We start from the raw sequence: 111,368 nt of genomic DNA on the forward strand, positions 1-111,368 counted from the left end.
CCGGCTTCGCCGAGCGAGATGGCGCTGGTCTCGAGCGTCCTGACCGCACCGGCACCGATCAGGAGATCGGCCTGCATGCCGCTGATGGGGACGCAGACCAGATGAAGATTATCGATGCCGGCTGCGATGATGGCGGCGGTCGCGGCCATCGCGACGCCGGAGCGGTCCACGGGGACGGCCAGCGATTGCCCCGATGCAACGCGACCGGCCAGCGCCTCCAGTGCAACGATCTCGGTCATGGGCGTCCTCCGCTTTGTTTTTCTTATCCTGCCTCAAGCCAACGCCGCCTGCCAGCGCGTATCGCGCAGGGAGGGGCGGCGATGCAGGCGGGCGTCGAGCATGCTGCGCGCGCGCGCCAGCTCGCCGCCGCGCATGAGAGCGACAATAAAGGTGTCCTCGATCAATTCGCGCTGGGCGTGGCTGCCGCCGATGCGGACGACGTCGGCGAGCGCGGGCGCGAGCGTCCGCACGCAGGCCGCATAGTCCTCGTCCGCAAAGGCCGCCAGTGCGCGGCAGATCGCCGGCACCACGGGGCCGGCCGGCAGCTTGCCCTCGGCGACCCGCTGCTCGATCACGGCAAGGCGCGCGGCGAGGGCGTCGCGGTTTTGCGTTGCGGCCGCGAACAGCGCCATATGGACGTCGGCGAACGGCAAGCTCGATTTCGGAAACAGCTTTTGCGCGGCGGCGTCGGCGTCGAGCCAGAGTTCCTGCGGCACGGCGTGGCCATAAGCGGACAGGCGCCAGAGCAGCGAGGCGCCGTCGGTGACGACGTTGAGCGGCGGCGCCTGCGTCGCGGAGGGCTGCAGCACGTCGGCATAGATCGCAAGTGCGCGTGCGGCGTCGCCATGCTCGAGCGCGCCGAGCGCCTGGTGCCAGCGGATGTGGCCGTGCAGGATTCCGGCGCGGTCGTAAGTGGGAATCCACTCGTCGACGAGACGGTCGGCCGCCTCGATCGAGCCGTCCTCGAACATCGCATGCAGCACGGCGTGCGCGGCATGGGCATTCTGCCGGCGCAGGGCGAAGCCGCGCTCGGTGATGCCGCGGCCGCGGGCTACGTCGCCGTTCTCGGTCATCGCCCAGCCGGACATGGTGAGGAACCACCAGTCTTCGCCATAATGCCGCGCGACGCGCTCGCACAGCTCATGCCGCGCGCGGTCGTGATCGGCCATGCCGGAGAAGGCGAACAGGCCGAACGCGCCGAGCGGCAGCGACAACACCACGGCATCGCGCGGCCATGCCTCGACGTGTTTCAGCGTCGCCTCAATCGACTCGGGCAGTCGGCCCTCGATCGCCAGCGCCAGGGTCTCGACATGCGAACGCTCGCGCTCCGTGCCGCGCTTTGCAACGAGCTCTCGCGCGGCCGCCGCCTTCTGCCGCGCGAGGTCGCCCTGCTGGTAGAAGGCATGCACGCGGGCGCGGGCGATAAGGGGAAGCGCAAAGTCCGGATCGGCGGCGATGGCGCGCTCCAGCGTCTCCGCCGTACCGGTCCAGCCCGCCAGCATGAGGTCGACGCCTTCGCGATAGGCGGATGCCGCGGCATCGGATGCGGTGGAAAGCGGCAGGCCGTAGCGGTCTTCATGCGCCATCGTCGCCTCCCGCTGTTATGCCGTCCGCGCGCGGCGGCCTTCGATCGGATAGGCCGGATCGTTGTAGCCCGGTGTCGAGGGATGGCCCGGCGTCACCAGGCGGTCGATCAGGGCTTCGTCCTCGCTGGTGAAGCGATAGTCGAGTGCGCTGATGTAGCCGTCCCACTGCTCCTCGGTGCGCGGGCCCGCCACAATCGAGGAGACGAAAGCGGAGTTCAGCACCCAGGCGACCGCGAACTGGCCGGCGGTGATGCCTTTCGTCTCGGCATGGCTCTTGATCTCCTGCGCGAGCTGGAGCGACTCCGGCCGCCATTCCGTCTGCATCATGCGGGTGTCGTTGCGCCCCGCACGCGTCTCCTTGTCCGGGGCTGCATCCGGCTTGTACTTGCCGGTGAGCACGCCGCGCGCCAAGGGGCTATAGGGCACGATGCCGAGGCCGTAGTAGGCGCAGGCCGGAAAGTGCTCGACCTCGGGCATGCGGTTCATCGCGTTGTAATAGGGTTGGCTCACCGCGGGCCGGTCGATGCCGAGCCGGTCGCAGATGTTGCAGATCTCGGCGACGCGCCAGGCGCGATAGTTCGAGACGCCGAAATAGCGCACCTTGCCCGCGCGGATCAGATCGCCCATCGCGCGCACCGTCTCCTCCAGCGGCGTCGCATGGTCCTCCTTGTGCAGATAGTAGATGTCGATGTGGTCGGTGCCGAGCCGCTTGAGGCTTTCGTCCGCGGCCTGCAACACCCAGCGCCGCGACAGGCCGACGCGGTTGGGATCGTCGCCCATGGGGTTGGCGAGCTTGGTCGCCAGCACCCAGGCATGGCGGTTGTTGCCGATCGCGCGACCGACGACCTCTTCGGAGCCGCCCTTCGAATAGGCGTCGGCGGTGTCGATGAAATTGATTCCGGCATCATGCGCCTTCGCGATGATCCGCGTTGACGCGGCTTCATCGGTCGGTCCGCCGAACATCATGGTGCCCAAACAGATCGGCGAGACTTTCAGGCCAGTGCGGCCGAGCTGGCGGTATTGCATGGGCGGATCCTTGCTGCTTCTTGTGGCGGCAGCATAGCCATCTCGCTCCGTCATTGCGAGCGCAGCGAAGCAATCCAGAGATGCGTCCGAGGAACGCGTCTGATTGCCTCGCTGCGCTCGCAATGACGAGGGTGGGGGAGCGCGTTGTTTCCCCATCGTCGTCCTGGACAAGCGAGCGCTTGGCAACGCGTAGCGTTGTCCAATTGCGAGCGCCGATCCAGGACCCATTACCCCAGGAATTGGTTTTGCAGAGATTCGCGGTTACCGGTTCGCGCTACAATTTCTCTCAGGGGTAATGGGTCCTGGCTTTCGCCAGGACGACGGCGGAACGCGCCGCTACGCCGGCCCCTTCAAGATCTTGAAGACGCCGTTGGCCATCACCACACAGCGGTTGTCCACGCTGACTTCGGTGCTCATGAAAATCAGACTGCGCGTCGCGCGCACCACGCGCGGGCGGGAGATCAGGATGTCGCCGATCTGGCCGGCCTCGACGAAATGGGTGTCGAGCTGCACTGTCGCCATGAACTCCTTGCCGGAGACGTAGCGGGCGGTCATGCCGCAGGTACGGTCGGCGAACGTCATCATCACGCCGCCCTGGACATGCCGCGGCGGTTGTGATGCTTGTCCTCGGTGGCGAGTGCGAATTCGTAGCGACCGTCGACCTTGCGCTGCCACAAGGGGCCGATCAAGTGCAAGAAGCCCGTGGTCTCGAGGATGGTCCAGCCCTCCGATTTGAGCCTTGCGGCGGCCTTGTTGGTCATCTCGTCGTCCATTCCTCTGCAGGCCTTGCGATCTCATTTCATCGGGGGCGGACGTGGTGTAGTCAAGCATGATGAGACCGTTCGACGATGCCACACGGCGGAATATCGCGGCCGCCTGCGCGGCCTTCACGCGGCTGCCGGAAGACGGCGCAGCTCCTTCGCTGAAGCGCGCCGCGGTGGCGGTCGCGCTGACCGCGGCGGGCGAGGGGGACGACACCGCGTTCCTGCTCACGCTGCGCGCATCGCACCTGCGCGCTCATCGCGGCCAATGGGCCTTGCCGGGCGGACGCTGTGATGCCGGCGAGACGCCGGTCGAGGCGGCGCTGCGCGAGCTCGACGAGGAGCTCGGCCTTCGCCTCACCAGCGCGGAGGTGCTCGGCACGCTCGACGATTATCCGACCCGCTCCGGCTATCTGATCACGCCGGTGGTGGTCTGGGCCACGGCCGCCGCCGCCATCCGTCCGAACCCGGACGAGGTCGCCTCCGTTCATCGCATCGCGCTCGCGACGATCGAGCGCGACGACGCCTTTGATTTCACCGCGATCCCCGAAAGCAGCCGCCGAGTGATCCGCTTTCACCACCAGATGAGCCTGATCCACGCGCCGACGGCGGCGTTGATCTACCAGTTCCGCGAGGTGCTGGCGGGGCGGCAGACCCGCGTGACTGAGCTGGAACAGCCGGTGTTCGCCTGGAAGTGACGATGGTAAACGGCGCGTTAACGTGACGGTTACCGGATGCCTGTTAAGAGAGCAGCATGCATCATTCGATTCGAAAGAGCCTTGCGCTGGTTCCATTCGCGCTCGTTCTGCTCGCGCCCGCCGCCCGTGGCGGCGCGTCCGACGCGCTGCCGCCCGCCGTCCGCGATGCCAAGGCCCAGCTCCTGTCGCAGTTTTTTGCCCAAGGCGGGGCGTCGCCCGCCGTGCTCGAATATCGCCGCAAGCTGCAGGAATATCAGGCCGCGCGCGCGGCCTTCGACGAGGAAGCCGGTGCCTATTGGAGCCAGATCTCCGAGAAGCGAAAGACCCGCAATGCCAAGCGGCGCAGCGGGCAGCAGATCACGCTCGACGATTACGTGCTGGAGCATCCGCCGCTGTATAACGGGCCGAAGCGGCCGGTGAATCCCGAGCCGGAGGAAACGCCGGAGCGCCCGACCAAAAAGCCGATCCCCGTCGTCGCCGATCTGCTGCGTGCGGCGCAGGAGCTCTACCAGTTCACGCCGCAGCGCCCGTCCAGCGAGGTCGAGTTCAAGCGCGCCTATGCGCGCTACGCGCTCGCCTCCGGGCTGACGCGCGAGCAGGCGGTGCGGGTCTATTCGTTCGAGACCGGCGGCACCGGCAGTTACGACGTGCAGGCGGGCATCGAGCATGGCGGCAAGCGCGCGATCTCGACCGCGATGGGCTACAACCAGCTCCTGACCACCAACAGCGTCGAGCTGCTGGCCGAGCAGGGCCATGAATTCATTCGCGCGCTCTCCGACAAGGTGGCGCGGACCTCGGGCCCGGCGCGGCAGTCGCTCGAGCACAAGCTCACCGTGCTGAAGAAAATGGTGGCGCATGCGAAGTCGGTGCCGGACACCTGGTCGGAGCACGAGAAGATCGGCAACACCGCGCAGGGCTGGGCGATGCATGCCATGGTGCTCGACGTCGATATCGGACCGATGCTGCAGACCCACAAGCTGCTGACGTCGGTGCTGTTCGCGCGCGCAAAGGGCTACGCGCGTCCGCTCACGGCGGCCGAGCTCGAGATGATGAACCTCACCGGCGACGGCACCGGCCTCGACATGGTGACGATGCCGCAGGCGATGCGCGAGCAGGTGCCGACCTCGAACTTCTTCCAGCGCGGCGGCTACGAGCGCAACCCGGTCGCGATCCGCCACAACACGGTGGCGAAGCTGCTCGCGGTGACGGATACGCGGATGGACAGCAACAGCAACAATGCCGGCGCGCGGGAGCTGGCGGGGGCGTTTTAGGACGCTGCCGTAGGGTGGGCAAAGCGAAGCGTGCCCACTGCTTTCGACCAGAGTGTGCTGACAGGTGGTGGGCACGGCGCTAACGCGCCTTTGCCCACCCTACGGCGCCGTGCCTACTGGTCCGGCCCGAACTTGAACTTGCCGTCGCCTTCGAGATACGGGCCGCTACGCATGTAGAGCTGGCCGTTGTGGCCGATGAAGAACAGCGTGCCCTTCGGCACCTTCTTGGCGCCCTTCAGCAGCTCGCCGGCATTGCTGGTGCCCATCTTGTAGGAATAAGTCTTGCCGTCCCTGTCATAGGCGTAGCCCATGTCGGGCTTGAGCTCCCAGGGCGTCGCCTCGGTCTGCGCCAATGCGGGTGCTGTGAATGCGCCGAGCGCGGCTGCGATTGCAAATGTCTTCGTTGAAAATACCATGATCCTATCCTCCCCATCGTCGGGGTGCCCGGCTTGAACAAATCACGAACGGCATTTTCGGGTCAATTCGCGAAAGCGCCGCGGCGCATCACGTCTTGTCCAGCAGTTTGTGATTTTCCCTTCGTCCCCTCGCGACTATGTTCCGCTTTCCGTCTAGAACGCAATTCGACAAAAATATTGGTGGGGATGATTCGAATGAACCATGTCATTAAAGCCTGCTCGGCTGCCGCGCTGTTGCTTACGGCGCTGGCTCCGGCCGCCCGGGCCGATGATTACCAGCTCAGCCACAACCAGCGGATCTCGTGCAGCCGCGGCCTTGCCCCGGGCAAGCTGAACACGGCGACCTGCAAGTCCTACACCTATCTCTTCAACACCAGGACCTCGGAATATTTCCGTTGCCAGGTATCGCTGGCCCTGACCCGGGACAACAAGGAAGTCATCAACGTCCAGACCGACGGCGGCTGCACCAAGAAGCCGCGCATCTTCGAGACCGACGGACATTACGACTTCGACGCCACCGAGACCGAGCCGCCGAACACCAATTCGTTCTTCGGCCCCGGCGGCTACTCGGTCTGGGCTGCTGACGTCACCGCGCAGAAGGTGCGCGGCTGCATCATCATCTCCTCCGGCCTCGGCTCCGACATCTCCAAGTGCCTGGACATGACGTTCCAGTGAGCAGATTGCGCGCTCGAACACGATGCGTTCGGGCGCGCCGCGATCCGGCTGCGCCACGTCGCCGCACCCGTCGGGTTCCCCAAAAGTCGAGCCGGAACGGCTGTTTACCGCAGTCCTGTTTTGCCTATTGGATGGGTTGACCCGCCCCCCTCATCCGGCCAATTTCCCCGCCGGTTTGGGGAGTACAGAAATCATGAAACGGACGATTTTCGGCGTGGCCGCGGCTCTTGCTCTGGCGGCTTCGGCGCCTTGCGCGCATGCGCAATCCTTCATCAACGTGCTGACCGGAGGCACCTCCGGCGTCTACTACCCGCTCGGGGTCGCGATCGGGAAGATCTACGGCGACAAGATCCCGAACGTGAAGACGCAGGTGCAGGCCACCAAGGCGTCGGTCGAGAACCTGATCCTGCTCCAGCAGGGCCGCGGCGAGCTCGCGTTCACGCTGGGCGACTCGCTCAAGGCGGCCTGGGACGGCGACGAGGAAGCCGGCTTCAAGACCAAGCTCGACAAGCTCAGGACCATCGGCGCGATCTATCCGAACTACATCCAGATCGTCGCGACCACCGAGAGCGGCATCAAGACGCTGGCCGACCTCAAGGCCAAGAGCCTGTCGGTCGGCGCGCCGAAGTCGGGCACCGAGCTGAACTCCCGCGCGATTCTCAGCGCGGCCGGCATGAGCTACAAGGACCTCGGCAAGGTGGAGTATCTGCCGTTCGCCGAATCCGTCGACCTCATGAAGAATCGCCAGTTGGGTGCGACGCTGCAATCGGCCGGGCTCGGTGTGGCCTCGCTGAAGGATCTCTCCACCTCGAGCCCGATCACGGTGGTGTCGGTGCCGAAGGAGACCGTCGACAAGATCGGCCCGCCCTTCATCGCGGCGACCATTCCCGCCAACACCTATACGGGCCAGGACAAGGACGTGCCGACCGCGGCCGTGGTCAACTATCTCGTGACCAGCTCGGCGGTGTCCGACGATCTCGCCTACCAGATGACCAAGCTGGTCTACGAGTCGCTGCCGGAGTTGCAGAATGCCCACGCGGCCGGCAAGGAGATCAAGCTCGAGACGGCCGCCACCGGCAGCCCGGTTCCGCTGCACCCCGGCGCGATCCGCTATTACAAGGAAAAGGGGCTGATCAAGTAATTCTCCGCTGTCATTCCGGGGCGGCTCGCAAGAGCCGAACCCGGAATCTCGAGATTCCGGGTTCGATGCGTCGCATCGCCCCGGAATGACGGAGTGAGCGTGGATGCCCGGGTCATCTGCGCGAAGACGCTTCGCGCTTCTGCCCGGGTATGACGTATTCAGGGCGCAGCGCGAATGCTGTAAGAACGCACCTAATCAGGGCGCGGGGAAACATCGATGTTGCAGGCAGAGGGCTCTGAGGCGCCCATCAAGGTCGAATTCGACAATTTCGAGCATGGCTTCCCCGAAGGGTTCGGCCCGGGCTGGTGGGGCCGGCTCGCCTATTGGATCGGCATCGCCTTCGCGACCTTCCAGCTCTATGTCGCCGCCTTCAACTATCTGCCGAGCCAGGTGGTGCGCGGCGTCCATGTCGGCTTCCTCGTTCTCCTCACCTTCGGCCTGATCGCGAACTTCACTGCAAGGAGCGATGTCGGCCGCGCGCTCGGCTGGGTGATCGGCGGCGCCGGCTTCTTCTGCGGCCTCTACCAGTGGATTTTCTACGCCGATTTGATCGCGCGCGACGGCGATCCGACCAAGCTCGATCTCGCCGTCGGCACGCTGCTTGCGGTGCTGATCTTCGAGGGCACGCGGCGCCTGATGGGCGCGGCGCTGCCGCTGATGTGCGGCGCGTGCCTGCTCTACTGGTTCTTCGGCCAGTATCTGCCATCGCCGCTCAACCATCGCGGCTATGATTTCGACCAGATCGTCACGCATCTGTCGTTCGGCACCGAAGGCTTTTACGGCGTGCCGATCTACGTGTCGGCGACCTACATCTTCCTGTTCATCCTGTTCGGCTCGTTCCTCGAGCGCGCCGGCATGATCCAGCTCTTCACCGACGTCTCGCTCGGCCTGTTCGGCCGCACCCGCGGCGGACCTGCCAAGGTCGCGGTGTTCGCCTCGGGCATGATGGGCACGATCTCGGGCTCGGGCGTCGCCAACGTCGTCACCGTCGGCCAGTTCACAATTCCCTTGATGATCAAGTTCGGCTATCGCCGCGCCTTTGCAGCCGGTGTCGAGGCCACGGCGTCGATGGGCGGGCAGATCATGCCGCCGGTGATGGGCGCGGTCGCCTTCATCATGGCGGAGACGCTCGGCGTCCAGTACTCGGAGATCGTGAAGGCGGCGGCGATCCCCGCGATCCTCTATTTCGCATCCGCGTTCTGGATGGTGCATCTGGAAGCCGGCAAGCACGGTCTCGTCGGCATGAAGCGCTCGGAGATCCCGAGCGCCTGGAAGGCGCTGGTGACGCGCTGGTACCTCGTGCTGCCGCTCGCCGCGCTGGTCTATATGCTGTTCGAAGGCTTTACGCCGCTCTATGCCGGTAGCATGGGCCTCGCGCTCACGGTGGCGCTGATCCTGGGCGCCAGCATCACGGCCGGCGCATCCTCGATGGTGATCCGCACCATCTTCTGGGTCGGGCTCGCGCTCGTCGTCGCCGCATTGTCGCGCGACGGGCTTCAGATCGTGCCGGTCGCGAGCGTCGTCGCCGGGCTGATCGTGATCACCGCCTTCATCCGCGGCGGGTTCAAGGCCCTGCGCGAGTGCCGCGACGCGCTGGCCGAGAGCGCCAAGTCCGCCATCACCGTCGGCATGGCGTGCGCCATCGTCGGCGTCATCATCGGCATGATGTCGCAGACCGGCGTCGGCACCATCTTCGGCGGCTGGGTGATCGGTCTCGGCGAGAAGAGCCTGTTCCTGGCGCTGATCATGACCATGCTGCTGTCGATCCTGCTCGGCACCGGCATTCCGACCATCCCGACCTACATCATCACCGCCGCGCTCGCGGCGCCCGCGCTGGCGAAACTCGGCGTGCCCCTGATCGCGAGCCACATGTTCGCGTTCTACTACGGCATCATGGCCGACCTCTCGCCGCCGGTCGCGCTCGCCGCGCTCGCGGCCGCGCCGATCGCGAAGGAAAATCCGGACAAGATCGGCTGGGAGGCGATGCGCATCGCGCTCGCCGGCTATGTCATCCCCTTCGTCTTCGTCTATTCGCCGGCGCTGATGCTCCAGGCCGGCGATCCCATGGCGGCCAAGCTCGGCTTCTACGGCGCGGTCGCGCTAGCGACCTTCAAGGCGCTGGTCGCGATCGGCCTGTTCGGCATGGTCGCGATCGGCTTTCTGTTCACGCGGCTGACGTTCGTCGAACGCCTGGTCGCGCTCGGTGCCGCGTTCTGCCTGCTCGGCGACTTCCCGTTCAGCGACACCGCGGGCTTCGTGCTCTCCGCCGCGCTCGCGCTGTGGCAGTGGCGGCAGCGCCCACCGGCAGTGGTCGAGGCGGTGTGAGCCTCTGCTTCGCCACAGCATCAGGCGTGAAGGCGCTGGCGCTGTCCGCCTTCACGCTGGTGTGGACGCATTCGATCGAAAAGGTCGACTGGCAGGAGGACTGGCGCGTGACGCCGGCGGGTCTCGAACTGGTGCAGGCACGGGTCAAGGGCAGCGGTGCCGGCATGGAGCCGCCGCCCGAAGCGCGGCTCGTCGATGGCTGGTTTCAATGGCAGCCGCAGCGTGCGCCGATGCAGGAGGTCGTGCTCGGCAATTCCGGCGCCGCCGGGGAATGGCGGCTCTGCCATGACGGCGCGTGCCGGACATTGTCGGAGATTGTCGGGCATCCCATTGGTGCTAACGTCACGACGATGAAGGTCTGCAACGATCCGTAGCCCGGATTGCACTTCGCTCCGTCCGGGCTACAAGAACAACAACAAGGGAGACACGCGATGGATCGGCTCAAGGGCAAGGTTGCGATGGTGGTGGGCGCGGGCTCGATCGGGCCGGGCTGGGGCAACGGCAAGGCGACCGCGGTGACCTTCGCGCGCGAGGGTGCGCAGGTGTTCTGCGTCGACCGCAACGGCACTGCTGCGGAGGAGACCGCGAAGATCATCAATGACGAAGGCGGCAAGGCGACCGCGTTTACCGCCGACGTCTCGCGGTCAGCCGAGATCGAGGCGATGGTCGCGGCGTGCCTGAAGGCCTACGGCCGCATCGACGTGCTCGACAACAATGTCGGCATCGCCGAGATGGGCAGCGTGGTCGAGGTAACCGAGGAGAGCTGGGACCGCGTCTTCAGCGTCAACCTCAAGAGCGCCTATTTCGCCATGAAGCACGTCATCCCCGTGATGGTGAAGCAGGGCGGCGGCTCAATCATCAACATCTCTTCGATCGCCTCGATCCGCCACATGGGCATCTCCTACGTCACCTATGGCACCTCGAAGGCGGCGATGAACCAGATGACGCGCACCACCGCGATCGAGTTCGCGCGGCATCATGTGCGCGTGAATGCGATCCTGCCCGGCCTGATGAAGACCCCGATGGTCGAGCATTCCGCCGGCCTTGCCGCCAGCTACGCCAAGGGCGACGTCGAGGCGATGTGGCGCGCGCGCGATGCCCAGGTGCCGATGGGTCACATGGGCGATGCCTTTGACGTCGCGAATGCCGCGCTGTTCCTGGCGTCGGACGAGTCGAAATATGTGACGGGGATCGAGCTGGTCGTGGACGGCGGGATCACGTGCAAGGCGGGGGCGTAAGCGCTGCCTCACACTCCGCCGTCGTTCTGGACAAGCGAGCGCTGATCCAGGACCCATTACCACAGGGACAGGTTTGGCGAAGGCTGGTAGCTCCAGCCTTCTTCAACAATCGGCATTCGGGGTAATGGGTCCTGGCTTGCGCCAGGACGACATCGGAGAACTACTGCGCCAGCGCCAGAATCCCGCCGGCGAACGCATGCCATGCCGCGCTTTCGCTGATCGGCCAGTTCAGCACCTTCACCGCCAGCATCGCGAGCGTGCCGGTGATGTAGACCGGATGCACGCGGCGCTCGGTGCGCCAGTCGCGCACCATGGCGACGACGAGCAACAGCGAGGCGACCACGGCCGGCGCGATGGTCACCGGCACCGGCGGCGGGCCGGGCGGTCCGGGAGGGGCGAGGAAGGTCAGAAACCAGCGTGCGATCGCGGCGTCGAGGATCGAGACCGCGGCGAGCAGCATCAGGCGCTTGTGGATCTCGGGCCTGCGGGTGTTCGCGATGCCGAGCACAAACACCACCGCGAAGAACGCGATGCCGCTCATCGGCACGATCGAGAAGGCGATGCCGGCTTCTTTCTGCCCGAGCGCGGCGGAGTGCTGCATCACGTGCACGGAGGCGAGGAAGCCGAAGATCGTCATCGCGGTCGCGAGCGAAACGCCGACGATGCCGATCGCGCGGTGATTGACCACGCGGCCTGAAGCCGCCAGCCAGGTCTGGATCACAAAATAGAGAGACCAGGTGAAGAACAGGAGGCCGTGAAAGTGAATCACGGGGCTTGCGGAGAACGTCCGGTGGGCGAGCGGCACCCAATAGGTCGGCGCGAAGCCGAGAAAAGCGGTCGCCGCGCAGGCCAGGGCCATGTGGAGGTAAAAATATCGTGCAGGCGACGCATCACGCGCGCGAACACGACGGTCGTCGATCAGGGTCGTCATCTGGAGTGTGTCTGAAGAGACGGCGTTTGGTTCAATGCCCCGCTGTCGTCCCGGATCGGCGCTCCGCTCCAGTCAACGCTGCGCGTTGTCTGGAGCTTCGCTCGTCCGGGACGACAGCGGAGTGTGCTGCTCTTGAGGCTTATCCCCCCGCGCTCAATTCTGCGCGATCGAGCTCCTCCTCGAGGCGGTGAAAGGCGTCGTCGCCGATCACCTCGGTGGCGCGCAGGTCGAAGATCGATTTGCGCGCAGCCTCGATGGCGCGGCGGCGCAGCGGATCGGCCGGTAATTCGCCACTGGCAATGCCGCCGTTCGGATCGTCGTCCGCCTGCATCAGGATGGCGCGATATTCGAGCCGCAGGATTTCCGCCTCCTCCGACGGGTCGCTCTCGATCGCATCGAGCGCCGCGCGATAGGCGACCGCGCGTCCGCGCGCGACCTCGATGCCGACGGGATCGTCGTCCTTGAGCCCGAAGGCCAGGATCAGCGGCCGCAGCGTCAGGCCCTGGATGACGAGCGATCCCAGCACGACGGCAAAGGCGATGAAGACGATGAAGTCGCGATAGGGAAAGTTCTCCGGCAGGGCGAAGGCGGTCGCGAGCGTGACGAGGCCGCGCATGCCGCACCAGGAGATGATGAGGCCGCCCTTCGGCGAGGCCACCTGTTTCGGATCCTTGGGATGATAAAGTCCGTGGGCAATCAGCGCGCGCAATGTCGTGCGGTAGAACGTCACCCAGAGCAGCCGCACCAGGACCACCGTGAGCAGGATCCAGGCTGCCGCCACGCAATATTCCCAGCGCACGTCCGCGTCCAATCGCGTCCAGATCGGCCGCATCTGCATGCCGATCAGCATGAAGGCGAGCACGTTGAGCACGAACACCATCGTCTCCCACACCGCATAGGACGGCACCCGCAGCCGCGCCGGCATGTGCGCCCCCGCCGTGCGCGCCATGGTGATGGCGTAGACGACGATGGTGAGGATGCCGGAGAGGCCGAGATGCTCGGCGGCGATCCAGACCATGAAGGTGGTGGCGAATTGCAGGATGATCGCGCTCGGCGCTTCCTTCACGCGTTGGAGGAACAGCGGTATGATGCGCCCCGCCAGGAGACCTGCGAGGACGCTGCCGACAAGCGCCAGCGCGATCGTCGGCGCGACCTCGCTCCATTTCAGATGCTGCATGACGACCGCGCCGACGGCGATCCGATAGATCAGCAGCGAGGTCGCGTCGTTGAGCAGGCTCTCACCCTCCAGCACCTTCACCATGCGGTGGGGCAGCTTGACCTGGCTCAGGATCGCGACCGCCGCCGCGGCATCCGGTGGCGCCACGATGGCGCCGAGCGCGATCGCGGCGGCCCAGGGCATGTCAGGCATCAGCCGGTGCGCGACGTAGGCAACGCCGACCGTGGTCAGGCCGACCGCAGCCACCACGAGGGTCGAGACTGGAACCCAGTTGTTGCGCAGGTCCCGCAGCGAGGTGTCGAAGGCCGCATCCAGCAGCACCGGTGCGACAAAAAGCGCCAATGCCAGGTCCGGCTCCAGCGTCCAGGTGGGACTATTCGGAACGAAAGCGATCAGGGCGCCGCCGATGGCGAGAAAGGTCGGGTAGGGGACCTTGATCCGCCGCGCCAGCGCCGATAAGGCAACGGCGCCGAGCAGCAGCGCGATGATCCATTCGAATGTCGACACGATAATCCCCGAAACCGATTTGAGCGGCGCCACAAGCTAGCACCAATCCGGCCGTATGATGGATAGTACGGCCTCAAGGCAAGACCTCCTGACTGCAGCAAGCATGCGTTTTCAAAATCTCATTCAATGGTCCGGTGCCGTACTGCTCTGCGCGCTCCCGCTCGGCGTGACCCTGGCCGCGACCGGTGGCGAGCCGGCCGCCGTCACGCAGGTCGACATCGCGCCGTGCCTTGCGGCCGCCGCTGGCGACGACATGGACAAGGCCAATTCCGCCTGCGCTGACGTGATCGACAATGAGAAGACGGCGAAGGGGGACCTGATCAAGGCGCTCGTCGCGCGCGGCGCGCTTTACGCGCGGCACGATCAGGTCGACCGCGCGATCGCCGACGACAGCCGTGCTCTCTTGCTCGATCCCACCCTCGCGGATGTCTTCAATGCGCGGGGCGAGCTCTGGTTGAAGAAAGGCGACAAGCCCAAGGCGGTGCAGGATTTCGGCGCCGCGTTGAAGCTCGATCCGAACCACGAGAAGGCCAAGGCCAATCACAAGGCGATGGCGCGCGAGCTCGAGCGGATCGGGGCGCAGATGGCGGTCGCGGGCAAGCCCAGCTTCAATTGCGCTCGCGCGGCCCGCGCCGTGGAGAAGGCGATCTGCGGAAATCGCGAGCTCGCCGATCTCGACCGCGAGATCTACGGATCGCATTTGCGCGTCATCCGCGAAGCCCAGAGCCCGGCGGAGGCGCGCAAGATCCAGCGCGAACAGGACGATTTCATCGCGCGCAGGAATAGCGGGTTTGGCCGACCGGGGTATGATCTGAAGAAGGCAATGCAGGACAGGCTGCAACAGATCAACGGGGTGGACGGGTATTGAGTTCTTCGCCTCTCCCCGCGTGCGGGGAGAGGCCGGAATTTGCGGAGCAAATTCCGGGTGAGGGGGACTCTCCGCGAGTCTCACTGCTGCCGTCCCTGCTGAGGCTCCCCCTCACCCCACCCTCTCCCCGCAAGCGGGGCGAGGGAGTGCAGGTGCCGGTGCGTCGCTTGCTGGGCGCGCTTGAACCCATCGCCAATCCACCGCGACAATGGTGAAAACCTGACGTCACGGAGCCTTCCTCATGTGCGGCACGCGCTCTTCCGCGCAAACATCCAAAACCTCGCTGTGCGCCCTCCTGCTCAGCGCCGCCATGAGCCTTGTCCTCGCCGCGCCGGCCTCGGCCGCCGCCGATTGTATCGCCGGCAGCAAGGCTGCTCCCGCCGAGCTGATCACGTCGTGCAGCGCCATCATCGACCAGGCGGCCAATTCGAGCTCCGATCGCGCCGCGGCGCTGCTGGTCCGTGCCGACGCCAATGCACGCACCTCGGGTGGTCTCACCCAGGCCCTACGGGACATCGACCGCGCCATCGCGCTCGATGGCAGGAATGCCAAGGCCTGGCGCCTGCGCGGCGATCTCCTGCGCGAGGCCGGCGGCGATCTCAATCGCGCCGCGGCTGATCTCAGCAAGGCGATCGAGCTCGATCCGCAGGATGCGGAGTCCTACGAGCTGCGCGGCGTCGTCTACACCAGTCAGCGCCGGCTCGACCGCGCGCTGGCCGATTACGACCTGGCGATCAAGCTGAAGCCGGGTGACGCGCAGGCCTGGTCCGACCGCGGCGTGACCTATTATCTTGGCGGCGACAACGAAAAGGCGATCCGCGATCTCAGCGAGGCGCTGCGGCTCGATCCGAACCGGCCGCGCACCTACACCAATCGCGGCGCGGCCTACAAGAAGCTCGGCCAGCTCGACAAGTCCGTCGCTGACGCCGCCGAGGCCATCAGGCTCGATCCGAAGGTGCCGGAATATTACGACAATCGCGGCCTGTCGCTGGCCGCGATGGGCGATTACGACAAGGCGATCGCCGACTACGACCAGGCACTGCGGCTGGCACCGAAGCCGAACTTCTTCACCAACCGCGGCGATTCCTACCAGTTCAAGGGCGAGTTCGGGGCGGCGCTGAGCGACTACGAGTCCGCGCTGAAGCTCGATCCGAATTTCGCGCAGACCTACAACAATCGCGCCGTGCTCTACAAGAAGATGGGCGAGCGCAGGAAGGCGCTGGCTGATTACGAGACCGCGCTGAAGCTCGACCCCGGCAACGACAACGCGGCCAACGGCCGCCGCACCATGATCGCGGAGATCGCGAAATTCGGCGATGAGCCGCGGCGTCCGCTCGCGGCGAATTCCGGCAACGGCCCCTCGTTCGATTGCGCGACCGCGAAGCGCGAGGTCGAGAAGGTGATCTGCGCCGATCCGGAGCTGGGCGTGCTCGACCTCCAGATCGCCGAGACCTACGAGCGCGTGCTGAAATCCGCGAACAAGCGCTCGGCCGGCGACCTACGCCGTACCCAGCGCGATTTCCTTAGCCTCCGCAACTCAAGCTTTGGCCGGCCCGGCTATGATCTGAGGAAGGTCATGCAGGAGCGGTTGCAGCGGCTGAACGCGATGGAGGGGTAGGCGGGATTCTTCGCCTCTCCCCGCGTGCGGGGAGAGGCCGGAATTTGCGACAGCAAATTCCGGGTGAGGGGGACTCTCCGCGAGTCCAGCTCTCACCGTCCCCGGGGAGACTCCCCCTCACCCCGACCCTCTCCCCGCAAGCGGGGAGAGGGGGAAGGACATCATCCTTTTCAGCTTGAACCGCGGCCCGATCCCGGGAAAATACCTCTCAAACAAGGCCGGCGATTGATCCTGGTCATGGCGGGACGGCTGTCCTGTCGTCAGGTCAAGGCTAGGCAAATAAGGGAAACGGGAGCGCGGGACATGAACATCCAGGGCAAGAGCAGCTATCACGAGGTCCATGCACGCTCGCTGGCTGATCCCCAGGGCTTCTGGGCCGAGGCGGCCAGGGAAATCGACTGGATCGAGCCGCCCAAGACGATCTTCGACGCGTCGCAAGGAACCTACGGCCGCTGGTTCACCGGCGGCGTGGTCAACACCTGCTATAACGCGCTCGACCGCCATGTCGAACGCGGCCGCGCCGACCAGGTCGCGCTGATCCATGATTCGCCGCTGACGAACTCGATCACCAAGCTCACCTATGCCGAGCTGCTGAACGAGGTGCAGGCGCTCGGCGCCGTCATGCAGGATTTCGGCGTCGCCAAGGGCGATCGCGTCATCCTTTACATGCCGATGGTGCCGGAGGCGGTGGTCGCGATGCTCGCCTGCGCGCGCATCGGCGCGGTGCATTCGGTCGTGTTCGGCGGCTTTGCCGCGAAGGAGCTTGCCACCCGCATCGACGATGCACAGCCGAAGCTGATCCTGTCGGCGAGCTGCGGCATCGAGCCCGGCCGCATCGTGCAGTACAAGCCGCTGCTCGACGAGGCGATCAGGCTTGCCGGCAGCAAGCCGAAGGCCTGCATCGTGCTGCAACGTCCGCAGCTCACCTGTGACCTGGCGCCGGGCCGCGATTACGATTGGGCGAGCCTGCGCCGCAAGGCGATGAACGACGGCAAGAAGGCGCCTTGCGTGCCGGTCGCCGCCACCGATCCGCTCTACATCCTCTACACCTCGGGCACCACGGGCATTCCCAAGGGCGTGGTGCGCGACAATGGCGGCCATCTGGTCGCGGTGAAATGGTCGATGTTCAACCTCTATGGCGTCAAGCCGGGCGAGGTCTGGTGGTGCGGCTCCGACATCGGCTGGGTGGTTGGCCACAGCTACATCGTCTACGGCCCGCTGCTGCACGGCGCGACCTCGATCATGTATGAGGGCAAGCCGGTCGGCACGCCCGATGCCGGCGCATTCTGGCGCGTCATCTCCGAGCACAAGGCGGTGGCGCTGTTCACCGCGCCGACCGCGTTCCGCGCGATTCGGAAAGAGGATCCGGAAGGAAAGTTCATCCGGCAATACGACCTGTCGACATTCCGCACGCTGTTCCTCGCCGGCGAGCGCGCCGATCCGCCCACGGTGGAATGGGCGGAGCAGCAGCTGAAGGTGCCTGTGATCGACCATTGGTGGCAGACCGAGACCGGTTGGTGCATCGCCGGTAATCCGGTCGGCCTCGGCATGCTGCCGGTGAAGCACGGCTCGCCGACGGTGCCGATGCCGGGCTACCAGGTCGACGTGGTCGATGAAGCGGCCAAGCCTGTCGGTCCCAACACCATGGGCTCGATCGTCATCAAGCTGCCGATGCCGCCGGGCTGCCTGCCGACGCTGTGGAAGCAGGACGAGCGCTTCAAGGAGGCTTACCTCAGCGAATTCCCCGGCTATTACAAAACCTCGGACGCCGGCTACAAGGATGAGGACGGCTATGTCTGGGTGATGGGCCGTACCGACGACATCATCAACGTCGCCGGGCATCGCCTGTCCACCGGCGGCATGGAGGAGATCCTGGCCTCGCATCCCGATGTCGCCGAATGCGCCGTGCTCGGCGTCAAGGACGCGATCAAGGGCGAGGTGCCCTGCGGCTTCCTGGTGCTCAAGGCCGGCGTGCAGCGCGCACCCGCCGAGATCGAGAAGGAAATCATTGCGCTGGTGCGCGACAAGCTCGGGCCCGTCGCCGCCTTCAAGCTCGCCATCACCGTCGGCCGCCTGCCCAAGACTCGCTCCGGCAAGATCTTGCGCGGCACCATCAAGAAGATTGCCGACGGCGAATCCTGGACCATGCCCGCGACGATCGAGGACCCCAAGGTGCTGGACGAGATCGGGGCGGCACTGAAGGGGCGGGTGTGAGGTTTCGAACCGTCGTTCCGGGGCGATGCGAAGCATCGAACTATGGTGCGCGATTGCGCACCTGGGAATCTCGAGATTCCGGGTTCGGTCCTGCGGACCGCCCCGGAATGACGGTGTTGCCGACTTACAATCTCCTCATTCCGGGCTAAACAGGGCCCGCCAACAGGGGACCTCGTATGCCACTCGCCACCGCGCCGCGCCTGCTTGCAGCCTTAGCTCTCGCCATTGCGCTCTCCGCCTGCTCGGCGCGCTACCAGACGCCCGTGGCTGTGGGCGGCGACGATGACGACGCGGTGTGCCAGAGCCGCGGTTATGCGGCGGGCTCGCCGGAATATGTGGCCTGCCGCAAGGACCGTGACGTCCAGCGCAGCACCGCTACCGCCCGCGCCGACCGCCGCCAGCGCGATCTCGGCGAGTACATGCTGAACCATCCCGAGCGGCCGTGATATCGGGCGCGGTATAATCCTGCCTGGCCACTTGCTCGCATTCGCGTTCCTCGTGACACATCTGCAACGCCGCGGCACAAATCGTGCCGCGTTTCGCCGGATTTGATCGGCGTCAAATCCTTCACCATCCCCTTTCTGCTCTGACGCTGGTGTCGCGCAACGATGCGCGAGAGACGGCTGAAGGGGATTGAAATGCAGAGAACGACAAGACACTTGGCGCGGATCGCGATGGTCGGTGCGATGCTCGCGGGGACTTTTGCCTCGGCGCAGGCCGCGGACCTGCCGGTCTACAAGAAGGCGCCGCCGCCCGTGGAGGCGTTCAATCCCTGGATGGTGCGCCTGCGCGTGCTCGGTGTGTTGCCCGATGCCGGCGGCTCGACCGTCAACGTCGCGGGCGTGCCGTCGCTGTCGTCGCCGAATTCCGGCCTCTCGATCAGCGACCAGGTCGTGCCCGAGCTCGACATCAGCTATTTCTTCACCAGGAACATCGCGGCCGAGCTGATCCTCGGTGTGACCAGGCATTCGATCAGCGGCACCGGCTCGCTCGCGAATTTGCCGATCGGCAAGACCACGCTGCTGCCGCCGACGCTGACGCTGCAATATCACTTCGACAATTTCGGTGCGTTCAAGCCGTATATCGGCGCGGGCGTGAACTACACCGTGTTCTTCAACAATTCCGCCGCCAATGCGCCGGCCGCCATCGTCGGCCCGCCCGCGATCGTCGCCACCACCACGAGCCTGCACGTCAGCAATGCGTGGGGCGGCGCCGTGCAGTTCGGCTTCGACTACATGCTCGACCGGCATTGGGGTCTCAACGTCGACGTCAAGAAGCTCTGGCTGCGGCCGGACTACAGCGCGACCGTCAGCGGCCTGCCTGTCACCGGCAACGCGCATATCGACCCGTGGCTGGTCGGCGGCGGCGTCACCTACAAGTTCTGATGACGTCTTCGCGGCGCCGGGCGGGGGGCCCGGCGCCGCGTCGATCTGCTCGACCAATCCTGTATCCTGTCAGTCCGAATGCACGGTGCGGGGATGCCGATCGTGCAGGAGCTTCGCGAGCGGGTCGCGATCCTCGGGGTGCCCTTGTACGGCGATCTCGAACAGCGATTCCTGAATGTCCCGGGGCATCTCACCCCAGACCGACAGCGCCGCGTGACCAAGCATCAAGGCAAAGCGTTCTTCGTTGACTTGCATCTCTGATCCTCCGCGCGGGAACAATGCGACATCATACGCATCGTTCCAGATTGCGGCCACGTGCGCCTCGCCGGCTTGCTGCCGAGATCATGCAGCCTCTCGCCCTGGCCTCCGCGAATCTGCCAGGCAGGCATCGACACACGCCCGCGCGCCCAAATAAAAACGCGGCGGGGGGCCGCCGCGTTCAAATCCAGCTTGATGGTAAATCGGAGGAGGGGGAATTACTCCTCCTCGTCCTGCTTCTTGCCGCCGAGGGTCTTCAGCTTGGCGAACACGGCGTCCACGTTGAGGTCGTCGCTCGATCGCTCGGCCGGCTCGAACTCGTCCTTCTTGGTGGTCTCCGAGGCCGGCAGCAGGGTCGCGCCGCCATAGGCCGCGTCGATCGGCTTTTCCTTGGCCGCGCGGGCCACCTCGAAATCGAGCTCGATCTGCGAGCAGAGGCCGAGGGTGACCGGATCGATCGGGGTCAGCGAGGACGTGTTCCAGTGGGTGCGGTCGCGCACGCTGGCGATCGTGCTCTTGGTAGTGCCGACCAGGCGCATGATCTGGGCGTCCTTGAGCTCCGCATGGTTGCGTAGCAGCCAGAGGATGGCGCTCGGGCGCTCGTGGCGGCGCGAGACCGGGGTGTAGCGCGGGCCCTTGCGCTTGGGCTGCGGCGGCAGCACGACCTTGCTCTCCTGAAGGCGGAGGCGGTAGTCCGGGTTCTTCTCGCCCTTCTCGATCTCCTCGCGGGTGAGCTGGCCGTTGGAGAGGGGATCCATGCCCTTGATGCCCTGGGCCGCGTCGCCGTCGGCGATCGCGCGCACCTCGAGGGGGTGCATCTTGGTGAAATCGGCGACCTGGTCGAAGGTCAGCGCCGTGTTGTCGAGCAGCCAGACGGCGGTCGCCTTGGGCATCAGAGGTGCGTTGCTCATGGCAAATCTCCTTTGTGCTTCGCCCACCCCTTTGGAGGCGAAGCCGGTGGTCATCAGCGATGACTGGGAATTCGCGCTATATAAGCCCGGAGGGGCTAGCCACGCAATGGTTCTGCTATAGATAGTGCCTTGACAGCGCCCGAAAGGGGGCCCAATTCCCTCTGAAGTCGCTGTAAGCCCGTACCCTAAGCCCTATTCATCCATCGACCGCTTCCCGCCCCATTCGGCGAGGTGATTCGGTCCCGAGATCGCTCAATGTCAGCCAAACCAGACCTGAAGATCGTGCTTTGTTCTCCCCGCGGCTTCTGCGCCGGGGTGGTCCGGGCGATCGACACCGTGGAACGGGCGCTCGATAAATACGGCGCCCCCGTCTATGTTCGCCATGAGATTGTGCACAATAAATACGTCGTCGATGGGTTGAAGAAGAAGGGTGCCATCTTCGTCGAGGAGCTGGCCGAAATCCCGGAAAGTACCACCGCGCCGGTCGTATTCTCGGCCCATGGCGTGCCGAAATCGGTTCCCGCCGACGCCCAGTCCCGTAATTTGTTCTCGCTGGACGCGACCTGCCCGCTGGTGACCAAGGTCCACCGCGAGGCGGCGATCCACTTCAAGCGCGGCCGCGAGATCTTCCTGATCGGCCATTCCCATCACCCCGAGGTGGTCGGCACGCTCGGCCAGCTCCCCGTCGGCGCCGTCACCCTGATCGAGACCGCCGAGGACGCCAAGACCATCACCCCGAAGGACCCCAACAACCTCGCCTTCGTGACCCAGACCACACTGTCGATCGACGACACCGCAGAGATCGTCGCGCTGCTCAAGGAGCGTTTCCCGAACATCAACGGGCCGCACAAGGAAGACATCTGCTACGCCACCACCAACCGCCAGCTCGCGGTGAAGAAGGTGGCGCCGGTGGTGGACGCCCTGATCGTGGTCGGCGCGCCGAATTCGTCGAACTCGCAGCGCCTGCGCGAGGTCGCCGAGCGTGAGGGCTGCCCGATCGCGGTGCTGGCGCAGCGCGCCGCCGACCTCGACTGGAAGCGGTTCGAAAACATCACCAGCCTCGGCATCACCGCGGGCGCCTCGGCGCCGGAAGTGATCGTCGAGGAGATCATGGACGCGTTCGCCGAGCGCTTCACGCTGCATGTGGAGACGGTCTCGGCCGCGGAAGAGAACGAGTTCTTCCCGCTGCCGCGCCAGGTGCGCCCCGAAGCCGCCGCCGAGTAGACCTCTATGGCGGTCTACACCGACGTCGCCGCCGACGAGCTTGCGGATTTCCTGAGCCAATACGATCTCGGCGAATTGCTCTCCTACAAGGGCATCGCCGAGGGTGTCGAGAACTCCAACTTCCTGCTGCACACCACCAAGGGATCGTTCATCCTCACGCTCTACGAGAAACGGGTGGCGAAGAACGATCTGCCGTTCTTCCTCGCGCTGATGACGCATCTCGCCGAGCACGGCGTCAATTGTCCGCTGCCGGTGAAGGGAAGAGACGGCGAGGCGCTGCGCGAGTTGTCGGGCCGCCCCGCCGCGATCATCACCTTTCTCGAAGGCGTCTGGCCGCGCAAGCCGAACGCGGCCCATTGCGCCGGCGTCGGCGAGGGCCTGGCCAGGATGCATCTGGCCGGCGCCAATTTCGCGATCAGGCGCGCGAACGCGCTCTCGGTCGCGGGCTGGCGACCGTTGTTCGATGCGGCCGCAAGCCGCGCCGACGAGGTGCAGCCGGGCCTGCGCGCGTTTCTCGCAGCCGAGCTCGACTATCTCGCGAGCGGGGTCTGGCCGACCAATCTGCCCGAGGGCGTGATCCATGCCGACCTCTTCAACGACAACGTCTTCTTCCTCGGCGACAAGCTCTCGGGGATCATCGACTTCACCTTCGCCTGCAATGACATGCTGGCCTATGACGTCGCGATTTGCCTCAACGCGTGGTGCTTCGAGCCGGATCACTCCTTCAACGTCACCAAGGCGCGCGCTTTCCTCAACGCCTATGGCCGCGTGCGCAAGCTCTCGGAGGCGGAAGAGGCCGCGCTGCCGCTGCTGGCGCGCGGCGCCGCGATCCGTTTCCTGCTGACGCGGCTGGTCGACTGGCTCAACGTGCCGCCCGGTGCGCTGGTGAGGCCGAAGGATCCGCTGGAATATGTCCGCAAGCTGCGCTTCCACCAGAGCGTCTCGAGCGTGCGCGACTACGGGCTGATGCCGTCAGGACTGGTCGCGTGAGCGAGCTTCCCGTCGTCACGATCTATACCGACGGCGCGTGCTCGGGAAATCCCGGGCCCGGCGGCTGGGGCGCGATCCTGAAGTTCGGCGACAAGGAGAAGGAGCTGAACGGCGGCGAGCGTCACACCACCAACAACCAGATGGAGCTGATGGCGGCGATCTCGGCGCTCGAAGCGCTGAAGAAGCCGTGCACCGTCGATCTCTACACCGACAGCCAGTATGTCCGGCAGGGGATCACGGGCTGGATCCACGGCTGGAAGCGCAACGGCTGGCGCACCGCCGACAAGAAGCCGGTCAAGAATGTCGAGCTTTGGCAGCGCCTCGACGCCGCGCTGAAGGCGCATCAGGTCCGCTGGCACTGGGTCAAGGGTCACGCCGGCCACCCCGAGAACGAGCGCGCGGATCAGCTGGCGCGGGACGGGATCGTGAAGGCGAGGTTGCAGCAGAGGGTGGCGGAGTAGCAGTTTGTTCCGTCATTCCGGGGCGGTGCAAAGCACCGAACTCAGGTGCGCAATTGCGCACCCGAGAATCTCGTGATTCCGGGTTCGCCTCTGCGAGGCGCCCCGGAATGACATCTATCTCAGAGCTGCCCGAGCAGCGTATCGCCGCCTGACACCTCGACCTTGCCGGGCATCGCCTCGAGGTTCAGCTTCTTCACCACGCCGTCCTCGACCAGCATCGAATAGCGCTTGGAGCGGATGCCGAGGCCGTTGGCGGAGGCGTCGAGCTCCATGCCGATCGCCTTGGTGAAGTCGGCATTGCCGTCGGCGAGGAAGACGGCCTCGTCGCGCTGGTCGGTGTCGCGCTTCCAGGCGTTCATGACGAAGGCGTCGTTGACGGAGATGATGGCGATGGTGTCGACGCCCTTGTCCTTGATGGCGTAGGCGTTGAGGAAGATGCTCGGCAGATGCATTTTGTGGCAGGTGCCGGTGTAGGCGCCGGGCACCGCGAACAGCGCCACCTTCTTGCCCTTGAAGATATCGTCGGTGGTCTTCACCTGCGGGCCTTCCGCCGTCATCACGCGGAATTTCGCCTCGGGCAGCTTGTCGCCAGTCTGGATCGCCATCGTCAGTCTCCCTGAAATCGATCCCGCTTTTTAGACTGTGCGGCGGGCCTGCACAATATTGCCGGCAGGGAAAGCGGCGAAGGTTGCGGCCCTTCACCTTGATGTCATCAGCCGGAAAAGCCGCCATTGTCGAGGAAGGCCTGTTCTTCCTCGGTGGTCGGGCGTCCGAGGACGCGGTTGCGATGGGGGAAGCGGCCGAACCGGCGGATAATGTCGGCGTGCTCCCGCGCGTATTTCAGGTTCTCGGCATTGTCGGCGTCCTGAAACAGCGCAATGCAGTGCAGCTGGTCGGGCAGGTGCTCGGAATGCATGAAGGGCATGTAGAGGAATTCGAGCAGGGCAGGATCGATCCGGCGATCCGCGCCCCGATCGATGGCGCGGCGGGCAATTTCGCGCGCCAGCTCGTCGCTGGAGAACGTCCTGGGATCGCCGCGAAACATGTTGCGGGGGAACTGATCGAGCACGATGACGAGCGCGAGTGCGCCGTCGTCGCTTGCCTCCCATGACGCGAGCTCGCCGGCGGCCGCCTGCTGCCAGAGGGCGAGAAAGCGGCGCCTGACCTCCGCGTCGAAAGCCTCGCTGCGCTTGTACCAGCGCTCGCGGCCGGCCTCGCGCCAGAAGGCGAGAATGCCGGCCGGCTTGATGTCGCCGACCTCAGTCATGACTCAAAGGCAGCCTTACGCCGCCTCCGCCTTCTTCTCGTCGCGGAGCTGCCGGCGCAGGATCTTGCCGACGTTGGTCTTCGGCAGGTCGGTGCGGAATTCGATGTGCTTGGGCACCTTGTAGCCGGTGAGCTGCTCGTGACAGAACTTGATCACGGCTTCGGCGGTGAGGTTTTGGTCCTTCTTCACCACGAAGGCCTTCACCGCTTCGCCCGATTTGGAATCGGGGATGCCGATCACGGCGCATTCGAGCACGCCCGGATGGCTCGCGATCACTTCCTCGATCTCGTTCGGGTAGACGTTGAAGCCGGAGACCAGGATCATGTCCTTCTTGCGGTCCACGATCTTGGTGTAGCCCTTCTCGTCCATCACGCCGATGTCGCCGGTGCGGAAATAGCCGTCCGCGGTCATCACCTTGGCGGTCTCTTCCGGCCTGTTCCAGTAACCCGACATCACCTGCGGGCCCTTGGCGCAGATCTCGCCCGCCTGGCCGAGCGGCACTTCATTGCCGTCGTCGTCGCGGATGGAAATATTGGTCGAGGGCACGGGGATGCCGATCGAGCCGGAGAAATCGTTCGTAGTTGCCGGATTGCAGGTCAGCGTCGGCGAGGTTTCCGACAGGCCATAGCCTTCGGCGATGAAGCAGCCGGTCACCGCCTTCCACTGCTCGGCGACGGGGCGCTGCACGGCCATGCCGCCGCCGTTGGAGATCTTCAGCTTGGAGAAGTCGAGCTTCTTGAAGTCCGGATGGTGCATCAGGCCGTTGTACAGCGTGTTGACGGCCGGGAAGCTGTTGACCTGGTACTTCGCCAGCTCCTTGACGAAGCCCACGATGTCGCGCGGGTTGGGGATCAGGAGATTGCAGCCGCCGGCGCGCACCGCGAGCAGGTAGCAGGCCGTCAGCGCGAAGATGTGATAGAGCGGCAGCGCGCAGACGATCATCAACTGGTCGACATGCGGAGGCGCGGCGAGCGCCGGCTGGAGCCAGGCATCGTTCTGCAAGACGTTGGCGACGATGTTGCGGTGGAGCAGGGTCGCGCCCTTGGAGACGCCGGTGGTGCCGCCGGTATATTGCAGGAAGGCGACGTCGCCCGGCGACAGTTTCGGCTTGTTGAATGTCAAGCCGCGGCCGGCCGACAGCGCGTCGTTAAAGGACACCGCGCCCGGCAGCGACCAGGCCGGTACCATTTTCTTGACGCGGCGGACGACGAGGTTGACGATCACGCCCTTGAAGCCGAGCAGGTCGCCCATGCTGGCGACGATGACGTGCTTTACCGATGTCTTAGTGATCACCTGCTCGACGGTGTGGGCAAAGTTCTCCAGCACGATGATGGCTTCGGCGCCGGAATCCTTGAGCTGATGCTCGAGCTCGCGCGGCGTGTAGAGCGGATTGACGTTGACCACCGCAAAGCCGGCCCGCAGCACCGCGGCGGTGGCGATCGGGTATTGCAGCACGTTTGGCATCATGATGGCGACGCGAGCGCCGCGCTGGAGTCCGCGGCCTTGCAGATAGGCAGCCAGCGCAACCGACATCTGGTCGAGGTCGCGGTAGCTGATCGACTTGTCCATGCAGATGAACGCCTTGCGGTCGGCGAACTTGGCGAAGCTCTCCTCCAGAAGGTCGACCAGCGATGCGTATTGCGTCGGCTCGATATCGGCGGGCACGCCGGGCGGATATTGCTTAAGCCAGATGCGCTCCATGGAAACTCCCCTCTCCTACATCAGAGCCCGTTGTATCTCGGGCTTGCCTCATTACCGCCAGTATCGAGCCTGCCGGAACGGGTGGCAAGCCGTCGAGGCTTAGGGCAAAGGTCGGAGAGTGGCTACTGGAATCGTCGCAAAACCGCGCTGCCGCAGGTGCGAAGCGCCGGCTTCGGTTTAATTCGCAGGGGCGTTAACTGTTGTTGGCCGGCTTGGCGGGAGGCTTGGTCGCGGCCTTGGGCTTGGCGGGTTTTGCCGCCTGATCGCTATTTGCGGCGGGTTTCGCCGCCGCATCGGGCTTCGCCGCGGCATGCTTGGTCCCGGCGGGTTTGGCTGCGGTCTTGGTGTCAGCCTTTGCGTCACCCTTCACATCACCCTTGGCGCCTGGCTTCGCTGCCGCCGTCTTGGTGTCCTTCGGCTTATCAGCCGCCTTGTCGGCTGCGTCGGGTTTCTTGGCGACACGCGACTTCTTGCCACGCGCCTTCGGCGTGGCCTGCTGGTCGGCATCGGCTGCGACCGCGGCGATCAGGGCAGTGCCGGTGCGGGTCGGGCCGGTATAGACCAGCACGGGCTCGGCTGCCGCCGGCGCCGAGGCCATCAGCTCGGAGGCCTTCATCAGGGGCGGCTGAAGCCCGGCGGTGAAGAAGGTCACCTGGGCTTCGCCGCCGGTGGCGGAGGCCGATCCGGTCGTGCCGCCATTGGCCGCGATCAGGGCATCGTCGTCGTCGCTCGCCGGCCGCTTGCGATGGCCGCCGCACATGTCGTCGCGCAGGTTCGGCGGCGAGGCGTCGACCGGCACGAGGTTTTCGACGGTGCCGAGCGAGGGACGCAGCCACGACAGATTGTCCTGGCTGAAGCCGCGCTCCAGGAGCTGCGCCGCCTTCACCGCGCGCGCCGTTCCGGAATTGGCGCCGAGCACAACGGCGATCAGCCGGCGGCCGTTACGTGTGGCCGAGGCGACGAGATTGTAACCGGAAGCGCAGATGAAGCCGGTCTTGAAACCGTCGGCGCCGGGATAGCGGCCGATCAGCTTGTTGAAATTCCCGGTGACACGCTTGCCGAAACGGATCGCCGGAATGTGCACGAAGTATTCGTATTCCGGCAGGTCGCGCAGGAACGAGCGTGCGAGAATGCCGAGATCCCGCGCGGACGTGATCTGACCATCGGCGGGCAGGCCGTTCGGATTGACGTAGCTCGTCTGCGTCATGCCGAGCTTCTTGGCGGTATCGTTCATCATGACGGAGAAGCCGTCGATCGATCCGCCGACGCCTTCGGCGAGTACCACGGCCATGTCGTTCGCCGACTTGACCATCATCATCTTCAGCGCGTTGTCGACGGTGAGCTGTGTTCCGGGGCGGAACCCCATTTTCGACGGCGACTGCGAGGCCGCTGTCGGCGACACCGTGAGCAGCGTGTCGAGCGTGAGCCTGCCGTCCTTCACCGCCTTCAACGTGACATAGGCGGTCATGATCTTGGTGACGGATGCCGGATACCAGGGAATGGTCGCGTTATCCGCCTGCAACACCTTGCCGCTGTCGGCTTCGATCAGCAGCAGCGCTTCGGCGCTCGCCGCGCGCGGCGCGAGCAGCGCGGCGCATGCGAGGGCCGCGGCGAACAGGTTGAACAGGGATTTGCGAAGCAGCGGGCGAAAGGCGTGCACTATCCGATTCCGGTCCTTGGAGATCCGCCGGTTCCGGACGGTTCTCGTGATCTGAGTTTCGGGTTTTGAATTCCGGCGCCGCCGCTTGCGGCGTCGCAAACCTATACCGGCTCCTGCGTCGAGAATAGGGGTTTCGGCGCGGTATTCCGCAATGAAATAGGCCGAATTTCGGCGGTCCTGCGGGGACTTGCTAGGGGGATTTGGCTGCAGTCGCGATAGTCTCGGCCGCCGTCACGCTGGCCCGTGTGTTGGCTCGTGACTGTTCCTGCACCATGAACTGGGCCCTGGCGAGCTCGGCAAAATGGCCGCCTTTGGCCACGAGTTCATCGAAAGTTCCGCTTTCGGTCACGCGCCCGTTCTCGAATACCAGGATCCGCGTGGCGTTGCGGATGGTGGCGAGGCGGTGGGCGATCACGAAGGTGGTGCGGCCCCTCATCACTTCGTCGAGAGCGGCGTTCACCTTGACCTCGGTAACGGCGTCGAGCGCACTGGTCGCCTCGTCCAGGATCAGGATCGGCGGGTCCTTCAGCAGCGCACGCGCGATCGACAGCCGCTGCCGTTCGCCGCCGGAGAGCATGCGGCCGCGCTCGCCGGCATTGGTCTCGAACCCGCCGCTGCGCTCGATGAATTCGAGCGCCTGTGCGCGCTCGGCCGCCTTGCGCATCTCGGCTTCGGTCGCATCCGGCTTGCCGACGCGCAAATTCTCCGCGATCGAGCGGTTGAACAAGAGCGCTTCCTGGAACACGACGCCGATGTTTCGCCGCAGCGAGGTCAGTGTAACGCGCGCACGTCCATGCCGTCGATCCTGATGAAGCCGGATTGCGGATCGAAGGCGCGATGCAACAGCGCAATCGCGGTGGACTTGCCGGCGCCGGTCGGGCCGACCAGCGCGACGGTCTGGCCGGGCAGCGCGGTGAAGGAGAGGTCCTCGACCGCCGGCCGCTTGCCGTCATAGGAGAAGGTGACGTCGTTGAACTCGACGAGGCCGGACAGGCGTCCGGCATCGATCGCGTCGGGACGGTCGTGGACCGCCGGCACGGCATCGAGCACGTTGAAGAATTCGCGCAGGCGCGGCGCTTCCATGAACACGTTGTTGATGAAGCTCACGACCTGCTCGAGCTTCTGGATCAGCAGCGTCGCAAAGCTCACGAACATCACGATCTCACCGACCGAGGTCAGCCCCTGGTCGTGCAGGGCGATGCCGAGCGTGAAGATCGCGAGCACAGTGATGGTGGTGGAGGCGCGCGTGATGACGGTGACGAGCGCCCACCAGGACAACACCGGCATCTGGGCTTCGAGCAATTGATTGGCGACCGAGCGCAGCCCCTGCACCTCGGATTCGACACGCACGAAGCTCTGCACCAGCGCGACGTTGCCGAGCGCGTCGGAGGCACGCGCGGAGAGCTCGCTGTAGTGCTCCTCGACCGCCATCTGCATGCCGAAGGTCCGGCGCACGACGAAAGTCGTCAGCGCCGTGAAGACGATGCAGAGTACGAACAAGAGGATCGCGAGCCGCCAGTTCAGATAGAGCGACAGCGGCAGCAGCACCACGACCGAGAGGATCGCGGCAAAGTGCTCGCGGAAGAAGCCGAGCCACAGCCGCCACAACGCATCGGTGCCGTTGAGCATCACCTTCATCAGCCGGCCCGAATGGGTGCCGGAGTGGAAGGTCAGCGGCAGCTGCAGAATGTGCTCGAAATAGTCGGTCAGCACCGCCTGGCGCTGGCGGTGGGACAGCCGGTCGGCTTGCAGCGCAACGAGCGCGCTGCATGCGATGGTGAACAGCCCGAACGCGACCCAGGCAGCCAGGAAGGGCCATGCCGAGCTCGAACCGGCGACTGACTTGCCCGAGAGCACGTCGACGATGCGGCCGAACAGGACGGGCTCGGCGAATTGCGAGGCGGCGAGCAGGAGATTGGCAAACGCCAGCAGCCAGCCCAGCCGCGCCTCCTTGCCGAGCAGCTCGAGAACGCGGGTGTAAAGGCTGAAAATGGACATGCGGACCGGTAACTCGGGCGGATAACGGGGCCCGTATTCTAAGCAGGGATCGCTCGCGAGATACAGCGGAAGCTAGCGGTTTTGCTCAATTGATCAGCCGCCCTGCGACCGGCGGCAGGAACCGGTCGTCGAAGATGTCGCCCGCGGCCGGCCGCTTGCGAAATTTGAAGTCCTGGGCGATCTGGTCGATCGAGCGGTCCAGCCGCGCCGGGTCGATGCCGCCGAGGCCGTTGCGCTTGACCTCGTCGGTCAGGATGTTGTCGACGAGCACGGTGCGCAGGCGCTCCAGTTCGAGGTCGCGGTCGCCGTCGTCGATACGGCTCGCGGCCTCGTCCGCCGCACGGGCGGGCTCTTTGACGGTCGCGTTGATACCGGCGATCAAGGCGCGGACAAATCCCCTCAGCGCGTCCGGCTTCGCCGCGGCGAAAGCGGGGTTGGCCACCACGGCAAAGCCATAGGCTTCGCAGCCATAGTCGGCATAGCGCAGCACCACGAGATCGTCGCCGGGCACGCCGCGGTCGCGCAGGTTCACCGCCGAGAGATAGCTGAAGCCGGCGACGGCATCGACTTGCCCCGCGGACAGGATCGGCTCGCGCACCGCCGCGCTCATCTTGTGGAATTTGATGCGCGACACGTTGATGCCGTTCTGCTGCGCCAGTGCCGGCCACAGCCGCATCGACAGATCGCTGTCGGCGACGCCGACGGTCTTGCCGTCGAGATCGGGCAACAGGTGGATGCCGCGGCTCCTGCGCGCGACGATCGCGTAGGGCGCGCGGTTGAACAGCACGAACACCGCCTTGAGCGGCGCCGCCTCGTCCTTGTCGCGAAAGCGGATCAGCTCGTTGATGTCGACGAGCGCGAGCTCGCTGTCGCCCTTGGCGACGCGCGCGAGCGTCTCCGGGGACCCGGGCGCGGTGTTGAAGGAGACGTTGAGGCGCTCGGCGCCGAATTTGCCGTCCTTCGCGGCAAGGAAGAACGGCGCCATGCTCGCATCGATCGGGCGGTCGAAGGTGAAGTGGATCGCGACGGAGGGCACGGCGGTCTCCGCCGCGGTGACGTCGCGTGCGGTCAGTGTCGCAAGCGAGATCGAGAGCGCCAGCAGGCAACGAGAAATGATCGTCTTGAATTCTGACATCAGTTGCGCCGGTCCCGCATTGTTGTGGTTTCGTGACGCTCGCAGCGCCGGCCGGCGACGAGCCTGCGCGCGCCAATATGAACGGCGGATGAGCGGTGGTTGCGTCACGATTACGCAACCCCGTTCAGCTTGTGTTGGGGTTCGGGAACCCAACATGGGACGTGGGTGTTTGAAAGACATGAGCCTGTCTGCGCAGGCACCATTCGAGGTCCCAAGGAGGGTCCAGGACATGTTCGACCGATTTTCGAGACTGGCCGGCCGCAAGGCCGTTCTCGCCACCGCTGCGGTGCTGGCGCTGACTGCGGTCGCTCCGACCGCCTCATACGCCGGCGGCCGTCACTGGCGTGGTGGTGGTGGTGGCGCAGCGGCTGCCGCAGCCTTTGCCGGCATCGTCGGCACCGGCCTTGCCATCGCCGCGACCCGCAATGCCTATGCCTATGACAACGGGCCCTATTATGGCGGTTATGGCGGTCCGGCCTATTACAGCGGCCCTGCCTATTACGGCGACGGCCCCTATTACGGTCCGGGCCCGAACTACCAGTATCAGCGCTACGGCGGCACCGCCCCCTCCGAGCTCTGCGGCCAAGGCTATTACACCAACTGCTACTAGCCTTGACGACGAGCCTTGAAGACCAGCCCTGGCGACCAGACCTTGGCTACCAAGGGTTGACCAAAACAGGCCGTCGCACTTGCCGCGCCGGCCTGTTTTTTGCTTTAATTGCCGGGCGTTAACGCGTTCGCCATTGGTTTAGAGTAGTTTTGAGTACCATGAGTGATTCGCTTGAGCGGCTATATCTGGCTGTGCTCGCGGCCAGAGACCTTGATCCGGCAACATCGCGCACCGCCCGGCTGTTTCAGCGTGGCCCCTCCAAAATGGCGAAGAAACTGGCCGAAGAGGCCATTGAGGTCGTCATCGATGCCGTCAATGGCGACACCGATGCCGTGGTCCGGGAAAGCGCCGACCTGCTCTACAACCTCACCGTGCTCTGGGCCTCGGCCGGCGTGCGCCCCGAGGACGTCTGGCGCGAGATGACGCGGCGGGAAGACATGCTCGGCATCGCCGAGAAGCTGCCGAAGTCGGCGATGAAGCTGCCCAAAGTTGCGTCACCGCGCGTCGCCGCGAGGCGGCCAATTGTCGCGCTCGAGGGCCGTACGGCGCGCAAGCGCCACTAGAACCGTCATAATTCGCCTCAATCTCGGCATGGACAAATCCGTCCCATGGTGCTTCATCGCGGCGCCATGCTGAAACGTATCTACGACTGGTGCATCGACGCCGCCCACAAGCCCTACGCGCTCTGGATCATGGGAGCCGTGGCTTTCGCCGAAAGCTCCTTCTTTCCGGTTCCGCCGGATGTGATGCTGATCCCGATGTCGCTGGCGCGCCCGCAGCGCGCCTGGGTCTACGCGGCGGTCTGCACCGCGACCTCGGTGCTCGGCGGCCTGCTGGGCTACGCCATCGGTGCGCTGCTGTTCGACTCGGTCGGCCACTGGCTGATCCAGGTCTATGGCCTCGGCGACAAGGTCGATGCCTTCCGCGCCTCCTATGCGGAGTGGGGTGCGGTGATCATCCTGCTCAAGGGGTTGACGCCGATCCCCTACAAGCTCGTCACCATCACCTCGGGCTTTGCCGGCTACAATATCGGCCTGTTCGTCCTGTGCTCGATCGTCGCGCGCGGCGGACGCTTCTTCATCGCCGCGATCCTGCTCAACCGCTATGGCGACTGGATCCGGGTTCGGATCGAGAAGCATCTCGGTCTGTGGGTTGCGCTCGGTGCCGCCGTGCTGGTGCTCGGCTTCGTGGTGGCGGTCAAGCTGATCTAGAGAATGATCCGGACCCGAAGGGCCGCGTCAGCGCAAAGCGTGAAGCGGTTTTGCGGATAGATCATGCTCGACGGATAACGCATCCGCAGCGCTTTGCCGCTGCGCCGGCTTCGGCTACGGTTGCCGTCATGATGGTTCGATCCGGCAATCCGGCCGTGCGGCTTGGGACGCTGACGTCAGCAGTGCTGCTGCTCCTGCTGGGTGCGGGCGGGACTGGATGGCCGCAATCCGCGCCGCCGGCGCTCGGCTTGCAGGAGCAGGGGCCGCAGGCTGCTCCGCCACCATCGACGCCTGCCCCGCCGGCGGGCGGGGAAAATCCCGGGCTGATCAACGAAATGGGCAAGCTGTTCGACAAGCTGCCCTCGATCCTGCCGCCGATCAAAAGTCCGAGCGAGACCATGAATGACCTGTCGCGGCTGGCCACGCCCTCGACCATGGTCTCGGGGCGCGTGGCCTGTCCGGTCTCGTCGAACGGCGCGCCGGATTGCAAGCAGGCCGCCGACCAGCTCTGCCAGGGCAAGGGCTACAAGCAAGGCAAGAGCCTCAACGCCGACTCCGCCGAGAAATGCTCGGCCAAGGTTCTCATCCCGGGCAGGCAACGCAAACCGGACGACTGCCGCACCGATACTTTCGTGACCAGCGCGCTGTGCCAGAACTGACGTGACGACGCCGCGCGCGAGCAACCAGGAGCGCCCATGAGCCGTACGGAGCAGGATTTCCTCGGACAGCGTGAGATCGCCGACGATATTTACTACGGCGTCCAGACCATCCGCGGGAAGGAGAACTTCCACATCACCGGCATTCCGATGAACCAGGAGCCTTACTTCGTGAAGGCGCTGGGTTACGTGAAGAAGGCCGCGGCGATGGCCAATCGCGATCTCGGCGTGATCGACGCCAGGGTGGCCGATGCGATCATCCTCGGCTGCGACCGCGTGATTGCCGGCGACATGATGGATCAATTCGTCACCGACTTCATCCAGGGCGGCGCCGGCACCTCGACCAACATGAACGCCAACGAGGTGATCGCCAACCTCGCGCTGGAATCGCTGGGCTTCAAGAAAGGCGACTACCAGCACGTCAGCCCGAACGATCATGTGAACTACGGCCAGTCGACCAACGACACCTATCCGACCGCCTTCCGCCTCGCGCTGATCCTGCGGCTCGAGAGCTACATGACGGCGCTGCGCCAGCTCCAGGAGGCGTTCTTCGCCAAGGGCCGTGAGTTCGACCGCGTGCTGAAGATGGGCCGTACGCATCTTCAGGACGCCGTGCCGATGTCGCTCGGCGCCGAATTCCGCGGCTGGGGTACCACCATGGGCGAGGAGGTCGATCGTATCTCCGAGGCACGGGCGCTGCTGCGCGAGATCAATCTCGGCGCGACCGCGATCGGCACCTCCGTCACCGCGGCGCACGGCTATCCCAAGCTCGCCGTCCGGCATCTGAGCGCGCTGACCGGCATCGACTTCATTCTCGCCGGCGACCTCGTCGAAGCGACCTCGGACACCGGTGCCTATGTGCAGCTCTCCGGCGTGCTCAAGCGCACGGCGAGCAAGCTGACAAAAATCTGCAACGACATCCGGTTGCTGGCTTCGGGCCCGCGCGCCGGCTTCAACGAGATCAACCTGCCGCAGCTCCAGCCGGGCTCCTCGATCATGCCGGGCAAGGTCAATCCCGTGATCCCCGAGGTCGTCAACCAGACCAGCTTCCTCGTCATCGGCCTCGACACCACGGTGACGCTTGCCGCGTCCGCCGGCCAGCTCCAACTCAATGTGATGGAACCGGTGATCTCGTTCGCGCTGTTCTTCTCGATCCGCACCATGGAGCGCGCGGTCAACAGCCTGCGCGAGAACTGCGTCGTCGGCATCACCGCCAACGCGGAGCACACCCGCAACATGGTGCTGAACTCGCTCGGTATCGTCACGGTGCTGAAGCCGCTGCTCGGCTACAAGCAATGCGCCGAGATCGCGCGCGAAGGTTACAAGAGCGGCAAGTCGCTGCACCAGATCGTGGTGGTCGAGCGCAAGCTGCTGACGCAGGAGAAGTGGGACGAGATGTTCTCGTTCGAGCGGCTGATCAATCCGGACCTGATTGCGTGATGTCTCATGGTCATTCCGAGGCGGGCGAAGCGTCGAGCCCGGAATCCATTTCGCCCACGCGTGCGGAGGTCAGACGGATACTGGGCTCGCGCCTTTCGGCGCGCCCCGGAATGACGGAAGAGGAATTCCGCGGCTTGGAATTGCGGTAACGGCATCTTCCGCGGCGGCAAAACGCAATACTTGACAGTGGAAAGATTGCCTTGTTGGTATGGCTCCCAACTTCGATTTGACCGCCAATAGAGGATCGTTTCGCGATGTCCATGCCTGCCTTGTTCAAAGGGCGCCTGTCGATCCCCGTGATCGGCTCGCCGCTCTTCATCATCTCGGTGCCCGATCTCGTGATCGCGCAGTGCAAGGCGGGTGTCGTCGGCTCGTTTCCGGCGCTGAACGCGCGGCCGCCCGAGTTGCTCGACGAATGGCTGGCGCGGATCACCGAAGAGCTCGCGGCCTATGATCGCGCGCATCCCGACAGGCCGTCGGCGCCGTTCGCGGTCAACCAGATCGTGCACAAGTCGAACAACCGGCTCGATCACGACATGCAGCTCTGCGCCAAGTACAAGGTGCCGATGATCATCTCCTCGCTCGGCGCGCGCGAGGAACTGAACCAGGCCGTTCACGGCTGGGGCGGCATCGTCTTCCACGACGTGATCAACCAGAAATTCGCGCACAAGGCGATCGAGAAGGGCGCCGACGGCCTGATCCTGGTCGCGGCCGGCGCCGGCGGCCACGCCGGCGTGATCTCGCCGCTTGCCTTCGTGGCGGAAACGCGAAAGTGGTTCGACGGCCCGATCGCGCTGTCGGGCGCAATCGGCAACGGCAAGGCGATCCGCGCCGCGCGCATCCTCGGCGCCGACTTCGCCTATATCGGCTCGGCCTTCATTGCGACCAAGGAAGCCAACGCTGTCGAGAAGTACAAGGAGATGATCGCGGGGTCGACGGCCGACGACATCGTCTATTCCAACCTCTTCACCGGCGTGCACGGCAATTATCTGAAGCCCTCGATCCTCGCCGCCGGCATGGATCCGGAGAACCTGCCGACGTCCGATCCGTCCAAGATGAATTTCGGCACCGATGCCTCGGGCGAGCGCGCCAAGCCGAAGGCCTGGAAGGAGATCTGGGGCTCGGGTCAGGGCATCGGCAGCGTCGACCAGGTTCTGCCTGCCGCCGAGCTGATCGCGCGCTTCAAGAAGGAATACGACGAGGCGATCGATCCGCCGTTGTGAACGGCGGCTATTGCGTATTGCAGCGCGCGTATCTTTCCTCCGTCGTGCTGGACAAGCGCAGCGGAGCGGAGCGCAGATCCAGGACCCATTACCCCAGGGAGTAGTTTGGCGAAGACTCGGAGTTGAGAGTTGCGCGCCACAACTTCTCCCTGGGGTAATGGGTCCTGGCTTTCGCCAGGACGACACTGTCATTGGAACTCCGAGCGTCTCAGCCAACAGAGATCTGCACCATGCCCCCGATCTACCGTGTCGACGGCAACAGTGTCGTCACCAGCCCTGACGCTGCGGGTCCGTGGGACCGGCGCATGCAGCATGGCTCGGCGCCGGCATCGCTGGTGACGTGGGCGGCCGAGCGTATTCCGACGCCTGTTACGATGGACATCGCGCGCGTCACCATCGATCTGATGCGCCCGGTGCCGGTGGCGCCGCTCACGATCAAGACCGAGGTCTTGCGCGAGGGCCGCAAGATTCAGCTCTGCGAAATCAAGCTGCTCGCCGACGGCGTGCAGGTCGTGGGCGCCACAGTGCTGAAGATCAGGCGTCAGGCGCAGGCGCTGCCGGATGACGTCAAGGAAGTCCCGCTCACGCTGCCGTCACCGGAGGATTCGCTGGTCGAGGACGGTCATGCCGCCACCAGCCCGTTCGTGCGCTCGGTCTCGATGCGGGCCGCGCGCGGCCGCTTCGGCCAGGCCGGTGCGGGCGCGATCTGGTTTCGCGTCGACCATCCCCTGATCGAGGGCGAAGCGATCTCGCAGGCCATGCGCGCCGTGGTCGCCGCCGACTTTTCCAACGGCACCGCCTCGACGCTCGACTTCCGCGCCTGGACCTACATCAACGCCGATCTCACCGTGAGCCTTGCGCGCCAGCCGGTCGGCGAGTGGATCCTGCTCGACGGCGACTCCTGGATCGGCCCTGATGGCGCAGGACTCGCCATGGCGCGGCTGGCGGATCGGCAGGGCTATTTCGGTCGCGCGGTGCAGAGTTTGGTGATCGAGAAGCGGTGAGCGTGACGGCAAGCGCCGTGATCGCTGCTTGAGCTGAAGGAACGGCAGACTTCCGCCGCCGCGGAAGGGATGCCCTGGTCGCGAGCCTCTTCTCTTGTCCGGAGGTCTCTGTTCGACGCCAGCGTCCTGCCTGTTCAACTGCCGTAGACGATCTTGATCTCCCACAGCAGGACAACAATAGCCGTGATCAACGTGATCGCGGCCAACGCACTTTCCAAGGAAGCGACTCTCATTTGATACTCCGCTTCCCAGCCCCATCAGCGGTCTAGTTGATTCGTTGATTCGCCCGCAATCGCGCGGACGGCGTGCCTGAAAAGTCCCTTCCGCGCTGTTGTTCGCCAGTCACAGCGACACCGTAAAATCCCGGGGTCGGGCGCGGGGGCCTGCACGGTGCCGCCTGCCACAAGTTGCAGATCGAGACGACTACCCCACCATCCGGTCCCGCCCGCTCCAGAATCCCGCGCGCAGCACCTTCTTGTCGACCTTGCCGACGCCGGTCATCGGCAATTGCTTGACGAACTGGATCTGCTTTGGCGCATGCGCCGAACCTTTCCGCGTCTTCACGAAATTGATCAGCTCGTCCGGATCGGGCTTTGCGCCTTCGCGCGGCACCACGATGGCGGTGACGGCTTCGCCCCATTTCTCGTCGGGGATGCCGACGACCGCGACCATCGCGACATCGGCGTGCTGCGACAGCACGTCCTCGACCTCGCGCGGAAAGATGTTGAAGCCGCCGGAGACGATCATGTCCTTCTTGCGGTCGAGGATGAACATGTAGCCGCGCTCGTCCTTGCGCGCGATGTCGCCGGTGTGGACCCAGCCGTTGTTCAGCGTCTCGGCGGTGATGTCAGGCCGCCTCCAGTATTCCGCCATCACATGCGGGGCGCGCACGCAGATCTCGCCGGCCTCGCCCGTCTTCACCTCCTGGTCGTTGTCGTCGAGGATCCTGACCTCGCAGGCCGCGATCGGGAAGCCGCAGGACAGGAACAGTTCGGGCGTCCGGGGATCATGGTCCTTCTTGCGCAGCACCGAGATCGGATAGCATTCGGTCTGGCCGTAGAGCTGCGAGAACACCGGCCCGATCCGTTCGATGCCCTCGATCAGCCGGCTCGGCGACATCGCGGAGGCACCGTAGAGCACGAGCTCGAGCGAGGAGAGGTCGGTCCTGCTCAGAGCGGGATGATCGAGCAGCACATAGATCATGGTGGGCACGAACAGCGTGAAGTTGATGCGCTCGCGCGCGATGGTCGCCAGCACGGCCTCGGGATCGAAACCCTTCAGCATGTGCACGGTGCCGCCGCGCATCAGGGTCGGCAGCACCTTGGTGCCGGCGACATGGCTGATCGGGGCGACCGCGAGATAGCGCGCATCTTCCGGGATTTCGAAGTCGGCGAGGATCGCGGCGGCAGCCCCGGCATTTTCGCGGTGGTAGCGCAGCGCGCCCTTGGATTTGCCGGTCGTGCCGCCGGTGTAGTTCAGCGTGGAGAGATCGTCAGGGCCGGCGAGGCAATGAGCGCTGGCATGGCCTTCGATCTCGATCGCCTGCAACAGGTCGACGCCATAGCCGGCCGGCCCCGTGGTGAAGACCGCCTTGAGCCGGCTCGCACTCGCGGCAAGCTCGCCGCCGCGATCGCGGAACGCGGCCGCATCGACCACCAGCACCTCGGCCTCGGAATCCTCGAGTTGGAACAGCTGGTCTCCCCGCGATCCCAGTGGATGCAGCCAGGTGACGCAAAACCTCGACAATTGCGCTGCGACACCCGCGCACCAGGTGTCGGCGCGGTTCGCAGTGAGGAAGGCGACGCGCGCGCCGGGCTGCACTCCAAGCCGCATGAACACGCCCTGGATGCGCCCGATCAGGTCGATGGTGCCCTGATAACTCAGCGATCCGCCAGGCCAGGCGAACGCGGTGCGGCCGGGATAGCGCGCCAGCGCCCGCAGCGCCTGTGCGCAAGTCGGGGACGATGCGTGGAGCGGATCTGACATATGTTTCCTCGCTGCTTTGTCATCGGCTTCTGGCGTGCCAATGTTTGCCGTAACGCTAGCACAGGGAATGCGGGATGGAACGACACAGCCCGCGCGAGGGAGGCATGCGTGACGTCTGATCGACTGCAACGTTTCCGCGATCGCCTGGCACTGCCGCTGATCGCCGCGCCGATGTTTCTGGTGTCGGGTGTCGAGCTCATGGTCGCGGCCTGCCAGAGCGGCGTGATCGGCAGCTTTCCCAGCGCGAATTGCCGTAGCGCGGAACAGCTCGACGAATGGCTCCGCGAGATCGAAGCGCGGCTGCGCCGGCATGAAGATCAAGCCGGCCGCAAGGCGGCGCCGCTCTGCCCAAACCTGATCGTGCACCGCTCCAATGCGCGGCTGGAGCAGGATCTCGCGGTGCTGCTGCGGCACAGGCCGGAGATCGTCATCACCTCGGTCGGCTCGCCCGCGCCAGTGCTCAAGCCGCTGCATGACGCCGGTGCGCTGGTGTTGGCGGATGTCGCCTCGATCCGCCACGCCGAACGTGCGGCGGAAGCAGGTGCCGATGGACTCGTGCTGCTCACGGCGGGCGCGGGCGGGCAGACCGGCTGGCTCAATCCGTTCGCCTTCGTCCGCGCGGTGCGCGCATTCTACGATGGCATCATCGTGCTCGCGGGCGGCATCAGCGATGGCCGCGCGCTGCATGCCGCGGAAGTGCTCGGCTGCGATCTCGGCTACATGGGCACGAAGTTTATCGCGACGCGCGAGAGCATGGCGGATGATCGTTACAAACGGATGCTGGTCGAGAGCAGCGCCGACGACATCCTGCTGACCACCGCGTTCACGGGGCTTCAGACCAGCATGCTGAAGCCGTCGATCGTCGCTGCGGGGCTTGATCCCGACGACCTGCCGGCGCGCGGGGCGATCGACATCGCCAAGGACATCGACGTCAACGCGCGCGAGAACCGGCCAAAGCGCTGGCGCGATATCTGGAGCGGCGGGCACTCGACCTCCGGCGTGACCGATGTGCTCGCGGTTGACGATCTCGTCGCGTCGACGCTCGCGGAATATCGCGCGGCGGGTGGGCGGTAGGCTCCTCTCCCTCTCCCCGTATGAACGGAGCGAGGGAGACCAGGTGCCGTCGCATCGATCACAGTTAATCCTGCATGGCTCGATTCCCCCTCACTTAACGGCAGATTAACCATCGCCCGCCCAGAATCCCCCTCAAGGCCGCCAATCAGGACCGAGAGGGACAGGCGATGGATTTCGATTTTCTCAACTCCAAGACGGCGGCTTCGCTGGACGAAATCCGCGTCCGCGTGGCCCATGCGCTGGCCCGCCACCCGCTGTGCCGCAATGTGCGCTTCGATATCGTCAGCGTCCCCCGCACCCGCCGGGGGGGCAACTGGACGGTGACGCTGCAATCGGTCGAGCCGCGCGCGGTCTGGGAGGCCTCCGAAATCGTCGCGGACATCCAGGATGCCTACGATCTGGCCTCAGCTGCTTGATTTTACTCGGCTTTTTAGTCGTGTCGCCATAGGCATGGTGATTGTCGCCGCAAAGGCACACTCAAGCCTTAATTCGTTCCTTTTTCCCGGGCACCGTTGACAACATCGTGAACCGCCCCTCCCCCTCGGAGAGACGTTTGTCCAAAGCCATCACCATCGTCGTTCTGACCTGTTTCCTCGTCCTCGGTGCCGCCACCACCGCCATTCTCGGACGCGACAGCGTGCCCAGCGTTAGCGCCGAGATGATCACCCAGGCCCCGCCGAAACCGCTCGCGACCAACCGCGCCGCCAAGGCCGACCGTCTGGTTCCGACCCTGGCGCTGGCCTCGGCCGCGATCGAGCCGGTCCAGGTGCCCGCCGACAAGCTTGGGCAGGCGCCGGTGCTGACCGAGCCGCTGCGCCAGGCCTTTGCCGCCGCCACTCCGTCCGATTTTCCGATGTCCAAGACGGGTTCATCGGCGAGCGTGAACGAGGCGCCCACGGCGGAAGCTCCCGCCGTCGAAGTCCCGGCCAAGCCGAAAGTCGTCGCCAAGCCGCAGCCGCAGAAGTCCTATTCGCTGCTCTCCGACGTTCAGATTTCGGGCATCAAGGATCGTCTGAAGCTGTCGTCGTCGCAGGAATATTACTGGCCTTCGGTCGAGACGGCGCTGCGCAACGTCGTCCGCAGGATCCAGGCGAACAAGCTGTCGAATCCGAACGCGCCGCCCGGCGCGCAGATCGATCCGAACTGCGACGAGGTCCAGCAGTTGAAGTCGGCCGCGATGCCGCTCCTGTTCCAACTGCGTGACGACCAGAAAGAGGAAGTGCGCAAGCTCGCCCGCATCATTGGGCTCGAGAAGGTCGCGCAGCAGATCTGACGCGCGGTTTCCGAAAACATCATGCTCAAACAATGAGCTGAGGCACGATGGCGAGCCATCGCGCTGAGGGAACCGCCGATATCAGGAACATCCGGCAATCTCCAGGCGTTGCCCGCTCCAAAAGAGGGAGTGGACCAATGCGCGCCTCGACAGCCTATTTCGTCGGTGCCGGAACCATCGTCGCGGCCATCGCTATTGGTCTCGGTGGCGGCATCGTCGCCGGCAACATCATGAATCCGATCGCGCCCAAGCAGGGGCCGGATGCCGGCAAGCTGGCGCAGCGCACGGAAGCGGCTATCGCGCCGGTCCAGAGCAATGCGCCGTCGGAGCGCGTGCAATATCTCACCGGCTCGCAAGCCTTCGGCACGATGATCGCCGCACCCGCGCAGGCGCGGGAGGACGCAAAGCCTGAGACAAGGCCCGACACGCAGGTCACTCCGGCGAACGCCGAGCCCCCCGCGCCGCAGCCGTCGCAATCGGCCGCGGTCGAGCCGCCGAAACCGGCATCGCCATCGCCTCCGCAGGCCGCAAAGCCCGTCGAACAGCAGGCTTCGACAGAGCCGTCCTCCTCACCTGACAACGCCTATGCCAAGGCGAGAGATTTTGACGTGAAGCGTGCCGCGTCCGAACGGCGCCGGATGGATCGCCGCGAGCGTTGGTCCGAGCGTCACCGCTATGAGTCCCGCGATCCACGCGGCATGCGCGACCGGACCGATTGGGACGACGTGGCCCGCAACATTCGCCAAGATTCAGACGCGCGCGATTACGCGGGCCGGCCGCGCGGCGGCTTCCCGCAGATCAGGCTGTTCGGCCCCGACGACGACTAGCACCTAGCCCAGGGTCGCGGTCGCTGCGCACTCGGCAATCAGGATCGTCGGCGTCTGGATGTTGCCGGAGATCATGATCGGGATCACCGAGCCGTCCGCGATATGCAAGACGTCAATGCGTCGCACCTGCAACCGCTGCGGATCGACGACGGCGAGATCGTCCATGCCCATCCGGCAGCGCCTCGTCATTCCGGGATGCGTGCGCAGCACGCAGGCCCGGAATCCATTTATCCGCGATGACCGCAGCGCGATGGATTCCGGGCTCGCGCCGTCGGCGCGCCCCGGAATGACCGCTAGCTCAGCCCCCGTGCGACTCCACCACCTTGCGGCAGCCGTCCGAAAGCTTCGACTTGTTCTCGCGCAGGCAGGCGTTCATCTGCGGCGGCTTGCCGACATGCTCGGCGCAGAATTTGCTGGCGTCGCCGCGGCAGGCCATCTGCTCCTGCAGCGTCGGACCGGATTGTGCCGCGGCGGGTAGGGCGGTGGCGGCAAGCAGCAGCGCGGCAAGAATCGAAATCTTCATAAAACACCTCTTTGGGCTTGTCGGTGGTCCCATTCGGGATCAAGCGGGCGGACCATCTCGCGAAGGCCTGGTGCCGGTCCATGCCATGTTCATGGCATCGGATCGCGCTTCTGGCCTGCGTACCCCCATCTTCATGGCATGTATCCGTACGCCGTCTTTTGCCATTCAGACTGCACGTCGGCTGCGAACCCGGTGATTGCACCGGGACGCCGAACGGGAAGCAGGAGAGCAAGATGTCGAAAAGAGCGGGAGTGCTGAGCGCCGGGCTGACGATCATGGCGCTGGCGGGTGCGGCGATGGTGTCGCTGGGCACGAGCCCGGCGCAGGCGGTGGTTTATTGCAAGACGGTCGGCGTGCCCAAGGGCTGCGTGGTGCGGCCGACGGCGGCGGTGGTGGTCGCGCCGGGAGCCCCGGTCGCGGCGGCTGCGGTCGCGACGCCCGGCGTCGGTGCGCCCGGTGTCGGCGTACGTGCCGGCACGCCGATGAATCGCGGCGGCCCGGTCAATCGCGTCGGTGTTCGCTGAGCTCTTCTTCACCTCGCCCCGCTTGCGGGGAGAGGTCGAATTCGAGCGTAGCTCGAATTCGGGTGAGGGGGACTCTCCACGAGTCTAACTGTCGCCGTCCTTGCGGAGACTCCCCCTCACCCCGACCCTCTCAGCGCGAGCGAAGCTCGTCGCGGCCCCGCAAGCGGGGAGAGGGAGAGGAAAGACTTCGGGCGACGGGATGACTTGCGGACGAACCCCCCGTCCTCCGCATGAAGATCATCCGGCCCGTTCCCTCTCTCCGTGCGTCCCACACGTTCGGGGAGGGGGGCTTTTCAGCCGGCAGCGGCGTCGCTGTCGGGAAAGATTTGCGGCAATTGCAGCCGCACCCGCGTGCCCGCGGCATCCGAGCTCAGATCGAGCACCGCGCCGCAGCGCGCGGCGCGGCTTCTCATGTTGCGCAAGCCCCGCGCGGTCTGGCTCGCGCCCGCGGCCTCGCAATTTCCGGCCAGCGCAAAACCGCGGCCGTCGTCGGTCACGCTGATCACGCCGTACGGCCCCTGGTCCGCGTCGAGCGTCTCGATCATGACCGCGATATTGCCGGCGTGCGCGTGCTTGACCGCATTGGTCACGGCCTCGTCGAGGATGCGCACGATCTGGATGACGTGCCATGGCCTGAGCTCGGGATGCAGCGGCAGGCCCTGCGGCGTCGCCACGCGCCAGTCGAGCGCGATGTCGTGCGGGCGCAATTGCATCGCCGCGCGCTCGCGCCAGGAGCCGAGCGCGAGCATGAGGTCGCCGCCGATGTCGTCCATGGAGTCGATGACGAGACGGAGATCCTTCAGCGCCGCGCGGGCGGCGTCCGTGATGGTCGCACCCTCATGGCCGCGCTCGGACAGCGCGACGATGCTGACGAGCTGGCCGCCGAGGCCGTCATGCAGGTCGCGCATCAGCCGCGTGCGCTCGTTGGCGAGCGCGGCGGCCCGGGCGCGCGCCTCCTCGCGGGCAAAGCTCGCCTTCAGCCGCTCCTCGGCCTCGCGCACGCGCGTCACGAGCTGGCCGGCAAAGCTGTCGACCTGGTTCAGCGCGCGGGCGAAGCGCCAGGTCAGGCCGGCGCCGATCGCGACCAGCATCGCCGAATAGGACAGGCGCGAGACGAAGATGCGTTCGTTGGTGACGATCTCGGACACCGACAGCATGTCGTGGACCCAGCAGGTCAGCACGATGCTCACCGCGCAGCCGAGCGTGAAGCTCGCGGCATCCTGCCGCCGCACCACCGCGGCCGCGGTGACGCAGGCCATCAGGAACAGGCAGACCCCGACCGTGGGGATGCCAAGCAGGAGAAACAGAATGCGCGGCAGTGGCGGCCCGGCGATCAGCCCGACCACGAACACGACGATGCCCGGCGCGAACAGCAGCGCGCCGTAACGCGGCCAGCGCCAGCCGAAGAACAGCACGCCGAACACGACGATCAGCGCGCTCTCGGTCGGTGCCGATGCCAGCAGCACCGCGGCAAGCCGCGACGTGGTGGCCGGCGGCACCGGCGGCGGAACGAACGCCTGCACCACGCCGAGCACCATCGCCGCCGCCAGCACGCCGTAGACCGGCTCGCGGCGCCGCATCAGCCACATGATCGCAAGGATGACAGCGAGGATGGACTGCCAGGCGGAGAACACCACCGGCAACGTGACGAACAGCAGCGTGCGTGTCTCATAGGCGGGACGCAAGGCTGCATCGGGGCCGACATAGACGGTGTCGAGAAAACCCTTCAGTGGTCCCCATACGAACAGCCGTACCGTGATCTCGTTGCCGCCGTCACGCAGCAGCGATGCGGGAATGAGCGCGATGAGCGGCGTGTTACGGTCCGGCCGGTTGGCGTTGAAATCGCGGCGGGAGTCGAGCACGACGACACCGTTGACGGCGACCTCCACCGCATTGCTGAAGCGCGGCAGGAACACCGACCATCCCGTCGCCGCATCGCCGCGCCCAACCGTGAAGGCGCCGGTGTAGAGCGGCGGATCGGCCAAAGAGTAACGCGACGAGGTGAAGTGCGGCAGCGTTACGGGACGGCTCGCGCCGTCCTCCCGCAGCGAAAATCCGCTCAAGGCAAAATCGTCGGGGTCGCTCGGCTGGAGCAGCCGCAGCCCGAGGATGGTGGCGATCACGATCAACGCCTGGAGCAGCAGGTAAGGCACGAGGCGCGCGGCCAGCAGCCGGCGCCGCGCGGGTTTGACCGGTGCCTTCGCCGCGATCTCGCTCACAGCTTGATCAGGCCCTGCTGGACGGCCTCGAACACCGCTTCGCTGCGCGTGTGGACCTCGAGCTTGCGATAGATGTTCTTGATGTGCCCGGGCACGGTCTGCCTGGACAGGCCGAGATGGCTTGCGATCTCGGCATAGCTGAAACCTTTGGCGATGCCCCAGAGGATGTCGATCTCGCGCGGGGTCAGTCTTGCGGTGTTGAGCGCGGGGCCCGGCGGCGGCTCCGCCGAATTTTGCGTTCGCCGCACGATGAAACGGGCGATCGAGGCCGAGATCGGGGAATGGCCGGCGACCAGATCGCGCACGGTGGTGGCGATATCGGTGGGGAAGGCGTCCTTGAGCAGGTAGCCGGTGGCGCCGACCGTGATCGCGGAGATCACACTCTCCTCGTCGCCGAGCGCCGAGATCACCATGATCTCGGTGTCGGGAAAGCGCTGCCGGACCTCGCGGATCAGCTCGACGCCATGGCCGTCGGGAAGCCTGAGATCGGTGAGCAGCACGCGCGGTGCCGCCTCGCCCAGCGCCGACCGGGCCTCTCCCAGCGTGCCGGCGCTGCGCACCTCGTAGCCGGCCTTGACCAGCGCATCCTGCAGCCGCCAGCAGGTCGGCGCGTCATCCTCGACGAGGAGGATGGTGATGGCGTCACCCGTCTCGCCCTGTTCGCTCATGTCCATCGTCCCGCACCGCGTGTCCCCCGCGGCGCACGGCAAGTTTACCCGCAGCAGGCACGCCGCGACACCCATAATCATGGGGGCCGCAATGAGGCGGCGTCCCGGACGCCTACTGCTTCGTCGCGGCCGGTTTGTCCGTCGGCATCGGCAGGCTCGGCAGTCGCTGCACGATGATGCGCGCGGTGCCGGCATTGTTCTTGTAGAACTGCTCATAGGGCCCCTGGACCGCGTCGAGCATCGCCGGCCGCAACGCTGCCGGCAGCAGTGCTGGGTAAATCTGCACGGCGTCGTTGACGTAGAAGAACAGATCGCCGGCGTCGGGCGCGACGAATTCGGCCACCAGCCGTCCCGACAGTTTCTGGTCCTCCCAGATCGTGCGCGCCGTGGGATCCTTCGGCACCGGGTCGAAAGGTCCGAGCTTGCTGACAGCGAGCTTGAGCGGATTGTTGTCGGGGAGCGTCTCGAACTCCTTCGTCTTGTCCAGCTGGGTCGGATACCTGCCCTTGCGCTTGTCCGCATCGTCCTCGGCCGGAATGGTCGGATTCATCCGGCGCGGCAATTCCTCGGCCGGCATGACGTTGACGGCCTGCAGCGGAATGTCGCTCATTCCCTTCGTGCCGATGCGCACCACGGGCTGGAACCAGGCGGCGCCGAACTGACGGAGCGTCGGCAGGGCGAGGTAGTGAGGCGTGAAATAGGTCATGAAGCCGTTCGTGCCGCTCATGATGGTGCGGTCGAACCAGGGATCCTCGATCTCGACCCAGACGCGGTATTTGCGGCCCTTCTCGACCGCAAGGCCGCTCCACCAGCAAAACTCCCTCGTCGCGAAGCGGCCGGGCGCATCGACCGGCTCGTCGGGCACCGGCGTCCCGGCCTCCGGCCCGGGCGTCGCGCAGATATTTCCGGTCGCGGTGCGGGCCGTGAAGACGCTGGTCGCTCCGATTAGCAGTGCGGCGTAGAAGATGATGAACAGGAAGATGCCCGGCAGCACGAGCCTGACGAAGAACCAGCGGGCCGGCCCCGCATTCAGCCGCATCCATCGGGCGAAGCGGAGCAGCATGCCGGGCTCGTCGACATGCCGCCGGCTTGCCATGCGGTGCGGCCTGCTCCAGGCCAGCCGCGCGCGTTCCTGGATGGTGTCGCGCAGCACCGTGTTCCTGCGCCAGATCAGGTAGGTGATGGCCAGGACGGTCGAGGTGGCGAACGGGTAATACAGCGTGATGTCGAGCCACGGCGCCGCATAGGATGGCAGAACGTTCCTGACGAGATTGGCGAGCGGACCCAGCACGGCGCCAACGAGCCAATCGATGGTGGCGATGACGTGCAGCACCACGGTGCCTTGCAGACCGTTATCCTTCGACACCCCGATCAGGCTGCGGGCGATCCACGGCCAGACCGCGATCACGCCGACCATGAACAGCAGCGAGAAATAGGCGACGCGCCGCCACCACACGGTGTCGCGCGTGAGCCTGGCCATTTCGGCGCTGGGCGTGTTCATGCGCGTGAAGGCTTCGGCCTCGCTTTCGCGCCGCGGGCCCTTGGCTTTCGCCAGATAGGCCTGCTTCATCACCCCGCGGGTACTGTCCGCGATGAGGTTCAGCTTGCTGCCGTCCGGCATCAGCACCAGCGCGTCCGCCGGCAGCATGATCGGCGCGTAGTCATCGCAGCCGAACAGCATGCGTTCGATGACGGCGAAGTGCACCACCGGCAGCCCGCCATTGACCTCACCGGCGAGGACCGGGCGCGGTCCGTAACGGTAGAGCACGGCGGCGCCGCTGCGCGAATCGTGCTTCGGTCCGATCGCCGATTGGTAGTCCCTGAAGTGCTCGATCTCGCCGTCCTGGAAACGGAGCTGGCCTTCGAGCTGATCGGTCATCCAGACCAGCGGCACGAAGGACAGCGTGGAATCTGGATAGCCGCCGCCGATGTCGGAATGGACGCCGGTGAACCACACCTCCTTGACCGTCTGGCCGGCCGCCAAATGGCTCTGGTCGATCCGCAGCGGATGGAAGGTGGTGCGCTCGTCGTCCAGCGCCAGCGCATGACAGATGTGCTTCACCTTGCGCGAGGGCCGGTGATTGCGGAACGAGATCGGCCAGATCGCCCAGTCGATCGCGACGCGCAGCTCCTCGATCGGGACGCCGAAGGCCTCGACCGTGTCGAACAGTCCCATGAATTCGATGTCGACGTCCTTGCGACCGTTCATCGCCGCCCGGACATCGGCGTAGGAACGGTGCCCGCAGATCGAATGATAGAGATAGAGCAGGAAATCGCGGATGAAGCGCGCGATCCAGATCGTCGGCAGGCTCTTCTTCCATGGCACGGTGTCGCGGCGGTATTCCCGCCACGCGGCCATGGCGTTGCGCCCCATCTCCTCATGCGACACCGGCGTGCCTTCGATCTCCGCCGGCACCAGGCCCTGGCTCGCGATCATGGACGCCAGCGTGCGCGCGGTGAAGGCGCCGCGGCTGAAGCCGAAGATGTAGATCTCGTCGCCCTCGCGCCAGTTCCAGCACAGGAAGCGGTAGAGCTTGCGGACGTTGGAGGGCACGCCGAAACCGGTTGCGCCGTCGAGCGCGGCGAGCGGCGCCCAGCCGGCGGTGCCGACGCCCTTGATGTAGTGGGTGATCTGGTCCGGCCGGGTGTGGTCGAGCGCCTCGTAGAGACGCCAGACGCTGGATTCCTGGGCTGTGAACGCATTGCCCGTGCCGTCGGCAAACAGCACCAGCCTGCGTTTCGACCGGGCGGCGTCGGCCGTCCCGCCGGCATTCATCCTGCTATGCGGGTGTTCCGGTCCGGCAGTATCAGCGGTCCGCGCGCCATCCTGATCTGGCATGGGCTGCTCCGGCAATTTCACGAGGAAGCGCTTCAGGCCCGAGCCGGCACTCCTCGGACTCAATCAACGATTGCGTTTATAAAATGGGATGTATTCTGCGCATAGTCCCGCTGAGGTAGCAAGCAGGAACGCGCGGTCTCGCCGCGGTCGGACGTCGCGGAATGACGGTCGCGAAAAGCATTTGGTTTTGCTGGTCGGCGTGCCGGACGGCGAGGGGAGGCGATGTCGCTCTTCGTAGGGTGGGGTAGCGTCAGCGTAACCCACCTCTTCTGCTTCGGCAGATAGGGAAGTGGTGGGTTACGGCTTCGCCCAACCCACTCTACAAGCCTACAATGTCTCCACCCGCGGCGGCGGATAGCGCCGCGCCAGTGCCGACAGCGGCAGGTGCCGCTCGCCTTCCGGCAGCTCCAGAAAGGCCAGCACGAGTGGCCGCTTCCAGTCGCCGATGCCGAAATCCATCGCCGTCCATTTCTGCGGCTCGGGGCCTTCGAGGCCCCGGACCCAGACGAAATAGCGGGGGAGGTCGTCGGAGTCGGCTTCCGTCGTGCGTCTCCTGGCCATCAAAGCTGCTCGCTGCAACACCACGTTGCTGCAGGATATAGGTATCGACTTGGCGAAGTCGAACGCCTCGACGATCGTTCGTACCGGCACGCACGCGGCCTTCTGCCGGCACAGCGCGTCCGGGAGGTCGAGGCGAGTTGCAAGCGACGTTTCTCGTCACTGCCAGAGCCGACTCTCCGCAACCCGGTTGATGTCGGCGAGCCGCCGGTCCGCGTCGGCGTTCAGATCGATGCTTGCGACCAGCGCCAGCAGGTGGTGATAGGCGCCGTCGGCAATTTCGATCGGCAGCGGGGCCTCGTCAAAGGCCTCGACATAGCTGCCGACGAGACCGCTCAGCAGGCGGCACAGGCCGCGCTGGGATGGATGGTCCCGGCCGAGCATCTCGAGTTTCTGCTGAAAGATACGGAAGGTCCGCAAACCGTGGTGCTGCTGCGAAAGCCACGTGTGCAGGTCGTTCATGTGAGCCTCTTCGAATGACGGAAGAAGCTACCGGTTTATAAAGTGGGGACGGGAGGATGGGAAGGGATTGAGCTACGTTGAGCCAGTCCGTCTTCGCCAAGAGGCTTCGCCGGACACGCTTCGCCCTTCAGTCTCGCATGGCTGCGCCACGCGAAGCCCGAAGGGCGAAGCGTGGTGCCCCTGGCCGGTAACCGCCTAATGCCATAACTATTTGAATTTGAATTAGTTTTCGTCGTCAATGGCGGCCGATACCAACAGAAATACCAACAAACCGACGCGCGGTATTAGCTGGCAAAAAAAATAGCAGGCTCCCCGGCAGCAGGCACACCCCATGCCGTTCCGGTCTCCACAATCGCCCTGGCCGGCACCCCAATAAACCTTCAAGCAATTGATTTTATGCAGAAATATTTTATCCCACTTCTGATCCTACCAACGCTGCTATCAAGGCTGGCGAACATGGCACACGTCGCGGCCTGATCGCCGGCAAGCGTGCTGAAGCGGCCATTGCCGAGAACCCGCGGAAGTCCGACCGCGCTATTGCCGAGGAAATCGGGGGCAGCAATCGGAGCGTAAATCGCGCTCGCCATTCAACTGGGACACAAGACCCAGTTGCGAAGCGCGTCGGCAAGGATGGCAAGCATGGTCGAAGCCGCGAACGCCGCTAACCCAGGTCATATCGCCCGCGGGAGCGGCACGCTGGAACCAGGCCGGGGGAGTGGGAAGCTAATGGACAAACTCCACCCCGGCGAAAACACCGCGACGCCATACGAGGCGGCACGGGAAGCTCGTCCGAAATTCGTCGAAGGATAGGTCGAAGCCAGTCGACCGGATTGGAATATCTTTTAGCAGTACGCCGGCGCCAAGAACGGAAAGGTTTAACATCTTGCAGGGCGTGATGATCACGTCGCCTGGCAGCGAGAGCATAACCATCTGGTCCACCGTCTTGCGTGTGACGCGTCGCCGCTCAACACCCGTCCATTCGAGAGACACTTTCAGTCCCCTCAAGGTTAGCAGCATCACAGGGCGGGGTCGCCGACCAATGGGACGGCGACCCCTAGCCGGGAAGTCGCCGGTACGCGAGACGAGGACGACTTCGCGACTGCATCTAGCATCGTCGCCGGCCCCGGCGAGCGCAAGAACGTCCGTGCGTTAGTGTTACTTGGCTGCTTAACGACGCTCCGCGAGGCGATGCCTTCAACACTTCGCAACGTCCGTGCGAACTCAGACCGTAGATGCTGCGCGTGCGCCGCATCCTTTGGCTCTGACAAAAACGCAACCTTTACGAGGAAGCGGTTCAGTAGCGATGCTATGGCGAGGTTGTCCGAGTGTTGCGAGCGCATGGCCGTGAGTTGCCGACGCATCTCAATAAGATCGAGGGGGGCGCTGTCTGACCGCCTTTTCAAATGCAACTCGCGCGAGATGTCCAAATCAAATCAAACGAAGCCGCCGCGCCGAGTATATTGGCGCGACGGCTGCGCCATGGTGAACCCGAATGGGACTATGTCGGTGCAAGAGAGGCTAACTCTCCTTAGCCCCGGTGCAATCGAAGACGCGGATTAAGCTTGATGTCGCCGCGGAACGTTAAATCTGGAACAAGGCTGCTGTCCCTGGCAGCATGCCCGCGCGTTCAGTTCGACGCCCTTGTCCAGCGACGTCCCGGCGAGGCGATTGATATAGATCCTCATTGCGCATCAGCTCGACACCACGGGCTGATCGTGCTGCCTAGGAGGCCAGCCGAAGATCGTATCGGCGCTTCAACCGATCGCTTGTGACCTTGGCAGCATATTGAATGCGGTCGAGATCGCCTCCGTCGTTCGCTATGACACACAATTGCCAGTTGATGCCCTGTGGTTGATAGGCCGCGTATTCGACTTCTACTGAGACGACATGTTCGGAGCCGGGGAAACTACGAATGTCCTGAAGCGCAATGCGTTCGAGGTCAGCCTTCGAAATTAAAGCTTTTGCCACCTACATCTCCTGATGTTGGCAAAGGGACGCCGAGCGGCACACCGTAGCCAACCGAACCTGCGCGGCTAAGTTCCTATGGGGGCTGCGATGCTTCGATCTTTAGCCCCGCCGCGGAGCGGAAGCGTCAATTGAAGGTAAAACCGCTTCGTGGCGTTGGCAGTAATGAAAGCCTCCAACGAATGTCGAAACGTCGTTGTTCGATGTTCCCTTTCCTCAGGCCTACTGTTGACGATCGCCGATGTCGAACGCGCCTAGACGGTAATCTTCCCCCACCGATTGCTCAGTCGTCGGCCGCGCGATCAAAGTGAAGGTCGCGTCGGGATAGCGCGTCCACACCTAAATGTCCTCTGAAGTGACGGTTAGATATCCGAAAAAGCACTTGTAGCGACCCGGCCCGGTTACCCGGCCGACTTTGTCCCACGTGACCTTATTAACGCGCATTCTTGCTCAATCGAAAAAGAAACCCGCTCCACTTTCGGGGAGCGGGCTTCTGGCCTTTGACACGTTCGTCGTTTCCTAATCCGCGCCTTGCAGTCATCGCGGTTGGTAAAGCACCCTCAGACCAGCTTCTGTCATGCGGCATTCGATACCCGTTTTCGTTGAGCGTCGTTCGATCCAGCCATTTCGCAGAAGCGCAAGCTTGGTTCCGGGGGTGTCGGGCAACTTCGTGGAGGCGATTCAATCGACATCCCGCAGAAAGTTGAGAAATGCCTTTTGGTCAATTTCGTCTCAAGCGAGCGCTCTGTTTGCATTGCAACTAATTTTGCATTTGCATTCTTGAGGATCAGTTACCAACCGGGTGGAGTCGGCAATCTTTTCTAAATGGCTCGAAATTATGCTTCGAACATGGATCACGAGGGCGCATCGGCGGCTTGGTTCGTTCCGGCTCTCAGGCGAAGCTACGCTCGTCTAGCAGCGTTGATGACGCGCGGTAATCGCGCGCCTGAGCCCAGCCGCTTGCCGGCGCCGCCGCGCTCAGAGCGGCCAGCTCGCTTTCCTGATCCACCGAGACGGCCAGCGCCGCCGCGCATTTAGGCACTGCGAATGACGAACAGTCGCACATCAACGCGTCCGTGGTCGCCAGACGAAGAGGCGGAATTGCTCTCGCTCTTTAGCGCAGGTGCCACAGCTGAAGAGGTCGGCGAGCGGCTAGGCCGCACCCGACAAGCGGTTTACGCTCGCTTGCAGCGCTTTCAAAAACAGCGGGGACGAGCGAGTAGGACGAGTGGGAGGTTATTCGCTCAGTTGCCGGAGTGATCTAGAACGGCGATCAATCTTTAAGGTCGCAAGATCACATCTGCTGCGGACATGGGGCCGCGATCTGACCGCATCGCCCGTTAATCCGCTGACTAACTCTCAGCCGGTACATCGAAGGTTCAATTGCCTTCACTGCAAAAAGGCCCAAGCTATAGGCGGTCGCATTGAGGGCAACCGATGACCAGCCCGACTGATAGTGAATTGCGCGCCGCTGTGACCGCCGCCATTGAGCAGTGGAAGACTTCGCGCCAGCTTCCCCACCTGTCGCCAAACGATTGTGAGACGTTGAACAAGCTGATCATTACCGGACTTCAAACCGTGCTGTTCCAGCGTGCGAAGGCCTTCGACAAGCGCTAAGCCGTATAGCTTGATCAAACCCGGCGGAATTCGACGACGCGATCTTTAATCGAAGCATGCGCGCGAAAGCCCGCGTTCATCCAAGCCCTTGCTTGGGTATGTCCAACCTTCATGGAGCTTTCGTTGCTCCACCACGCCGTGAATTTGTGAGCCGATGCTGGAAGCTTTCTCCTAAGTATCTCTTCCATTTCGGAGAAGGTTAGCCGAACGATTTGTCTGCGCTCGCTCAACAGCCGTTGATGCAATGGTTCGTAGATCGATTTTCGGAAGGTCATGGTCTCAGTGGCCGGCAAGGCAGAAATTCGCTCATCGTACACGGGCTCGCTTTCAAAATTCGGCGACCGCCAATCCGAGCCGGGGGCTCAGACGCCGTAGGCGCGACCAATCTGTTTCGTCATCGCGATCGCGGCTGCGGTATAGCGACCATCTGACAAATAGTGATCGTACGTCGTTAAGAAGAGGAGCGCCAAGAGCGCAATCAGAATTCCCTTGCACATAGCGGACTTCTCCAGCGAGGAGACTGCCAACCGAGTGTAAAATCGAAATGGAACAGGTACTTCCAAGGGAGCCGCGGTGCGGCGATTACAACCATCTCAGCATTGACGAGAAGCCGCAATTTTCGGTTAACTCGTTTCGGACCGACCTCGCAGCTTCTGCCTTTGGCACTGCGTCGCGGCGAGGCGAACTAGTGCGCCGCAGCGACGAATTTTTCGGGGCTTGGAGACCTCGCGAGGAAGCCGACTCCAGCATGTGCGCGGCTACCTCGGCTTGCCGCGCTCTTCTGATAAGCCGCTCACGTTCGATACTAGGCGGGGTGGCTAGGGGCTTCTTTCCGGAGACGCACAGCCTCTTCCGAAAGGCGCTTGTCGAGGGGATCGATTTGTTCGAAACGACGCCGTTCCTGCATGGCGCGCTCCTTCCTTGCTGGGTGGGGCGGGAGCGCAGCCGGCGTTCTCATCACCGATAGAAGCTTGCTTCGCCGCGAGCATCCGAAGCTTTCAAAATGGGCCGGCATTTACGCGGCGACGTGGAACGATGCGATCAGGGCACGTACGTCGTTGGCCAACTCGCGATAGTGTTCGCTCGCACGCAGATACATCTCGCGATTACTTCCATCCGATCGTTTGGCGATCAACTCGCATTCAGCTGCGAGACTTTCAAAACGTTCCAGTTTGGCTTGAAAACCGATCATGTGGCGTCGCCCCGAAACTCGTTACTAAAAGGGTCGCGAAAGATATTCGCCGAATTAGGTCGAGGCGAACATCGTTATCGAATATAATTATGCCGTACCAATTTACCGGGCCGCTGCGTGCGCAGTACGTCCATGTGCATCGAGGGTTCGGATGCTGACCGCGTCACCACAGTAACAGCGAGGAATGCCTTCCGCGCGCTGCGGGAGCGCGAGCGAGTGCATTCGGTCTCTCCAAGCCATCCAGTCGCGGGCTTCTCGCCATGTTTCCGTGAGCGTCGCTGCGAGCCCGTCCCAAGCCGCTTGGAAGCCGTCCCGCGCCTGGTCGAAGGTCTCAGCAATCCCGCTGCGATGCTCGCCCGGGTCAACGCCGGGATAGAAGCCGCAGGACCAGCCCCATTGCGGTGCGGAATTGGGAACGCCCGAGCGCCGGCTGATCACACCGACCCGCACGTCGCCGAGGTAGATCAGCCACGTTTCGCGATTGGGATCATCTTTGCCGCGGCGGCGGGTGAGCGGAGGCACGCCGCCATCAAAGCGGTAACTGATGAGGCCTGCAAATTATCAATCGCTTGCGTGTTGAGAGGCTGGCGAACCACTGCCGCTCGGCATCACTGCCGCCGGCCATCGCTTGCGCTACCTTTGGGCTTGGGGGGTGATCAGCAGCGCTGACCGCAAGCGTGCCGGGCGCCGATTAACAACTCGCTAACCAATTCGGGCGGGCTCTGGATATTTCGCGGGCAAGATCGCGGCGGTCTTGGGCCGCCGCTTGGTGGGGTGTTTGAGGGGCGAAAGGCGCATACTTTCAACTTGTCTGCTGTCGCATCGGTTTCTTACCGCCCTGCTTTTCCTAGGCCACGACGACGACTTTAAGGTCGTGAGCGGTAACCCAACTTCAACCGTTATCGCTATACGATCTGCTCTCGCGGATTGGTGACGAGTACCGCGGGGACGCATGGGCAATCGGAAACCCGTCAGCCCTACGCGGCTGGCGGGTTTTTCGTTAGGCTCGCAGCGCGAAGTCCTTGCCGCTCGGCAGAGTGATAGCCCGCGTTGCTACTGGAAAGAAACAGTGCTGGAACGTCGCAGACAACAGCGCATCGAAATAAACGAGGTCGCCTACATCTTCGGCGACGGATCGAGCACCTGTTGCCGCGTCGTCGACATCACCGAGCACGGAGCAGCAATCGAGCTGCCCTTATCAGCCGGGCATAGTATGAAAGGCCGGTTCAAGCTCATGATTGCGAAGGGTCGCGTCGAAAGAAATTGTCGCCTAATCTAGCGTTCGGGCAGCCGTATCGGCGTTGAATTTACGGATTGACCTGTAGGCGATTGCAGAACACTTGATCCTACAGCCGCGGGCGGCTGCGGGCCGCGAAAGCAGCCGCTCACCTCAATTTTCTGTCTAGTGGTTCATCACAGTGATTATGACTCTTTGGCGGTGGCTGGATAGGCGCGGCCGAGTTTGGTGCGGGCTTTTTCTGTTGTGAACATCCATTTGATGCGGGCTCGGGTTTTATTCCGCCTCTTTTGCCATGCTGCGATCTCGTTTCGGAGCCTTTTGGGATCGTCGATGCGGCGGCCGAGACACTGACGCTGTAGCACGCTGATCTCGCACTCGACCATATTGAGCCAACTGGCGTGCTTCGGGGTGAAGTGGAATTCGAGGCGGCGCAGGATGCGCCGGGCCTCGGCGGGCGCGAAGGCCTCATACAGCGCCCCAGGCTTGTGGATCGACAAATTGTCCTGCACGACACGGATGCAGGCGGCGTCGGGATAATGGACGTCGACGAGATCACGCATGCAGTGGGCGTAGTCCACGGCGGCGCGGCGGTCGGTGACCTTGACGTTGCGCCAGCCCCGATGTGGATCGAAGGTGACGAAGAGATTGGCGGTGCCGTTGCGGCGATACTCGTAATCGTAGCGCTCGCGCTGTCCCGGTTGGGCCGGGACCGGCTGGCGCACCTCGCCGATCAGCTGGATGGGGGTCTCGTCGAAGCAGACCAGCGGCCGGGCGGGATTCTGCGTCTCGGCGTAGAGGTCGAGCACGTCCTCCATGCGGGCAACGTATTCGCCGTCGACATGGGGAATGCACCACATGTCCCTGCGCCACGGCTTGAGGTCGTTCTCGGCCAGCCGGCGACGCACGGTCTCGCCCGACAGGCTGTTGTGATCGGTGAGCTTGACCATCGTGTCGGCCAGCAGCGTCAGCGTCCAGCGTTTGCAGCCAGCGGGCGGCTTGGCGCATGCGGTCGCCACCAGCAGGGCTTCCTCCTTGCCGGTCAGCTTGCGCTCAGCGCCCGGACGCGGCTCCTCGCTCAGGGCCCGCTCCATATTGCCTTCCACGAAGCGGCGCCTGGTCCGGCCGACGGTGGAGAGGCTGACACTCACGGTCCGGGCAATCTCCTCGTCGCGGCAGCCTCCATCGGCCGCCAGCAAAATCTGCGCCCGCTTAAGCTTGCGGGCGGCGTGCTTGCCGCCGCCGAGCATCGCCGTCAGTTCGTCGCGCTCGGCTTGGCTCAATTCGACCCGATAACGTACATTCATGCTTTGCCTCCTTGTCGGAGGCCGGGACGAATCCAACGATGAGTCAAAAATCAGGCGCGCGCTTCACCGAGAAGCAGGGTTATTACCTGGCCTTCATCCATACCTACGCCCATATGTTCGGACGTCCCCCGCCGAAGCCGACATCCAGCGCCACTTCCGCGTCAGCCCGCCTTCGGTCCATCAGATGATCGTCACCCTCGAACGAAACGGCTTCATCCGACGTCAACCCGGCGTCCCCAGAAGCATCGAAATCCTCGTGCCACCGGAAAGCTTGCCGATCCTCGAATGGCTCGGTATCAAAACGTCAAAATCACTGTGATGAACCACTAGCTTTCATCTCACATGCATCTTCTCGACGATCGCGTAGAGTAGCATGAAGATCGGCGGGAACACGAACAACCAAGCTCCGCGCTGCGCGCAAACTCGCGGTTCGGGTCGGTATGCTTTGCGAATGGTGTCGACGGCGGCGCGGGCCGGCGACGCCCAGCGGCCCGTTTTAGCATCCGTGACCGCAATTTTGTCGGCAGGCTTCGACCGTCGTCAGGGGGCTGAAATGAATGGGCGCTAATGCGAGAAGATTATCGGAAGACTGATTTCAAGCAACGATCATCGTTGCTGCGGTGCGAACACTCACCACCGCATTCATCCTTGGCGGCCAGGCCGCTGGCCATCATCGGGCCGGTGTTTCGTCTGAGAATTCGATGGCCGTTGACCCGCCCTAATGCAAGAGCGATATCGCCATGGTTCGACAAAGCTTCCGGCCCACAATGCCGGCGCTGGCGCGCTCGGCGCGCCGTTGCGCTTCGACGTATTGGCCGTTGGAGTACTTAGGCCAATCGAGCGCATGCCCGTTCGAGACCATCCAATGCGCGATATCCGGGCCCGGCTCTCCGATCTTGCAAACGGCGACGGTCCGGCCGTATTGGTCGCGGTCTTTGGGCCTACAGATAACGGGGCGCGGGATCGCATAAAATAGGCCAGCCAAGGCTGCCGCTGCCTTTTGGCCGCATCGATAGAGTTCACTGTCGTCGCCGCGGCAAAGCTGATCGTGCTCCGGCGCGTCGATGCCCCACAAGCGAATGCGCGTGCCGTGGATTTCGATCGTATCGCCATCGATGACGCTCGCACGCCCGACGATATCATGCGCAGCCGTTGGGCAGGCGGCGGCTAGTGTGGCTAAAACGACGAAAAGGCCAGTAGCCATAAGACCGAGGTTAGCCGGCAATTGCGGCTCGGTGTCACGCCCATCTCAATTCTTTCGCAGAGGTATCGCGACATCTACAATCACGCCTCCACCGACTCTAGTGAACGCCTGACATCCGACCGTCGCGTTGGGAAGAGCGACGGCAGCTTGTTCACCTGTGTCCCTGAGCGCGGCCCGATGGCATCGATGCGCCGCCGCTTCTAATTTCTCAAGGTCGGCTCCTGTGACGGCGTTTCCGGCCGTTGCTGCGAGGACGAACCAGTCGGCTGGCGGGAAGCCGCTCGCATCCCAGTTCAAGGAAACATAGGTCACGAACTTGGGGTCACAGATCAGGACCATGTCCGGCCTTTTAAAGAAGACGCTGCCGCCAGATGGCGAGAAGTGATCGAAATGCGTATTCGTCCGCTCGATGATCCGGGCCGTTATTTCCTTGCATTCGGGCGTCTCGGCTGATCGCTCGCCGGCCCAGCTGCGTGGGATCGACGCTAGCGCAACGAGTACCGTCAAAAGGAAGGGACTGGGCAGATAGCGCATAAGTTAACGGGCGCGAAGGGGTACGGCCGGGGCAATGCGTGCTCTGGCTTGATTGTAGACTTCGGAAATGCCCGGCATCGCGACGGTCACCGCTAGCCCAAACGGGACCAATTCGTCGACGTCGGCTCCGCGGTCGGGCTCTCGCTGAACGACGAACTCAATTGAAGAGGTCGCGGTCAGGGCCGGTGCTTTATCGCCGTCCCAACGTCTGGAAAAAACGGTTCCTTTGCTGGCCTGATTAGCATCTGGTTGTGCCTTCGCAAGCAGAACGCGAAAACCGCCAAGCTCGTCAGGGGCCAAAAGCGAAAGCTTGACCGATCGATACGACTGTCGTCCGGGAAGGACCGGAGTAAGCCAAGCAAGCGTTGCTCGTACGGAATGCGCGAGCGGTTGGCCGCTCATGCAGGTCGGAAGCGGAACGGTAATCGAACGTCGAGTTTCGGAGCCAAGAGTTCCTGCCGCCCAGAATGTAGCCCGATCTGATGCGCAATAGATCGCATCCTCCGCGCTGACTATTCCGAAACCCAGGAAGCGTCGGACGTTGTCTTTCTGTCGTACGTGCTGCTTTGCATCAGGAGGACCTAACACGCTCTTTATGAGGTCCGCGCTGTCTGATGGCCAAGCCGCGGTGTGGACCAGCAATGCTTTGAGGATGACTGAGCGTTGGTGCTCCGACAACGAGACGAACTGTTCTCCGTATGCCTCTTCCAACGCGTCGTGAGTTCTATGTGCCGTCCGCGATGCTAAGGCCGATGCAGCACTCGTGCCGCAAGTGTAGTGCTCCCAGTTGTTGCTCCCGTCGCGCGGCGGCGCCGCGACCCTCAAGCCATGCGGTCGCGCTCCTCCTGTCGGCCTTACAGCAAGTGCCGCCCCACTTGCCACCATCGTCAAGTGTTCGCGAGAACCCGCCATTAAGATGTCTGGCTTCACGCTGTTCGCGAAGCCCGGTCCTAAAGCGCTTGATGGGTTGGCGGTGACCATCGGTTGAAATGGGTCAACCCGGCCCGGCCCGCCGCGCCGCGACGCTCCGCAGGGCTAACTGCGTCGATGTTTGCCGAGCCCACCGTTATTCCGTTGATCGTTTCGGAGGGCGAAAGGAGGCGTCGATATCCTATCAGCGCCGAAAGCGCTGTCAGCGTTTGCGTGGCTCGCCCCGGTTGAACAGTGGCTTCGTACTCAGCCATCGTCAGAAAAGGCGGGAGATCAAACGGCTGAACGTGATTGCCCGCACTCACGCAAAAGAGAATTCCGTATCGATGGGACAGCCTGTCAAGAAGCCGTGCCCACGGCGACAGCCGACCTTGGAAGGGCTTTCTCGCGTTCCCGAGTGAGATATTGACGATTAGCACTAACCGGGCAGTGGGGTCATTGCGCGCGACGCATGGCCGTAACTGCTTGGTAAACGAGGTCGATGACAAGCCGATCTTCGGGGAATTGGTCGCCTGCGCCCATGACGGGCACGAAATGAATGCGGCGGCCTAGCGACGGCTCTGCAAGATTTCGATCGCCGTGCGCAATTAGGGAGGCCATTGCAGTCCCGTGAACTCTCTCGGCTACCAGAGCGGCGGGCTCAAGGCCGAAGAGATCATCAACATTCAGCCTGCCGCGAAGCAGGGGATGTTGAGCGACGGGTACGCCATCGAGTATCGCTAAGATTGGTTCGCCGTCTGCCGTAGGGACAATTTGGTCAGCTGGGGACTGCGCGGCATCGTCTGTGCTATCCGGCGAAGCGATACTTTGCGGCCGGATGTGCATTACAGCATCCATGCCGCTGATGCCGTTTTCTGACCGCTCTACAATTTGCCGCACGGCAGGTGCGGGCAATCGGGCCAAGAGCGCGTGATAAGCAATGTCCGCAATCCGGCTTCTTGATACTAGCGCGCCGCCCAGCCCTCCAATCCTCTCGATGACTGCGTGTTCGGCAGCGGTCGCCAACTCTTCAGACGATCTGAACACGAGTTCGATTTCGATGGCGAGAAATTCGCCATCGCCCATCAACTCAACTTCCTCTCCGAAGATTTCTCTGTCGCTTTCTTGGACGCGGTCGCTTGGACCCCACGTCCTTATTTCACGAAGCGTTGCGAACACGTCGCGCCATGGTGCGAACCCGGCGCCCAGCTCCTGGCCCGCCGTCCATCGCTTCCATAACGACAAGATGTTCTGTAGAGCGGCTGCATCCGGCACCAAAAGATACGCTTCAGGTGCCTTGTCCTGATTATCATCTTCAAGCTCTTCTTCGTCGACTAATTCGAGCCCCGGAATTCTTCTGATTGCGTTGGCAAAGTTTGTGACGGCTCCACGGACCTCGAACACCAACAGCCGTTCTGGTGCGAGCGCAGAGGGGTCAGCGCGCAGCGTCAGCCCGGAGGGGTCCCGGCGAAGCACTTCATCCAAGCGTCGAAAACGTGGGCCGAAGGTCGCGTTCTGAGCGGCGGGAGAATATTTAGCCGGCTTCGGGATTTTTAGCTGCTTGCCGGCCGGTCTTGCGGTCGGATTGCTCGGCGTTAGCCGTAACAGTGGTTTGGTTGGATCGCCCGCCATAAATGTTCTCTGGTTTTACCCTCGACGACCAATATTCAAGTTCGGCCGTTATCGCTGAATTGATCGAAAGCTCACCGAGGCCGAGAATTTGACGGCGGCGGACGTTCTGACAGAAGTCCAGAACCTCGGCATATGAAGTCGCGTCAATCTTTTCAGCCAATTCCTGAGCCGATAGTGATGGGCGTTCCGGCCAGCCGGCAAAAAGTCGCCCGATAAAATGCGCGATTTCCGCGAGTTGAGGAGCCGGGAATGAAAGCTTGAGCTGGAAGCGCCGCCACACGGCGCGATCGAGTAATTCTGCATGGTTGGTAGCAGCGATGGTCACAACGTAGCTGGGAAGCTTGTCGATCTGCATCAAAAGGAATGAAACAACCCGCTTTATTTCTCCGGTTTCGTGGTCGTCTCCGCGCTCTTTGCCGATCGCGTCAAACTCATCGAAGAAAAGAACGCAGGGCTGGGTACGTGCATAGTCGAACAGCGCGCGAAGGCGCGCGTTCGTTTCACCTAGATAGCTTCCAACCAACGCGTCGTACCGAACGACGAAGAACGGTAACGCAAGCCCCTCAGCGATCGCCTCTGCAAACGATGTCTTGCCGTTGCCGGGCGGGCCCCGACAGAAGAATGCGATGTCTCGGCTCATAGCCGCTCGCTCGGAGCACGTCAGCGCGCACGTGCTCTTCGATCAGTTGAAGACCCTCCGCCCGAGCAGGCAAAGGCAGGACCAATTCGTCGAGCGATATGCGCGGTGTGACTTCGAGGATTGTGTCTCGGCCGGCCGCGGTGGTCGGGCGTTGAGACGATGTCGCCAAGCTGGGCGGAGTAACGGCAACCGTTTGCAACGCGCGTTCGAGCCGATCCGCATACGCATGATGGTTCTTGGCGCGCTCGTCAGCGACGATCGCCTCAACAGTGGAGCGCAGCATGGGCTTATCGCCGGCAACGCCGGCGCGCACGAGTGAGACTAGGAGATCGCTTTTGGCCATAATGGACAACCTATACGGATATTTTAGCGTCTCGACACTGCTACGAAAGGCGCTTCCTTGTGAACAACTGGGCGCCGGCTGGCGTTCCTGACCGGCCGGCGCTAACGCCCGTTTTGGTCACCTAGCATCTTCGAAGCGAATTAAGATATTGAGAACGCGTACAGAATAGTCGTCTGTTGGCTTGCCTCAGCGGCGGCGTCACGTCGCCGATCGTCGACCGGCCTTGATCGGTACGACCAAACCGGAGCGCCTCAGGTCGTCCGGACGATCGGCCCACCACTGCATCATGCGAACCCGCTCATCCCAATACTGCGCCGAGTTGTAGGCGGCCCGGACCTCATCATTGTCTTGGTGGGCAAGCTGCCGTTCGATCGCGTCGTGATGCCACCGGCGGCTTTCATTGAGGAGGGTCGACGCCGTGGAGCGGAAGCCGTGCGCCGTCATCTGGGTCTTGTCGTAGCCGAGCCGGCGGAGGGCGGCGTTCAGGGTGTTGTCTGAAATGGGCGATGCCACGACCGGATTTGGGGGAAGAGGAAGCGAGACGATCCTGTTACCTCGCGGAGGGCCGCGATCAACGCGAGTGCCTGTCGAGAAAGCGGTACCTTGTGCGGCCGGGGCATCTTCATCTTTTGCGCCGGAATGTCCCAGATGGCGTTGTCGGTGTCGAATTCAGTCCATTCAGCGTGGCGAAGCTCGCCCGGCCGGACGAAGGTTAGCGCGATCAGCTGCAACGCGGCGCGCGTGGTGGCCTGACCGTCAATGTCGTCGATGGCGCGGAGCAGGGCGCCGACTGCTTTTGGTTCGGTGATGGATGCGCGATGCTGGACCTTCGGCGCGATGAGGGCGCCGGCGAGGTCGGCCGATGGGTCGCGCGCGGCGCGGCCCGTCACTATCGCATAGCGGAAGATGCGGCCGGAGAGGCTGCGAGCGCGTCGCGCGCTCTCATACCGGCCGCGGCGTTCGATCTTTTTCAAAGCATCCAACAATTCCGGAGCCGCTATTTCCGCAATGGGGCGATCCCCGATCTCAGCGCACAGCAGGTCGACCAGCCATTTCTTTTTCTTGAGGGTCTTGGGATCGTCTCCCTCAACCTCGAACTTGGCCACCAGTTCGTCGGCGATGATCCGGAAGGTGTTGGTCCGGGCAAGGCGGGCAGCTGTTCGATCGAGCTTCCTCTGTGCCGATGGGTCAACCCCTTTCGCCAAGAGAGCCTTGTTGGCGTCGCGCGCATTGCGAGGCTCGGCGAGGCTCACAGTCGGGTAAGCACCGAGTGCGATCAGCTTCTGCTTTCCGTCGAACCGATAAGCTTGCCGCCATAGCCGCGAACCGTTGGTCTCGACAAGCATGTGTAGACCACCGCCGTCGCTGACCTTGTAGGCGTTGGTCTTGGGCTTGGCAGAGCGGCAGGGGCATATGAGGGGTCCCCCAGTGCTACCAACACACCGATCGGGCCTACCAACAGTCCTACCAACAAAATGGGCGGTTGGTCGCGAGCGATCGCGAAGGTCGGCGAATAGAAAACTGCTTATTTTCAAGCATTTCTATCACGCGAGCGAAGGTCAGCGAAAGTGGGGGAATGAACTATTGGTGCCCTGGCCGATACCGCTTAATCCCATAACCATATGCAACTAAAGTGGTTTTTAGCATCAGTTGTGACCGATGCCAACAAAAATACCAACAAACTGACAAGCGCTGTTGGTCGCCAAAGAGGCTCCTCGGCGGCGGACCCCACAATCGCCGCGCGACCGGAATCGAACCCAGCATTGCTTCGAATTCTCGACGGGATCGACCTAACATGATTATCGCGAAGTCGATGGCGGGTCTTTGTCACGTGCACGCGAAGCCGACGCAGAGAGCGCTGATCCTCGACGCGCTGCACGTCCAATGCCGATGGCGGCAATGTCCGACAACACCTGAACAAGACGCTGCGGATCGTGGACTGCAGTACTGCCCCCGGCGGTGATCACTGCGCGCGCGGCTCCAGTTCGACCGCGTCGACCCAGCTCAAGCGATGAGGGCGCGTTCGACGACGATGTAGTGGAAGCCTAACTCGCCCACGACACGGAGCACGAAAGCGCCGCAGCGCAAGGTGTTGGTGCGGGGCCACCCCGGCAAGGGCGACAACAAGAACATCCCCGTCATCTATAACCGTGCTGCCTATTGGGTCGAGCGCGTGCGTTTAATGCAGTATTAGTCTGATCGCCTCGATAAGCCTGCGCGACAGTGCGCCCGCCGTCTCGCTGAAAAGATCGGCGGCCTAGCCCGCTCTCGTTTCGACCCTCGGCAGCGAAGCGTGATATTCATCCACGCTGTCGAGGTCGATCATGGTCTTGCCTCCCATTTTGTAGGCCCTGATCCTCTCGAGGGCGATCAGCTCATAAGCCTTAGTCTTTCCGAATTTGCCATACCGGCAACCGTCCTTGAATTCGACGATTCGGCGCCGGTTGCTGTTATCATTGTCAACCATGAGTCCCTGCATGTGCTTCGATGATCTCCCCATAATCGGCTCAAGCCTGGCTGAGTGAGATGAGCATTTTCCTAGTGCGACTCTTTTGCCGATGCGGGCTTACAGAAAGGCGCCGCTTTTGCGGTAGTTGACGAGTTCCCGCTGACTTGTTCAACGCCTTCTGCGCGTAACCCTTTTGCCCAGGATGCGTGATCTATATCGCCTTCGGTGCCAAACAAAGGGCTTCTGATGCCGCGGCCAACTCCTGCGCGCGGTAGCGTACAAATCGGACGGATCGGAAGCGTCGTTGGCAAGCTCGTAGCCTGCCGTCCCGTGCTCGCTTGGCCCTGTACGGCAACCTCAGAAGCGCCGGTGGAAGCGAAACTTCAAATCCTCAGAGTCAGACGTTCCAATTAGTTCCTGTGCAACATTGCAACAGCTACAGCGAAATTTGCCGTCGTCCTCTTAAGGCTGAAGCAGGAGTTCGATCCCGCTATGGAGCGTCCAAAATTTCAGTGACATAGATCTGTTTCGGCGAAGCCGTCGAATAGCCGGATATCCGTTCTCGCCATTGCGGCGAGCTTACCGAACATCGTTGGCGACAACTGTCGCGTCGAGGAACGCTATTGCCAAAGTGCTCTTTTCACTGAGGCAAAACTCCGCGGGACACATCATGTCGGCAAACAAATCATCTTTATTTGAGGATGGATATTGACTGGAAGGTCACGATGATGGCTCGATCACGCGCTTTCATGGAGTTTTCATGCACGCCCCATCGCCACGCAAGAGCACAGCAGACAGCGAGCCGTCACCACGCTCCAGCCCCTCAAATGAACGTCCTTGGACCGCAGTAGAAAAGCATAAGCTGCGAGGCATGGTCGATCGAGGACTGCCGACGAGCAAGATTGCCCGCAATCTCAGACGACCACATGCCTCCGTTGTGGCGATGGCAACGAGCTTGAGGCTGCCGTCCGAAAACTGAGTTCATCCCGGCACATTGCCCAACCCGCTGGGGCCGAACGGATTGGCTCCGTCTGCCCATAGGGCACCGAAGAATATCTTTCTCACAAAGCGGACTGCGCAAACTATCCGAGATGCGGCACCACGAGTTTTCGAGTCGCGTCCGCGAATTCGGCGACGACATGGCGATAAGCTGACGCTTCCTGGGTGGTCGCGGCGCGCGGCGGATAGCTTGCGCCTGCCGTCTGCAGCCGTTGCAGGCAGAATCGGTCCAACACCTGCACAAACCAGACCCAGCGATGGTCGCCGCCTGGGTCATACCCTTCGCTTCGAATGCAAGGCTTCTGACGCCTACCGGGACGACATAGACTGTATGCGCCGTTTTGCAGCAGACAGACAATGACCCGCTCGATGGGATCGATGGGATCGAGGGGATAGCCATGCTTCACTTCCCGAGATGATTAGCGGAACAATCAAAGCTCGCTTTGACATCAAACCTGGATGGGCACGAAGTGGTTGATCGCCAATACGTTCCCAGGACCCGAGACCTACGTCGACGGTGCGTACCCCATTCTTCAGAAGCGCGAGCTGTTCTGGATGGAATACACCGGCTCTCTGCTCGCGACCACTTTGTTTAGTCGCTACGCGAAACAGGCGCCGGAAGTCGCGTCGACCCAACCGCCGCAGAGATCTAGCCAAGGGACCGGGCCAGCCGCTCGGCGGGCCCGGTGGGTTGCTTCGCCCGCACGCGCGGGATCACCTCGAGCGCAAATCGGCGCATCTCGGCCTCGAACGGCTGGAATTGCAGCATGAAGAGCTCAATGCCGGCTGCATGGAAGGCCTCGATGCGCGCTGCGACCTCGTCATAGCTCCCGACCAGTCCCGCTGCCGTGCCGCCATTGCTGCCGACGCGCGGCGTCTTCTGCATCGTCTGCATCATCACGACCTTGGGGTCGGTATTCTGCTTCTGGATGGCCCTCATCGGTGCATCCTTTGCAGCCAGGCTAAGCAGCCGCTCATAGGCCGCCTGCGCCTGCTCCCGGGTTTCGCGCGCGACGACGAAGGCCGACAGACCGAAACGAAGCGGCGCCGCACCCCGCGGACGCGCGGCGACATTGGCGATCAGGCCGGCCACATCCTCCAGGGGCTGACCATTGATGAACCAGACGTCACCATGGCCAGCGACCAGGTCGCGCGCTGGCTCGGATTCTCCGCCGACATAGATGGCAGGGCGCTTGCGGTACAGGCTGGTCGGGCGCAGCGCATAGTTGGAGACGTTGAAGTGATCGCCTCTGTAGTTGAGGCGTTCACCCTCCATCAGGCGCGAGACGACCGAGATCCATTCCGTGCCGTAAGCATACCGAGCGTCATGATCTGGAAAGCCAATCCCCGCCTTCTCCAATTCCGGGCGGTTCCAGGCATTGACGAGGTTGATCGCAAAGCGGCCGCGGCTGATGTTCTCGATGCCGAGTGCGAGCTTCGCCAGCACGACGGGATGATAGAGATAGGGCTTGATCGCGGCGATGATCTCGATTCGAGTGGTCAGCGCCGCAATTGCCGCCGCGGCGCTCCAGGCCTCAAGTTGATCGAGATCTTCCTGATGTGGATTGATCGTATGTTGCGCGATCAGCGTAGAGTCATAACCGAGCTCTTCGGCTGCGAGCACCAGATCCCGATTACGCTCCCATGACGCATCATAGGGCTCTTCCGGGTCATGGTGCGCAGCTCGCGGCCCATGCACCAGCGCCCAGATGCCGAAACGAATGGGTGCAATCGCCATCATGCTCTCCCGCAACTTTCTCTCGCTATGCCATCGCATCGGTACGCGTTCTCGCCGCGGGCTGACGAAAGATCAAGCACATCCACCTCAAAAGATTTTCTTTGTCGCGCACCGGTGCCGTGACGGCAGCAGATCACTCCTGAGCGAACGACAATTGAAATAGTGCTCTATTTCTGTCGAGCCCATTTCGTGGGACATTTTCCGCGGATGGCAAGTTGTTGGAATCGCACCTCCTGCATCAGATGCAGTGCGTGGAACGGGGTCTCACGTCTTGAGCAATATCGAACTGAGCCAAATCGACTACACGGTGATCGGTGCGGATGACGCGCCGTCATCGCAGGGCAGCGTTCAATCGCCGGCGCGAGGAAGCAAGCTTGGTGCTCGCGGCCTTCAGCTCCTGTCCTGGATCGCGCCCGTGCTACTCGTCATTGTCTGGGAGGCGCTTGCACAGGCGGGATGGCTTTCGCCACAGGTTCTGCCCGCGCCGAGCAAGGTCATCCGAACAGCATTCAAGCTTGCGACCACCGGGAGCCTGTTGAACGACCTTGGCGTCAGCCTGCTGCGTGCCGCAGCCGGCTTTGCGGTCGGTGCTGCGGTTGGCGCCACGCTGGGCGTTCTTGTCGGCTTCTCGCGAATCGCGGAGGCCGCGATCGACCGCAGCGTGCAGATGATCAGGGCCGTCCCTTTCCTCGCCGCGCTCCCCCTCGTCATCGTCTGGCTGGGCGTCGGCGAAGCGGAAAAGATCTTCCTTGTCGCGCTCGGCGTCACGTTCCCGATCTACATCAACACCGTGCTCGGCATCCGCCAGGTCGATCCCAAGTTGCTCGAACTTGGTCGGGTCCAGGGCCTGAGCTCGATCCAGCTGATCAGACGCATCATCCTTCCCGGCGCGTTGCCCTCGATCCTGACCGGCGTCCGCTATGCCCTGGCCACGGCCTGGCTCGCGCTGGTGGTGGCTGAAACCATCGGTGCCCAATCGGGGATCGGCTTCCTCGCGATGGATGCGCGCGAATTTCTGCGCACAGATGTGATCGTCCTGACGATCGTGATCTACGCGCTGATCGGCGTCGCGGCCGACGCCATTGCCCGCTTTCTCGAACGTCGCCTCCTCGCCTGGCATCCGAACTACGGAGCGGAGCGATGAACGTGCACGTCGCTCCGCAGTCTTCTACGCCATTCGAATCCGGACCGGCTGTCGTTGTCAGCAACCTCGTCCGCAGCTACGGCAGCCGCGTCGTGATCGAGAAATTGAACCTGCGCATCGATCGTGGGGAGTTCGTCGCCCTGCTCGGCGAGAGCGGGTGCGGCAAGACAACGCTGTTACGGGCGCTGGCTGGGCTCGATCCCATCCAGCGTGGTCGTATCGTGGCACCCCGCCGGCCGGCCGTGGTGTTTCAGGAGCATCGGCTCCTGCCGTGGGACAATCTTTGGCACAACGTGGCGCTTGGCTTGCAGGTTCCGGATCCTCGCGAGCGCGCCGCCGAAGCGCTTACCGAGGTCGGCCTCGGTGACAGGCTCGAAGACTGGCCCCGCCATCTCTCCGGCGGGCAAGCCCAGCGGGTCGCCCTCGCCCGCGCGCTGGTGCAGCAGCCCGAGCTTCTGCTGCTTGACGAGCCGTTTGCCGCGCTCGATGCGCTGACCCGTATCCGCATGCACCAGTTGGTCCGCGAACTGGTGGCCGATCATCAGCCGGGCGTCCTGCTCGTCACCCACGATGTCGACGAAGCGATCACCCTCGCCGATCGGATCCTCGTGATGCGCAACGGCGCGATCGCTTTCGAGCATCGCGCCGTGCGTGACGGCTCGACACCTATCTCGCGCGCCGATCTCCTCGGCGAGCTTGGCGTGGTCCCCCATTCTCACAGCTAGTCATCCGGAAGGCCGACATGTCCGACTTTTCATCCGCCAAACCATCCCGGCGCAGCTTCCTCGGCTCCGCAGCTTTTGGCATTGGCGCGCTCGCTGGCATGAATATCAGCGAATTCGCCCAAGCCGCACCTGGCCGGACCACCGACACAGTTTGCCTGACCTGGGGCTTGAGCGGCCTCAACCTGATCGCCAAGGAGCGTGGCGAGTTCGAGAAAGTGCTGGCCAAGGACGGCATCAAGGTCGAATGGCTCGGCCCCTTCCCGAACCATGCGCCGACCCTGCAGGCGGTCACGGGCGGAAGCGCCGACTTCAGCTTCGGCGGCAGCACGACCCCGGCTCTCGCCGCCATCATTGCAGGCTCGCCGCTGGTGTTCACACAGTTCGTGGTCTACGAGCCCCGCACCACGGCGATCATTGCCAAGGACGGCTCCGGCATCGACAAGGTCGAAGACCTCGTCGGCAAGTCAGTTGCGGTCAACCGCTCCGGCCTTGGAGAATTCCTGCTGGTCGCCGCGCTGGAGAAGCACAAGGTTGACCGTTCCGCGGTGAAGTTCGTCTATCTCAATCCGCCTGATGCCGCGCCGGCACTTGCCTCCGGCAAGGTCGACGCCTGGTCGATGTGGAGCCCCGGCGTCGATATCGCCCGGCTTGAATACAAGGCGCACGACATCTTCCTGGAAGGCCGCGATCTCGAATTCCAGATCGACTACACGTCCTACCTGACCACTCGCAAATTCGCGACGGACAATCCCGCGCTGGTGCGGGCCGTGAACGATGCGTTCCGCGCCGAAGGGAAATGGGCTTCGGAGAACGCCAAGGACGCCGAGTACATCGCGCAGAAGACCGGCAAGTACAGCGATGAGCTCCGCGACCAGTTCATCGCGCTGAAGCGCCAGTATCGCTATTTCGCGGTCAATGACGAGCAGTTCGTCAGCGAGCTGCAAAAGGCCGCCGACTGGCTCGTCGCCCGCAAGGTTCTGCCCGAGCCGGTCAGGGTGGCCAATCATCTCGCCCAGCTTTGAGAGCCCTCCAGCCGGTCAAGGCAATGAACAAGACCTATCCACGCTCTCCCTCACGCCGTCGGAGCCGCTCAAGGCCGGCTCTCCGGAACTCAAGGCTCTACTCAACCAGATCGGGCCAGTGACCGCGTGGCGCGGGCAGAGTTGTTCTTGGACTTCCTTACTTCTGAGCAGCGCGGATCGCCCGCCGCTCGTTCAAGATCAACTGGAGTGTTTGGGCAATCGGCTTGCGTTGCCGATAACATTCTCGGAAAATGAAGACGCCGCTCAACCCGATAAGGGGAGCGGCGCTTATAGCATTCCTTGTGGTCCAGCGCTCCCTGCCAAGTACCGATATCTTTTTTGTAGTTGCTCCAAACGACCTGTGCTGCCGGATATCCAACGAGGTTTAGATCCAAGTAGCATTCAATCGCGTCGGCTCGCCCATTGATATCACAAGCGGTAATGCCCTCCGGCCCGCGTGCCGGGAAGCTCCGAAATTCGTCTAAATCGGGAAGTCGCATCGCGTGCATATTGCTCGAGAGCCTCAATTCCTGAAGTTTGCGATAGGCGTCGACCCCTTCAGCATCATTGTCGAGCAGAAACAGCACCTTATTCTGTATGTCGATACGGAGTAGGCCTTCCGCGAATTTCACCAAATTGCCTGTGCCCCAAAAATGGTGCCGCTCCTCTACATCAATAAATCGGAAGAAATCAGCGACGTCCGGCCGCAAGATTTCGAGAGCGCGACTGACGATGCGCGCATCCGATGCGCCTTCGGTGGCAACCAAAATTGATTGGGTTCACCTCGCTCCAGATTGGAATTCCTCCCTGGCGGCCCAGCCCGCGTTCACCAGCGGCCCAAATTGCCAAATAACCTCAACTTCGGCATTTGCTGGATTTGTGCCAAAAACTTGCAGCATCGCCGGCGCGCTCAGGATGCACAATTTATCCGACAGATAGCTGGCTTCCGACCAATATGAATTGAAACTGCCGCCCCAGGGGAGACGCCCAATATCATCCTGGTCGTTCGCGAGCCGACCTTGAGCGATTGCCGCGCGCTCGGGTGTGTCGAAGTCAATATAATCAGATGCGAGGGTCGAGAGGGGATTTCCTTGACCGCTGACCTGGACGGCAAGGCGATTACCTTCGAGTCATTCTGGCACAAATCCGGCTATGAGCTCTTTGTTGCGATGCGGGACTTTGCCGAGGCTTTGCCAGAATGAAGGGCGATCGGGTTATGATTGGGCGAAAGCGATGAGCGGCCCGAGATCATGATTGTCGGCCGCCTGGAGCGCTGCGATATAAGTCGCACGGGCGGCGCCAGCCGTTTGCAAGTCTGCGCTGCCCCACGTGAAGCGTTGGCCGCCAAGCTGCACGATCAACACATCGGCAGCCAATCGTGACCAGCGGCCGTTGCCGTTTGGAAACGGATGTACGGATACCAGGCGGTGATGGAAGCGAGCGGCAAGCTCGTCCGGTGGATAGGTGTTGTTCTCGACCCAATACCTTGCATCGTCGAGCACCTGATGCAACGAAACTTCGATTAGATGCGGCGCGACGCCGAGGTTGCGCTCCGTCGTTCGAAATTTTCCAGCCCAGCGCCAGACGCGTTCAAACATGCGCCGATGCAAGCTTTTGAGAAAACTTTCCCGCGTCGCAACCTTCCGTCGGCCGAATGCCCAGCGGTTTGCCGTCGCGATATTCTGCTGCTCAAGTTCGTTCAGTTCGCTGCGCAAAGTGATGTGGGTCGGGATGAGATCCTCCGGGCCGGCATGGGCATCGCCTTCAACACCATGGCCCTCTACCAGCACGATCCGATCCTGAGGCGGCTTGCTGAAGTGGTGGCCGCGATCGGCGGCGACCGCGACCACGGTGCACCCAAGCGAGAGCGCGTGCGCCTGCTGCATCAGGCCGCCCGGGCGAGCGAGCGCCGCTTCTGCCGAAGGTAGCGCGTGAGGTCCGAGAGAGGCATCGCGTTCAAGACCCTGGCGGCGGGGACACCGCCCTTGCGGGCCATCTCGACGCCCCAGTGCATGTGGTCGAGCTCCGGGATCGAGTGCGCGTCCGGATTGATGCTGAGCATGCAGCCGAAGTCGAGGGCGGCCTGGTGCCAGCGCCAATCCAGATCGAGGCGCCACGGATGGGCGTTGATGCTGCACCGCAGCGGTCTCGACGATTGCCGACCATCCGTATTTGATGTCAAATTGATCCTTGTTCTGGGTCGAGCTTTTTTGATGTCCATTTTCAGGGAGGAATTGCGATGCTGCGGGCCTGCTTCTCATGCCTCTTCGTTGCGATCGTTTCGCTATCAGCAATGGCCGCTGACGGTGATCCGAAGCAGAAGGTCGAAGCGATCGCTTCGGAATATGCTGCAAGCTTCAACAAGCAGGACGGTGCGGGAATTGCCGCCCTGTTCGCGGCGGGCGGGATCCACGTCAATCCGGCCGGTCCGCGTTCCGACATCGCGGAATTCTACCAAGGCGCGTTCAAGGCTGGGTTCGACCACGAGGAGATCACGGTCGACCAGGCATGGCCGCTGGGGTCGGACATGGCGCTTGCCATAGGGGCGTACCGCCTCGCAGGCAAAAATCAGAACGGCGCGCCCATCGAGACGGGAGGTATCTGGACGGCGACCTACGTGACCGAGGGCGGCAAGCTCAAGATTCGTTTGCTGTCGGCGATGCCCAAGCCGCCGCCTCCTTGAAGTAGGAGGTCGCCTAATGTTCGACGCGCCTACCACAGCACTCTTGCGTGCGGTCCTCGATGAAGTCTGCAAGAGCATCTCGGGGTGCGAGATCGGGATGCGCGCGCACCTCGCTTCGAAGATTTTGGAAGCCGCAACGAAGGGCGAAATCTCCCACGAACGATTGAGGCGAGCCGGGCGCAAAGCCCTGGGCGCCAACCATATGGCGCTGAGCGCAGGGGGCGGGGATGAATTTTCAGGTCACGGTCCTGAAAATCCTGGTGAGCTATCCGGACGGCTTCGCCGTCATGGCCGACCTCAAGCGCGACATGGCGATTCTGGCGACCAGCGGACGTGACTGGGCCGAACGCACCAAGCGGCTGGCTGCGCGCGTGCCCGAGCTGGACATCTTCTCGCAAGGTCTCGTCGAGAGGCTCGACGGCGGCTGGCGTATCACCGAGAAAGGCCGCGCCGTTCTCGAGATCATGGAGGCGCGGCCGGTTGCCGTGCCGGCTACCGAGCAGCCTCCCATCCGGGCGACCGATGCCTCGACGCCTGCGGCGACACCGGCGGCATCCCCCGTCGCGACGGGCCGACGCAAGCGGGACCAGAAGCGGCGTCGACGCGATCTGGTCGCAGCGCGGGCAAGGGCCAAGGCTTCGTAACGGAGCCCATCTCAGGCCAGCGTAAGAAGGCGTCGTCCGTCACCGATTTGCCGTCAGCTTCCCGCAACGCCCTCCCGGGCGACGGCCTCCACCTCGCCCAGATTGGCATGGCCGTTCGCGGCCCGCAGGAGCGCTTGGACAACGTATTTGCGGGTTTCTTGATCGACGCCGCGGGGAGCTTCCGGCAAATGGTCTCCAGCGCCTCAAACCGTAGGAGCAACAGCTTATTCCAGCTCAATTTGCGTTTGAACGGACCTGACGACCCGTTCGAAGGCAGCTTTAGCCAGCCGATCATCAGTGAGCCATTCCATTGTCCAATTCGGTCGACCCTCCAGTTCCCTGAACGTGGCGACTTCGTAAGCACCTCCGGTGCGCGACAGTGACGCCCCGAGCGTTGGGTGGTCACGCACCAAGGACCAAACCCTTGCTTCGATGTCGCGTCGGCTCGCCCTAACCGGATGCAGTTCGTACTTAGCCTGCAGGTCACTGGCAATCTGGTCGAGGCGCGCATAACAGGCCACGGATACCTTGTTGTCCTTTCCGGCGATCCCAAAGCCCCAATTTGCATCGGGGCGCGGCGTAGGACCAAATATGAAAAGATCCTCCAACTCGCCGCACTCTTCGTGCTTGCGAGCGGCCGCCAGCATCATCTGGCGCAGTTCTTCTTCACTCTTGCGATCCTTGACCACCTACATCTCCCCCGAGTACTCATGCCGTACTGCTTTGAAAACCCGTCGCCGCGCCATTCGTTATCATTGATCGGCCGTGCGTCTCACGGGCACAGCTTTTGCTGGACCCACCTCGACGCTCGCGCTGCGAGCAGCGCCATTGCGTTCGAACCGAAGCTCGACGCGGCTACCGACTGGGGTAAGGCCAATCAAATTGCGAAGCTGGGACGCGCTCCGGATCGGCGTGCCATCGACAGCCTTCACGATGTCGCCCTTTTGCAGCCCCGCTTGCTCCGCCGGCGAACCACTGGCAATCTCCGCGATCAGCGCCCCTTGATAGCTCTCCTTGGCCGCAAGATCGACTCCAAGATCGCGGATGGATATGCCGATCTGGCCGCGACGAACTTCGCCGTATTGAACAAGCTGCTCCATGACGCGGCGGGCCATGTTGATCGGCACAGCGAATCCGATTCCGACGTTACCGCCGCCCGGAGAAATGATCGCCGTATTGATCCCGACAAGTTGTCCCCTCAGGTTAATCAGGGCGCCGCCCGAATTTCCGGGATTAATGGATGCGTCGGTCTGGATGAAGTCCTCATACCCTTGCTTGCCAAGGCCGGTTCGGCCGAGGGCGCTGACAATTCCCGCAGTCACGGTCTGACCCAAGCCGAAGGGGTTCCCGATCGCGATCACGAAATCACCGACCTCGATCCGATCGCTGTCACCCAACGGGACGGCCTTGAGGTTACCTCTTTGTCCTTGCAGTTGAAGAACGGCAACGTCGGTTGCAGGGTCACGCCCAACCAATTTTGCGTCGAACTTTCGTCCGTCTTTGGTCGTGACTTGGGCCTTAGAGATCTGCGCAACGACGTGATTGGCGGTGAGTACATAGCCGCGTTCGGCGTCGACGATTACGCCCGAGCCGGTTGCCTGGACTTCCTTTTCAAGCTGCTTGGGAAGATCAAAAAACTCTCGAAAGACGGGATCACGGTAGAGCGGATTGTCCTCCTTGACCCGGGCGTGCACCGAAATGTTGACGACCGCAGGGGTGGTTTCCCTTACCACAGGCGCAAGGGTCGGAATTTGGCCGCCCCTGATATCCGGGACCTGTGCGAGAACGGGCGACCACGCGATAGAGGCGCAAAGGAGCAAGACTGCGGCGAACCGTCGATCCTTTATTACTGATGAGTTCTTCGACATGGTGAGTAAACGAGTTTGTAGAGACGGAATTCCAACGTCCGGACGATCGCACGCCCGGTCGTTGGAAAGTGTCAGCCATTGCGATTGATCGCAATGCGGCGGACATTTTTGGCTTCGGCGGATTTCGGCACGGTTATGGTCAGGACGCCGTTCTTGAACGCGGCCGAGACTTTATCCTCGTCGATGCCCTCCAGCGGGATACGCCGTTCGAAACGGCCATAGTACCGCCCGCTGAAACGACGTGCCTTGTCTTCCGATTCGGATTTTTTCTCGCCGGAGATCGAAAGAACTCCGTTCGCGATTTCGAGACTGACGTCCTTCTCCTCCAGGCCGGGCAGCTAAGCGGTGATGCGCACCTCCTTGTCCGTTTCATCGATGTCGATCTGGGGCCAGCCGAGCCCGCTCAGTCCCCGGCTCGATCCGAACGGCGCAAGATCAAAGCCGCGGAATACCTCGTCGAACATCCGGTTCATCTCGCGATGCAATGTAAGAAACGGATTCACATCGGCTCCGCGGTGAATGCCGACCTCGCGTCCGCCGTTATTCCACGGAATGAGGTCCTTGATACCCATGGTGTGTTCTCCTCAATTCAAGCGACTTCCGCCGCGAATCGCCGCGGAAGTCTGTTCTTCGCTGATGTGCGCGTTGCGTGGCGGTCAGGCCGCCTTGCCGTCGATCTGCCGGACGTTCGAAGCGGACGAACCGCTGATCGAAATCCGGCGCGGCTTCATGGCCTCGGGGATCTCGCGCACCAGTTCGATCTGCAGCAAGCCGTTGTCGAACGAGGCTCCCTTGACCTGGACATAGTCCGCCAGATTGAACTGCCGCTTGAAGGGCCGAGACGAAATTCCCTGGTACAGAAACTCGCGCTGCTGTTTTTCCGACTTCCGGCCTTCGACCGTCAACACGCTTTGTTCTGCGGTGATCGCGATTTCATCGGCCGAGAAGCCCGCCACCGCCAGCGAAATCTGGTAGCGGTCTTCGCTCAGGCGCTCGACGTTGCATGGGGGATAGTTATCCTCCGTGCCGGCCTGTTGCGCAGCGTCCACGAAGTCAAACAGGCGGTCAAAGCCGATGGTCGACCGCCAAAGGGGAGCAAAATCGTAGGTGGTCCTCATAGCCAAATCCTCCACTGAGCAAGATGGGTACGAGCAGGCGTCGGACACCCCCGGCGCCCGTCTCCACCGGGCCCCCGAAGGGCGCCCGGACCGCTTGTCGCGGCACGCTAAAAATTAGAAAAAGCCGATTCGATTTCAAGTGGGCGATCAACGATTTTCAGTGGTCGGGAATCCGCCGATATCGTTTTGCTCGCGGTCGCCCGGCTTCTGCGAAAGGCGATCACCTTCCGGCCAGGTACACCAAGCCATAACTACCGCGTGTCTGGCTTTCGACGTCCGCGAATTGGAGAGGATACGGGATCCGCCTCTCATGCTGCGCCCGCAACCCCACCCTGTTGTCACGACAAGTCGGTGTTGGCGATGCCGGCTCCCTCCACCGTCAACGCCGGCGAGCCGCACAACCTGTCTCGAACATCGCGGCCTGCAAGGCGACAACGACTGCTCCAGTCGCTGCGGCTGTGTTTGCCATCACGAGAAGAATGACCAACGGAGTAAACATGGCGATCAGTCCAGTGATCTTTTTGCGGGCTTAGGCCCGCGCCTCCCCCTGCTTCATTTCTTTCGCGCGGGAAGACGGCGGGCCATTGGCCTCATGTCGACTTGTCAGCATCGCAGCCTTTACCTTTTGAAACGCTCGCTCCTCGATTTGGCGAACCCGTTCGCGGGATATTCCATATTCCGCGGCAAGTTCTTCAAGGGTCGGCGACTCCTCGTTCAGCCAGCGCGCTGTGAAGATGTTACGTTCGCGAGCGTTGAGCTTGGCGATGGCATCGGCGAGGGCCCGACGACGATGTTTGGTCTCCTGCTCCTCGGCCAAGGTGATCTCACCGCTCGGCGCGGGATCCACAAGCCAGTCCAACGTTTGTCCGGTTTCATCCTCGTCGTGGACGGGCACATTTAGAGAAACATCTCCACGCAGGCGCCGGTCCATGGTGACAACGTCTCGCTCAGCCACCTTGAGACGCTCCGCAATCAGCCTGACCTGCTCCGGACGCAGATCGCCGTCCTGCAGCGCCGAGATCGCGCTTTTGGCTCTCCGCAGTTTGAAGAACAGCTTCTTCTGGCTGGCGCTCGCGGCGATCTTGACCAGCGACCAGGACCGCAGGATGTACTCCTGGATGGAGGCCCTGATCCACCACATCGCATAGGTGGCAAGGCGAACGCCCCGATCCGGATCAAACCGCCTCACAGCCTGCATCAAGCCAATGTTTCCTTCCGAGACAATTTCCGCGATCGGGAGGCCGTAACCGCGATAGCGCATCGCTATCTTGGCGACGAGCCTGAGATGACTGGTCACCAGGTGGTACGCTGCGTCGCGATCCCGGTGCTCGCGCCAGCGCCTTGCGTAGGCGAGCTCCTGCTCGGGCGTGAGCAAGGGAAACTTACGGATCTCGACGAGATATTTCGACAGCCCAGCGTCGACAGACGGGGCAGGTAGAGCGGCATTGTTAAACATCTTGCAAACCCCCATTAGAGCTAAGGAATTGGACTCGTTTCATCGGGCCTCAATCGACCGGCTCGATCTCGCTTGATCGAGGGGCACGCGCACGGACACGCCGGCACAGGTGCGGCGGCCGGTAAGCGGCTCGGCCTTGTGGTGAGCCCGTCGAACAACCAAGCCGTCAGGCCGCTTCGCGCTCGATCTGCTGGACGTCGGATGCGGCCAGATTGTCAATCGGGATCCGGCGAGGCTTCATGGCGTCCGGAATCTCGCGAACCAACTCGATCTGCAGCAGGCCGTTGTCGAACCGTGCTCCCTCGACCCGGACGTGGGCAGCCAGACCGAACTGCCGCTTGAAAGGTCGCGACGAGATGCCTCGATAGACGAAGTCCCGCCGTCCTTTTTCGCCCTTGCGACCTTCGATGGTGAGCACGCTCTGTTCGGCCGTCACGGTGATTTCATCGGGGGAGAAACCGGCCAAAGCCAGCGAAATCCGATACCGGTCGTCAGACAGGCGTTCTACATTGCAGGGTGGGTAGTTGGCTTCGCCGGCGGTGTGCCGGGCCGCGTCGACCAGATCGAACACGCGGTCGAAGCCGATAGTTGATCGCCACAGGGGGCTGATGTTGTAAGTCCTCATAGCCAAATCCTCCAAGGAGCAAGATGGGTACGAGCAGGCGTCGGACACCTCCGGCGCCCGTCTCCGCCGGGCCCCTAGTCTGACTGAGTCACAAAACCGCCGGCCAGAATCAGCGATGGATGAAGCATGGACCATCAGTCGAGAGGCCGACATGAGCGGGCGTGGCACCAAGACGAGCGAGAAGCGATTTGCGACGTATTTGGAAGGGCTTGCCAGTGTCATCGGTCATGCTGATCGGAAGGCGCCGCTGCGCGACTATTGCGTCGGCCTGATGGCCTGTGGCGGTCGCAAGAGCGTGGAGCCGATGGCGGCGGTGACAGCTCCGGAACGGACGGCCGCCCAGCATCAATCGCTGCTGCATTTCGTCGGCAGCGGCGCCTGGTCGGATGAGAAGGTGCTGGGCAAGGTACGTGAGATGGTCCTGCCGGCGATTGAACGCCAGGGCCCCATCGAAGCCTGGATCATCGACGATACCGGATTTCCCAAGCAGGGGCGACATTCAGTTGGAGTTGCGCGGCAATATTGCGGGCAGCTCGGCAAGCAGGATAATTGTCAGGTGGCGGTGTCACTGTCGATTGCCAACCACCACGCCAGCCTGCCTGTCGCCTATCGCCTTTATCTTCCGAAGGAATGGACTGAGGACTGCGATCGGCGGCGCAAGGTGGGCATTCCTGCCGAAGTTGGCTTCCGGACCAAGCCGGAGATCGCGCTGGAGCAGTTGCGGTGGGCCTGTGCGAGCGGCCTTCCGCGCGGTGTCGTACTGATGGACGCGGGCTATGGCAATAACAGCGACCTGCGCACGGAGATCACGGCGCTGGGATTGACCTATGTGGCGGGTCTTCTGTCGAGCACAACGGTATGGGCGCCCGGCACCGGTCCCTTGCCGCCGAAGCCATGGTCAGGCCGCGGCCGTCCACCGAAACTGATGCGCCGCAACCGTCAGCATCAGCCGGCCGCCGTCAAGGCGCTCGCGATCGGCCTGCCGGCCAAAGCTTGGCGCACCATCACGTGGCGGCAAGGAACGAACGAAAAGCTGACCTCGCGCTTTGCACGCGTGCGGGTCCGTGCCGCGCATCGTGATTATTGGCAAACCACCCGGCGATTGGAGGAATGGTTGCTGATCGAATGGCCAAAAGGCGAGGACCAGCCTACCAAATACTGGCTCTCGACATTGCCGGAGGATGTGGCATTCCGGACTCTCGTTGAGACGGCTAAATTGCGCTGGCGCATCGAACGCGACTATCAGGAACTCAAGCAAGAGGTCGGGCTCGGCCACTTCGAGGGACGCGGCTGGCGCGGCTTTCATCATCACGCAACAATGTGCATCGCAGCCTACGGATTCCTGATCTCCGAGCGGGAGACGATTCCCCCCTCAGGCGCTCGGCGCGCCCGGCCGATCCCGCTCGATCGCATTCCCGCAGATCACAGACCCCGTGGATCTGCCGCTGCGGACCCAACGTCACATTCCAAATTCGATCGCGACGATGCGACGGCGCCTCGAACATGGGCTCGTCCGAACGCTGTCGAGATGTCCTTGTTGCGCGATCAAGTTCGACCACCAGACAGATCATCGTTTGTGACGCAGTAGGACTAGCAGGGTGTTGAAAAACTCAGCCGCGTTCGCAAACGAAGGCGGAATCGTCGCCGTTGTGGATGTAGAAGTGGCCGACGAGCCTGCCCTTGGTGCCAATCATAGCCCATCCGCGACCGCAGGATGGATCATTCTCATCGTGCCCTTCCCATGAGAACTCCGCGCAGGGCGAACCGTCGCGGGTGCCGTAGCGCACGTCCAAGAAGCCCTTAAGAGCCCCAAAGGCGATTTCGCCATCGGACTTGCCCTGGAAGGTGAGATGCGCCTCTTCGACAAGATCGAGGAAGTCGCTGTCCCAGACGTCCATCTCGACGATGCGCCAACGTCCGACAAAGGCCTTGGCGAAGCCGGGCACCTTGCCCATCAGCCGGTCTCCGCGATCAACTTGGGCAGCCGCACCAGATTGTAGGCGCTGGCAGCGAAGGTGAAGGCCCATGCGACGCGATCACGGCCACGGAAGCTGGTCTTCTCTTGACCGGCGACCGTCTTGATCCAGCCGAACGCCTCCTCGATGCGCTTGCGGATGCGCTGGCTGACGGCATAGCCGCTGTGCCGGGTCGTTCTCCCGTCGATCGAAGAGCTGCGGCCGCTGGTGTTCTGCGCAACATGCGGCGTTACGTGCATCGAGCGCAGCTCGTTGACGAAGTCCTCTGCGTCGTAGGCTTTGTCGGCGCCAAGCGTGATTGCTGTCGGCCGGTCGGCACGAGGCTCAATCATGTGCAGCGCGGCCACTCGCTCGGCATGCCCGTCGGCCCGCGTCAGGCAGGCGTCGACCAGCAGGCCGTGGCGGTTCTCCATCAGCCCATGCCCGATGAAGCACAGCTTCGTCTCCTTGCCTTTACCTTTGCGGTAGAGCCTGGCATCGGGATCAGTCGTCGAAGCATGGGTGTCGTTCGAGCGTTTCTGGCCGTGGAAGTGCGCGTCAGCATTGCGCCCGCCGCCTTGCGCCGGCGGCTCGCCCGTGCCGTCCTTGGGTTTGACGCTCTTCATTGAGGCCCAGGCATCGATCAGCGTCCCATCGACCGAGAAGTGATCGCTCGACAGAAGCCTCTTCACCTTGGGCCGCTCCAGCACCGCCGCGAGGAACTTGGCCGCGATATCGCCCTGCAGCAGCCGGTCGCGGTTCTTCGAGAACACCGAATGGTCCCAGGCTGCGTCGTCGACGCCGATTCCGACGAACCACCGGAACAGCAGATCGTATTCCAGCCGCTCCATCAGAAGCCGCTCCGAGCGGATCGAATAAAACGCCTGCAACAGCATCGCCCGCAGCAGCTTCTCCGGCGGGATCGACGGCCGCCCAATCGGCGAATAGAGCGCGGCAAACTCGCGCTCCAGCGCCGCCAGCGCCTCGTTTACGATCGTCCGGATCGCTCGCAGCGGATGATCCCGCCGCACGCGAGCCTCCAGGTCAACGTAGCTGAACAGCTCGCCCGTTCGATTGTCGCCGCCGCGCACGCACCATCTCCCGAATCCCCTCGGAGCTAGTGAATCACGGTCGCCGGCCGGCGGCGAGCATCCTTTTTCAACAGCCTGCTAGGGCGCCCGGACCGCTTGTCGCGGCGAGCAGAAAACTAGCAAATCGCCTTTTGGTTTCAAGTAGAGAGCGGAGAATTTTTATCCGAAAACTAACCCAATGTTACCGAGCCACGGAGCACGTCTTCAAAATTAGGCAAAGCCATCGAGGGGTCTTCAGGGGCCTTACCAGACGCCCCTGCGTCGGTAAGCGATGCGGCAATATCGTACTGAGTTCGATCGTCAGGCGTGTAAACGCTGCAATTCCGCTTCGGCCAGTTCGACCAACCGGGTGAGCCTTTGGCGATGTTCTGCAGCGAGATCCTGTGCTTTGAGAAGTCGCCGCAATGCTCGATTGCTCTGCGTTGGCTTTCAACCACGAAGGATCGGACCCTGGCGGCCCGCTCAAATACGAGCGTCTCAGGCGGAAACCGGACGCTGGTCAGTACGTCCGACATGATCGAATAGCGAGGGGGGAGCCGGCCGGGGGATGCGATCAGCGCAATCGGTCGAGATCGCATCCCGGTGAGTGAATGAAACTAGCCGATCGCTGGTCTCTCCCTATTGCGGTCTTCCGGCATAAGCTTGATTCCCGATGGGTCCAGGATCGGTGAAAGGAGCATGTCGACCTTCAACGTGTTCACGCCGGCGCCCCACGTCAACCAGGGCATCGAATCCAGATACGGGATCGGCGGCAGCGCGATCGTCCCGAAAACCTGCCCCGACTCCGGCTTGCTGCGCGGGCCATCCACCCCCCAAGCCGCCAGCGACGGCAGGACCAGGACCGCTGTCATCGAGGCCGTGAGAATCCCGCGGACCACGCGCTGTCCGAAGGCTTGTTTGCGGTTCTCCGCATGAGCGGAGACAATGGTTTGATCTCTGATCATCTCATCCTCCAATCGGTCGAAAACTGATCCAGGCGATCGTGAGAAGGCTGAGGGCGAACATGAGCCAATGCATTACAGTCGCCCCGCTCTTGCGCGATCGAGATTGCATGCGTGTGCTCATCTGGGTCTCCTTGTGCTTTGCGTTCCTTTCTCTTTTGGTTAGTGGTTGAGCCCGGCCGGTGGCGGCCGGGCTCGATCTTGGCTAGAAGTCCATCGGCGGCGCTGCGGGCGCCGGCTCGGACTTCTTCGGCTTCTCGGCGATCAGCGCTTCCGTCGTGATCAGCAGCGCGGCGACGGAAGCCGCATCCTGCAACGCGGTGCGAACGACCTTGGCGGGATCGATCACGCCTGCCTTCGCCAGGTCCTGGTATTCGCCGCTGGCGGCATTGAAGCCCCAATTGTAGCTGGAGTTCTCCAGCAGCTTACCGACCACCAGCGAGCCGTCTTCGCCGGCGTTCTGCACAATCTGCCGCGCCGGCACCTGGATCGCGCGGCGCACGATGTCGACGCCGGCCTTCTGGTCGGCATTCACGGTCTTGATGGCATCGAGCGCCTTCAGGCCGCGCAGCAGCGCGACGCCGCCGCCGGGCAGGATGCCTTCCTCGACTGCCGCCCTGGTCGCGTGCATCGCGTCATCGACGCGATCCTTGCGTTCCTTGACCTCGACTTCGGTCGCGCCACCAACGCGGATCACCGCGACGCCGCCGGCGAGCTTCGCAAGCCGCTCCTGCAACTTCTCGCGATCGTAGTCGGAGGTAGTCTCCTCGATCTGCATCTTGATCTGGGTGACGCGGGCCTCGATGTCCTTCTTGGACCCCGCACCGTTGACGATGGTCGTGTTCTCCTTGTCGATGACGACCTTCTTGGCGCGGCCGAGCATCTTGAGCGTGACGTTCTCGAGCTTGATGCCGAGATCCTCCGAGATCGCCTGGCCACCCGTCAGGATCGCGATGTCCTCCAGCATGGCCTTGCGACGATCGCCGAAGCCGGGCGCCTTCACGGCCGCGACCTTCAACCCGCCGCGCAGCCGGTTGACGACGAGGGTCGCGAGCGCTTCACCTTCGACATCCTCGGCAACGACGAGCAGCGGCTTGCCGGACTGCACGACGGCTTCGAGCAGCGGCAGCATGGACTGCAGGGTCGACAGCTTCTTCTCATGGATCAGGATGTAGGGGTCTTCGAACTCGACCCGCATCTTCTCGGCATTGGTGACGAAGTAGGGTGACACATAGCCGCGATCGAACTGCATGCCTTCGACCACCTCGAGCTCGGTATCGAGGCTCTTGGCTTCCTCTACGGTGATGACCCCGTCGTTACCGACCTTCTGCATGGCGTCGGCAAGAAAGCGACCGATCTCGATATCGCCATTGGCCGAGATGGTCGCGATCTGGGCGATCTCCTCGTTGGTGGTGACTTTCTTGGCGTGCGCCTTCAAATCATTGACGATGGCTTCGACGGCCAGATCGATGCCGCGCTTGAGGTCCATCGGGTTCATGCCGGCGGCGACGGACTTCGCGCCTTCCTTGACGATGGCCTGGGCCAGCACGGTCGCGGTGGTGGTCCCGTCGCCCGCGAGGTCACTCGTCTTGGAGGCGACCTCCCGCACCATCTGCGCGCCCATGTTCTCGAACTTGTCCTCCAATTCGATCTCCTTGGCGACGGTCACGCCATCCTTGGTGATGCGCGGCGCACCGAAGGATTTCTCGATCACGACATTCCGCCCCTTGGGGCCGAGCGTGACCTTGACCGCATTCGCCAGCGTATCCACTCCCCGCAGCACCCGGTCACGGGCGTCTGTGGAGAATTTCACCTCCTTGGCAGCCATGTTCGTTGCTCCTCTCTCCTCAATGACTGTCGGCTTCGCAAGTTGTGCTCAGGCGGCCTTCTTGACCGAGCCGGTCTTGTCGACCACGCCCAGAAGATCGCTCTCCTTCATGATCAAGTAGTCCTGGCCGTCGATCTTCACTTCGGTACCCGACCATTTGCCGAACAAAACGCGGTCTCCCGGCTTGACATCGATCGGGATCAACTGGCCTTGCTCGTTTCTGCCACCGGAGCCCGCGGCGATGATCTCGCCTTCCTGCGGCTTCTCCTTTGCGGTGTCGGGAATGATGATGCCGCCGGCGGTCTTTTCCTCGGCATCAATGCGGCGCACAAGCACGCGGTCGTGCAGTGGGCGGAAATGCATGCACATCCTCCATGTCAGTTCAGCGATGTCCAAAAACCGGGTCCGGGCAACCGGCCCCCGGGCGAAAACGACCTAGGATCCGAAAAACGGCCGTTCAAGAGGTCTTTGAAAAATTTTTGTCACTCCGGCCGTCCGACTGCCAACCGCGGTCTTGAACGGCGAATTTGGCGCGACCAGTTGATCTTCCATTCACCGCCCTCCCTCCGTAGCTGACCGCGGATTGAGGTCGTCTGCGCAATGTTGGACTCCGCCAAGAACGACGACCATGGACGACTATCGCGACCTGGTGATTGCTGGTCTGGCCGTGCTGTGTGCGGGTCTCATGTTGGTCGCCGGCCTCCTGTTCATTCTGGGTTCGTCCGACGGGTCAAAACCGGCGGAGATCGAGCCGCCAAGCCCGCAGGTCGCTGCATCGAGTCCTTTGGAGATGGCGCCGGCGAAGCACCATTCGATCGCCAATTTCAGATGAAGGCAAACTGAGGCGCGGTGCCCGAAGCCCCGGCGAGATGAAAGCGCGCCATTGTTGCCGATCCTGCGGCTTGAAGATCAAAGGCCAATTTCAGATGCCTGGGTCATCGTCGCTTCTTTACCTGCTTTCGCTTGGCCTTCAACACGTCCGCTTGAGTGCGATAGGCCTTTGCCAAGTTCAAAAGGTTTGCATCAGCGGTCACTCTCGCCTTTCGCTCGGCTTTGTCGGCCTGCTTGCGCAAGAATTTGGTTGCCTTTGCCATGGCATCAACCTCTGACTTATTCTTCAACATCCATGATCGCGCTACCTCTGTTTCGGAAAGATAGGCGAGGCGCCTCGCCGTGAGCGGGCCGACAACCTGCGCGAAGTCAGCTTGCCTTTCTGTCGACATGCTCGAAGGATGCTGCCGTAATCTGCGGCTCCTCGAGATCGAGTAGCGCGTCGATCACTTCCTGGAGATGGGAAGGCGTCGCCAGCAAGTTACCTTTCGAGTGCTCCGTCTCAATCTTAGAGGCATGAAGAGCCCAGCGCCGCAGGATGTCGCGCTTTCGCGCCAGCCCCAGGCCCGGACCCGTGGCGGATCACCTCCGGCCCAAGGGTCCGCTCAATCCATTCCAGCCGTCGGCGCCGCTGCTGGCTGGCGGCTAGGCCCTCAACCTCGGGATTGTCCGAAACCAGGCGCGGCTTCGCCCCCTGCGCCGGCAAGCCCTGCACTGAGTATTGCAGACCTTGGCGGCGCGCATATGCGATGGCGGCTGCGACGGACGGGAACGAAAGTTTGACCTGCGAGAGGGGATCGTCGTCGCCGGTCCAACCCATCAGCGGTTCGATGTACGGGGCCGAGCGGCGCTCGAAACGCAGCGTCCAGCGCTGTGCGCGAGCCCGTCCCGAAGTCATCGGCGAGGGGGCAGCCTTGTAGATCACGGCCTGCGCATCCGCCGGAAATACCGACTTCGTCACCACCGGCTCCGGGACGGGCCGGCGCGCCGTAAAGTCCGAATGTGCCGATAAAGGCGTGACGTTCATGAACGCCTCCTTCGAGCCGGGCGGGCGGGAGCTGGGCTCCCGTCCGCTTCGTCTTACTTTCCGTTGATTGCGATCCTTTTCACCTTCCGCTGTTCCGTGGCGACTTCGGCAGCGTGACGGTGAGGATCCCGTCCTTGAAGGACGCGGCGACTTTATCCTGGTCGACGTCGTCGACGGGAATGCGCCGCTCGAAACGTCCGTAGTAGCGCTCGCTGAAGCGACGCTCCTTGTCTTTCGTTTCGCTCTTCTTCTCGCCGCTGATCGTCAGCACGCCGTCGGCAAGTTCGACCTCGACGTCTTTCTGTTCGATGCCGGGAAGCTCGGCGATAACTTTCACTTCCTTGTCGGTCTCGTTGAACTCGACGCTCGGCCACCCCATTGTCGCCGGCGGGGCGAACTGGCCGATATCGACGCCGCGAAACACGTCGTCGAACAGCCGATTCATCTCGCGATGCAGCGAGAGAAACGGGTTGTCTACCTCGGTGCGTCGCGCAGGCAGATTGCGGGAGCCGTTGTTCCACGGAATGAGTTCGCGTAGTGCCATTGTGGTCCTCCTTTCTTGGATTTGGTCGTCAATGGGCCAGCAGTCCGCAGCGCGGACCTAGCCGCGCAGCGGTTCGATGGGCAGCAGCCAGTGTCAGGCCGCCTGCGTCCGATCGCTCCTCTGGTGGTCGTTGCCGGTAACGTCGATCGCGATTTGACGCGGCTTCAGCGCCTCCGGCATTTCCCGAGTCAGGGCAATCCTGAGCAGGCCGTCTTCGAACGTCGCGTCCTTGACCTCGACGTAGTCGGCCAGGTTGAATACGCGCCGGAAGGGCCGGACGGAGATTCCACGATACAGGTAGTCGCGTTCATCCTCGTCGGTCTTGCGGCCTTCGACCGTGAGCGTCGAGCGCTCTGCGGTGATCGCCACGTCGTCCGGGGTGAAGCCGACCAGCGCCAGCGAAATCCGGTACTGGTCCTCGCTGGTGCGCTCGATATCATACGGCGGGTAAGTGTCGCCGTTGTCTACCGTATCGTTCACCAGATTTAAGAGGCGGTCGAACCCGATGGTCGAACGCCAGAAGGGTGATAGATCGTAGGTTCTCATAACCACATCCTCCTCTGAGCAATATGGATAGGAGCAACATCGGATTCTGCCCGATGGCGTCTGCCGGACCCGAGAGGCATCCGGCGCCACGCTCCCGCGTGGCTGCACAAAAACTAGGATGGGGCGATTTTGTTTCAAGAGGAGTGTAGGACAGAGAAGCGACCGGCCGACGGACCGGTCATGCCACACGAAGGCTCCTGGAAAGTCGAACATCGCCGCGTCGGCCGACGACGGGCAAAGACTCGGAGCGGGCCTCATGTAGCCCCGCCCTGGTGGCACTGCGGAAGCCCGTTATCTAGACGGCCCCGGATGGCTGAAAATTTTCCGGCCCTCCCTTGAAACCAAACTCGGTTTCTCTAATTTTCGAGTCGCCGCCGCAGGGCGGCTCTCCGGGCGCCTGACGGGCTCGGCGAATCCAGAGACGGGCACCGGTCGTGTCCGGTGCCGCTCGTAACCATTTTGCTCCGTGGAGGATCTGGCTATGCGCAGTTACGACTTCTCACCGCTCTGGCGTTCGACCATCGGTTTCGACCGCCTTTTCGACCTCGCTGAATCCGCCCAGCGCGCGACCGAGGACAATTACCCGCCCTACAACATCGAACGGCTCGGCGACGATCGCTACCAGATTTCGCTCGCGGTGGCCGGCTTCTCTCCCGACGAAATCTCGGTGACGGCCGAGCAGAACGTCGTGACGATCGAGGGCAACAAGACGGACAAGACTGAACGCGAATTTATGTACCGCGGCATCTCGACCCGCGCGTTCAAGCGCCAGTTCAACCTGGCCGACTACGTTCAGGTCAAGAACGCGTCCTTCGACAACGGTCTGCTCAAGATCGAACTCGTCCGGGAGATTCCCGAGGCCATGAAGCCGCGACGGATCGCCATCAATGGAGCGACGCCGGACAACCTGCACAAGCTCGAATCCAGGGCGGCTTGAACCAGTACGTATTGCGGCGGCCCGGTCTACGGGCCGTCCATCCACTCGTCTTTGAAGGGAGGAAAACATGCGGCCGACGACCGCCACCGACAACGTCTTCGACTTCCAAGCGCTCCTGCACCCCGGCACCGTCTTCGAGCATCCCAAGGACGTGGTTAGGCATCCGTCGCTTTCGCTGGCCGAGAAGCGGGCGATCCTCGCCTCCTGGGCTTCCGACGCTTCGGCGATTGCGTCATGTCCGGGGCTTCGTGCGCCCCATGGACTGAAGGCGCCTGTCAGCATCGATGCCATCCTGGATGCATTATGCGATCTGGATGGCGGCCCACGCAATCCGCGAAATCCGCCCGGCGGAAAGCCAAAGCGACGGTTTTCCACGTCGCGGGTGCTGGCGGCGTGAGGAGGATCCCATGGAAGATATCCGTCTACCCCGTTACGTAATCGACCGTCTGGAGCAGCGCTGGACGAGCCGGTTGCAACAGGATGCGAAGACCTGGAGCATCGACAGAAAGAAGCCCGTGCAGGCGCGCCACGTCCAGACCGACGGCTCGCGGGTCATCCCCGCGCTCGGGGCCACTGAACTGGCGTCGGCCTTTAACGGGTGTGACTGGCTGTACGGGAGGAATGAATGAGGATCGCGCAGATTGCGCCGCTCTTCGAGAGCGTCCCGCCACGGCTGTATGGCGGAACGGAGCGGGTCGTTTCATATTTGACCGAGGAGCTGATCAGGCAAGGTCATCAGGTCACGCTTTTCGCCAGCGGCGATTCCATCACCTCCGCCGAACTCGTTCCGTGCGTGCCCCGGGCGTTGCGCCTCGATCCGGACGCCCGCGACCCGATCCCGCATCACGCGCTGATGCTCGACAAGGTGCGGGAGCGCGCTGACGATTTCGACATCCTGCACTTTCACGTCGACTACTTGCACTTTCCTCTGTTCCGATCGGAGTCCGGACGGACAGTGACGACGCTGCATGGCCGGCAGGACCTTGCCGATCACATGCCGTTCTATCGCTGGTTTTCGGAGATGCCGCTGATCTCCATCTCCAACGCGCAACGGGCGCCATTGCCCAGCGCGAAATTCGTCGGAACCGTATATCACGGCATCCCGGTCGATCTTCACAAGTCGACCTGGACGTCGGCGGGCGGCTACCTTGCGTTTCTTGGTCGCATCTCGCCCGAGAAACGGCCCGACCGCGCCATTGCCATTGCGCGGGCTGCGGGCGTGCCGCTTAAGATTGCGGCGAAGGTTGATAAGGTCGACGAAGCCTACTTCCAGCAGGTCATCGCGCCACTCTTGAACGGGACGGACGTCGAGTTCGTTGGCGAGATCAACGAGAGCGCCAAGACCGAGTTTCTCGGCCGGGCGGCCGGATTGCTTTTCCCCATCGATTGGCCCGAGCCGTTCGGGCTGGTCATGATCGAGGCCATGGCCTGCGGAACGCCGGTGCTTGCCTTCCGCTGCGGATCGGTCCCGGAGATCGTCGAGGACGGGCTGACCGGGCGCATCGTCTCAAGCCTCGATGAGGCGGTGCAGGCCATTCCAGAGCTGTTGGCGTTGGACCGGAAAGCGATCCGGATGCGCTTCGAGGAGCGGTTCTCCTCCCGTCGCATGGCATCGGACTACGTGAAAATTTACCACTCCATTCTCCGTAGCCACGCTGCGCGGCAGACCAAGATTTCGGCCGTTGCCGCCTTATCCGCGAAGGCCGCGCGTAGTTTGGAAGGGTCGCCCGCGATAGGTCGGCTGGATGCGCTTGAACAGGTCATCATGCGACCCGAAGAAGGTCGTCGGAAGGGCGCAGCGGGGGCGAAGCAAAAACGAACTTCAGGATGTGGCGCGAGCCTGGGGCTGGAGGCCTGAATTCCGTCGGCGTCCTTGTCCGGCGATCGCCATCACAGGGCGCTAAGATCCGCACTCCCCGTGGCTGGTCCTGAGGCGTGTGCGGCCTAGTGCCGTGCAAGCTCCGACGATGCCGCCCCAGCCTTGCCTCCGTTCCACCCTTTTGATCACCGGCCGATGCCCTTCAGGACCTGCTGCATCTGCCGATCTACGTTTACGCGGTAGCCGCCGCTCGGCCCGCGTCAGTGATCCGGTATTCGATATCGCCAGATGGAAGCGGCTCGGTTTCCACGAGACCCAGCTCCACCAGCCGTGCCACGATCTCATGGTCGAACATCGGCGGGCTGACCCAGGATTCGCCGAGCAGCTTCCTCAAAAATTCGCGCTCCAGCTCGGCCAGCTCCATCCTCGAACTCCGCTCATCCAGAACAAGGCCACCGACGCTTTCAGCCAGGAACGGGGCCATCGTCCTCCCGTTGACTCCAGAAGACAACATCCGGGAGGTCAACATGACCATGGAAGATCGCGAGACCTTCAGCCTGATCGGAAGCGACAAGGTCGAGGGCACGAATGTCTACGGGGTCGACGGCGAAAAGGTCGGCTACGTCGAGCGCGTCATGATCGACAAGATCAGCGGCAAGGTGTCGTACGCGGTGCTGAGCTTCGGCGGCCTGCTCGGCATCGGCGACGATCACTATCCGCTGCCCTGGCAGGCGCTGAAGTACGACACCAACCTCGGCGGCTATGTCACCGGCATCACCCAGTATGCCGACGAGAGCAGTTGGAATTGGAGCGACCCCGCCACCACGCGCTCCGTGAACGCCTACTACGGCGTGCCGGTGGCTTGAGGCGGGCGGGCCAACGCGCCCGCCGTCACGCCAGACGACCCGCATGGGCTGTCGAGGAGACTTGAAGAGTGAGTAACGCCGTTCGTGTCCTGGTCGTGGAGGATGAAGTGCTGATCTGCAGCTTCATCGAGGACGCCTTGTCGGACGGCGGCTTCGAGGCCTGCTCGGTCCATTCGGGGAGAGGCGGCCCTGTCGACCTTTCGCGACGGCCACGAAGGGTGTCAGGCGCTGCTGACGGACGTCAACCTGGGTGGGGGCATCAGCGGATGGGATCTGGCGCGGCAGGTTAGGGAGATCGCGCCTGGCTTTCCCGTGGTCTACATGACGAGCGCCAGCGCGCCGGACTGGAAATCGCAGGGCGTCGATGGCAGCCTTCTGATCGAGAAGCCCTTTGCGCCGGCGCAATTGGCTGCCGCCGTCTCGCAGCTACTCGATACCGGGACCGGGTCGGGTTGAACCGGATCGCTGGGAGGCTGCGATCCTTCGGCGCGGATCAGCGGATCGTCAGCGTGGCGGCGATGGCTTGGCCCTGCACTCGGCAGCGGCGCGAGCCGCCGCGACCGCCATCCAGTCCCGCAGCAGGCCTCTGTCCTCTCTCGAAAAGGACGCGCGCCGCTTGAGATCGTCCAGAGTCTCGCCGGGATGGCATCGCTCGTAATCCTCGCGGATCAGCGACTCGAGGTAGGTCGGGTCCCGTCCGCTGATCGAATCGAGATGCTGGCGCGAGTTGGTTCTCATGGTTGCTCCTGGACGGGGAGCATCTACGAGATGTGGCCGACGGCCAAGCGCTGCTCAAGCTTATAGGCGCGCCGCCCGACGACCAGGGCAGATCAGGCTGACCACTTATCTTCTTCGCGCCGAGCTTCGTCGTCGTTAAGGCGCTCGGCCACGTCGGCGGCGAGATCTGGATCCTCAGTATTTGCGATCGGCTTGCCGTCCTGCTTTTTGATTTTTTTGCCTTCTGCAGTCACCGGGAAATCAGCGGGGTTCAATGGTTTCTTGGAAGTGGACATGACGTCTTCCTCCTGCCAGCAGGATAGCACGACTTCAGAAAACCCGCAGATTTTAGTAACTCGTTGTTCCGGGCACTTCTCAGGGTGGATACTCGACTTCGGTTTTTTTCCATCGTTTGTCCGCTTCCACGGTCCGGCCCGCCCCGCTGCCTCTCAGCGGTTCCGATGCCGGCGCGGAATCCCGAGCACCGTACTGCTACGGTCGCTGCGATTCACTCCGCCTTAACCTAACCGGCGTCGGGTTGCGTGCTGAATCGCTTCGAGCTTGGAGAGCATCGGCATGCTCAAGGACGGCACCTACTCAGCCTGGTTCAAGACGCCCAGGGGCGAGGGGACCGGCATCGTTCACTTCGAGAACGGCAAGATCTCCGGAGGCGACAGCATCATCACGTACGGCGGCACCTACGAAACCGTTGGAGATCGCTTTACGGCGACCGTCACCACGAAGCGACACACCGCAGGCCATGCGACGGTGTTCGGCATCGATGACTTGGAGCTGAAGCTCGATGGCGTCGTGAAGGGCGCGACAGCGAAGTGCACCGGCACGGCCGCAGCGGCGCCGGGGCTGACCTTCGAGGCGACGCTCATTCCCTGGCGACAGCTCCGGCTGACATTCCGAAGAAGTACGCGCTCATCGACCGGCCACTCGCCGACAAGCAGCGGGACGGCGGTTGGAGAGGGCAGAAAGGCCTCGTCGACAAGTATCACCGCTTGTTCGCCGACCACGCGGGCGCTGCGCTGGCGGGGGATGGAAGAGACGACGTTGAAGTCATCGATCTCCGGATGCAATACATCAAAAGAAGCACCGGTTAGCAGCAGGTGTCAGGGCAAACCCTTGGCTACGACGTTGGGTGAAAAAGACCCCCTCGCTTTTTCTGGCGGTCAAAAATCAGCGAAAAAAACAGGCGAAATTCATCAGTCGTATCAGTGGGATCTGAGATCGAGTCGTTTTCAAAACGAAATCGAGTCGTTCTTAAAGCGGAAATCGAGTCGTTTTCAAAGTGTCCGCATACAGCGTTCTGAATGGTGGGCCCGGCAGGACTCGAACCTGCAACCAGACCGTTATGAGCGGCCGGCTCTAACCATTGAGCTACAGGCCCCGCTGCGGGCGACCGCTGAAAGGTGGTCGGCAACGGTGCGCGGCTCGTCTACAGGATGGCCGGCAATCCGGCAATGCCAAATTGGTCCGATTGAGCCGCGCCTTCGGGAGCCCTTCCGAGCCGCCGATCGACGGGGCACCAATCTATCAGGAGCGCCCGGATACAAGGACTCTGTGCGACGAAGACGGTCACGTCAGCTTGGGTGAGACGTTGCAGCAGCAAGTAGTACGAACCTGGCTCGATCATCCATCGATCGCAATTAGCGCATTTGCCGTCTTGGCTATGCAATCTTCTCGATCCAGGGCTGGTGCAGCTCTACGAACGCCGAACCCAGATTTTTGACGACGAAGATCGAATGAAAGTGACGATGGAATTTCTTGAGAAAGAGAACCGCTCGCTGAAAGACCTTGTGGTCCAACTTTCCCATCATTTTCCTCGACTAAACACTCCGGCGAATGGTGGATTTGCTCGGTTAGGCTGCGATGCTCGGCTTGGCAAGAACGGTGATGATCCAGCGTGTGGGGTTGCTGGGGGACTTAACTTCCATGACCGACCGGACCAACCCCGTGACGAGCGATCCCTCTAAACTCAACGTTGTTTTTTGCCCGCGATGTTGGTCATAGCGGCAGCGCCTCGCCACCTTTGGATTAGTCGTCTCGACTGTTTGCATGCGGGTATTACCTCATAGTCACTCAACAGAACTCGACGCCGATCAGGAGACCTTTTTGCCATGAAACCTTGCAACGCCTACCCTGGTCCGCGCGAAAGAGTTTAAGTTGAAACACGGGCCTAACGAACGTTAGATCCTCGACCCTGATTGTCGCGCCGCCTTTGGAGATGTCCAACACCGAACATCTCCTCGCCGCGAAAGCCCCGTCGATTGCCATCCACGCTTCTTGATTGGTCCTTCTGCGGGGAGAACGAGGTTTTCTTCCGAATATTGTCATTAGCCCAAACTCCATGCTTGGGAACGGGCGAGGGAAGGGATAGTTGCAGGTCCAAACAATTCGACCTTGTTGGTCGAGGCTGCCGAAACTGCGCGTTCTAAAATTCGCATCCCATCCAACAGCGCATAGAATGCCAGAGAGCGTATCGGAACCTGTCGTGCTCCCGGAACGATTGCCATTACTCGGGGTTCACGCAGCGCAGCATTCAGGGGCAAGGAGATATTCATGGAGAAGCTGTTACTGCTGTCCGCGGCTTCCGCGCTGATCTCGACGGGCGCAATGGCCCAGTCGACGGTCACCACGACCACGGGCGCCGGCCATGCCGCCCTGCAAATCGAGCCGGAATACGCACCAAGATCCGTACCGACGTGACCGAGCACAAGATCCGCCCGGTCGAGATGCGCGAGAAGATCGTCGTCCGCCAGCCAGTGCCGCGCAACGTCGAGCTCGAGGCGGTCGCTGCCGACTGGAGTCCCTCTCTCACGAAATATCGCTAGTTTTCTGCGATCACGACGGATTCGCTGTGCGGCCGGCGCAGATTCTGGCCTCACCGACCTATTGCACGCGATCTCGGTTGCTAAGCCTCTCTGTGTGGGATAGCAAAGCCCTCGCAGATCGTGACGAAAGCCTTTTTCGATTCGGCATCCTCGAAGCAAAAATGCGCTCCTTCGGCACCTCGCTCAATCGACCAGTCGATTTTGCTTTGTCGTGCAATGCGCGATGCCTCTTCGCGCAAGTGATCCAATTGCTTGCCGGAGGCACGGACAATCACACAATCTGTCATTTCGAACGCTCACTAACTCAAAAATTTAGTTCACGATGTATGGTCGGGCGTCACCGGCTTCCTAATCTTGGCCAACACCCGTTGCAGTCGCCGTAATACGACTGACCGCGTCGAGACAAGACCATTACACGCCTTGATGCAAGCGGTCCGAGAGAGGTCCAGGCGCTGCACATTGTTTGAAACAGGGGCGGTGGTTCCCTCCGGAGGCCGCATCCTGTCCCAGCGCGGCCCGCATCCATCTGCGTTAAGCTTCCTGCTCGGTAAAACTTGGAAACGACGCGTTTTGGGTCTAGGATCATGCCGCCGGGGCTGGACTGCATTTTTTCACGATGAGCATTTTGAACCCGGAGGGCCGTCGGCGGTATTGTCGGCGGCTTTTTTCAAGGAGAAACGGTGGGTTGGGCTGCCCTATCTGGCAATTGGCGTCTGCGCCATTGTCGCAGCCTGGTTTGTGATGAACTGGCTCGTCCCGCGTGGCCGAGTCGTGCGGGGGGACGTCAATGCATGACTGGAAGAGCGAACTCGATGCGCTCGTCGCTGAAACGACGGCGTTCGCTAAATCGCTGAAGGTCGAGATCGAGCTGCCGCGGCCTCAGCAGAAGGAAATCGTCGAGCTCGCTGGCCTCAGCGTGCCCGACCATGGCGGCAGCGAACGCGATGAGATCAGGAAGCGGGTCGAGAGTTTCAAAGCGCATCAAGAGAGCTTTACGCGCGAGCGCGAGGAATATGCCGATTCACTGCTGCGCCGGATCAGGCCGATCACCCAGAAGAGCTCGCTGAACGGTTCATGAGCTCCGCCAAGTCCCTTAAGTCGTGCAGCTCAAGCAATACGCGCTCGACGGCAAACCTAAAGGCCCGTGAATTTTCCGCGTTTCGGCCTTGCTAAGCTCTCCGTAGACTTAGGGCCACCCCGAATCGATTCATTCCGGAGCGCGAGAGTTCTCAAGCCCCGTTAGCGCTTTCCGCCGCACATGTACCTCGTGACGCTGGAAAGATGCGTTCCTTTCGACAAGCAGCAGGATTTCTGCTCTGAACTCGGAGCTCCGTCCCACCCGAGCTCCTTTCGAAGGCAATCGGCCCACGGACGGCGACCCGCCATTTGCCATTGACAAAGATCAAGACATCAAATCCGGATCCACTATCCTTCTGCAAGACTTAACGGAGGCTAGAGGTCTCATGCGCAACCTTCTGTTCATCGGTGTGCTTGCACTTCCCATCGTCATCGGTTTTGGATCGCCCTCGACCGCCGCTCCGCGGGGTCGTTCGTATATCCCCCCGGCTCGGCAGGACGTTTATTGCTTGCAGGGACGTACCTGGGGATATCCGGGCAATTGCCAGTTCTCGACCTATGATCAGTGCATGGCCACTGCATCCGGCACCTACGCCTATTGCGGCATCAATCCGGTCTACGCGTTCGCGCGACAGAGAGCGCAATCGTGCTGATGTCCGATGGTCAAGCGTGATGGAGACATTAGTCTGAGTCCTGCTCATACAAATGGACCTGCGGTGCAGGGTTGAGAGACGTTGGACTTCCGCCGATCGGACGAGCCCCCGTTCGAGCAAGCCGCGCGATGCAGTCACCTCAGGTGCGTCGGACGAGACGCAGGACCGATCGAGATGCGGCCTCATCTGCGTCACGCGCAGTCGCGCGTCGCGCTTTAATTCAATTCAAAACAGCGGGAATGCGTCAAACAGACATCTGCTTGTTGCGTTTTTGTCAGCTTCTTCTACCATGGTGACCTCTCGAGTTTTCGACTTTGGGTAGTTTCTACGTGGCGCTCGTCACGCGAAAGCTACATTGCATTATCTGCTAGAAAACGAGGGAGATCTTCCAAATGTTAGATGCCCCCACCACCGCGCTCCTACGGGTGGTCCTCGACAACGTCTGCAAGAATCTTTCCCGGTACGATACCGGTGCTCGCACCCATGTTGCCTCGACAATTCTGGAAGCTGCGAGCACAGGAGAAATAAGACCTGACCGCCTTACACAGATCGGTCGCGATGCTCTTTCCAAAGCCCCGCCGGTGAGGCGATAGGCTGGCCAAGTATGATCGGTCACTGAAGTGCCGCTGAGCCGGTCCTGCAGCGACGATTGAGTAGAGGAGATTGCCTTCTTGCGTGGATTTCGGAACGATAAACTCCGTGACTAGAGGCCCGTGTTGGAAAGGCACAGGAATCCTTGTCGTTCAAAGACAAATAGTGATGGCCGCGGTGATGCTCAGATTGGAAAAAAGTACGACGCATCGGTCGTGGCGAGTTGCGATCGCGAACCCTTCAGTCTAGCAAAGAGGTTTTCGTCGACTTGTGTCGTTGGCGACAAGCGCCTGGTCATAGGGATATGCAACCTTTCGCTTCGGCTCGATGCAATGCCGAGTTCGATGCCCTTGCGTACCAGAGCCTCCGGACGTCGGCCTCGCTAGACGGGATCCCAGTAAGCCGCATCGCCCACACCGCAGCTTCATCGCCGCGGATCAAAGCAACCGCAGGTGTCGTATCGTTGACGTTAGCGGGTGTGGTCAACACCGCGCGGATCAAGCCGGATCCTTCATCGACACCGACATGGGCCTTGTAACCGAAGGTTGCGCCGCTTTTGCCCTGCCGTTTGGCAAACCGGGCATCAGGATCGTTTGAGGGGCGATCCTCCTTGGGCGGAGCCGAGACTGCCTGGATCAGGGTCGCATCCAGCATCGTGCCGCGCTTGAGGATCACGCCAGCATTCTCAAGTTGACGATCCAGTTCGCCAAACAGCTCCTCCAGCAGGCCTTGTTCAACGAGCTGGTTCCGGAAGCGGTTCAGGACCGTGTGGTCGGGGGCGCATCCTCAAGGCTCAAACCGACGAAGCGCTTGAACGACAACCGGTCGCCCAGCGCTTCCTCGAGCTCGCGCTCCGAAAGACCATAGAGCGACTGCAACAACACAGCACGAAACAGCACCAGCACCGGATAGCCTGGCCGACCGGGGCTCCCTTCATCTCGCAAATGGCCAATCAGCTTCTAAAACCGGTACCACTTGACCAGGCCAGCCAGCCGATCCAGCGCCGCATTCGCGCCGGCCCCCTTCGGCATCAGCGCTTCCACAAAGCTCGGCTGTCCCGTCTGCTTAACCGCCATCGCTACCCTCCAAGGCTTTTCCCTAGGGAATCACAATTGACGAATTACGCAACAGGCCCCGATCGCGCTGGAGGCGGTCAGGCGTCTGGACGCGCTGTTCGAGATCGAGCGCACCATCAACGGCCGCAGGGCGGACGAGCGGCGCGCCGTGCGCCGGAGAAGAGCAAACCGCTTCTCGACGACATGCACGCCTGGTTGCTGCGTGAGCGCAAAACCCTCTCGCGCTCTTTCGAGGTCCTGAAGCCCATGAACTACATGCTCAGGCGCTGGGACGACTTCGCCCGCTTCCTCGACGATGGAGGATCTGCCTCAGCAACAACGCGGCCGAAAGAGCGTTGCGGGGCATCGCATTGGGAAGGCGCAACTGGACCTTCGTCGGCTCCCAACGCGGCGCCGACCGCGCCGCCGTCATGCTCACCCTCATCACCTCCGCACGCCTCAACGACATCGACCCGAAAGCCTGGCTCGCCGACGTCCTCGCTCGCATCGCCGATCTTCCCGCCTCGCGTCTGCACGAACTGCTGCCCTGGGAATGGAAGCGCCTGCGCCAAGCCGACATGCCCGCCGATCAGCAGGCCGCCTGAACCTCTCGCGCCACATCATAAACCCGCCAGCGCTCGCGCGCCTGCGACAATCCCGCGGCCTTGCCCGTGTGCGTATTCAGTTCTTGCGAGTCGAGCCGATCGGCAGATGCGAGGCTCCAAGATCAATCGACAAGTTTTAACGTTGACCCGACGCTTCTGCCGGCCGCGGCGGTATGGCTATCGCAATGCTTCGAGACCGGGCCACGAGTCCCCTGGGCCGCCTAGCACCAGTTCGGCGCTGAACGAATAGTGGGGCAAAGCCAACGGCGAGGCATGTCGCTCCTAGACAGCGAAACGCGGCAAGTGGGAAGGTCTCGAGATCTCAGCTTCTAAAAGAATTGTGAAGCACTGCTTCGCGGAGTTCTGTCCCTGCGTTTGATCAGCGCCGCGCGCGGGCGTTCTTGGTCTTGGGCTGCTTTGGTCTCGATCGCTTGCCCTGTGGCGCTGGGGAAGAACGGCCTTTCCGAATTACTCGCTTCGTGATCGCTCGAGCCAGAGCGTCAGTAGTATCGAAGCGAGCGATTCCACGGCGAACGCGAGCCCTCTCAGAAAAGTTTATGGTTCGTCTTACTTTCCCGTGGGTCGACAGCAGCACGTAATCGAGCACCGATTCGTTATGCTCAGACAGCCTGATGGCGGCAATCCAGCCCTGAGGCAGGCGTGCCCTACGCTTGATCGACCAGTACGGCGCTCGATTTTGCCTTCCGCACCAGAGGGCTGATCGAATTGAGATGTTGACCGATCCATCCACGCGCAAGTAAGCTGTCCTGTTGCCAGAGGCGGTGCGACCACCGGCTTTCCTGATGGCCATGGCGATCTGAGAGCCGAGCTTGGCCTCTTGCTCCGCCCACCGCGGGCGCGACTCAAGAAACCCATAGCTGCGCTTGGGAGCGTAGCCAATCAGCCGATACACGTTCATCAAGCTGCCGAAGTGAGTTTGATAGGTGGAGGTGCAGGGAAGGCCTATCGTGCTGGCTATGATAGCGGAGCTCAGGCGTCCTTCCTTGAGCAGCGTTTGGCGTAGACGGGCAAGCATCTCCTCTTCAGTGAGGTCGACACGCCGTTCCTCAATGATCTTATTTACCTTCAGGAAGGCTTCGCGTTCGATGATCGGCTCGATACATCCCTCGCTGGTGATCCAAAGTTCGGGAGGATTGCAGGTGCTGGTCCGCCGCAGCTTGCGTGATCGGCGGTTAAAGGTCTGGTTTCCAATGTAGTTCTCGTTTCTAAGCACTCTGTTAACCGATGCACGAGTCCACCGAACTCCTGTGTTCGTGAGTATGGCCCTCCGGTTTAGCTCTCGGGCGATAATCGCTTCCGACTTTACCTGCAGGAATCGCTCGAAGATCCACTTCACCACGGCTACTTCCTCGGGAATGCCGGGTCGCACTCGGATGTGATCAGTCGTGAGGTACTTCCGATCACCGTTCTTCAGCACGCCTCGTGACTTCTGACTCTGATCGACAAGTTCCCGCAACAGTGCATAACCAGGGCGACCTCCGAGCTTGAAGCCAAGTCGCGCGAACCGGCACTGCGCAATGTGAACCTTTGCCGAGAGCTCACGGCTGTACTCCGCCGCCATTACTCGCTTGATGTTCTTGACGATGCTGGAGAGCATGCTGCCGTCATTGTCAAACAGCTCAGCACAATATGTTATCTTGATGCCCGCCTGTTTGCAGACGAATTCGTAATACGCGCTCTCGTCGACGTCCTGAAAGCGGCCCCACCGGCTTACGTCATAGACCAGAATATGACCAAAATCGGCTTCTCCTGTTTGGACATCCTTGATGAGCTGCATAAGGCCGGCCCTGTTCTTGATGAGCAGACCGCTCTCACCCTCGTCGCGATAGGTTCGTACAATCGTCAGGCTATGGGCGTGTGCGTATGCTGCAATCACAGCGGCCTGATTCTGAATCGAGTATTGCTGCCGCTGTGTCGACATGCGGACATATTGTGCCGCTCTCATGCCAAGCTGCGATCGTACCAAATGAGCCTTATGGACCTCGGGCGCGTTGGCCATCATTCTCGGTTCCGAACCTTACACGACCTGGAGCAAATCAAACACCTGTACGACGCCTACAGCAAGAATTACTTCAATTGGAAATAATAGCCCGCCATCGGCGCCGGTGTCGATGCAGAAAGGACCTGCTTGCGAGCGCGACTGCTAGTGCGGGCGCAAACGCGGCCGCCGATCGCTGGGCCGAAGATCGCAATGGTGGCCGGCGAACGCCCACACGAGACAGTGAAGTACGTCGAGGTCTCCCCATCTGTCGCCATGGCAGACGGAAGGCGGCATTCGCTTTCTGCCGTGGCGTGGGCGTGCGGCTCACCATGTTGCCAAGCGGCCGCCGGCACCGGCCGAGAATGCTACGCCGCGTATTCCCGAACCGATCATCGGCGCCAGGCTGCGCGCTGGTCGCTCAAATACGTCGATGTCTTTGTGCCGGATGTCCCGGCGGCACGAGCGGAGCTCGATGCCCGTGAAGCCCGTTGTGAGCGACGGATGGCAAAGGACGCGCAGAGCGGAGAAGCGTCGCCGAGACTTATCGAGCGCGGATGGCCAAATGGCTCGAGGCGCGCCGGATGGCCGGCAGAGGCGTACCGATCTGGGAGCGCGCTCCTAATGTCGCCCGCCGCATCGACCCGCAAACCGGCGCTGAGACCCCTCCGTACAATCTTCACCTGATGCGCGGCACGTTGGCGCTCCCGAGAGCGGCCGTATCAGCCAGTCCGAACCGACCGCTCAGGGGGGCGCGTCTGATCGGCATCTACGATAGCCAGGTCACTTTCGGCCAGTCTCGCGCCCTGCTCCTCTGGACACGGCTGATCATGCCGAATGGACGTTCTATCGTTCTCGAGCGGCAGCTTGGCGCTGATACTGCCGGGTATGCAGGTCTCGAAGATCAGGTCGACAATCATTGGGGCGAGTTGTTCAAAGCTGCGGCACTATCGACGTTTCTGGCGATCGGGACTGAACTGGGTGCCGGCTCGGACACCAACAGCAGCGACAGCGCAATCATCCAGGCATTGCGACACGGTGCCTCGGGCTCACTAAACCAGACCGGGCAGCAGGTCGTTCGCCGCAGTCTCAGCATCCAGCCTACTCTGACCGTGCGACCTGACTTCCTGGTTCGTGTTCTTGTCGATCATGACCTCATACTTACGCCGTATAGAGGGTGACAACATGCCAAAAATCAAAATCGGAGAGCTTCCAGACGACGAGCCTGTCAAAGTGAGTACGGAGCTGCCTGCGGCCGTGCATCGTGATCTCGTTACGTATGCAGAAGCGCTTACGCGTCAAGGTAGTCAAGTGGTCGATCCGACTAAACTCACCGCCCGCATGTTGGGGCGCTTTATGGCCACGGATCGAGGAATTTCTAAACTGAAACGTGAAGGCCACGTACCGGACGCAGGCGATGGACAGCAATGCTCAAGGTTTCTCGAAGCCGTTGGTCGACGTTAAAATAGACGCAATGCATCAACCTGGCGCTGCCGAGTTGGCGCTAAGAGCTGAGATATCGTGTCGGAAAGTGTGTTCCCGCGTCTGCCCGAAACAACTCCCATTACCAGGTTTTCTCGGTTTTCAGACGCGAGAGCGCTGGGCGTCGACGTGCAGTTATTCGGTCACCTTCAGGCGCGTTACACTGCTCCGGCCATCGACGCTGACAGGCACGTCGCCCTCGATCGTGGCCCTACGTACGACGCGATGCTGGTCCCCGTAATCGTTGACCGCGTAATGCTGCGTTGCGCGGTTATCCCATATCGCAATATCGCCCTCCAACCAGTTCCAGCGCACAGTGTTTTCGGGCGCGGTGACGTGAGACTGGAACAGATCGAACAGCTTTTGTCCGTCGTATTTGGGGACGTCAACAAAGTGCTTCACCAAAGCGCCGAGCACTAGCGTCCGCTCGCCTGTTTCGGGGTGAACGCGTACGACGGGATGCTCGGTCTCAAAAACCGTTCTGGTGAATACCTCGTCAAAGTGTTTCTTGTCGACCTCGCGGACACGCGCGATGCCGGCGTAATCGAAAACGTTGCTATGAACGGCCCATAGGCCCTCGGCAAGCCGTTGTAGCGGCGGCGGCAGATCAAGATAAGCGGCAGCCGTGTTCGACCACACGGTGTCGCCTCCGAACGGTGGCATTACAACGGCCCGCAGGACCAAAATCTTGGGATAGGCGTCGGCGAAGGTCCCATCCGCATGCCAAACGTCGGCGCGGCCGCCGCCGCGAGTGGAGTCCAGTTCGAGGAGCGACGCCGTCCCCTTGGTGGCACCGAGCATCGGATGTGGCACTAGCTTTCCGAGACGAGCGGCAAAGCGCTCCTGCTCGGCGTCATTGAGATGCCCCTGATTGCGGAAGAAGATCACTTTGTGCTCAAGCAATAAGTTGTTGATCGCGGCGATAGCCTGATCCGGTAGATCGCCTGATAGCTTGATATTTATGACTTCGGCACCGATGCGCGCTGCACATTTCACAACATCGGTGCTCGGAATGACGCCACCGACCAAAGCCATTGTGCTCATCTTTCTTTTCCAAGCCTTTGTAGTTCTTCCTCGCCTCCTGGAGCGAATGATCTTCAGCAAGCATCGTGCCAAGCGAAAGACGACATGTACTCGCCAAAGGGCACTGAACGAATCGCGGTATTTGGCGCGAGTCATCGAACTGAGCCGATGGCTGGGCCGAGTGGCGAAAGAACTCGATCGACGACCTCACCCTTCGATTGTCGAATCGTGAAGACGTAACGGAGAGCAGGAGCGCGCCAACGGCAGATCTTCAGCTATGCTTTTGTGATCATCAATGGTGTTGAGAAAAGCAATGCTTCTGTAAAATTGCTAATATTTCATGATGGTCGTGAATCATGTAGTTGGGTCTTGCCGGGCTCAAGCGCGCTTCGAAAACAAATTCTCCCACGATTGATACGTTGATATGACCGAGATTGCGGGCAATTTCCGTCTCAACTAGCATATCGCCCACGATGACAGTTCTTTCTGGGATAATCATTGATCTGCATATACAAGCGCAGCCGGTCTTGCTTGCCCATGCTAGTACCTCGTCACAGTGATTATGACTCTTTGGAAGTGGCGGGATAGGCGCCAGCCATTTTGGCGCGAGCCTTGTCTGTTGTGAACATCCATTTGATGCGGGAGCGGGCGGCATTTCGTTGTCGTTCCCAGGCGGTGATTTCGCGGAGCAGTCGCTTGGGGTCGTCGATCCTGCGATCCAGGCACTGGCCCCGCAGGACGCCGATTTCGATCTCGACCATGTTGAGCCAGCTTGCGTGTTTTGGGGTGTAGTGGAACTCGAGCCGTCGCAAAATCCGCCTGGCTTCGGCGGGCGGGAACGCCTGATAGAGGGCGCCGGCGGAGTGGGTCGATAAATTGTCCTGGACGACCCGGATGATCTCGGCGTCGGGATAATGGATGTCGACGAGATCACGCATGCATTGGGCGTAATCCCTTGCCGCTCGCCGCTCGGTGACCTTGACCTTGCGCCAGGGACGATGCACGTCGAGGAGAACGAAGAGATTGACCGTGCCATTGCGACGATACTCATAATCGTAACGTTCGAGCCTGCCGGGCTTGGCCGGGATGGGCTGACGCGTTTCGCCGATGAGTTGCACCGGGCTTTCGTCGAAGCACACCACTGGCCGCCTGGAGTCGGGCGCCTCGGCATAGAGGTCGAGCACATCCTCCATGCGGGCGACGTATTCGCCGTCGACCTGCGGAATGCACCACATGTCTTTGCGCCAGGGCTTGAGGGCATTCTCGGCCAGGCGCCGCCGAACCGTCTCGTGCGACAGGCTCTTGTGTTCGGTGAGCTTGACCATCGCACCCGCCAGCAGCTTTAGCGTCCAGCGGGCACGGCCCTTTGGCGGACTGGCGCAGGCTGTCGCCACCAGCAAGGCTTCTTCCTTGCCCGTGAGTTTGCGCTCCGCCCCGGGACGCGGCTCTTCGCTCAGCGCCCGCTCCAGATTGCCTTCCACGAAGCGTCGCTTGGTCCGGTACACGGTCGAGCCGCTCACGCCGACGCTCCTTGCGATCTCCTCGTCGCTGGTCTCGGCATCGGCGGCCAGCAAAATCTGCGCTCGCTTGAGCTTGCGGGACGCATGCTTGCCGCCGCTGAGCAGCGCCCTCAGATCGGTGCGCTCGATTTGGCTGAGTTCGACCCGATAGCGTACATTCATGGTGTGCCTCCTCGTTCGAGGCACGCACGAACAACTGAATCGGATGGCCGGCGTGAGTCCTTCGACAAAACCCTTCACGCCCACGCAGGGGCAGTATCTGGCTTTTATCCACCTCTATACCCGGCTGCATCGCAGGCCCCCGGCCGAAACCGACATCCAGGAATATTTCCGCGTCAGCCCGCCTACGGTTCACCAGATGGTGCTGACACTAGAACGCGCCGGCCTCATCAGACGGCAGCCAAGGACGCCTCGCAGCATCGAGGTCCTCGTTGATCCGAAACTCCTGCCGGAGCTAATCTGACCGCCGGATCCAACCTGTCAAAATCACTGTGCAGAGCCACTAGTTGCGCGGCTCAAATGCCAAAATGTCGCTGACATGAGTCTCATTCGAAGTCGTTGCGCTTGTGCGCGAACTAGTTCAACAATTGATTGCTGACAATGACGGCTTGAACGGCTCTCTGATCAGCGGCGAGCAAGACATTTCACGCCCCTTTACGCCTTTGCGTAAGGCAGCGTTGCGCGCTAAGAATTCGTAGGTGTCGTGAAAAATGGCGCCATCCTTGCCATGCACGAGCTCGATTTCATCTCTCGACATACCCGGATTGCGGAAAAGAATGGAGAAAGGGAGCTCAAACTCCTCTCGAAACCTATCCATATCGATCGTTGCGCGGCTGAACCCGCCCAAAATGGCATTGACCGTCTGCAACATCGCATTTGCGTGATCGAGGAGTATGCCATTCCAGTTGAAATAAAATGGCGGATTTCATGCGTGAACCTCGGCACGTCATCGCGCGGTAATGTGTTCGAGACTAGGAATTTGCTGGTCTACATGTCTGGAGTGGTCGTAGTAGATATGTCCGAACAGAGCTGGAAGGGGTGTACCGCACGTTAGTGAGCTGAACGGGAGCACCGTTCTTCCTGTGGTTTGGAGAGTGTGAGCATTGCTGTTTTTGTGGGCTCTGTTTCTGAATCGATTTGTTTTAAGCCATGCCATGCTAGGCGGTGCTGGGAAAGCCACAATGCCGAATGGGCGTTCGAAAGTCTCAACACTTACTATGCGCGCTGTACTGGACCTGACGCGACATTGCGTCTCTGTTAGAATACGTACAAGCGTCTACACAGTGCGTAAGTTTGGAGCTGATCGTTCCGTAAGTGAATTTCGCGAGGTAATTGATGGCCCGCCCGCTCGAGCCTGTGAGAGCTGTAGATGTAAGATCGCTCTCTGTCGAGCGTCGCGGTTGGCGGGGCATGCACATTGTCGTCTCAGTCCTGAACCAAGATAAGAGCTGCAACTTCCTTGGTCCCGCGCCAGTTTGCTCGCCGCTAGGCCCTTAGCGATACCAATGCGATCAGGCGCGGGGCGGTTTTGGCTCATCTTGCGCTTGCCTTCGACCATGATGATCGGGATGCGCGCGCCGACGATTTCACGCAACTGAGCGGCGATGAAATCCGCGGGAGCATCGCTGACGGCCCAAGGCGTCGCGCGTCACGTCTCATGGATATTCGTCAGACGCGTCACGATCTCGAGCAGGCGATTGGGATCCTCGAAGAACTCAATCGGCCTATTGGCGTGAACCGCGATGTAGTTCCATGTCGGCACCACATGTTCAGCTTGTCGCTTGCTGGATACTAGGATGGCGTCACATAAGCCTCTGCGCCAGATCGCAGGAGCTTCTCCGATCGAGGCCGTGCCATTGCGGATTACAGCGCGTCGTGTTCGCCTTCAAGTGGCCCATCTGAGCAGCGGATTGTCGCTCAAATGTTCTCGGGGTCGTCGTCTCGAAAGTGGGGTGATATGTACATGAAGGCTCTCCGTTGGCAGTCGTCGAGATAAACCCAAGTCAATATGCTGAAAACTGCCAGTTTCGGTCGTTTCCGGAGGGCTTCTTCGCTTCCTCGCAGCCCGATTTGAGAATCTTGTGGAACACCTCGATTTTCCACCTCAGCGCATACCATTCGAGCTTCTCAACGGCGTCCTTGCGTGACTGAACGGGCAGGTCGGTGATCAGTTTCCACTCGATTTTCTTTCTGTTCTTCAGTGTCCCGCCTTCCGCATGAAGCCGGCGGAACCGGAGGAGATCACGCAGCTTTAGCCGCGCAGATCTTGCTCACTTAGGTTGCAAATTCAATCTTTGGACACGGGCTTCGTCCGAGCCGCGATTCCGTGGGTTTCGGTCGCTTCTCCTACAGGCGCTTGGCGTCTCAGCGTCGTCGAATCCGTGGCACCCGAAGCTTTCGCCTTACTTGGCGGTCCAGTTCGTGATCGAGCCGCGCGGATCCGGAACGATACCATGCGCTCCAGTTACAGCTTCCAAACGGCATCTTGCTCATGGACAGCCTGGATACGGCAAGATCCTCGTGGTCGACGCGCCCGTCGCCATCTCGAGAGACTAGCCTTCAGGATTGACCTGAGCGAACTCGGAGGCCCCTTCGCCATCAGACGACTGTTTCCATGAGACAGGCGTTCGAACAAGCGAAGCGCAGCGCGCCTTCGCTGCGGATCTTAGAGGAGATTGATGTCTTTCGCCGGTGCGCGGACCCTTGGGGGAACTGACGGAGCTCCACCGGATGGCTTATACCAGTCAGTACAATCGTCTTGCCCTCGTAGCTGCTGAACGGATCGCAGGCCAGATATGACAACCGTCCAAGTAATTCGTGTTTGCTGCGCTGTCGACGGGTTGATGTGCGAGACGTCGCATCGCCGCGACCGGCTCGATCCAGGGCAATTCGGGGACGTGCATCAGGCTTACGAGCCGACATCCGCCAAGGCCGCGAATCGAAGCTCTCGCAGTGGTCGTACCCGTTCGATCGATTCTTTGTAGCGATCGTGCACCCTTATGGGCGGCGATCTCAGAATCATTCTCGAATTCATCGTAAGCAACGAGTCGATGTCATTACCGAGCTGATCGGCCTTTGCGGTTGCGCGCGATCTCGAGCCGTCGTGCATGTGGGACGGCGGTAAGAACCGAGAGTCCGTCGGCGATTCGACGATGTGGTCTTGTTTTGGCTGTGAATAGGACGATGTGGCGAATCATAGCTGGCTCTGGCTCGTGTGAGATGAAGGCTGATCGCAGGGCAATCTTGGTATCGTGCCAGCGACGGACGCCGCATGGTTGCGATTGCATTGTTGTCCCTCATAATGACGCCGGGAGGACGAGGCGCTCAATGGTTTGAATGTGACGCGCAAGCAGATCGCAGGCTTGATCGATATTGCGCGATCGTAATGCTTGCAGAATCAAGCGGTGATCCTGATTGGAGCGCGGGCACCATCCGGCACTGCGCGCCATCGCGAACACCAGTCGCGAGTTTGCGAGTTGCAGCCCATCGAGGCAGGCGAGCAATCGAGGCATTGCGCAGGGCGCCACAAGGGCGTGATGAAATGCGCGATTCGCGATCTCGAATTCCCGAATTGTGTCCGCATTGTCTGCTTCGATCAGGGCGAGCTCAATCCGCGCCAGATGAGCCGACGTAAGTTTCGGCGAGGCATTCCGCAGCGCGATCACTTCCAACGCGGCGCGCATCTCGGCGATCTCCTTCACCGACTTCGCGTCGAGCGATGCAACGCGCACGCCGCGGCGGGGGGCGGCAACAACGAGATGTTGTGCCTCCAGTTGCCGAAAAGCTTCCCGCACGGGGACGTGGCTCGAGTTGAATTCGCGCGCGATATGGTCCTGCCGCAGCGGTGCGTCTGGTTGTAACGCGCCGCTGATAATGCGGTGCGCGATCGAATGCGCAATGCGTTGCGCAGTTGTCGCGTTGTCGCCTAAAGTCATCATAGATTATCTACTACAAAACATCGTGCGTGGCGGCCAGACGTCAGTTAACATACCTCGAGATGGAATATGATAGATAATCATAAGGATTATCTATAGTTCGAAGGAGGCCTCGTGGCTCGGATAGTCCCAAGCGCGAAAACAAAATCGGAGGATGGCTGCGACATCGAACCCGTTCGCCACGACTGGACCGTTGGAGAGGCGACGACGCTCTACAACGCGCCGTTCTCCGACCTGATGTTCCGCGCCCAGGCCGTTCACCGCCGCCGATTTGATCCCAATCATTTGGAGACCGCGAGCCTTCTCAGCCTCAAGACTGGCGGCTGCTCAGAGGATTGCGGTTATTGCTCGCAGAGCGCGCATTATGACACGGGGCTGAAAGCGACGCGGCTGATGGACAAGGTGGATGTGATCGCGGCCGCCGAGCGTGCGAAAGCGGCCGGCGCGGCGCGGTTCTGTATGGCGGCTGCGTGGCGCAGTCCGAAGGACCGGGACCTAGGCCATGTCTGCGAGATGGTCAGCGCGGTGAAGGGTCTCGGACTGGAAACCTGCGTGACGCTCGGAATGGTGACCGCTCCTCAGGCGCAGCGTTTGCGTGAGGCCGGCCTCGACTTCTACAACCACAACGTCGATACCTCGCCCGAATTCTATGGCCAGATCATCGCCACGCGGATCTTGCAGGATCGTATCGACACGCTCACTGAGGTGCGCGCGGCGGGCATCAAGGTCTGCAGCGGCGGCATCATCGGCATGGGGGAGCGCGTCGTGGACCGGATCGCCATGCTGGTGCTGCTCGCAAATCTTCCGAGCCATCCGGATAGCGTGCCAATCAACCTCTGGAACGAGGTCAAGGGCGTGCCGGTCATGGAAACCGCGGAACGCCCCGATCCAATCTCCCTCGCGCGTCTCGTCGCGGTCGCACGCATCCTGATGCCACAAAGCGTGGTGCGGCTGTCCGCCGGGCGGCAATACATGACCGACGAATTGCAGGCGCTGTGCTTTCTCGCCGGCGCTAACTCGATCTTTATCGGCGAGGCGCTTCTAACCACGCGCAACTCGCAGCGCGAGCGCGACATGGAGTTGCTCGAGCGGCTCGGCATCAAATCCAGCCTCGACCAGGCGCAGCCGGTCAACAGGCAATCTGCGCCGGCCAACGATAGCGTTCACAGTAATTGACGCCCAAAGGGGCGTCCGCCGCCCTTGAGAAACCCTTGAAGAATGTCAGGAAGAAGCGGGGCTTCGCGATAGCGGCTGCCTAAATGATTTACGCAAGCACCCCTACTACACGCGGGATTGATTGATGACTTCAACACGCGCGGGCAAGGTGGCCACTTATCACGCCGCCTTGCGGGCCCTGAACGAGCAGGACGGGCTGCGGCGCCTAGCGCCGCGTTCGGGCATTGATCTTGGATCGAACGACTATCTCGCGCCGGCGAGTGCACCGCGCATGAAGAAGGCTATGGCGGCAGCGCTGGAAGCCGGCACTCCAATCGGGGCCGGCGGGTCACGCCTCCTGCGCGGAAATTGCGACGAGCACGAACGTCTCGAACTGGAGGCCGCGCACATTTTCGTAGCCGAGACGGCGCTGTTTTTCAGCGGCGGATATGTGGCGAATTTTGCGATCCTGTTGCCTCAACGGGGCGATCTGCTGGTACTCGATTCGCTCGTGCACGCGAGCATTCACGAAGGCGCACGGTCCGGACGAGCCGAGTTTCGCGAAATCGCTCACAACGCCCCGACGTCGGTCGAAAACACAATCCGCGACTGGCGAATGAAAGGCGGGACGGGCCGCGTCTGGATCGTGGCTGAAAGTCTGTACAGCATGGACGGCGATTTCGCGCCGCTCAAGGAGCTTGTCGCAATCGCCGACAGGCATGATGCGTTCCTTTTGGTAGA

At 62.5% G+C, this 111,368-nt stretch carries 113 protein-coding genes, 1 tRNA gene and 12 pseudogenes (2 of these 126 running past the window's edge); 55 read left to right on the top strand and 71 right to left on the bottom strand.

Annotation, left to right across the window (positions count from 1 at the left end):
* The 4 genes and pseudogenes from EI171_RS09255 to EI171_RS09270 all read right to left on the bottom strand — a co-directional run.
* Positions 1-239: the start of a CoA transferase subunit A gene (locus tag EI171_RS09255; protein ID WP_011084111.1), read on the bottom strand. It extends 580 nt beyond the left edge of the window; 239 of the gene's 819 nt are visible here — the first part of the coding sequence; the start codon lies at positions 237-239; its stop codon lies off the left edge, out of view.
* 33 nt (positions 240-272) lie between these two features.
* Positions 273-1,586 (bottom strand): tetratricopeptide repeat protein, encoded by a 1,314-nt coding sequence (locus EI171_RS09260; RefSeq protein ID WP_161533180.1) that lies wholly within the window; start codon positions 1,584-1,586, stop codon positions 273-275.
* 15 nt (positions 1,587-1,601) lie between these two features.
* Positions 1,602-2,612, bottom strand: a complete 1,011-nt coding sequence (locus tag EI171_RS09265) for an aldo/keto reductase (RefSeq protein WP_161533181.1) — start codon at positions 2,610-2,612, stop codon at positions 1,602-1,604.
* A 336-nt stretch (positions 2,613-2,948) separates the two neighbouring features.
* Positions 2,949-3,373, bottom strand: a pseudogene (locus EI171_RS09270) (PaaI family thioesterase).
* A gap of 68 nt (positions 3,374-3,441) precedes the next feature.
* Here EI171_RS09270 and EI171_RS09275 point away from each other — a divergent pair.
* Both EI171_RS09275 and EI171_RS09280 read left to right on the top strand, forming a co-directional pair.
* Positions 3,442-4,071: a CoA pyrophosphatase gene (locus tag EI171_RS09275; RefSeq protein WP_161533182.1), complete on the top strand. Its 630-nt coding sequence runs from the start codon at positions 3,442-3,444 to the stop codon at positions 4,069-4,071.
* A gap of 56 nt (positions 4,072-4,127) precedes the next feature.
* Positions 4,128-5,342 (top strand): hypothetical protein, encoded by a 1,215-nt coding sequence (locus EI171_RS09280; protein ID WP_161533183.1) that lies wholly within the window; start codon positions 4,128-4,130, stop codon positions 5,340-5,342.
* A 113-nt stretch (positions 5,343-5,455) separates the two neighbouring features.
* Here EI171_RS09280 and EI171_RS09285 read toward each other — a convergent pair whose 3' ends face one another.
* Positions 5,456-5,758, bottom strand: coding sequence for a hypothetical protein (locus EI171_RS09285; protein ID WP_011084117.1), 303 nt, complete (start codon positions 5,756-5,758; stop codon positions 5,456-5,458).
* Positions 5,759-5,953: 195 nt separating this feature from the next.
* On the opposite strand from EI171_RS09285, the gene EI171_RS09290 reads away from it, so the two are divergent.
* The 5 genes from EI171_RS09290 to EI171_RS09310 all read left to right on the top strand — a co-directional run bounded on the left by EI171_RS09290 (position 5,954) and on the right by EI171_RS09310 (position 11,137).
* Positions 5,954-6,433, top strand: a complete 480-nt coding sequence (locus EI171_RS09290) for a hypothetical protein (RefSeq protein WP_028173607.1) — start codon at positions 5,954-5,956, stop codon at positions 6,431-6,433.
* 193 nt (positions 6,434-6,626) lie between these two features.
* A complete protein-coding gene (locus tag EI171_RS09295) occupies positions 6,627-7,574 on the top strand; it encodes a TAXI family TRAP transporter solute-binding subunit (RefSeq protein WP_028173606.1) in 948 nt (315 codons plus the stop codon).
* A gap of 216 nt (positions 7,575-7,790) precedes the next feature.
* Positions 7,791-9,899 carry a TRAP transporter permease gene (locus EI171_RS09300; RefSeq protein WP_161533184.1) on the top strand — a complete coding sequence of 703 codons (2,109 nt, stop codon included), beginning with the start codon at positions 7,791-7,793 and terminating at the stop codon, positions 9,897-9,899.
* Positions 9,860-10,273: a DUF1850 domain-containing protein gene (locus EI171_RS09305; protein WP_011084121.1), complete on the top strand. Its 414-nt coding sequence runs from the start codon at positions 9,860-9,862 to the stop codon at positions 10,271-10,273. Before EI171_RS09300 ends, EI171_RS09305 begins: the two co-directional genes overlap by 40 nt.
* A gap of 57 nt (positions 10,274-10,330) precedes the next feature.
* A complete protein-coding gene (locus tag EI171_RS09310; protein WP_028173603.1) occupies positions 10,331-11,137 on the top strand; it encodes an SDR family NAD(P)-dependent oxidoreductase in 807 nt (268 codons plus the stop codon).
* 160 nt (positions 11,138-11,297) lie between these two features.
* Here EI171_RS09310 and EI171_RS09315 read toward each other — a convergent pair whose 3' ends face one another.
* Together EI171_RS09315 and EI171_RS09320 are read right to left on the bottom strand one after the other, a co-directional pair.
* Positions 11,298-12,068, bottom strand: coding sequence for a hypothetical protein (locus EI171_RS09315; protein ID WP_060909281.1), 771 nt, complete (start codon positions 12,066-12,068; stop codon positions 11,298-11,300).
* Between the two features lie 139 nt (positions 12,069-12,207).
* Positions 12,208-13,785: a sodium:proton antiporter gene (locus tag EI171_RS09320; protein ID WP_011084124.1), complete on the bottom strand. Its 1,578-nt coding sequence runs from the start codon at positions 13,783-13,785 to the stop codon at positions 12,208-12,210.
* A 70-nt stretch (positions 13,786-13,855) separates the two neighbouring features.
* Here EI171_RS09320 and EI171_RS09325 point away from each other — a divergent pair, with 70 nt between their 5' ends.
* The 5 genes from EI171_RS09325 to EI171_RS09345 all read left to right on the top strand — a co-directional run bounded on the left by EI171_RS09325 (position 13,856) and on the right by EI171_RS09345 (position 19,837).
* Positions 13,856-14,620 carry a tetratricopeptide repeat protein gene (locus EI171_RS09325; RefSeq protein WP_161533185.1) on the top strand — a complete coding sequence of 255 codons (765 nt, stop codon included), beginning with the start codon at positions 13,856-13,858 and terminating at the stop codon, positions 14,618-14,620.
* Between the two features lie 241 nt (positions 14,621-14,861).
* Positions 14,862-16,238, top strand: coding sequence for a tetratricopeptide repeat protein (locus EI171_RS09330; RefSeq protein WP_161533187.1), 1,377 nt, complete (start codon positions 14,862-14,864; stop codon positions 16,236-16,238).
* 303 nt (positions 16,239-16,541) lie between these two features.
* Positions 16,542-18,452 (top strand): propionyl-CoA synthetase, encoded by a 1,911-nt coding sequence (locus tag EI171_RS09335; RefSeq protein WP_011084127.1) that lies wholly within the window; start codon positions 16,542-16,544, stop codon positions 18,450-18,452.
* Positions 18,453-18,628: 176 nt separating this feature from the next.
* Positions 18,629-18,898, top strand: a complete 270-nt coding sequence (locus EI171_RS09340) for a hypothetical protein (protein ID WP_161533188.1) — start codon at positions 18,629-18,631, stop codon at positions 18,896-18,898.
* Between the two features lie 192 nt (positions 18,899-19,090).
* A complete protein-coding gene (locus EI171_RS09345) occupies positions 19,091-19,837 on the top strand; it encodes an OmpW family protein (protein ID WP_028173596.1) in 747 nt (248 codons plus the stop codon).
* A gap of 69 nt (positions 19,838-19,906) precedes the next feature.
* Here EI171_RS09345 and EI171_RS09350 read toward each other — a convergent pair whose 3' ends face one another.
* Positions 19,907-20,092, bottom strand: a complete 186-nt coding sequence (locus tag EI171_RS09350) for a hypothetical protein (protein ID WP_027546983.1) — start codon at positions 20,090-20,092, stop codon at positions 19,907-19,909.
* A 221-nt stretch (positions 20,093-20,313) separates the two neighbouring features.
* Positions 20,314-21,006, bottom strand: coding sequence for a DUF1013 domain-containing protein (locus EI171_RS09355; RefSeq protein WP_028173595.1), 693 nt, complete (start codon positions 21,004-21,006; stop codon positions 20,314-20,316).
* A 255-nt stretch (positions 21,007-21,261) separates the two neighbouring features.
* Here EI171_RS09355 and ispH point away from each other — a divergent pair, with 255 nt between their 5' ends.
* Genes ispH through rnhA form a run of 3 tightly spaced genes read left to right on the top strand, consistent with a single transcriptional unit; the run spans position 21,262 to position 23,681 of the window.
* Positions 21,262-22,230: a 4-hydroxy-3-methylbut-2-enyl diphosphate reductase gene (ispH, locus tag EI171_RS09360; RefSeq protein ID WP_011084132.1), complete on the top strand. Its 969-nt coding sequence runs from the start codon at positions 21,262-21,264 to the stop codon at positions 22,228-22,230.
* A gap of 6 nt (positions 22,231-22,236) precedes the next feature.
* The gene (locus EI171_RS09365; RefSeq protein ID WP_011084133.1) at positions 22,237-23,220 is read left to right on the top strand and encodes a homoserine kinase; all 984 of its coding nucleotides are present in this window, start codon (positions 22,237-22,239) and stop codon (positions 23,218-23,220) included.
* The gene (rnhA, locus tag EI171_RS09370) at positions 23,217-23,681 is read left to right on the top strand and encodes a ribonuclease HI (RefSeq protein ID WP_011084134.1); all 465 of its coding nucleotides are present in this window, start codon (positions 23,217-23,219) and stop codon (positions 23,679-23,681) included. Before EI171_RS09365 ends, rnhA begins: the two co-directional genes overlap by 4 nt.
* Before the next feature lie 119 nt (positions 23,682-23,800).
* Here rnhA and EI171_RS09375 read toward each other — a convergent pair whose 3' ends face one another.
* From EI171_RS09375 to EI171_RS09400, 6 genes and pseudogenes are all read right to left on the bottom strand, one after another.
* Positions 23,801-24,286, bottom strand: coding sequence for a peroxiredoxin (locus EI171_RS09375; RefSeq protein WP_011084135.1), 486 nt, complete (start codon positions 24,284-24,286; stop codon positions 23,801-23,803).
* 107 nt (positions 24,287-24,393) lie between these two features.
* Positions 24,394-24,948, bottom strand: a complete 555-nt coding sequence (locus EI171_RS09380; protein WP_161533190.1) for a DUF924 family protein — start codon at positions 24,946-24,948, stop codon at positions 24,394-24,396.
* Positions 24,949-24,963: 15 nt separating this feature from the next.
* Positions 24,964-26,649 (bottom strand): long-chain fatty acid--CoA ligase, encoded by a 1,686-nt coding sequence (locus EI171_RS09385; protein ID WP_161533191.1) that lies wholly within the window; start codon positions 26,647-26,649, stop codon positions 24,964-24,966.
* A gap of 193 nt (positions 26,650-26,842) precedes the next feature.
* Positions 26,843-28,309, bottom strand: a complete 1,467-nt coding sequence (locus tag EI171_RS09390; protein WP_161533192.1) for a D-alanyl-D-alanine carboxypeptidase family protein — start codon at positions 28,307-28,309, stop codon at positions 26,843-26,845.
* A gap of 190 nt (positions 28,310-28,499) precedes the next feature.
* Positions 28,500-30,307, bottom strand: a pseudogene (locus EI171_RS09395) (glucan ABC transporter ATP-binding protein/ permease).
* An 85-nt stretch (positions 30,308-30,392) separates the two neighbouring features.
* Positions 30,393-31,442, bottom strand: coding sequence for an ABC transporter substrate-binding protein (locus EI171_RS09400; RefSeq protein ID WP_161533193.1), 1,050 nt, complete (start codon positions 31,440-31,442; stop codon positions 30,393-30,395).
* A 229-nt stretch (positions 31,443-31,671) separates the two neighbouring features.
* On the opposite strand from EI171_RS09400, the gene EI171_RS09405 reads away from it, so the two are divergent.
* The 7 genes from EI171_RS09405 (at position 31,672) to EI171_RS09435 (ending at position 37,586) form a co-directional block, all read left to right on the top strand.
* A complete protein-coding gene (locus EI171_RS09405; RefSeq protein ID WP_161533194.1) occupies positions 31,672-32,052 on the top strand; it encodes a hypothetical protein in 381 nt (126 codons plus the stop codon).
* 158 nt (positions 32,053-32,210) lie between these two features.
* Positions 32,211-32,615, top strand: a complete 405-nt coding sequence (gene hisE, locus EI171_RS09410; protein WP_011084141.1) for a phosphoribosyl-ATP diphosphatase — start codon at positions 32,211-32,213, stop codon at positions 32,613-32,615.
* Positions 32,616-32,660: 45 nt separating this feature from the next.
* Positions 32,661-33,263: a YqaA family protein gene (locus tag EI171_RS09415; RefSeq protein ID WP_161533195.1), complete on the top strand. Its 603-nt coding sequence runs from the start codon at positions 32,661-32,663 to the stop codon at positions 33,261-33,263.
* Positions 33,264-33,391: 128 nt separating this feature from the next.
* The gene (locus tag EI171_RS09420; protein WP_011084143.1) at positions 33,392-33,922 is read left to right on the top strand and encodes a hypothetical protein; all 531 of its coding nucleotides are present in this window, start codon (positions 33,392-33,394) and stop codon (positions 33,920-33,922) included.
* 36 nt (positions 33,923-33,958) lie between these two features.
* Positions 33,959-35,359, top strand: coding sequence for an aspartate ammonia-lyase (locus EI171_RS09425; RefSeq protein WP_011084144.1), 1,401 nt, complete (start codon positions 33,959-33,961; stop codon positions 35,357-35,359).
* Between the two features lie 254 nt (positions 35,360-35,613).
* Positions 35,614-36,582, top strand: a complete 969-nt coding sequence (locus tag EI171_RS09430) for a nitronate monooxygenase family protein (protein ID WP_011084145.1) — start codon at positions 35,614-35,616, stop codon at positions 36,580-36,582.
* Positions 36,583-36,812: 230 nt separating this feature from the next.
* Positions 36,813-37,586, top strand: coding sequence for a thioesterase family protein (locus EI171_RS09435; protein WP_161533196.1), 774 nt, complete (start codon positions 36,813-36,815; stop codon positions 37,584-37,586).
* A 423-nt stretch (positions 37,587-38,009) separates the two neighbouring features.
* On the opposite strand, the gene EI171_RS09440 is transcribed toward EI171_RS09435, so the two are convergent.
* Positions 38,010-39,572 (bottom strand): AMP-binding protein, encoded by a 1,563-nt coding sequence (locus EI171_RS09440; RefSeq protein WP_161533197.1) that lies wholly within the window; start codon positions 39,570-39,572, stop codon positions 38,010-38,012.
* Between the two features lie 108 nt (positions 39,573-39,680).
* Between EI171_RS09440 and EI171_RS09445 the strand changes: the two genes are divergently transcribed.
* The 4 genes from EI171_RS09445 (at position 39,681) to EI171_RS09460 (ending at position 42,746) form a co-directional block, all read left to right on the top strand.
* On the top strand, positions 39,681-40,646 hold the full coding sequence (locus EI171_RS09445) for a nitronate monooxygenase family protein (protein ID WP_161533198.1): 966 nt from the start codon (positions 39,681-39,683) through the stop codon (positions 40,644-40,646).
* Positions 40,647-40,813: 167 nt separating this feature from the next.
* Positions 40,814-41,062, top strand: a complete 249-nt coding sequence (locus EI171_RS09450) for a hypothetical protein (protein ID WP_028173584.1) — start codon at positions 40,814-40,816, stop codon at positions 41,060-41,062.
* 137 nt (positions 41,063-41,199) lie between these two features.
* Positions 41,200-41,919, top strand: a complete 720-nt coding sequence (locus tag EI171_RS09455) for a hypothetical protein (protein ID WP_161533199.1) — start codon at positions 41,200-41,202, stop codon at positions 41,917-41,919.
* A gap of 137 nt (positions 41,920-42,056) precedes the next feature.
* Positions 42,057-42,746, top strand: coding sequence for a hypothetical protein (locus tag EI171_RS09460; RefSeq protein WP_161533200.1), 690 nt, complete (start codon positions 42,057-42,059; stop codon positions 42,744-42,746).
* A gap of 3 nt (positions 42,747-42,749) precedes the next feature.
* Here the strand turns inward: EI171_RS09460 and EI171_RS09465 are convergent, their stop codons facing one another.
* Entirely contained in the window at positions 42,750-42,911 is a 162-nt protein-coding gene (locus tag EI171_RS09465) for a GMC oxidoreductase (RefSeq protein WP_246740474.1), read from the bottom strand.
* Positions 42,912-43,044: 133 nt separating this feature from the next.
* A complete protein-coding gene (locus EI171_RS09470; protein WP_028173581.1) occupies positions 43,045-43,269 on the bottom strand; it encodes a cysteine rich repeat-containing protein in 225 nt (74 codons plus the stop codon).
* 233 nt (positions 43,270-43,502) lie between these two features.
* On the opposite strand from EI171_RS09470, the gene EI171_RS09475 reads away from it, so the two are divergent.
* Positions 43,503-43,793 (top strand): hypothetical protein, encoded by a 291-nt coding sequence (locus tag EI171_RS09475; protein ID WP_028173580.1) that lies wholly within the window; start codon positions 43,503-43,505, stop codon positions 43,791-43,793.
* A 293-nt stretch (positions 43,794-44,086) separates the two neighbouring features.
* Here EI171_RS09475 and EI171_RS09480 read toward each other — a convergent pair whose 3' ends face one another.
* From EI171_RS09480 to EI171_RS45420, 8 genes and pseudogenes are all read right to left on the bottom strand, one after another.
* Entirely contained in the window at positions 44,087-46,012 is a 1,926-nt protein-coding gene (locus EI171_RS09480; protein ID WP_161533201.1) for an ATP-binding protein, read from the bottom strand.
* Positions 46,009-46,680, bottom strand: coding sequence for a response regulator transcription factor (locus tag EI171_RS09485; RefSeq protein ID WP_161533202.1), 672 nt, complete (start codon positions 46,678-46,680; stop codon positions 46,009-46,011). Before EI171_RS09485 ends, EI171_RS09480 begins: the two co-directional genes overlap by 4 nt.
* 112 nt (positions 46,681-46,792) lie before the next feature.
* Positions 46,793-49,519, bottom strand: a complete 2,727-nt coding sequence (locus EI171_RS09490; protein WP_202633120.1) for a DUF2235 domain-containing protein — start codon at positions 49,517-49,519, stop codon at positions 46,793-46,795.
* 327 nt (positions 49,520-49,846) lie between these two features.
* Positions 49,847-50,080 carry a hypothetical protein gene (locus EI171_RS09495; protein ID WP_161533203.1) on the bottom strand — a complete coding sequence of 78 codons (234 nt, stop codon included), beginning with the start codon at positions 50,078-50,080 and terminating at the stop codon, positions 49,847-49,849.
* Positions 50,081-50,236: 156 nt separating this feature from the next.
* Positions 50,237-50,539, bottom strand: coding sequence for a hypothetical protein (locus EI171_RS09500; protein WP_161533204.1), 303 nt, complete (start codon positions 50,537-50,539; stop codon positions 50,237-50,239).
* A gap of 723 nt (positions 50,540-51,262) precedes the next feature.
* Complete coding sequence (locus EI171_RS45250; protein ID WP_143279316.1) at positions 51,263-51,529, bottom strand: hypothetical protein; 267 nt, start codon at positions 51,527-51,529, stop codon at positions 51,263-51,265.
* A gap of 732 nt (positions 51,530-52,261) precedes the next feature.
* Positions 52,262-52,507: a hypothetical protein gene (locus EI171_RS09505; protein WP_097668979.1), complete on the bottom strand. Its 246-nt coding sequence runs from the start codon at positions 52,505-52,507 to the stop codon at positions 52,262-52,264.
* A gap of 219 nt (positions 52,508-52,726) precedes the next feature.
* Positions 52,727-52,948, bottom strand: a pseudogene (locus EI171_RS45420) (hypothetical protein).
* A gap of 603 nt (positions 52,949-53,551) precedes the next feature.
* Here EI171_RS45420 and EI171_RS46650 point away from each other — a divergent pair.
* Both EI171_RS46650 and EI171_RS09510 read left to right on the top strand, forming a co-directional pair.
* Positions 53,552-53,764, top strand: coding sequence for a helix-turn-helix domain-containing protein (locus tag EI171_RS46650; RefSeq protein ID WP_371740485.1), 213 nt, complete (start codon positions 53,552-53,554; stop codon positions 53,762-53,764).
* Positions 53,765-53,941: 177 nt separating this feature from the next.
* Complete coding sequence (locus EI171_RS09510; protein WP_143279317.1) at positions 53,942-54,121, top strand: hypothetical protein; 180 nt, start codon at positions 53,942-53,944, stop codon at positions 54,119-54,121.
* Positions 54,122-55,136: 1,015 nt separating this feature from the next.
* On the opposite strand, the gene EI171_RS44620 is transcribed toward EI171_RS09510, so the two are convergent.
* Complete coding sequence (locus EI171_RS44620) at positions 55,137-55,313, bottom strand: hypothetical protein (RefSeq protein WP_179879972.1); 177 nt, start codon at positions 55,311-55,313, stop codon at positions 55,137-55,139.
* Between the two features lie 102 nt (positions 55,314-55,415).
* Positions 55,416-55,835: a hypothetical protein gene (locus EI171_RS09515; protein ID WP_143279318.1), complete on the bottom strand. Its 420-nt coding sequence runs from the start codon at positions 55,833-55,835 to the stop codon at positions 55,416-55,418.
* A gap of 430 nt (positions 55,836-56,265) precedes the next feature.
* Here EI171_RS09515 and EI171_RS45425 point away from each other — a divergent pair, with 430 nt between their 5' ends.
* On the top strand, positions 56,266-56,592 hold the full coding sequence (locus EI171_RS45425; RefSeq protein WP_246740475.1) for a PilZ domain-containing protein: 327 nt from the start codon (positions 56,266-56,268) through the stop codon (positions 56,590-56,592).
* 143 nt (positions 56,593-56,735) lie between these two features.
* Here the strand turns inward: EI171_RS45425 and EI171_RS09525 are convergent, their stop codons facing one another.
* On the bottom strand, positions 56,736-57,857 hold the full coding sequence (locus EI171_RS09525) for an IS630 family transposase (RefSeq protein ID WP_161532241.1): 1,122 nt from the start codon (positions 57,855-57,857) through the stop codon (positions 56,736-56,738).
* Between EI171_RS09525 and EI171_RS09530 the strand changes: the two genes are divergently transcribed.
* Positions 57,856-58,176, top strand: coding sequence for a LexA family protein (locus EI171_RS09530; RefSeq protein ID WP_371740233.1), 321 nt, complete (start codon positions 57,856-57,858; stop codon positions 58,174-58,176). The genes EI171_RS09525 and EI171_RS09530 overlap by 2 nt on opposite strands.
* A gap of 399 nt (positions 58,177-58,575) precedes the next feature.
* Here the strand turns inward: EI171_RS09530 and EI171_RS09535 are convergent, their stop codons facing one another.
* The 9 genes from EI171_RS09535 to EI171_RS09565 form a co-directional block, all read right to left on the bottom strand.
* Positions 58,576-59,082, bottom strand: a complete 507-nt coding sequence (locus tag EI171_RS09535) for a thermonuclease family protein (RefSeq protein WP_371740486.1) — start codon at positions 59,080-59,082, stop codon at positions 58,576-58,578.
* Between the two features lie 24 nt (positions 59,083-59,106).
* Positions 59,107-59,595, bottom strand: coding sequence for a hypothetical protein (locus EI171_RS09540; RefSeq protein WP_161533206.1), 489 nt, complete (start codon positions 59,593-59,595; stop codon positions 59,107-59,109).
* 3 nt (positions 59,596-59,598) lie between these two features.
* Positions 59,599-60,576 (bottom strand): S8 family serine peptidase, encoded by a 978-nt coding sequence (locus EI171_RS46655; protein ID WP_371740488.1) that lies wholly within the window; start codon positions 60,574-60,576, stop codon positions 59,599-59,601.
* Between the two features lie 384 nt (positions 60,577-60,960).
* Complete coding sequence (locus EI171_RS44625; protein ID WP_202633121.1) at positions 60,961-61,989, bottom strand: hypothetical protein; 1,029 nt, start codon at positions 61,987-61,989, stop codon at positions 60,961-60,963.
* A 49-nt stretch (positions 61,990-62,038) separates the two neighbouring features.
* Positions 62,039-62,776, bottom strand: a complete 738-nt coding sequence (locus EI171_RS09550) for an AAA family ATPase (protein WP_246740476.1) — start codon at positions 62,774-62,776, stop codon at positions 62,039-62,041.
* 541 nt (positions 62,777-63,317) lie between these two features.
* The gene (locus tag EI171_RS46660) at positions 63,318-63,632 is read right to left on the bottom strand and encodes a tyrosine-type recombinase/integrase (RefSeq protein ID WP_371740489.1); all 315 of its coding nucleotides are present in this window, start codon (positions 63,630-63,632) and stop codon (positions 63,318-63,320) included.
* Positions 63,602-64,465 carry a tyrosine-type recombinase/integrase gene (locus EI171_RS09555; RefSeq protein ID WP_371740490.1) on the bottom strand — a complete coding sequence of 288 codons (864 nt, stop codon included), beginning with the start codon at positions 64,463-64,465 and terminating at the stop codon, positions 63,602-63,604. The genes EI171_RS46660 and EI171_RS09555 overlap by 31 nt, the downstream gene beginning before the upstream one ends.
* 911 nt (positions 64,466-65,376) lie before the next feature.
* Positions 65,377-65,586 carry a hypothetical protein gene (locus EI171_RS09560; RefSeq protein ID WP_097669670.1) on the bottom strand — a complete coding sequence of 70 codons (210 nt, stop codon included), beginning with the start codon at positions 65,584-65,586 and terminating at the stop codon, positions 65,377-65,379.
* Positions 65,587-67,216: 1,630 nt separating this feature from the next.
* Positions 67,217-68,305, bottom strand: coding sequence for an LLM class flavin-dependent oxidoreductase (locus EI171_RS09565; protein ID WP_161533207.1), 1,089 nt, complete (start codon positions 68,303-68,305; stop codon positions 67,217-67,219).
* Positions 68,306-68,702: 397 nt separating this feature from the next.
* Here EI171_RS09565 and EI171_RS09570 point away from each other — a divergent pair, with 397 nt between their 5' ends.
* Genes EI171_RS09570 through EI171_RS09580 form a run of 3 tightly spaced genes read left to right on the top strand, consistent with a single transcriptional unit; the run spans position 68,703 to position 71,196 of the window.
* A complete protein-coding gene (locus EI171_RS09570) occupies positions 68,703-69,449 on the top strand; it encodes an ABC transporter permease subunit (protein WP_246740617.1) in 747 nt (248 codons plus the stop codon).
* Positions 69,446-70,174, top strand: a complete 729-nt coding sequence (locus EI171_RS09575; RefSeq protein ID WP_161533208.1) for an ABC transporter ATP-binding protein — start codon at positions 69,446-69,448, stop codon at positions 70,172-70,174. Before EI171_RS09570 ends, EI171_RS09575 begins: the two co-directional genes overlap by 4 nt.
* Before the next feature lie 17 nt (positions 70,175-70,191).
* Positions 70,192-71,196, top strand: a complete 1,005-nt coding sequence (locus tag EI171_RS09580) for an NrtA/SsuA/CpmA family ABC transporter substrate-binding protein (protein ID WP_161533209.1) — start codon at positions 70,192-70,194, stop codon at positions 71,194-71,196.
* Between the two features lie 101 nt (positions 71,197-71,297).
* Here the strand turns inward: EI171_RS09580 and EI171_RS09585 are convergent, their stop codons facing one another.
* The 4 genes and pseudogenes from EI171_RS09585 to EI171_RS09600 all read right to left on the bottom strand — a co-directional run.
* Complete coding sequence (locus EI171_RS09585) at positions 71,298-71,963, bottom strand: hypothetical protein (RefSeq protein ID WP_161533210.1); 666 nt, start codon at positions 71,961-71,963, stop codon at positions 71,298-71,300.
* Positions 71,964-71,975: 12 nt separating this feature from the next.
* A complete protein-coding gene (locus EI171_RS46665) occupies positions 71,976-72,254 on the bottom strand; it encodes a HEPN/Toprim-associated domain-containing protein (RefSeq protein ID WP_161536950.1) in 279 nt (92 codons plus the stop codon).
* A 156-nt stretch (positions 72,255-72,410) separates the two neighbouring features.
* Positions 72,411-73,082: a mobile mystery protein B gene (locus EI171_RS09595; protein WP_161533211.1), complete on the bottom strand. Its 672-nt coding sequence runs from the start codon at positions 73,080-73,082 to the stop codon at positions 72,411-72,413.
* Positions 73,082-73,327 (bottom strand): annotated as a pseudogene (locus EI171_RS09600) (DNA polymerase/3'-5' exonuclease PolX); the annotation flags it as partial. The pseudogene EI171_RS09600 and the gene EI171_RS09595, both read right to left, overlap by 1 nt.
* A gap of 108 nt (positions 73,328-73,435) precedes the next feature.
* On the opposite strand from EI171_RS09600, the gene EI171_RS09605 reads away from it, so the two are divergent.
* The 3 genes and pseudogenes from EI171_RS09605 to EI171_RS09610 all read left to right on the top strand — a co-directional run bounded on the left by EI171_RS09605 (position 73,436) and on the right by EI171_RS09610 (position 74,523).
* Positions 73,436-73,879 (top strand): DUF4440 domain-containing protein, encoded by a 444-nt coding sequence (locus EI171_RS09605; RefSeq protein WP_161533212.1) that lies wholly within the window; start codon positions 73,436-73,438, stop codon positions 73,877-73,879.
* A 16-nt stretch (positions 73,880-73,895) separates the two neighbouring features.
* Positions 73,896-74,091, top strand: a pseudogene (locus EI171_RS45430) (hypothetical protein).
* A gap of 15 nt (positions 74,092-74,106) precedes the next feature.
* Positions 74,107-74,523: a hypothetical protein gene (locus EI171_RS09610; RefSeq protein WP_011087993.1), complete on the top strand. Its 417-nt coding sequence runs from the start codon at positions 74,107-74,109 to the stop codon at positions 74,521-74,523.
* 224 nt (positions 74,524-74,747) lie between these two features.
* Here the strand turns inward: EI171_RS09610 and EI171_RS09615 are convergent, their stop codons facing one another.
* The 6 genes and pseudogenes from EI171_RS09615 to EI171_RS09640 form a co-directional block, all read right to left on the bottom strand.
* Entirely contained in the window at positions 74,748-75,212 is a 465-nt protein-coding gene (locus tag EI171_RS09615; RefSeq protein WP_011087992.1) for a hypothetical protein, read from the bottom strand.
* A gap of 63 nt (positions 75,213-75,275) precedes the next feature.
* Positions 75,276-76,391, bottom strand: a complete 1,116-nt coding sequence (locus EI171_RS09620) for a trypsin-like peptidase domain-containing protein (RefSeq protein ID WP_161533213.1) — start codon at positions 76,389-76,391, stop codon at positions 75,276-75,278.
* 71 nt (positions 76,392-76,462) lie between these two features.
* Positions 76,463-76,963: pseudogene (locus tag EI171_RS09625) on the bottom strand (Hsp20/alpha crystallin family protein).
* Positions 76,964-77,047: 84 nt separating this feature from the next.
* Entirely contained in the window at positions 77,048-77,509 is a 462-nt protein-coding gene (locus EI171_RS09630; RefSeq protein WP_161533214.1) for an Hsp20 family protein, read from the bottom strand.
* Between the two features lie 529 nt (positions 77,510-78,038).
* Entirely contained in the window at positions 78,039-78,965 is a 927-nt protein-coding gene (gene rpoH, locus EI171_RS09635; RefSeq protein ID WP_161533215.1) for an RNA polymerase sigma factor RpoH, read from the bottom strand.
* A gap of 166 nt (positions 78,966-79,131) precedes the next feature.
* Positions 79,132-79,590, bottom strand: coding sequence for an Hsp20 family protein (locus tag EI171_RS09640; RefSeq protein WP_011087986.1), 459 nt, complete (start codon positions 79,588-79,590; stop codon positions 79,132-79,134).
* A 151-nt stretch (positions 79,591-79,741) separates the two neighbouring features.
* On the opposite strand from EI171_RS09640, the gene EI171_RS09645 reads away from it, so the two are divergent.
* Entirely contained in the window at positions 79,742-81,178 is a 1,437-nt protein-coding gene (locus EI171_RS09645) for an IS701 family transposase (protein ID WP_161536951.1), read from the top strand.
* A gap of 22 nt (positions 81,179-81,200) precedes the next feature.
* Here the strand turns inward: EI171_RS09645 and EI171_RS09650 are convergent, their stop codons facing one another.
* The 5 genes from EI171_RS09650 to groES form a co-directional block, all read right to left on the bottom strand.
* On the bottom strand, positions 81,201-81,545 hold the full coding sequence (locus tag EI171_RS09650; RefSeq protein ID WP_161533216.1) for a hypothetical protein: 345 nt from the start codon (positions 81,543-81,545) through the stop codon (positions 81,201-81,203).
* Positions 81,545-82,636 (bottom strand): IS5 family transposase, encoded by a 1,092-nt coding sequence (locus tag EI171_RS09655; RefSeq protein ID WP_161533217.1) that lies wholly within the window; start codon positions 82,634-82,636, stop codon positions 81,545-81,547. Before EI171_RS09655 ends, EI171_RS09650 begins: the two co-directional genes overlap by 1 nt.
* 596 nt (positions 82,637-83,232) lie before the next feature.
* Positions 83,233-83,580, bottom strand: coding sequence for a hypothetical protein (locus EI171_RS09660; protein ID WP_161533218.1), 348 nt, complete (start codon positions 83,578-83,580; stop codon positions 83,233-83,235).
* A gap of 202 nt (positions 83,581-83,782) precedes the next feature.
* Positions 83,783-85,405, bottom strand: a complete 1,623-nt coding sequence (gene groL / locus EI171_RS09665; RefSeq protein WP_161533219.1) for a chaperonin GroEL — start codon at positions 85,403-85,405, stop codon at positions 83,783-83,785.
* Positions 85,406-85,453: 48 nt separating this feature from the next.
* On the bottom strand, positions 85,454-85,768 hold the full coding sequence (groES, locus tag EI171_RS09670) for a co-chaperone GroES (protein ID WP_028171493.1): 315 nt from the start codon (positions 85,766-85,768) through the stop codon (positions 85,454-85,456).
* A gap of 265 nt (positions 85,769-86,033) precedes the next feature.
* Here groES and EI171_RS09675 point away from each other — a divergent pair, with 265 nt between their 5' ends.
* Entirely contained in the window at positions 86,034-86,237 is a 204-nt protein-coding gene (locus tag EI171_RS09675) for a hypothetical protein (protein WP_097669666.1), read from the top strand.
* Positions 86,238-86,340: 103 nt separating this feature from the next.
* On the opposite strand, the gene EI171_RS44630 is transcribed toward EI171_RS09675, so the two are convergent.
* From EI171_RS44630 to EI171_RS09690, 4 genes and pseudogenes are all read right to left on the bottom strand, one after another.
* Complete coding sequence (locus EI171_RS44630) at positions 86,341-86,628, bottom strand: hypothetical protein (protein ID WP_202633240.1); 288 nt, start codon at positions 86,626-86,628, stop codon at positions 86,341-86,343.
* A 116-nt stretch (positions 86,629-86,744) separates the two neighbouring features.
* Positions 86,745-87,263: an ETC complex I subunit gene (locus tag EI171_RS09680; protein WP_246740477.1), complete on the bottom strand. Its 519-nt coding sequence runs from the start codon at positions 87,261-87,263 to the stop codon at positions 86,745-86,747.
* 53 nt (positions 87,264-87,316) lie between these two features.
* Positions 87,317-87,807, bottom strand: a pseudogene (locus EI171_RS09685) (Hsp20/alpha crystallin family protein).
* 93 nt (positions 87,808-87,900) lie between these two features.
* Complete coding sequence (locus EI171_RS09690; protein WP_161533220.1) at positions 87,901-88,353, bottom strand: Hsp20 family protein; 453 nt, start codon at positions 88,351-88,353, stop codon at positions 87,901-87,903.
* Between the two features lie 481 nt (positions 88,354-88,834).
* Between EI171_RS09690 and EI171_RS09695 the strand changes: the two genes are divergently transcribed.
* The 4 genes from EI171_RS09695 to EI171_RS09710 all read left to right on the top strand — a co-directional run bounded on the left by EI171_RS09695 (position 88,835) and on the right by EI171_RS09710 (position 91,148).
* Positions 88,835-89,290 (top strand): Hsp20 family protein, encoded by a 456-nt coding sequence (locus tag EI171_RS09695; protein WP_028160472.1) that lies wholly within the window; start codon positions 88,835-88,837, stop codon positions 89,288-89,290.
* Between the two features lie 67 nt (positions 89,291-89,357).
* Positions 89,358-89,687: a hypothetical protein gene (locus EI171_RS09700; protein ID WP_011087974.1), complete on the top strand. Its 330-nt coding sequence runs from the start codon at positions 89,358-89,360 to the stop codon at positions 89,685-89,687.
* 10 nt (positions 89,688-89,697) lie between these two features.
* Positions 89,698-89,919, top strand: a complete 222-nt coding sequence (locus EI171_RS09705) for a hypothetical protein (protein WP_028160473.1) — start codon at positions 89,698-89,700, stop codon at positions 89,917-89,919.
* A complete protein-coding gene (locus tag EI171_RS09710; protein WP_011087973.1) occupies positions 89,916-91,148 on the top strand; it encodes a glycosyltransferase family 4 protein in 1,233 nt (410 codons plus the stop codon). Before EI171_RS09705 ends, EI171_RS09710 begins: the two co-directional genes overlap by 4 nt.
* Before the next feature lie 193 nt (positions 91,149-91,341).
* Here the strand turns inward: EI171_RS09710 and EI171_RS09715 are convergent, their stop codons facing one another.
* Complete coding sequence (locus EI171_RS09715) at positions 91,342-91,593, bottom strand: hypothetical protein (RefSeq protein WP_231166504.1); 252 nt, start codon at positions 91,591-91,593, stop codon at positions 91,342-91,344.
* Between the two features lie 43 nt (positions 91,594-91,636).
* On the opposite strand from EI171_RS09715, the gene EI171_RS09720 reads away from it, so the two are divergent.
* Together EI171_RS09720 and EI171_RS46670 are read left to right on the top strand one after the other, a co-directional pair.
* Positions 91,637-91,975: a PRC-barrel domain-containing protein gene (locus tag EI171_RS09720; RefSeq protein WP_028171497.1), complete on the top strand. Its 339-nt coding sequence runs from the start codon at positions 91,637-91,639 to the stop codon at positions 91,973-91,975.
* 321 nt (positions 91,976-92,296) lie between these two features.
* Positions 92,297-92,431: a hypothetical protein gene (locus EI171_RS46670; protein ID WP_333937948.1), complete on the top strand. Its 135-nt coding sequence runs from the start codon at positions 92,297-92,299 to the stop codon at positions 92,429-92,431.
* Positions 92,432-92,479: 48 nt separating this feature from the next.
* Here EI171_RS46670 and EI171_RS09730 read toward each other — a convergent pair whose 3' ends face one another.
* The 4 genes from EI171_RS09730 to EI171_RS09745 form a co-directional block, all read right to left on the bottom strand.
* Positions 92,480-92,713: a hypothetical protein gene (locus EI171_RS09730; RefSeq protein WP_161533221.1), complete on the bottom strand. Its 234-nt coding sequence runs from the start codon at positions 92,711-92,713 to the stop codon at positions 92,480-92,482.
* A gap of 92 nt (positions 92,714-92,805) precedes the next feature.
* Entirely contained in the window at positions 92,806-92,988 is a 183-nt protein-coding gene (locus EI171_RS09735; protein WP_097669664.1) for a hypothetical protein, read from the bottom strand.
* Between the two features lie 402 nt (positions 92,989-93,390).
* Positions 93,391-93,777, bottom strand: a complete 387-nt coding sequence (locus EI171_RS45435; protein ID WP_246740478.1) for a hypothetical protein — start codon at positions 93,775-93,777, stop codon at positions 93,391-93,393.
* A 235-nt stretch (positions 93,778-94,012) separates the two neighbouring features.
* Positions 94,013-94,088, bottom strand: a tRNA-Ile gene (locus EI171_RS09745).
* Between the two features lie 1,172 nt (positions 94,089-95,260).
* On the opposite strand from EI171_RS09745, the gene EI171_RS45440 reads away from it, so the two are divergent.
* Both EI171_RS45440 and EI171_RS46395 read left to right on the top strand, forming a co-directional pair.
* Positions 95,261-95,407 carry a hypothetical protein gene (locus tag EI171_RS45440; RefSeq protein ID WP_246740479.1) on the top strand — a complete coding sequence of 49 codons (147 nt, stop codon included), beginning with the start codon at positions 95,261-95,263 and terminating at the stop codon, positions 95,405-95,407.
* Entirely contained in the window at positions 95,404-95,532 is a 129-nt protein-coding gene (locus tag EI171_RS46395; protein WP_256380416.1) for a hypothetical protein, read from the top strand. The genes EI171_RS45440 and EI171_RS46395 overlap by 4 nt, the downstream gene beginning before the upstream one ends.
* Positions 95,533-95,612: 80 nt before the next feature.
* Here EI171_RS46395 and EI171_RS09755 read toward each other — a convergent pair whose 3' ends face one another.
* A complete protein-coding gene (locus tag EI171_RS09755; RefSeq protein ID WP_161533222.1) occupies positions 95,613-95,819 on the bottom strand; it encodes a hypothetical protein in 207 nt (68 codons plus the stop codon).
* A gap of 500 nt (positions 95,820-96,319) precedes the next feature.
* Here EI171_RS09755 and EI171_RS09760 point away from each other — a divergent pair, with 500 nt between their 5' ends.
* Together EI171_RS09760 and EI171_RS09765 are read left to right on the top strand one after the other, a co-directional pair.
* Positions 96,320-96,610 (top strand): hypothetical protein, encoded by a 291-nt coding sequence (locus tag EI171_RS09760; RefSeq protein ID WP_161533223.1) that lies wholly within the window; start codon positions 96,320-96,322, stop codon positions 96,608-96,610.
* Positions 96,611-96,995: 385 nt separating this feature from the next.
* Positions 96,996-97,262 (top strand): DUF3551 domain-containing protein, encoded by a 267-nt coding sequence (locus EI171_RS09765; protein ID WP_161533224.1) that lies wholly within the window; start codon positions 96,996-96,998, stop codon positions 97,260-97,262.
* 999 nt (positions 97,263-98,261) lie between these two features.
* Here the strand turns inward: EI171_RS09765 and EI171_RS09770 are convergent.
* A pseudogene (locus EI171_RS09770) lies at positions 98,262-98,929 on the bottom strand (IS5 family transposase); the annotation flags it as partial.
* A gap of 55 nt (positions 98,930-98,984) precedes the next feature.
* Here EI171_RS09770 and EI171_RS09775 point away from each other — a divergent pair.
* Positions 98,985-99,513, top strand: a pseudogene (locus tag EI171_RS09775) (transposase); the annotation flags it as partial.
* A 379-nt stretch (positions 99,514-99,892) separates the two neighbouring features.
* Here the strand turns inward: EI171_RS09775 and EI171_RS09780 are convergent.
* On the bottom strand, positions 99,893-101,536 hold the full coding sequence (locus EI171_RS09780) for a recombinase family protein (protein ID WP_246740480.1): 1,644 nt from the start codon (positions 101,534-101,536) through the stop codon (positions 99,893-99,895).
* A 722-nt stretch (positions 101,537-102,258) separates the two neighbouring features.
* Here EI171_RS09780 and EI171_RS09790 point away from each other — a divergent pair.
* Together EI171_RS09790 and EI171_RS09795 are read left to right on the top strand one after the other, a co-directional pair.
* A pseudogene (locus EI171_RS09790) lies at positions 102,259-102,693 on the top strand (TrbI/VirB10 family protein); the annotation flags it as partial.
* Between the two features lie 4 nt (positions 102,694-102,697).
* Complete coding sequence (locus EI171_RS09795; protein ID WP_097669500.1) at positions 102,698-102,976, top strand: DUF2274 domain-containing protein; 279 nt, start codon at positions 102,698-102,700, stop codon at positions 102,974-102,976.
* 153 nt (positions 102,977-103,129) lie between these two features.
* Here EI171_RS09795 and EI171_RS09800 read toward each other — a convergent pair whose 3' ends face one another.
* Both EI171_RS09800 and EI171_RS09805 read right to left on the bottom strand, forming a co-directional pair.
* Positions 103,130-104,038, bottom strand: coding sequence for a TauD/TfdA family dioxygenase (locus EI171_RS09800; protein ID WP_161533225.1), 909 nt, complete (start codon positions 104,036-104,038; stop codon positions 103,130-103,132).
* A gap of 539 nt (positions 104,039-104,577) precedes the next feature.
* A complete protein-coding gene (locus EI171_RS09805; protein ID WP_161536953.1) occupies positions 104,578-105,699 on the bottom strand; it encodes an IS630 family transposase in 1,122 nt (373 codons plus the stop codon).
* A 43-nt stretch (positions 105,700-105,742) separates the two neighbouring features.
* Between EI171_RS09805 and EI171_RS09810 the strand changes: the two genes are divergently transcribed.
* Positions 105,743-106,000, top strand: a complete 258-nt coding sequence (locus EI171_RS09810; protein WP_161533226.1) for a LexA family transcriptional regulator — start codon at positions 105,743-105,745, stop codon at positions 105,998-106,000.
* A 117-nt stretch (positions 106,001-106,117) separates the two neighbouring features.
* Here EI171_RS09810 and EI171_RS09815 read toward each other — a convergent pair whose 3' ends face one another.
* The 4 genes and pseudogenes from EI171_RS09815 to EI171_RS09825 all read right to left on the bottom strand — a co-directional run bounded on the left by EI171_RS09815 (position 106,118) and on the right by EI171_RS09825 (position 109,475).
* On the bottom strand, positions 106,118-106,408 hold the full coding sequence (locus EI171_RS09815) for a hypothetical protein (protein WP_202633122.1): 291 nt from the start codon (positions 106,406-106,408) through the stop codon (positions 106,118-106,120).
* Positions 106,409-107,185: 777 nt separating this feature from the next.
* Positions 107,186-107,302, bottom strand: coding sequence for an FMN-binding negative transcriptional regulator (locus tag EI171_RS45450; RefSeq protein WP_333924387.1), 117 nt, complete (start codon positions 107,300-107,302; stop codon positions 107,186-107,188).
* A gap of 1,143 nt (positions 107,303-108,445) precedes the next feature.
* Positions 108,446-108,734 (bottom strand): annotated as a pseudogene (locus tag EI171_RS46675) (Dabb family protein).
* Between the two features lie 99 nt (positions 108,735-108,833).
* Positions 108,834-109,475, bottom strand: a complete 642-nt coding sequence (locus tag EI171_RS09825; RefSeq protein ID WP_161533227.1) for a GntR family transcriptional regulator — start codon at positions 109,473-109,475, stop codon at positions 108,834-108,836.
* A gap of 120 nt (positions 109,476-109,595) precedes the next feature.
* Between EI171_RS09825 and bioB the strand changes: the two genes are divergently transcribed.
* Both bioB and EI171_RS09835 read left to right on the top strand, forming a co-directional pair.
* Positions 109,596-110,648 (top strand): biotin synthase BioB, encoded by a 1,053-nt coding sequence (gene bioB / locus EI171_RS09830; RefSeq protein ID WP_161536954.1) that lies wholly within the window; start codon positions 109,596-109,598, stop codon positions 110,646-110,648.
* 124 nt (positions 110,649-110,772) lie between these two features.
* A pseudogene (locus EI171_RS09835) lies at positions 110,773-111,368 on the top strand (8-amino-7-oxononanoate synthase) (it continues 501 nt past the right edge of the window).

The sequence above is a fragment of the Bradyrhizobium sp. LCT2 genome (assembly GCF_009931255.1).
In the GTDB taxonomy this organism is placed as follows: domain Bacteria; phylum Pseudomonadota; class Alphaproteobacteria; order Rhizobiales; family Xanthobacteraceae; genus Bradyrhizobium; species Bradyrhizobium diazoefficiens.

Excerpts from the sequence above, each read along its gene's own strand:
- EI171_RS09400 (WP_161533193.1), bottom strand. The coding sequence starts at position 31,442 with ATGTCAGAATTCAAGACGATCATTTCTCGTTGCCTGCTGGCGCTCTCG.
- EI171_RS09365 (WP_011084133.1), top strand. The coding sequence starts at position 22,237 with ATGGCGGTCTACACCGACGTCGCCGCCGACGAGCTTGCGGATTTCCTG.
- ispH (WP_011084132.1), top strand. The coding sequence starts at position 21,262 with ATGTCAGCCAAACCAGACCTGAAGATCGTGCTTTGTTCTCCCCGCGGC.
- EI171_RS09510 (WP_143279317.1), top strand. The coding sequence starts at position 53,942 with ATGACCAGCCCGACTGATAGTGAATTGCGCGCCGCTGTGACCGCCGCC.
- EI171_RS09605 (WP_161533212.1), top strand. The coding sequence starts at position 73,436 with ATGCTGCGGGCCTGCTTCTCATGCCTCTTCGTTGCGATCGTTTCGCTA.
- EI171_RS09345 (WP_028173596.1), top strand. The coding sequence starts at position 19,091 with ATGCAGAGAACGACAAGACACTTGGCGCGGATCGCGATGGTCGGTGCG.
- EI171_RS09575 (WP_161533208.1), top strand. The coding sequence starts at position 69,446 with ATGAACGTGCACGTCGCTCCGCAGTCTTCTACGCCATTCGAATCCGGA.
- EI171_RS44620 (WP_179879972.1), bottom strand. The coding sequence starts at position 55,313 with ATGATCGGTTTTCAAGCCAAACTGGAACGTTTTGAAAGTCTCGCAGCT.
- EI171_RS44630 (WP_202633240.1), bottom strand. The coding sequence starts at position 86,628 with ATGTCGACAGAAAGGCAAGCTGACTTCGCGCAGGTTGTCGGCCCGCTC.
- EI171_RS09565 (WP_161533207.1), bottom strand. The coding sequence starts at position 68,305 with ATGGCGATTGCACCCATTCGTTTCGGCATCTGGGCGCTGGTGCATGGG.
- groES (WP_028171493.1), bottom strand. The coding sequence starts at position 85,768 with ATGCATTTCCGCCCACTGCACGACCGCGTGCTTGTGCGCCGCATTGAT.
- EI171_RS09555 (WP_371740490.1), bottom strand. The coding sequence starts at position 64,465 with ATGCTTGTCGAGACCAACGGTTCGCGGCTATGGCGGCAAGCTTATCGG.
- EI171_RS09780 (WP_246740480.1), bottom strand. The coding sequence starts at position 101,536 with ATGATGGCCAACGCGCCCGAGGTCCATAAGGCTCATTTGGTACGATCG.
- EI171_RS09810 (WP_161533226.1), top strand. The coding sequence starts at position 105,743 with ATGGCCGGCGTGAGTCCTTCGACAAAACCCTTCACGCCCACGCAGGGG.
- EI171_RS09690 (WP_161533220.1), bottom strand. The coding sequence starts at position 88,353 with ATGAGAACCTACGATCTATCACCCTTCTGGCGTTCGACCATCGGGTTC.
- EI171_RS09695 (WP_028160472.1), top strand. The coding sequence starts at position 88,835 with ATGCGCAGTTACGACTTCTCACCGCTCTGGCGTTCGACCATCGGTTTC.
- EI171_RS46670 (WP_333937948.1), top strand. The coding sequence starts at position 92,297 with ATGACGAGCGCCAGCGCGCCGGACTGGAAATCGCAGGGCGTCGATGGC.
- EI171_RS09460 (WP_161533200.1), top strand. The coding sequence starts at position 42,057 with ATGCGCGCCTCGACAGCCTATTTCGTCGGTGCCGGAACCATCGTCGCG.
- EI171_RS09335 (WP_011084127.1), top strand. The coding sequence starts at position 16,542 with ATGAACATCCAGGGCAAGAGCAGCTATCACGAGGTCCATGCACGCTCG.
- EI171_RS09420 (WP_011084143.1), top strand. The coding sequence starts at position 33,392 with ATGATGGTTCGATCCGGCAATCCGGCCGTGCGGCTTGGGACGCTGACG.
- EI171_RS09595 (WP_161533211.1), bottom strand. The coding sequence starts at position 73,082 with ATGCAGCAGGCGCACGCGCTCTCGCTTGGGTGCACCGTGGTCGCGGTC.
- EI171_RS09340 (WP_161533188.1), top strand. The coding sequence starts at position 18,629 with ATGCCACTCGCCACCGCGCCGCGCCTGCTTGCAGCCTTAGCTCTCGCC.
- EI171_RS09550 (WP_246740476.1), bottom strand. The coding sequence starts at position 62,776 with ATGAGCCGAGACATCGCATTCTTCTGTCGGGGCCCGCCCGGCAACGGC.
- EI171_RS09350 (WP_027546983.1), bottom strand. The coding sequence starts at position 20,092 with ATGCAAGTCAACGAAGAACGCTTTGCCTTGATGCTTGGTCACGCGGCG.
- EI171_RS09710 (WP_011087973.1), top strand. The coding sequence starts at position 89,916 with ATGAGGATCGCGCAGATTGCGCCGCTCTTCGAGAGCGTCCCGCCACGG.
- EI171_RS09645 (WP_161536951.1), top strand. The coding sequence starts at position 79,742 with ATGAGCGGGCGTGGCACCAAGACGAGCGAGAAGCGATTTGCGACGTAT.
- EI171_RS09415 (WP_161533195.1), top strand. The coding sequence starts at position 32,661 with ATGGTGCTTCATCGCGGCGCCATGCTGAAACGTATCTACGACTGGTGC.
- EI171_RS09275 (WP_161533182.1), top strand. The coding sequence starts at position 3,442 with ATGATGAGACCGTTCGACGATGCCACACGGCGGAATATCGCGGCCGCC.
- EI171_RS09730 (WP_161533221.1), bottom strand. The coding sequence starts at position 92,713 with ATGAGAACCAACTCGCGCCAGCATCTCGATTCGATCAGCGGACGGGAC.
- EI171_RS09560 (WP_097669670.1), bottom strand. The coding sequence starts at position 65,586 with ATGGTTGACAATGATAACAGCAACCGGCGCCGAATCGTCGAATTCAAG.
- EI171_RS09330 (WP_161533187.1), top strand. The coding sequence starts at position 14,862 with ATGTGCGGCACGCGCTCTTCCGCGCAAACATCCAAAACCTCGCTGTGC.
- EI171_RS09465 (WP_246740474.1), bottom strand. The coding sequence starts at position 42,911 with ATGGACGATCTCGCCGTCGTCGATCCGCAGCGGTTGCAGGTGCGACGC.
- EI171_RS09495 (WP_161533203.1), bottom strand. The coding sequence starts at position 50,080 with ATGGCCAGGAGACGCACGACGGAAGCCGACTCCGACGACCTCCCCCGC.
- EI171_RS09825 (WP_161533227.1), bottom strand. The coding sequence starts at position 109,475 with ATGATGACTTTAGGCGACAACGCGACAACTGCGCAACGCATTGCGCAT.
- EI171_RS09640 (WP_011087986.1), bottom strand. The coding sequence starts at position 79,590 with ATGAGGACTTACAACATCAGCCCCCTGTGGCGATCAACTATCGGCTTC.
- EI171_RS09530 (WP_371740233.1), top strand. The coding sequence starts at position 57,856 with ATGCTTTGCCTCCTTGTCGGAGGCCGGGACGAATCCAACGATGAGTCA.
- EI171_RS09580 (WP_161533209.1), top strand. The coding sequence starts at position 70,192 with ATGTCCGACTTTTCATCCGCCAAACCATCCCGGCGCAGCTTCCTCGGC.
- EI171_RS09620 (WP_161533213.1), bottom strand. The coding sequence starts at position 76,391 with ATGTCGAAGAACTCATCAGTAATAAAGGATCGACGGTTCGCCGCAGTC.
- groL (WP_161533219.1), bottom strand. The coding sequence starts at position 85,405 with ATGGCTGCCAAGGAGGTGAAATTCTCCACAGACGCCCGTGACCGGGTG.
- EI171_RS45425 (WP_246740475.1), top strand. The coding sequence starts at position 56,266 with ATGGGCAATCGGAAACCCGTCAGCCCTACGCGGCTGGCGGGTTTTTCG.
- EI171_RS09450 (WP_028173584.1), top strand. The coding sequence starts at position 40,814 with ATGGATTTCGATTTTCTCAACTCCAAGACGGCGGCTTCGCTGGACGAA.
- EI171_RS09680 (WP_246740477.1), bottom strand. The coding sequence starts at position 87,263 with ATGAACGTCACGCCTTTATCGGCACATTCGGACTTTACGGCGCGCCGG.
- hisE (WP_011084141.1), top strand. The coding sequence starts at position 32,211 with ATGAGTGATTCGCTTGAGCGGCTATATCTGGCTGTGCTCGCGGCCAGA.
- EI171_RS09425 (WP_011084144.1), top strand. The coding sequence starts at position 33,959 with ATGAGCCGTACGGAGCAGGATTTCCTCGGACAGCGTGAGATCGCCGAC.
- EI171_RS09805 (WP_161536953.1), bottom strand. The coding sequence starts at position 105,699 with ATGAATGTACGCTATCGGGTCGAACTCAGCCAAATCGAGCGCACCGAT.
- EI171_RS09260 (WP_161533180.1), bottom strand. The coding sequence starts at position 1,586 with ATGGCGCATGAAGACCGCTACGGCCTGCCGCTTTCCACCGCATCCGAT.
- EI171_RS09375 (WP_011084135.1), bottom strand. The coding sequence starts at position 24,286 with ATGGCGATCCAGACTGGCGACAAGCTGCCCGAGGCGAAATTCCGCGTG.
- EI171_RS09265 (WP_161533181.1), bottom strand. The coding sequence starts at position 2,612 with ATGCAATACCGCCAGCTCGGCCGCACTGGCCTGAAAGTCTCGCCGATC.
- EI171_RS09290 (WP_028173607.1), top strand. The coding sequence starts at position 5,954 with ATGAACCATGTCATTAAAGCCTGCTCGGCTGCCGCGCTGTTGCTTACG.
- EI171_RS09800 (WP_161533225.1), bottom strand. The coding sequence starts at position 104,038 with ATGAGCACAATGGCTTTGGTCGGTGGCGTCATTCCGAGCACCGATGTT.
- EI171_RS09285 (WP_011084117.1), bottom strand. The coding sequence starts at position 5,758 with ATGGTATTTTCAACGAAGACATTTGCAATCGCAGCCGCGCTCGGCGCA.
- EI171_RS09490 (WP_202633120.1), bottom strand. The coding sequence starts at position 49,519 with ATGCCAGATCAGGATGGCGCGCGGACCGCTGATACTGCCGGACCGGAA.
- EI171_RS09525 (WP_161532241.1), bottom strand. The coding sequence starts at position 57,857 with ATGAATGTACGTTATCGGGTCGAATTGAGCCAAGCCGAGCGCGACGAA.
- EI171_RS09735 (WP_097669664.1), bottom strand. The coding sequence starts at position 92,988 with ATGTCCACTTCCAAGAAACCATTGAACCCCGCTGATTTCCCGGTGACT.
- EI171_RS09385 (WP_161533191.1), bottom strand. The coding sequence starts at position 26,649 with ATGGAGCGCATCTGGCTTAAGCAATATCCGCCCGGCGTGCCCGCCGAT.
- EI171_RS09705 (WP_028160473.1), top strand. The coding sequence starts at position 89,698 with ATGGAAGATATCCGTCTACCCCGTTACGTAATCGACCGTCTGGAGCAG.
- EI171_RS09700 (WP_011087974.1), top strand. The coding sequence starts at position 89,358 with ATGCGGCCGACGACCGCCACCGACAACGTCTTCGACTTCCAAGCGCTC.
- EI171_RS09325 (WP_161533185.1), top strand. The coding sequence starts at position 13,856 with ATGCGTTTTCAAAATCTCATTCAATGGTCCGGTGCCGTACTGCTCTGC.
- EI171_RS09630 (WP_161533214.1), bottom strand. The coding sequence starts at position 77,509 with ATGAGGACCACCTACGATTTTGCTCCCCTTTGGCGGTCGACCATCGGC.
- EI171_RS09815 (WP_202633122.1), bottom strand. The coding sequence starts at position 106,408 with ATGTTGCAGACGGTCAATGCCATTTTGGGCGGGTTCAGCCGCGCAACG.
- EI171_RS09310 (WP_028173603.1), top strand. The coding sequence starts at position 10,331 with ATGGATCGGCTCAAGGGCAAGGTTGCGATGGTGGTGGGCGCGGGCTCG.
- EI171_RS09485 (WP_161533202.1), bottom strand. The coding sequence starts at position 46,680 with ATGAGCGAACAGGGCGAGACGGGTGACGCCATCACCATCCTCCTCGTC.
- EI171_RS09295 (WP_028173606.1), top strand. The coding sequence starts at position 6,627 with ATGAAACGGACGATTTTCGGCGTGGCCGCGGCTCTTGCTCTGGCGGCT.
- EI171_RS09650 (WP_161533216.1), bottom strand. The coding sequence starts at position 81,545 with ATGGGCAAGGTGCCCGGCTTCGCCAAGGCCTTTGTCGGACGTTGGCGC.
- rpoH (WP_161533215.1), bottom strand. The coding sequence starts at position 78,965 with ATGTTTAACAATGCCGCTCTACCTGCCCCGTCTGTCGACGCTGGGCTG.
- EI171_RS46655 (WP_371740488.1), bottom strand. The coding sequence starts at position 60,576 with ATGGTCACCGCCAACCCATCAAGCGCTTTAGGACCGGGCTTCGCGAAC.
- EI171_RS09795 (WP_097669500.1), top strand. The coding sequence starts at position 102,698 with ATGCCAAAAATCAAAATCGGAGAGCTTCCAGACGACGAGCCTGTCAAA.
- EI171_RS09280 (WP_161533183.1), top strand. The coding sequence starts at position 4,128 with ATGCATCATTCGATTCGAAAGAGCCTTGCGCTGGTTCCATTCGCGCTC.
- EI171_RS09315 (WP_060909281.1), bottom strand. The coding sequence starts at position 12,068 with ATGACGACCCTGATCGACGACCGTCGTGTTCGCGCGCGTGATGCGTCG.
- EI171_RS09755 (WP_161533222.1), bottom strand. The coding sequence starts at position 95,819 with ATGACAGATTGTGTGATTGTCCGTGCCTCCGGCAAGCAATTGGATCAC.
- EI171_RS46650 (WP_371740485.1), top strand. The coding sequence starts at position 53,552 with ATGACGAACAGTCGCACATCAACGCGTCCGTGGTCGCCAGACGAAGAG.
- EI171_RS09435 (WP_161533196.1), top strand. The coding sequence starts at position 36,813 with ATGCCCCCGATCTACCGTGTCGACGGCAACAGTGTCGTCACCAGCCCT.
- EI171_RS45440 (WP_246740479.1), top strand. The coding sequence starts at position 95,261 with ATGGAGAAGCTGTTACTGCTGTCCGCGGCTTCCGCGCTGATCTCGACG.
- EI171_RS09500 (WP_161533204.1), bottom strand. The coding sequence starts at position 50,539 with ATGAACGACCTGCACACGTGGCTTTCGCAGCAGCACCACGGTTTGCGG.
- EI171_RS09405 (WP_161533194.1), top strand. The coding sequence starts at position 31,672 with ATGTTCGACCGATTTTCGAGACTGGCCGGCCGCAAGGCCGTTCTCGCC.
- EI171_RS09380 (WP_161533190.1), bottom strand. The coding sequence starts at position 24,948 with ATGACTGAGGTCGGCGACATCAAGCCGGCCGGCATTCTCGCCTTCTGG.
- EI171_RS09760 (WP_161533223.1), top strand. The coding sequence starts at position 96,320 with ATGCATGACTGGAAGAGCGAACTCGATGCGCTCGTCGCTGAAACGACG.
- EI171_RS09300 (WP_161533184.1), top strand. The coding sequence starts at position 7,791 with ATGTTGCAGGCAGAGGGCTCTGAGGCGCCCATCAAGGTCGAATTCGAC.
- EI171_RS09475 (WP_028173580.1), top strand. The coding sequence starts at position 43,503 with ATGTCGAAAAGAGCGGGAGTGCTGAGCGCCGGGCTGACGATCATGGCG.
- EI171_RS09715 (WP_231166504.1), bottom strand. The coding sequence starts at position 91,593 with ATGGCCCCGTTCCTGGCTGAAAGCGTCGGTGGCCTTGTTCTGGATGAG.
- EI171_RS09720 (WP_028171497.1), top strand. The coding sequence starts at position 91,637 with ATGACCATGGAAGATCGCGAGACCTTCAGCCTGATCGGAAGCGACAAG.
- EI171_RS09355 (WP_028173595.1), bottom strand. The coding sequence starts at position 21,006 with ATGAGCAACGCACCTCTGATGCCCAAGGCGACCGCCGTCTGGCTGCTC.
- EI171_RS09765 (WP_161533224.1), top strand. The coding sequence starts at position 96,996 with ATGCGCAACCTTCTGTTCATCGGTGTGCTTGCACTTCCCATCGTCATC.
- EI171_RS09540 (WP_161533206.1), bottom strand. The coding sequence starts at position 59,595 with ATGCGCTATCTGCCCAGTCCCTTCCTTTTGACGGTACTCGTTGCGCTA.
- EI171_RS09610 (WP_011087993.1), top strand. The coding sequence starts at position 74,107 with ATGAATTTTCAGGTCACGGTCCTGAAAATCCTGGTGAGCTATCCGGAC.
- EI171_RS09660 (WP_161533218.1), bottom strand. The coding sequence starts at position 83,580 with ATGATCAGAGATCAAACCATTGTCTCCGCTCATGCGGAGAACCGCAAA.
- EI171_RS09430 (WP_011084145.1), top strand. The coding sequence starts at position 35,614 with ATGTCCATGCCTGCCTTGTTCAAAGGGCGCCTGTCGATCCCCGTGATC.
- EI171_RS09440 (WP_161533197.1), bottom strand. The coding sequence starts at position 39,572 with ATGTCAGATCCGCTCCACGCATCGTCCCCGACTTGCGCACAGGCGCTG.
- EI171_RS09470 (WP_028173581.1), bottom strand. The coding sequence starts at position 43,269 with ATGAAGATTTCGATTCTTGCCGCGCTGCTGCTTGCCGCCACCGCCCTA.
- EI171_RS09675 (WP_097669666.1), top strand. The coding sequence starts at position 86,034 with ATGGACGACTATCGCGACCTGGTGATTGCTGGTCTGGCCGTGCTGTGT.